This window comes from Solirubrobacter ginsenosidimutans (assembly GCF_027587205.1).
In genome coordinates, this window is the sequence record NZ_JAPDOD010000005.1 from 1 (window position 1) to 114,095 (window position 114,095).

Below are 114,095 nucleotides of genomic sequence, written 5' to 3' on the forward strand. Positions count from 1 at the left end.
AGGCGCATCGTCGTCGGCAGCGCCGGGTCGGCGAAGTTCGCCAGCACCGTCGTGGTGCCCTTGGCCGGGTCGTGCAGGCGCACGGTGCCGGAGCGCGACGTCTGGATCAGACGACCGTCGGGCAGCTGGTCGAAGCCGATCGGCTCGAGCAGGTTCGGCGGCGCGCTGACCTTGACCTGCTGGTAGTTCTTGGTCACCGTCGCGCCACAGTCGCTGTAGACCGGGTCGCTCTGACCCGTCGCCCACTTGATCGCGCCCGTGAGGTGCGTGCCCAGCGTGGCGTCGTAGCTGTCGACCGTGTTGCCGAGCGACGTGTAGAACGAGCGCCCGCCCTGGTAGTCCTTGCAGAAGGAGACCGGGTGATCGGCGCCCATCGTCCCGCCGATGATGCCCTTGAGCGTGTTGCCCTGCGGCTGCGGCTCGAACGGATCCTCGACGACCGTGTCGAGCACGTGCGAGAGACCGCGCACGTTGGACGTGAAGTTGTAGAAGTTGTCGGTGCGATCCCAGTACTCCGGGAGTGCCTTGGACGCGTCATGAACGCGGTCCGCCACCTTCACGGTGCCGGTCTGAACCGTCGTGCGGCCCGCGGACCGCGTGCCGAGGACGTTCGTCAGGAACGCCCACGCCGAATCGGTCTCGATGGCGGAGCCGATGCCGACGAAGCCGCCGCCCTTCTTGAAGTACGCCTCGAAGTTCGCGCGCTGCGCGTCGGTCAGCGGGCTCGCGATGCCCGTGTTCAGGAACACGACCGCGCGATAGCCGTCAAGCGCCGCCGGCGTGAACTGCGCCCCGACGTTGGCCGGGGTCGGTGCGGTGACGGTGTAGTTGCCGCTCGCGGCACCCGCCTGGATCGACGCGATACCCGCCGCCGACAAAGCATCCGTCGTACTGGTCACGACCAGCACGTTGGCGGGCGCCGCCGCAGCGGCCTTCGGCCGCGCTGACGCGCTCGCCGGAACCACCAGGGCAAGGCTCAACAGAGCCAGCCCCAGACTTCTCCTCCTCATAAACCCTCTCCTTGCGACCCGTTTACGGGCCGTGCTTGTATCACCTCAAGGTGACCTAAAGCAAGGACTAAACAATGCAAAAGTTCCCAACTTCTGCCTGCCGGTTGGACCACATTCGCAAGGTTCTGCCTGATCTTCCTCGGAAACCCTCATGACAGACGACTGAGACCAGGACTAAGCGCAACGGGCTGCACTTAGTGCGCACTCGACGCAGGGGGTTAGAGCGGTTCGATCGACGTTTGGGTCGAATCCTGAACTCTTGTGTAGGAAACTCGCACGCGTCTGCACAGATGAGAGCCAAGTGAAACGTGTCAAATGCGCAAAATCGACGCGCGGATCGGGGCTCGCCGTGAGATTTCTCGGGTTTGCCTCATCAGAACAGGGCAAATCGGGCCGCCCCGCTCGCTGAGTTCTGTGCTCGCACCCATATTTCGCGCGCTTGACCCCCATCTCAGCCGGAACTTATTTCTGAAGTGGGAGTTGCTTCTGGGCGAGACGTGGCGTAAGTTCGACCCGTCGAAGACCGTTGTCTTCGCATAGCTGGGTCTGATGGGTCGTGGGCGCGCAGGCGCCCCGGTGAGGGATGTGGAGTAAGTGAGAGCCGGTCACCAGCGGTGGCTGGAGCACGCGTTTCCGCGTGCGACTCCGCAGTAGTAGTCAATGAGGACGTAGAGGAGGACGCACCGCCGTGAGCACGGATGAACTGCGCTTGAACCGCCGGAAGTTCCTAGGCGGAGCCGCGGGCCTTGCAGGCGCCGCAGCACTGGGTTCGTGGGCACCGGGGGCTTTCAGCAAGCCCGGGGGCCCCAACGCGCCGATCGTTTTCAAGGAGACGCTGATCGCTCAGCACTTCTCCGTCCGAGATGCCACGACCCGTGTGACATCCACGAGCGCGAGCCCGGTCATGGGTTACCTCGGCGGGCCGAACTTCCCGAATGACCCGACGGATCTCGGTCCGCTCGTCCCGCTGCCCGGCGGCTACCAGGAGGTCTTCGACTTCCTCGGTCAGTGCGGCTACGGCGGTTTCGAGTTCTTCCAGCTGTCCCAGAACGCCCAGAACCCGGGCGGCGCCAACCCGCCGGTCACCCAGATCAAGTCCTGGCTGGACGCCGCGGGCCTGAAGTCCGCCGGCACCCACCAGGGCGGCCTCGGCATGCTCAACACCGCGACCGGTCAGCTCAGCGCGGCCGGCGTGACACAGGTGGCCAACGCCGACATCCTCGGCCACCGCATGATCGGCACCGCCGGCGACCCGAGCGGTGCCAACACCATCGCCGCCTGGCAAGTCGCGTGCGACAACTACAACAAGCTCGGCCAGTTGTTGATGGAGAACTACGGGCTGAAGGCGTACCTGCATCCCGAGCAGAACAACTGGCAGTTCATCGCCGATCCGTTGATCCCGGTGGACCAGCGTCCGCACCGCATCGACTTCTTCGTCGCGAACACGGACCCGCGGTACGTGTTCCTCGAGCCCGACATCTTCCACATGTACAACGCCCGCGGGCGTTTCCCGAACGTCGACGGCTCGCTGTGGGATCCGATCTCCTACATGCAGGACAACTGGAAGCGGCTCGTCGGCTGGCACGTCAAGGACGCGGTCCGCGCGGCCGTCCCGGTCGCGGCGCCCGGCAACCCCTGGGATCAGACGAAGGTCCGCCCGGGCTTCCCGATCAACGGCGGCATGGACGTCATCTACTCCACCGAGGGCCACCTCGGCAACGGGGCTCAGGCGGCGGCGCAAGCCGGCATCGCGCCGACCGGCTACGGCTTCGACCCCGGTGCCACGGCGCCGTCGGCGTCGCCGGGGCTGGACCCGCGGGTCTGGGGCTTCCGCCGTGAGTTCACGGAGATCCGCGCCAACCGCGCGAAGGGGTTCAAGTTCCACATCGTGGAGTCCGACTCGGGTCCCGGCCCCGCCGCCGACCCGGGCCGCTCACTGCGCCACGCGAAGATCAGCGCCAAGCTGCTGCTCGGGCTGAAGTAATGCGTGCGTTGCGGGTTCTCTTCGCCGCGCTGATCATGCTCCTGTGCGTGCCGGTGGCCGCGCAGGCGCACGGTGACGCTTCGACGCACTATCTCGAGACGAGCGACTTCTACCCCGGTTTCAGCGTCCAGCGGGCCTCCCCGGCCACGGAACTGAAGCTGATGGGGTTGCTGGAGGCCGCCAAGAAGGCCGGCTATCCGATCAAGGTCTCGATCATCGGCGATCTGAGCGACGTCAATGACAAGCCGGAGATGCTCACGCACCCGCAGCGCTACGCCGCTTACGTGACCCGAGCGCTCGAGATCTCACGCGTCAAGCTCGTCGGCCCCGTCGTGATCGTCTCCCCCACTGGCATCGGCGTGGCCGGGCCTGGGGCGGAGAAGGTCGACGTCGCGACCGGCAGCAACGGTGAGCAGCACGTCGCCGCCGCGATGACCGCGGTCCGTCAGCTGGCCCAGGCTGGAGGGCATCCGTTGCCCGCCAACGTGGCGCCGCTGAAGGTCCCCGTGCTCCAACCGGCCAAGACGTCGGGCGACGGGTACGACCTGAGCGGGCTGACGCCGTTCGCGGTCTTCATCGCGATCTTCGGCAGCGCCGTGCTGTACCTCCAGATTCGCACGCGAGTGGCCAACCGCCGCGTGCCCCGAGGCGCATAGATGTCGCCTCGCTTGAACCCACTTTCGCCACCAAGGAGTAGAAACGTGTCCAGTCCATTGAGGACCTTCATGGCCGCGGCCGGGGCGCTGATGGCAACGGGAGCGCTCTGCGCATCCGCCGCCTCCGCCGCGCCGGTGCTGTACGGGGCCACTGGTGTCACTGCCACCGACACCCTCCCGGCCTCCAATCTCTACACGATCAACCCCGACACGGGCGCGACGACGAGCGTCGGCTCGATCGGCAAGGCCGTCACCGGCCTCGCCTTCGACGGCACCGACGGCACGCTCTACGGCGTGACCGCGGGCGTCCAGCTCGCGGGCACGACCCGTGACCTGCTCAAGATCAACCCGGCCACGGGCGCCTCGACGGTCGTCGGCTCGATGGGCGTCAACGAGATCGAGGACATCGCCGTCAGCCCGCTCGGCCAGCTGTACGGCTGGAACGAGACCGGCGACGATCTTTACAGCATCAGCAAGGCGACCGGCGCGGTCACGAAGGTGGGCGAGGCCGGCCTCGGCGTCACGTTCGGCAACGGCATCTCGTTCGATCGCAACGGCGCGTTCTGGGGCATGCTCGACGGTGACTTCGGTCACGTCTTCAAGATCGATCCGACGACCGGCGCCGTGACCACCACGACGACGCGTCTGACGAACTCGCCGATCAAGTCGGGCACGCAGATCTCGAGCCTCGACACGGCGTGCGACGGCCTCACGATGTACGGCGTCGTCAACGACTTCGGTGGCGCGACGAACCTCGTCACGATCGATCTCGCCACCGGCGTGATCACCAACAAGGGCGCCTCGCTGACGGCGCTCGACGCGATCGCGTGGGGCGGCTGCCCGCCGCCGCCGCAGTCGACGCCGGGCGGCACCGTGCCGGCGACGCTGTCCCTGTCGCTCGGCGCGCCCGTCACGTTCGGCGCGTTCACGCCGGGTCTCGGCAAGACCTACCTCGCCTCGACCACGGCCAACGTGATCTCCACCGCGGGTGACGCGCTGCTCAGCGTCGCCGACCCGAGCTCGGTCGCCACCGGCCACCTGGTCAACGGCACGTTCGTCATGCCCGAGACCCTGCAGGCTCGCGCCCGTAATGCTGCGAACACCGGTACGGCCTACAACAACGTCGGCTCATCTGCGTCTCCGCTGAATCTGCTGACCTACAGCGGACCGATCTCCAACGACACGGTCACGCTCGAGTTCAGCCAGCTGGTCAAGGCGACTGACGCACTGCGCACGGGCGCCTACAGCAAGACGCTCACCTACACCCTGTCCACCACGACGCCGTAAGCGCGCCGACCCTCGAACACGAAAGCGCATCCCTTATGCCCAATATCGGTCCCATGGAGCTGATCATCGTCTTGGTCATCGCTCTCGTCGTGCTCGGCCCCAAGCGCCTCCCGGCGGCAGGCCGCTCACTCGGCCAGGGGATGCGCGAGTTCAAGGACTCTCTCTCCGGCCGCGAGGACACGCCGGTCGCGGACGAGCGCCCGGTGGCCGAGGTCGGTCAGCGGGAGAGCTAGCACCTGCGGGGCGCTCGCGCCCCTGATCTCCGCCTCGAGCGTCGACTCTCTCGTGCCCGGCACGAGAGACTCGGCGCTCGTTTGCGTTGCGGGTGTATCGTGACTGGTGGAGGGCATCGATCCTGGGGTCCGCCGTTGACGGCGGGCAGCACCATCTGACTTCCGAGCTCCTTAGCTATGCGGAGGTCGAGATGTCGCACGTGGTTCCTTCGTCGGTGCCGATCACCAACGAGACGTCCGAGCGGATCGTGCGGATGCTCGTCGTCGGCATGCCGGTCGCCGCGCTCGCCTTCGCGGGCTGGCTGGCCTGGGGCGGGACGCTGCACTGGCACGACCTCGTGGTGCTCGCGGTCACCTACACGCTCTCGGGCATCGGCATCACCGTCGGCTACCACCGGCTGTTCACGCACCGCAGCTTCAAGACCACCCGCTCGATGCGGATCACGCTGGCCGTGCTCGGCTCGGCGGCCGTCGAAGGCCCGGTGACCGAATGGGTCGCGACGCATCGCATGCATCACCAGTTCTCCGACCGGGCCGGCGACCCGCACAGCCCCCACGTCCATGAGGGGACGGGCTGGCGGGCCGCGCTGCACGGGTTGGCGCACGCCCACCTCGGTTGGATGTTCCGCGGCAAGGACCAGGCCAACCCGGCGCGCTACGCCAAGGACCTGCTCGCCGACCGCGACCTGCGCTTCATCGCCCGCACGTTCCCGCTGTGGGTCTTCGCGGGCCTGGCCTTCGCGTTCGGTCTGGGCTTCGCGCTGACCGGGTCGATCGTCGGCGGGCTCACCGCCCTGTTGTGGGGCGGGCCGGTGCGGATCCTGCTGCTGCATCACGCGACCTTCAGCATCAACTCGCTGTGTCATTTCTTCGGGCGCCGGGCGTTCGCCACCGGGGATGAGTCGCGCAACCTCGCGTGGCTGGCGCCGATCGCCTTCGGGGAGGCGTGGCACAACAACCATCACGCGTTCCCGACCTCGGCCCGTCACGGCCTCGGGCGCGGACAGGTCGATCCGGGCGCGTGGTGCATCAGCGGGCTGGAACGCCTGCATCTTGCCTGGGACGTCGTTCGGATCAGCCCATCCCGTCAGGAGGCGAAGCGCGGCGAGCGCGGTGTGTAAGGCTGCCGGGACAGCCCCGAACGAGGAGTCGGACCATGCCGCGCGTGAAGGTCGGTACCGAGAACAGCGCTGACATCGAGATCCACTACAACGACCACGGGACCGGGAAGCCCGTCGTCCTGATCCACGGCTATCCGCTCGACGGGAACTCGTGGGAGCGCCAGGAGCGCGTCCTGCTGGCCGAGGGCTATCGCTGCATCAGCTACGACCGCCGTGGCTTCGGAAAGTCCTCGCAGCCGACCACCGGCTATGACTACGACACGTTCGCCGCCGACCTGAAGGCGCTGCTCGATCACCTCGCGCTCGACCAGGACGTCGCGCTCGTCGGCTTCTCGATGGGCACCGGCGAGGTCACCCGCTACCTCGGCACCTACGGGTCGGCCGGCGTGAGCCGCGCGGCGCTGCTGGGCGCGATCCCGCCGTTCCTGCTGCAGACCGACGACAACCCGAAGGGCGTCCCGGGAGAGGTGTTCAAGGGCATCGAGGCCGCGATCGTCGCCGACCGCTACGCCTACTTCGACGACTTCTTCGCCAACTTCTACAACACCGACGTGTTCTCGCCGGAGCGGATCGGCGATGCCGCGCTGCGGGCGAGCTTCCAGGTCGCCGCCGGTGCGAGTCCCTACGCCACATACGCCTGCGTCGGCAGCTGGCTGACCGACTTCCGCGGCGATCTCCCGAAGATCGACGTGCCGACGCTCGTCATCCACGGCACGGGCGACCGGATCCTGCCGTTCGAGGCCACCGCGGCGCGGCTGCGCGACGAAAAGCTGATCGCCGACCTCGAGGTGGTCGAGATCGCGGACGGCCCGCACAACATCGGCTGGACGCACCCGGAGGAGCTCAACGCCGCGCTGCTGCGGTTCCTCGCGAGCTGATCCTCGTCAGATCCCCGCGCGGGTCGACTAGGACCGCCCGTTGCGTGGCACGTCCTCGTCGCCGGTCGATCGTTGCGTGCCCGGCGCGCCGGCGACGAGGTCGGCGATCCGGCGCTCCCAGCGGCCCGCGCGCCGGGTCGGGTCGAAGCGCGCCTCCGCCCGCTTCAGGCGCGGCCCGGAGTAGCGCCACCGCGCCCAGGGTGATGTCGGATGCGCCAACCGCAGCGCCCCGACCAGCCCGACGACGGGGACGAAGAGGCCGATCACGCCGAGCAGCACGCGGCCTTTCGCGAAGCACAGCACCGCCAGCCCGAGGACCAGCGCGACCGCCAGCGCGGTGCCCGCGATGGAGGCGGGATCGTCGAGCCCGAACGGCTGGGTGCCCAAGACGACGAGCGCGGCGAACGCGGCGGCCACGACAGCGGCATCGAGCGACGCGCGCCCCTCCTGCGTCCAGTAGACATCCTCCAGCCGGACCCAGAGGGCGAACTCATCCATCGTCAGGCCTGCGCCCACGCCGAACCCGACCGCGATGAAGTGCCACCAGGGAGCCTCGCCGGGCGCCGCGAAGGCGAGGAAGCCGCACAGCATCATCAGGCAGATCCCCCACACGAGGTGATGGATGTGCACACCCCCGCTCTGCACGCCGCCAGGCCACCACGACACGCTCCGGGTCAGCCGCGCGCTGGTGCGGATCGCCAAGAACGACACCAGGAACGCGACCAACACGACGAACGCGGCCCCGGATCCCGGCCGCAGCCGGTTACCGAACGGATCGACGCTGACGATCGCCGCGAGCAACACTGTCGCCTAGGCTAAGTCCGGCGCCGGTGCCCTGAAAGCGGGACGATGGACGGTATGAGCCTCGACCTCGAAACGCTCGTCGCGATCGACGTGCACGTCCATGCCGAGCGCAACGCGGACGAGCCGCAGGACCCCGTCACGGGTGAGGTCCTCGCGGCGGCCGCGCGCTACTTCGGCGGCTCGCCCGCGCAACCCACCGCGCAGGAGGTCGCCGACTACTACCGCGAGCGCCGCATGGCCGCGGTGATCTTCACGATCGACGACGAGGCGGGGATGGGCCGCAAGCGGCTCGGCAACGACGAGGTCCTCGAAGCCGCCGCCGCGAACCCCGACGTGCTGATCCCGTTCGCGAGCGTCGACCCCCACAAGGGCAAGCTCGCCGTCCGCGAAGCCCGCGAGCTGATCGCGCGCGGCGCGCGAGGCTTCAAGTTCCATCCCAACACGCAGGCCTTCTGGCCCAACGATCGCGAGCACTACCCGCTCTACGAGGTGATCGCCGAAGCGGGCCTGATCGCGCTCTTCCACAGCGGGACGACGGGCATCGGGGCCGGCATGCCCGGCGGCGGCGGGGTGCGGCTGAAGTACTCCAACCCGATGTGCGTCGACGACGTCGCGGCCGACTTCCCCGGGTTGGACATCATCCTCGCCCACCCGTCGTTTCCGTGGCAGGACGAGGCGCTGGCGATCGCCGTGCACAAGCCCAACGTCTACATCGACCTCTCCGGCTGGGCGCCGAAGTACTTCCCGGAGAACCTGATCCAGTACACGAACAGCCGGCTCAAGCACAAGATGCTGTTCGGCTCCGACTACCCGCTGATCACCCCCGATCGCTGGCTGCGCGACTTCGCGCAGCTCGCGATCAAGGATGAGGTCCGGCCCCTCGTGCTCAAGGAGAACGCCGCGCGGCTCCTCGGTATCTCAGCGTCAACCTAAGGGTTACGCCTGCTCGAGATAGGTGCTGCAGGCGGACGGGTCGCCCGCCTCGAACCCGCGGTTCCACGCCTCTTCGCGCTGCTCGGGCGTGCCGTGGTGGCCGGGGTTCGAGGTGTCGAAGTCGCCGACGGCGAGCGCCGCGTTCAGCGCTTCCTGGACGTCGCCGTCCTCGAGACGGTTCTGCTGGTAGGCGCTGTTGGCCCAGGTCCCGGCGTAGCAGTCGGCCTGCAGCTCGAAGTTCATCGTCGGCACCTGGTCGCCGTACTTGTCGAACAGCCCGAGCTCGTCCTGGACCTGGTGGCCGTACTCGTGGGCGATGATGTAGGCGACCGCGAAGTCGCCGTGGGTGCCGCCGTAGCCCTGTGAGCTGCCCGGCAGCGACTGGTCGAGCTCACCGTTGTAGACCTCGGTCGCGAACTTCTCCGAGATGTAGATCGTGTCGTCGTTCGGGCAGTAGGCCGCGGCGCTGTCGCCCATCGTTCCGCTGTCGTCCCCGCACGCGCTGGCGGCCGTCTGACCGGCCGGGATCCACTGGTAGCTGACCCGCGGCTCGGGCAGGCCCTGGGCCTTGAAGATCTTGGTCCAGTACGCGTCGACGTCCGTGGTGACCGCGGTCAGGAACTGGTCCATGTTCTGCGGCTGCGAGCCGTCCGCCGAGTTCAGGACGAAGTTGGACGCGCCGGAGGATCTCTGCGTGCCGGCAGGGCTGGCCTTCGCCGAGCCGAGGAGCTGCGAGGCGCCGCCGGCTGCAGCGAGCACCAGTGCCACGACGGCGAGCAGCCGCGGGCGGATCAAAGAACGCATGCTGGGTGTCTCCTGGGTGGTCTCATATTTCGTTGGCCACCAGTGAGCCAAACCCGCGTAAGCGCGACGCGAGAGACCGCTAACGGTTCGCCCAGCGGACGCTAAGCATTTCCTCAGGCGTTGAAAACCGAGCGAACACTCGGTAACTTCGCCACGACACTTTTGGAGTTGATACTCCAAAAGTCTGTCTCTGATCTCATGAGGGGAGAGGTTGTGAGGATGAGGGTTGGAAGGGCGCGGATCGCGGGCCTGCTGCTCACCGCTGGACTGTGCGCGGCCGGGCCGCCGGCGGCGCACGCGCAGGACGCCCCACCGGACGATCGGTTCGACGTCACGCTGCTCGACAAGAGCATCACCCAGGGCACACGGATCGCGACGACGCCGGACGGCCGTGTGCTGCTCGCCGAGCGCGACGGGCGACTGAAGGTCTGGAAACCGACGACGCAGACGACCGTCGTCGCGGGGCAGATCCCGACGGGCCAGCCCGGCGAGCTCGGGTTCATGGGCCTGGCCCTGTCGCCGGACTTCGCCACCACCGGCTACGTGTACGCCCACTACGTCCCGCTGGTCCCGTCGTACAACACGACGCACATCTCCCGCGTGAGCCGCTTCACGCTCACCGGCGACACGCTGGACCTGACGTCGGAGAAGCCGATCTACGACATCCAGCATCCGGCGTACGCGGGCGGCGGCCACAGCGCCGGCGACCTCGAGTTCGCCCCCAACGGTGACCTCTACATCTCCACCGGCGACAACACGAACTGCTGCGCCTCCTTCGGCTACCCGCCGATGGACGAGCGCCCCGGCCAGACCGCCAACGACTCCCAGACGACGGCGGCCAACACCAACAACCCGATGGGCAAGATCCTGCGCATCCACCCGCTCGCCGCGCCCGGCGCGACGGTCGGCGCCGGCAGCACCTACTCGATCCCGCCCGGCAACCTCTTCGACGAGTCCCAGGACACCGACAACAAGACGCTGCCTGAGATCTACGCGATGGGTCTGCGCAACCCGTTCACGATCGGCAACGCGAAGTCCAACGGCGAGCTGTGGTTCGCCGACTACGGCCCTGACGCCACGCTGGCCGACCCGACGCGCGGCCCCGCCGGCCACGTCTCGATGATCCTGGCCAAGCAGCCCGCCAACTTCGGCTGGCCCTATTGCTACGTGCCCGGCCTGCCGTACGCCGATTGGGACTACGTCGCGAACGTCTCGCGCGGCTACTACGACTGCGACCACCTGGTCAACAACTCGCCCAACAACCTCAACCCGCCCGCCAACCAGCTCGTCAACGGCGGCCGGTTGAACCTCCCGCCCGCCACCAAGCGGACGATGTGGTGGACGTACAGCGCGGGGTCCCCCACGACGCCGTTCAGCGATCTCTTCGGCGGCGGCGCGATGGCCGGCCCGCTCTACGCCTTCGACGCCGGCAACCCGTCGACGACCAAGTTCCCGGCGTGGTTCAACGACCGCTACTTCTACTTCGACTGGACGACCGACTGGGTCCAGACCGTCGCGTTCAACCCCGACGGCACGGTCAAGGACCGCAAGTTCTTCCTGCCGATCCACACCTTCGTCAAGCCGATGGACATGAAGTTCGGCCCCGACGGCTCGCTCTACGTGCTCGCCTACGGCAACGGCTGGGGCACGAACAACGACGACACCGGCCTGTACAAGGTCGACTACGCGCCCGGCAACCGCGCGCCGATCGCCGGCGGGTCCGCCGACAAGGACTCGGGCGCCGCGCCGCTGACGGTCAACTTCGACGCCACGGGCTCCTCCGATCCCGACGTCACCGACACGCTGACCTACGCGTGGGACTTCACCAACGACGGAGTGACCGACGCCACGACGCTGAAGGCGAGCCACACGTACACCACGCCCGGCGCCGTGACCGCGCGGCTTACGGTCACCGACTCGCACGGGTCATCGACCGTGCAGAACTTCCCGCTCGTGGTCGGCAACGCCCGCCCGGTCGTGAAGATCACGGCACCGGCGGACGGCACGCCGCTGGAGATCGGCCAGCCGGTCAGCTACCACGTCGACGTCACCGACGCCGACGGGCCGGTGGACTGCACCAAGGTCGCGCTGCAGGTCTCACTCGGGCACAACTCGCACGCCCATCCCGACCAGATCGTCACCCCCGACGCCAACTGCAACGGCACGGTGACGCCCAACCGCACCGCCGGGCACACCGGGACGATCTACGTCTTCACGGTGTTCGAGGCCACGTACACGGACGCGGGCAACGGCGCCGCGCCCGCGCTGACGGGCTACGCCAAGGCGCGCTACAGCCCGCATACGCAGCCGACCTCGGTCTACCCGCTCGGCGAGGGCACCGGCCTCTACACGGGGCAGACGTTCATGCAGGGCCCGGGCCACTGGCTGATGTTCGAGGGCTACAACCTGGCCAGGATCGGCGCGATCACGATGAGCACCAGCTCGCGCGGGCCGGGCGGCACGATGGAGATCCACGCCGATTCGCCCACCGGCCCGCTGGTGGGGAGCGCGGTGATGCCGGACACCAAGCCGGCGGCCTCGCTGCAGCGCATCTACACCACGATCACCGCACCGACCACCAACAAGCCCGCGGGGTCGCACGACCTGTACTTCGTGACCAACTGGACCGACCCGGCGGCGCACGGTCCGAGCGAGGTGTTCCCGGAGATCTTCTTCAACACGTACACGCTGGTCGAGTACCCGGAGGTCTCGCTCTCGCTCACGCCCGCCACCGGTGACGCGAGCAACGGCTGGTACACGACGCCGGTCAAGTTCACCATCGCCTCCACCGGCTTCAGCGCCGCGACCCGCGAGTACCGCCTCGACGGCGGCGCGTGGACGCCGTATACCGCCGAGGTGACCGTCGGCGCACCCGGCGCCCACACGCTCGAGTACCGCGGGACCAACGCGGCGGGGACGACCGCGATCGGCACGAAGACGTTCACGATCGGCGCCGTGACCGATACGCCCGGAACGGTCTCCGGCTCGGTGCCGGCCACGCTGTCGCTCACGCTCGGCGCGCCGGCGACGTTCGGTGCGTTCACGCCGGGCGTGGCGAAGGACTACACGGCGAGCACCACCGCGACCGTGACGAGCACCGCGGGTGACGCGGCGCTGAGCGTCTCCGACCCCGGCCACCTGACCAACGGCGCGTTCGCGTTGCCAGAGGCGCTGCAGGTCGCGTTCAGCAAGGCGAGCTGGGCGGCTCCGGCGTCCAACGACGCCGTGACGCTGACGTTCAAGCAGCACATCGGTGCCGGCGACGCGCTTCGCACCGGCGCCTACAGCAAGACCCTGACGTTCACGCTGTCGACCACGACGCCGTGAACACCAGGCGTGGCCCCGGCGAACCGCGCCGGGGCCACGCCCGTACCCTGTGGCGATGGGTGCCCCGACGGTCAAGGGACGCGCTCGGCGGGAGCAGATCCTGTACGCCGCGCAGACCGCGTTCGCGAGCCGCGGCTATCGCGGCGCGTCGATCGCCGCGATCGCCGAGGACGTCGGCCTGAGCGAGCCGGGATTGCTGCACTACTTCCCGTCGAAGGGCGCGCTGCTCCTCGAGACGCTCGAGTTCCATCATCGCCGCACCAAGGAGGAGGCGTTCGGCGGCGCCGGCAGCTTCGCCGATCACCTCGTCTCGCTCGCCTCCAACCACGAGCGCGACCCGGGCTTCATCCGGCTGCTGCTGGTCCTCGCCGCGGAGAGCACCGACCCGGAGCATCCCGCGCACGACTGGTTCGTCGCGCGCTACGAGCGCGTGCGGATCGGCATGGAACGCCAGTTCGCCGCAGACCTTGGCGCCGGGCTCCTGCGCGAGAATCTGGACCCGGCGCACGTCGCTCGCCAGGCGATCGCGATGCTCGACGGCCTCGAGCTGCAGTTCCTGCTCACCGGCGGCTCACTGGACATCGTCACGCCGCTGCGCGCCTGGCTCGAGCCGCTGTACCGTTGACCCCGACGATCGAGGAGGCGCCGTGAGTACCCGCAACCTGGCCGACGAGGATCTGACGAACGCCGTGCTGGCGTCCTTCGCGGGCGCCGGTTCGGAGCGCTTCAAGACGATCGCGGAGAGCCTGGTCCGGCATCTGCACGCGTTCGCGACCGAGGTGCAGCTGACCGAGGAGGAATGGTTCGCGGGGATCGACTTCCTCACCCGCACCGGCCACATCACCGACGACAAGCGGCAGGAGTTCGTGCTGCTCTCCGACGTGCTCGGCCTCTCGATGCTGGTGGTGGGGATGAACAACCGGCGCCCGCCGAAGGCCACGGAGTCGACGGTCTTCGGCCCGTTCTTCGTCGAGCACTCGCCCGCGTTCGAGAACGGCGACAACATCGCCGAGGACTTCAGCGGCGAGCCCTGCTTCGTCAGCGGACGGGTGGTCGGCGTGGAGGGCGAGCCGGTCGCGGGTGCGCGCGTCGAGATCTGGCAGGCCGACGATGCCGGGTTCTACGACGTCCAGAACGGCGAAGAGCCGAATGGCCGAGGACACCTGTTCACCGACGAGGAGGGCCGGTTCTCGTTCTGGTCGGTCAAGCCCGAGGCCTATCCGATCCCGGCCGACGGCCCGGTGGGTGAGCTGTTGGACGCGGGCGGCCGCGGGCCGATGCGCCCGGCGCACATCCACTTCATGGTCACCGCCGAGGGCTATCAGCGCCTGATCACCCACGTGTTCGTCGAGGGCGACGAATACCTCGACTCCGATGCCGTCTTCGGTGTGCGCAGCGCGCTGATCGCGCCATTCGTGCGCGACGGCGATCACTGGACGGCGAGCTACGACCTGGTGCTCGCACGATGATCGAAACGGACGTCCTGATCGTCGGCTCCGGCCCGGCCGGCAGCTCGAGCGCGCTCTTCCTCTCCACCTACGGCGTCGAGAACCTCGTCATCACGAAGTACCGCTGGACGGCGAACACCCCGCGCGCCCACATCACCAACCAGCGGGCCGTCGAGATCATGCGCGACATGGGCCTCGAGGACGAGATCAAGGCCAAGGGCGTCCCCAACCACCTGATGGGCGACACGGTGTTCTGCGCCAGCCTCGCGGGCGACGAGCTCGCCCGCCTGCACACCTGGGGCACGCACCCGCAGCGCCTGGCCGACTACACGCTCGCCAGCCCCTGCACCCACTACGACCTGCCGCAGGACATCTTCGAGCCGATCATCCTCGGCGAGGCCGCGCGGCGCGGCTCCCGCGTCCGCTTCGACACCGAGTACCTGAGCCACACCCAGGACGCCGACGGCGTCACCGTGCAGGTGCAGGACCGCGTCGGCGGCGAGCGCTACGCGATCCGCGCCAAGTACCTGATCGGCGCCGACGGCGGGCGCTCGAAGATCGCCCAGGACATCGGCCTGCCGATGGAGGGCGAGATGGACTGGGCGGGGTCGATGAACATCGTCTTCCACGCCGACCTGTCCAAGTACGTCGCGCACCGCCCGAGCGTCCTCTACTGGATCATGCAGCCGGGCGCCGACATGGGCGGGATCGGCATGGGCCTGGTGCGGATGGTGCGCCCGTGGGACGAGTGGCTGATCGTCTGGGGCTACGACATCAACGAGCCGCCGCCCGAGGTCGACGAGGAGGTCGCCACCCGCGTCGTGCACAACCTCGTCGGCGACGACACGATCGACGTCACGCTGCGCAGCACCTCGCTGTGGGGCAACAACAAGATGTACGCGACTCGCTACGTCGACGGCCGCGTGTACTGCATGGGCGACGCCTGCCACCGGCATCCGCCGTCCAATGGCCTCGGCTCGAACACCTCGATCGCCGACGCGTACAACCTCGCGTGGAAGCTCGCGCTGGTGCTCGACGGCAAGGCCGCGCCGTCGCTGCTGGACTCCTATGACGCCGAGCGCGCGCCGATCGGCAAGCAGATCGTGCTGCGCGCCAACAAGAGCATCGAGGAGTTCGGGCCCATCTTCGACGCGCTCGGCCTGCTCGACACGACCGACCCCGCGCAGATGAAGGCCAACATGGAGATCCGCAAGGAGAACTCCGAGCGCGGCGCCGCGGCGCGCGCGAAGCTCAAGGCCGCGATCGAGCTCAAGAACTACGAGTTCAACGCCCACGGGGTCGAGCTCGGCCATCGCTACCGGTCGGGCGCGGTGATCGCCGACGGCACGCCCGAGCCGGAGTTCACGCGTGACCCCGAGCTCTACTACCACCCGACGACGTGGCCGGGCGCGCGGCTTCCCCACGCGTGGCTGGAGCACAAGGGCGAGCGCGTCTCGACGCACGACCTCGCCGGCAAAGGACGCTTCACGCTCTTCACCGGCATCGGCGGCGAGGGCTGGCTGGAGGCCGCGGCGGAGGTGACGCAGCGGACCGGCGTGCCGGTCGTCGCGCTGGTGATCGGGCCGGCGCGCGACGCCCACGACATCTACGACGACTGGGCGCGAGCGCGCGAGGTGCAGGAAACAGGCTGCGTGCTGGTCCGTCCAGACGCGCACGTGGCGTGGCGCAGCGCGGCGATGGTCGAGGACCCCGTCGCGGAGCTCGGGCGGGTGATGGAAAGCCTGCTCGGCGTGTTGGAACCGGTGGGAGGAGAGACATGATTCGACGCGAATCTGCAGCGCCCAGCGCAGGCGCCGGACCGGCGGACGCGACGGCCGACGTGGTCGTCGTCGGTGGCGGAGGCGGCGGGTTGCCCGCGGCGCTCTTCGCCCGCTGGCTGGGTGACGAGGTGATCCTGCTCGAGAAGGCGCCTGAGCTCGGCGGCACGGCCAAGAAGGCGGCCTTCTGGTACTGGATCCCCAACAACCGGTCGATGCAGGAGGCCGGGATCGAGGACCCGGAGGAGGACTTCCTGCACTACACGGCGCGGCTCTCGCGCCCGCAGCAGTACGACCCGGACAGCCCGACTCTGGGACTGAGCGAGTGGGAGCACGCCCAGATCCGCGCGATCTACGAGAGCGCCTCGCCGGCCGCCGAGCTGCTGGCCGAGCGCGACGCGCTGCCGTACCGCTGGTGCGAGGCGGTACCGGACTACTGGTCCGAGCTGCCGCAGGACAAGGCGCCGACGGGACGCGTTCTCGTGCCCGAGGGGGCGCGGGCGACGATGTCCGACGGCGGCCAGGTCGGCATCCGCACGATGAGCGCGGCGGCCGAGCGCGACGGCGTCGACATCCGCACGTCGCACCGCGTCCAACGGCTCGTGATCGAGGGCGGCGCGGTGGTCGGCGTCGAGGCGACGAACGCGACCGGCGAGACCGTGCGCGTCGCCGCGCGCAAGGCGGTGATCTTCGCGTCCGGCGGCTTCACCCACGATCCCGAATTGCGCGCGAACTTCCTCTCCGCCCCCGTGTACGGCGGCTGCGCGGCCAACACCAACGAGGGCGACTTCGTGCGCATCGGCGGCGCCGCGGGCGCGCAGCTGCGCAACATGAACCAGGCGTGGATGTGCCCGGTGCCGCTCGAAGCCGCCGTCGCGGGCGACCCGTCGCTCTCCGGCATGTTCTCCGTCGCCGGCGACTCGATGCTCTTCGTCGACAAGACCGGCCGCCGCGTGGTCAACGAGAAGCTGCCGTACAACGAGCTCGCGCAGATGTTCTTCCAGTGGGATCCGCTGCGCGGCGAGTACCCGAACCTCGTCCTGATCCAGGTCTGGGACCAGCGCTCGCAGGAGCACTCCGCGAGCGACGAGTACGGCCGGCTGATCGTCGGAGACACGGGCGCGAGCGACGCGCACGTGCTGCGCGGCGAGACGCTCGCCGACCTGGAGATCGTGGTGCGAGCGCGGCTCGAGCGGTACGCGCGCGTCACCGGCGGGCTGACCCTCGCCGACGGCTGGGCGGACACGCTGGGCGCCTCGATCGCCCGCTTCAATGACCTGGCGAAGACCGGCGTCGACGCGGACTTCGGCCGCGGCGAGCGCGCCGTCCAGCAGCTCTTCAACGGCGACGTCCGCGAAGAGCCGGGGCGCACCAACCCGACGATGTGGCCGCTGTCGGGTGAAGGTCCCTACTACGCCGCGCTGGTCACCGGCGGCACGCTGGACACCAAGGGCGGCCCGAAGGCGACGCCCGACGGCCAGATCGTCGACGACCTGGATCAGCCGATCCCCGGTCTCTACGGCGTCGGCAACTGCGTCGCGTCCCCGTCGGCGCGGGCCTACTGGGCCGGCGGAGCGACGCTCGGCCCGATCATCGCCTTCGCCTATCGCGCCGCCAACGCGGCCCATCTCGAACCAGTCCATGAGGAGGCCCTGACGTGATCGCGACGCAGACGATGACCGACGAGCAGCGCAAGTCGGTCGCGCTGGAGTACCTGAAGGCGTTCGACAACGGCGGCGTGACGTCCACCGGCGAGAGCATCCTCGAGCTCTTCGCCCCCGACGCCCAGGTGATGTTCCCCAAGTGGGGCATCGCCAACGGCCGCGAGGAGATCGGGCAGATGTTCGGCGAGGTCGGATCGAAGCTGAAGTCGATCCGCCACGACTACGCGAACTTCAACTGGATCTTCGGCGGCGGCGACACGATCGTCGCCGAGGGCACGTCCTACGGCGAGCACGAGGACGGCCCCTGGCGCGCGGGCGTGCCCGAGTGGGGCGCCGGCCGCTGGTGCGACGTCTTCGAGATCCGCGACTTCAAGATCCAGCGCTGCTTCATCTACCTCGACCCCGACTACGCGGGCGCCGACAAGGCCCGCTACCCCTGGTTGGACGGCGCCTAAGTCGACGTCCGGCGCCATCGGCACAATGCTCGTCCGTGTCAGCGACAGACTTTCGCGCCGAGATCGAGCGCGCCTGGGAGATCCTGGGGCGGCTCAACGCGCTCGCACCGGGTGACTTCCACGCCATGCGCGCGATGCTCGGCGAGCTGACCGGCCACGAGCTCGACCCGTCGGTTCGCGTGCTGCCGCCGTTTCACACCGACGGCGGCCGCAACCTCCGGTTCGGTCGCAACGTCTTCGTGAACCACGGCTGTACCGCCATGGACTTCGGCGGCATCGACATCGGCGACGACGTGATGATCGGGCCGAACGTGCAGCTGATCAGCTCGGGCCACCCGGTCGACCCGGAGACCCGGCGCTCGCGCATCACGATGGCTCCGATCCGCATCGGTCGCGGCGTGTGGATCGCCGCGGGCGCCACGGTCCTGCAGGGCGTCACGGTCGGAGAGGACGCCGTGGTCGCCGCCGGCGCCGTCGTGACGAAGGACGTCCCGCCGCGCACGCTGGTGGCGGGCGTCCCCGCAAGGGTCATCCGCACGCTCTGAGGGTCTGCCCCTAGAGGCGAAACCCGCCGCAGGCACCGACCACCAGTCCGTCGTCGGGTTGCGGCTTCGGCTTGGCCTTTGGGAAGGGGAAGATGAGCGCCACGCCGCGATCTTCGTTGCCGGCTCAGCCCAGCACCATGTCCTTTGACACGTATCAGGGGGCGCGCTGGCGCAGCGCCGCGAGATCATGCACTTCCAGCGCGCGCCGGCCGGTCGTGATCCAGCCCAGCGAGCGCAGCTGGCGGAGCGCCTTGGCGGTCGACTCGAGCGACGAGCCGGTCCAGCCCGCGAGGTCCTCCTGGGTGATCGGCAGCGTGATCCGCACGCCGCCGCCCTCGACGGCATCGCCGTGGGTGTCGCAGAGCTCGACGAGCCGCGCCGCCACCCGCCCGAGCGTGTCGGCGGCGGCGAACTCGGCCAGCCGCCGGTCCGACGCCCGCAGCCGGTTGCTGAGCATCGCCAGCATCGCCAAGGCGACGTCGGGGTGCGACGCGAGGTAGCTGCGGAACGTCGAGGCGGCGACGACGAGCAGCTCGACCGGCTCGATCGCCACCACGTCGGCCGAACGCGGCCGCCGGTCCACCAGCGCCTGCTCGCCCAGCAGCGCGCCCGGGCCGCGGAAGGTGAGCACGGCGTCGGTGCCCGACGCCGTCGGCACCGTCACCTTCACCCGCCCCGCCTCGAGGACCAGCACCCGGTCCGCCTCATCCCCGCGGGCGAGCAGGACGTCAGGCCGGTCGGCCTGACGTCGATGCCCGATGCGCTCGAGCTCGGCCCGATCCTCGGCGTTCAGCAGTCCAAGGAATTCGTCCGACGCGCTCACGAGGGGGGCGGTGGCGGCGTGATGCTCTGCTCGAAGTGGAAGAAGCCGGCGGGGTCGTAGTGCTGCTTGATGCGCAACAGCTCCGGGAAGGCGTCGCCCCAGTACTGCTCGCGGTAGTCGGGCAGATCCCGCACCGGGTAGTTCTGGTACATCTCGCCGTTGAGGAACGGCTGCACGACGCCGAAGAAACCGGCCAGCCACGTCAGCGCGGTCTCCTCGTCGCAGTCCGGCCACGTCGGGTCCCAGAAGGAGTCCACGAAGAAGTCGCAGTCGACCTCGCGATGGATGAACGCCGAGTCGCCGCGCGGGTAGGCGGTCGGCGCCGCGCCGTAGGGCTCGAGCACCATGATGTTGTACGGGTTCGGCGTCGTCGCGAAGTAGTCCACGAGCGTCTTCCACCCTTCCACGCCGACCGGCGTCGCGATGTAGCCGCTGCGCTTGGCCTCCATCGTCGTCGGCAGGCCGGGACCGGGCAGCACCGCGAGCACGGCGTCGTTGAGCGTGTTGTAGGTACCGGTGTCGTCGCGGAAGGTCGGCTTGCCGACGTCCATCAGCGGCCGCAGCGCGCGCATCCCATCGGCGGGATCGCCGCTGTAGAGCCCGAGCATCAGCAGGCAGGGCTCTGAGTCGATCGTCGCCATCACGACCAGATACCCGACGTCGGCGTTGTCGGCGTCGCGCATGTAGCCGCGCTGGATCGCGTCGAGCGCGGCCGGAGCGTCCTCGACCGTCCAGCGCAGCTCGAACGACCAGACGGACGGCAACTCGACGAGCTTGAACGTGATGTCGAGCAGGATGCCGAACTGGTTGCCGGTCCCGCCCCGCACCGCCCACCAGAGGTCGCGCTCGCGCTCTGCGTCCGCGACGACGATCGTGCCGTCGGCGAGCATCATGGTCACCGCGAGCACGCAGTCGCTGTTGATGCCGAACCGGCGCGAGGTGAGCCCATACCCGCCGCCCTGCATGAACCCGGCGACGCCGACGTCCGCACACGTCCCACCCGGGACGTGCAGGCCATAGCCGTCGAGCACCGCGTTGAGCAGCCCGAAGTTCGCCCCCGCGCCCACCCGCGCGGTCAGCTCGATCGGGTCGACCGAGATGCCGTTCATCAGGCTGACGTCGATGATCATGCCGCTGCAGGTGGAGTAGTTCGCGAGGCTGTGACGGCCGGAGCGTGGCACCGCCCACAGCGCCTTCTCGCGAGCCAGCGCAAGGCAGATCCGCACGTCCGACGGCGTCTCGCAGAACGCGATCAGCTGCGGGAAGGCGGGCCAGCGCGGCGCCGCGTGGGGCGCGGCCGCCGCCGGGTAGTCCGGCATCCCAGGCAGCACGATGTAGCCCCGCAGCTTGCGCTCGAGGTCCTCGCACTCGGCCTGCGTCATCCCGAGCTCGTCCAGCGCCACCGGGTCAAGCCGCGGCAGCTGCTCCTTCACGCGCCGTTCGACGCGCTCCTTGTGCAAATCGCTCTGCAGCGCCATCAGTCCGCGTACGGCACGTTGAGTGCCCCTTTCATGTACAGACACAGCAGGTCGGGATCCCAGCTGCCGAGCCAGAAGTCGATCCGCCACGGCGCCGTCGTGTCCAGCCCTTCGACGCCCTCGACCACCGCCTGGCCCGTCATGTCGAAGCCGAAGCGCTCGACGAAGTTGCGCACCAGCACGCGCCGGTCGTTCGGGTTCGCGACCGCATAGTGCAGCTCGGCGATACGGCCTTCGAGCGCGGTCCGCGCGATCGCGTCGTGCGTGCGCTCGAGGTCGTGCTGGAGCGTGGCGAGCCGCTGCGTCACGGTCGCGAGCGGATCCCATTCGCCGGTCGCGTCGCCGACGGTCGCGGGCTCATACTCCATCCCCTGCGCGCCCTGCTCCTCCAGCAGCGTCTGCGAGACCTGCCAGAGCGGCTGGCTCGGGTCGGCGGAGTTCAGCGGGGCGACGCGGTCGAGGACCGCGTCGGGGCCGTCGATGCGCAGGTGGAACGGCACGATCGGCTCGAAGCCGGGGAGCGTCAGGTTCCAGTTGCGGTTCTCGATGATCGGCTGCCCGAGCAGGTCGACGTGCGCGCCTTTGAGCGCCGGAAGCGCGTGGCCGTCGGTGCGGGCGGCGCGGCGCACGGTCACGCCGAGCTTCGGGCTGTGCGACCGGTAGTGCATCCCGGCGCGCGGCTGCAGGTTGAGGATCCGGTCCAGGTCCGGCTCCCCCGCGAACGCGAACGTGTAGCCGCTGATGCCGCGCGGCTCGTCGGAGGGGTCGGGATCGGTGGGCAGGCGCAGTGAGCACCAGCCCTCGAACGCGAGCACGAGGTTCACGGCGCGACCGCCGTCCCCATCGCGAGGCCGAAGTCGAGACCGATCCGCGCGAGGTTCTCGTGCATCAGGCGCAGCCGGTCGCGCACCTGGAGTGGATAGCCGCTGTCGCCCGACAGGTCCTCCGCCGTCGCGGTGAGCGCGTCGAGCTCGTCCTGGATCACCTGCCAGGCCGCTTCGCGGTGCGGAATCAGCGTGATGTTGCGGGTGAACCGGAACGCGGGCCCGGCGGTGCTCGCACCGTCGCCGGTGGGCAGCAGCGTCAGCACCTCGGCGAGCGGCCGGATCACCGTCGTCATCATCGGGAAGAACGCCGCGCGCTGCAGGCCCGTCAGCTCGGCGGTGCGCTCGTCGCTGTGCGCGAAGAAGCGCATCAGCAGCAGCAACAGCGTCGCGTACGCGTCGTCGAAGAGCTGGCTGACGCGGCGGGTGCGGCGGTCGCTGATCGCGTGCGGATCGGGATGCGCGGTGACGGGGCGCGCGGGGTCGAACGCCGGGTCACGCTCGCGCTCGTCCCGGAACTCGCGCAGGATCGCGAGCACCCGCTTGAAGTGGCTCTCGCCGCTCGATCCGGGCGCGCCCTCGCCCTCGGCCACGATCTGCTCGACGACGGCCAGCGCCGACGCGAGGCCGGTGACCGGGACGAGCTCGACGTCGTAGATGCGGGCCGTATTCGGGAGCGAGATGCCGCGCAACGGCACCGGGATCACGTCGGTGGTGGCGAGCTCGGCGCCGGGCGGGCCGATGAACAGCGACTCGCCGAGCTGCTCGAAGAGCTGCGCGATCTCGTCGTAGAGCCGGCCGATCGTCTGGTAGCGCTGTGGGTCGATCTCCTGGCCGAGCGCCTGCGCGAGCAGCTCGCGGTCCGGCTGCTCGATCTCGGCGTCGGGGATCTCGAACAGCGCGAAGCGCACGAGCGTCTCCTCGGTCAGCCGCTCGAGCTTGGACTCGACCTCGAGGTCGTAGTGCCGGGGCGCGAGCGGCAGGTTCGGGCGGGTCAGCCACGGCGCCTCGCCGATCGCCGTCAGCAGGTTGCAGACGAGCCCGAGGTGCTCCATCTCCTGGCGGCAGATCAGCATGATGCTCGCCTCCCAGCGACGCATCAGTTCGAGCTGCTGCCAGCTGACGCCCTCCTCGATGCGCCGTTTCATCGACAGCGCCGCGTACAGGTACTGGCACATCAGCGCATGCTCGAGCTCGGCGGCCTCGGTCAGTAGTGCGACGAGCCGCCTGCGGTGGGTGTTGTCGATCAATGCGAGGTCCTCGCGTGTAAGAGCGCTTGCGCCGCCACCACGTCAGCGGTCCCGGAACCTTCGTCGAGCGTCGCGAGCAGGAGGGCCAGGCGCCCGTCGTCCTCGCCCAGCTCGGCCAACGTGACCGCCGCGCGCAGCTCGAGCCCCGGGTGCCGGCGCGCGGCCGCGAGGTCGGCTGCGGCGCGGATGCGCTCCACCGACGCTTCGCGCACGCCGCCCGCGGCCAGCTCGGCCAGGCCGAGCACGCGCAGCAGCTCGGGCTCGCACCAGCCGTCGCCGTTGGCGTCGGCCAGCCGGCGGCCTTCATTGAGCGCCTCGATCGCCTCGTCGGGACGGTCGGCGCGCAGGCACCCGTCGCCGAACTGCAGCAGCAGCCACGGCAGCAGCAGCTGGGCGCCGCCCATCCGCCAGATCTCCAGCCCCGCGCGGATCTCCTCGAGGCCTTCGTCGTGCGCGCCCTGCACGACCCGCGCCCACCCCGCGTACACGCGCCCCTGCGCCACCCACTGCGGGAAGCCTTCGATCGTCGCCTGCGCCAGCCCCGCCTCGGCGGCCTCGCGCGACGCCGCGATCTCCCCGCGCAGGCCGTAGACGATCGCCGCGCCGAGCCGGACCCAGCCTTCGCTGAACGGGTGCGGATAGCGCTCGAGGTGCTCGATCCCGTCGCCGATGTACGCCATCGCGGTGTCGGCGCGCCCGAGCGCGAACAGCGCCAGCGCGGCCTGCACGCGGGTGATCGCGAACGGGTCCTTGCCGAACACGAACGCGTGATGGCGATGGCGGGCGGGGTCGTAGAGCGCGGCGACGCGGTCGAGGTGCTCGAGCGACTCCTCGAGCCGGCCGACGTACATCAGGATGTTGCCCAGCTCGACCTCGGCCTCCAGCTCGAGCCCGGGGTCGCCGGTCGAGGCCGCGAGCTCGAGGTTGGCGCGCCCCATCTCCTCGGCGGCGGCGAATTGGCCGCTGACGATCAGGTAGGACAGCAGCCCCGAGAGCGCGGGGAAGAGCTGCGGCACGTCGCCGACGCGCGCGCCGATCTCCCGCGCGCGCTGGAAGTGCGTCTCGACCTCCGGGTCCGTCCACCCGCGCGTCGCGGTCAGCGTCACGCCGGTGAGGACCCGCGCCGAGAGCTCGAGGCCGTCGCGCTCGGGCCCCTCGGGCATGCGCTCGGCGAGCGAGATCGCGCGGCCCAGGTGCAACTCTGCCTCGGGGTAGGACGAGCCCTGCAGCGACCGCAGCGCGGCGGCGAGCCGGAAGCCGACGGCCTCGCCGAAGCGCTCGGCCGCCTCGAGGTGCCCGGCGAGCACCTCGGGCTGCTCGTCGGCGACCCGCGGACGCTGCACCAGCAGGTCGGCGATCTGGCCATGCAGCTCCTGATGGCGCGAGCGCAGGAGACTGTTGCGCGCCGCCTCGCGGATCAGGGCGTGGCGGAAGATGTAGGCGGTCGCGCCGGTGTCGTCGCGCTGCTCGACCAGCAGGTCGCCGGCGACCAGCGTGGCCAGCCGGTCGCGCAGCTCCTCCTCGCTGAGCCCGCACAGCGGCGCCAGCAGCTCGGTGTCGAAGCGCCGGCCGATCGCCGCCGCGGCCTGCGCGACCGCGCGCGAGGGCGGGTCACGGTCCAGCCGCGCCATCAGGCAGCCGTAGAGCGTCGCGGGGACGACGCCTTCGAGCCCGCCGGAGGTCTCCTCGCCGGTCTCAACGAGCGTCCGCGTCATCTCCTCGACGAACAGCGGCACGCCGTCGGCCTGGGCCGCGATCTGATCCACCAGGGCGGGATCGAGCGCATGGTCGGTGGCGCTGTGGATGAGCTCGCGAGCGTCGCCCGGGCCGAGCCGGTCGAGCGCGAGCAGCTCCAGGCGCGCGGTCAGCTCCGGCTCGCGTGAGCGCGACGTGGCCACGAACAGCAGCGGCGCGTCGTCCGGCGCGTCCAGCAGCTGGCCGATCAGCTCGCGGGTCGACGGGTCGGCCCAGTGCAGGTCCTCGACGACGAGCAGCAGGGGCGTGTTGCGCGCCTCGGCGTACACCCACGCGGTCAGCGCCTCGAGCGTCATCGCGCGGCGGCGCTGGGGGCTGAGCGCCTCCGCTTCCCCACCCGGCGTGGGAATGTCGAGCAGGGCGGCGAAGAGCTCGGTGCGCAGCGGGCCCAGCGCCGCGTGGCCGGCCAGCGCCTCCTCCACCGCGCCGCGGCGGGCGGCGTCGTCCCCGGCGAGCCGCCAGCGCTCGCGCAGCGCGTCGACCAGCGGGTGCAGCGGGGTCGCGCCGCCGTACTGGCGGCACTGCAGGTGCAGCGGCTCCAGGTCGGCCGCGAAGCGGTGCACGAGGTGGTGGATCAGCCGCGACTTGCCGATCCCCGGTTCGCCCGAGAGCAGGACCGCGGCGCGCTGCCCGGCGCGGGCGCGGGCGGCGGCGGCTCCGAGGACCGAGCGCTCGTTGTCGCGGTCGACGAGCGGGACGAGGTGGGCGGCGCGCTCGGCCTCGAAGCGGGCGACGTTGCGCCGCGGCGCGATCACCCGGAAGAGCTCGAGCGGCACCTCGACGCCCCTGAGCTCGTGCGGGCCGAGCGGCTCGAGCTCGAAATGGCCGGCGACGAACTGGCGGATCGCCTCCGTGACCGTGACCTCATTGGGGGCGGAGACGCCCTCGACGCGCGCGGCGACGTTCGGGGTGTCGCCGAACGCCTGCCAGCCGGTCACGCCGTCGTCGCCCACCACGACCGTGCCCGAGTGCGCGCCCACGCGGGCTTCGAGGGTCACTCCATAGCGGGTGACGACGCGCTCGCGGACGTCCACGAGGTCGCGCAGGATCTCCCAACCGCAGCGCACCGCGCGCACGGCGTCGTCCTCCTCGGCGCGCGGGTAGCCGAAGTAGACCATCACGCCGTCGCCCTGCCAGCGGGCGGCGTGGCCGCCGTGGCGCTCGATCGCGGCCTCGACGCTCTCCTGGTACGCGCGGATGACCTCGCGCAGCTGCTCGGGGTCGAGGCGCTGGCTCAGCGGCGTCGAGGCGACCAGGTCGCAGGCGATGACCGAGACGAGGCGCCGCTCCGGGCTGGGCTCGGGCTCGGGCACCGGCGCCGGAGCTTCGACGGCAACGAGCATCTTGCCCGCCTCGTCGCGCGCGGCGCCGAGGATGTCGATCAGCTCGTCCTTGAGGGCCTCGAGGTCCTCAGGCGTGAGGCCATATTGACGTGTGATCGCGGCGTACGACACCCGCCCTCGGCTTTTGAGGACATCGAGCGTGCCGTTGAGCGCCTCCTCGAACCGGGGCATCGGCGGAAGTCATACACGCTCCACGCCCCCGGCAGGGCCTCGCGGGGTGCGATCGGTCAGCGAGCAGCCGAAACGTGGCGGCGATCGGCCGCCGCGGCCATCCCGATCGTGCCGAACACGAACAGGGCCACCGAGCCGCCCGCGAGCACCGTCGCGCCGAGCTCGAGCCGCTCGGCGGTCGCCTGCGTCGCCTGTGCCCGGGTTGGTGCGTCCGCGACCGGCCGCGCGGACGCGGACGCCGGCACGAGCGCGGCGGCGGCGACGCCGATCACGACGGCGCGGCGGACGTGGGACACGAAGAGCACAGGCCGGATGGTCGTACGCGGTGGTCCGATCGACCATGTCGTTTGACATGTTCGGCGCAATTGACGTTCAACCGGTCAAACGACATGGAAGCGCGCGGCCGCAGGGCGAAAGATCGGGACATGACCCTGTGCGTCTCCCATTGGCACCAGCCGCTGATCGTTCCGCTCGCGACCGGCGTCCTCCAGCTCGACGTTGGGGCCCAAGTCGACGCGCCGTGGTCCGGAGGCGGGCCGGGCACGACCAACATCGCCTCCGACGGGTCCGGCGAGCGGCCACGGTTCGAGTACCACGTCAACGGCGACGGCGGCGTCTGGATCTTCAGCGCGGTCGCGCAGTGCGCGCGGCGGATCTCGGTCGCGTGGACCTACACGGGCTTTCACGCGTGGTTCCACGTGCGGGTCGAGCTCGAGCGCTTCGTCCGCCGCGGCGACGCCGAGATCCTCCAGGAGACGCTCACCGAGTCCGGTCGCCCCGGCCCGTCGAGCGGCTTCGCCTACACCGGGATCGCCACCTTCGACGTGTGGCCGGGCGACGTCTACGGCTTCCGGATGTCCGGCCGCGACTTCGGTCGCGGGCCGTCAGCGTAAGAACATGCGAATCGCCCGGGTGGGGTGAAACACTGCCCTGATGGACTTGCACCCCGGCGAGCAGATCGTCTTCGAAGGCCATCCGTCGTGGCGCGGGCTGCTGAGCTTCTACATCGGCGGCGTGGTCGGTGCGCTCGTGATCGCGTTCATCGTCGCCCTGGTGGGGAGCGTCGCGGTCGCCGTGCTGGTCGCGATCGTCCTGATCGCCCTGGTCCTGCTGTTCGGGCTGATCAAGCGCTCGGCGATCGACTACACGATCAGCACCCAGCGGCTGTACATCCGCACCGGCATCCTCTCCAAGCGCGTCCAGCAGACCCGCATCGACCGCGTCCAGAACGTCAATACCTCGCAGTCGATCCGGCAGCGGTCCTGCGGGTCGGCACGGTGGACTTCGACACCGCGGGCAGTGACGACTCGGAGTTCCGCTTCCTCGGGATCGATCGCCCCGAGCGGGTCGTGGCGGCGGTGGACCGCGCCCAGCGCGACGCCGCCGGGTCGTCCGTCTAAGGCGCTACGTGCCGTCGAGCAGCGAGCGCTGCTCGACGATGCGGCGCGCGACGTCGGCCAGGCGCAGGTTGCGGTCCCGCGCGGCGCGCTGGATGCGGCGGAAGGCCTCCGGCTCCGGGATGCCGGTGGCGCTGATCAGGATGCCCTTGGCCTGCTCGATCAGCTTGCGGTCCTCGAGTGCCTGCTGGGCCTTGGTGACCTCCGCCTCCAGCGCTCGGAACTCGGCGTGGCGGCTCGCGGCGAGGCGGATCCCGGCGTCGAGCGCGCGGTCGTCGATCGGCTTGGTCAGGTAGGCGCTGACGCCGGTCGCGATCGAGCGCTCGATCAGGTCGGGATCGTCGACACCGGTGATCACGACGATCGGGCGGCGCAGACCCTGCTCGGTCAGCTCGCGGGCGGCGGAGAGCCCGTCGAGGTGAGGCATGTCGACGTCGAACAGGTAGAGGTCGGGCGGGTCCTTTCGGGCCAGCTCGATCGCTTCGCGGCCGTCTGCGGCCGGGCCCAACGGCTCATGCCCGAGCGCCTTCAGGCGGGCGCTCAGACCGATCGCGATGACCGGGTCGTCCTCGGCGATCAGGATGCGCATCGTCGTCCACATTGAAGCGGAGGACCGCGGTCGTCGGACCGCCGGGGGTGGTGTCGAGGGCGAATGAGCCTTGCAGTCCGCGCTCGGCGATCTGGCGGACGAGCGTGAGGCCGAGGCCGCTGGTGCCGGCCGGCTCCGCGGTGTGGGCGGTGCCGCCGTCGCGGACGGTGAGCGTGACCTGCTCGCCGTCTCGGTGCAGGCTGATCTGCACCGGCGGGCCGCCGTGGCGCACGGCGTTGGTCAAGAGCTCGCCGGCGATCATCGCGAGCTGCTGGGCCTGCGCCGAGTGCAGCCGCAGGTCGTCGCTGACGACGGTCACGTCCTCGGCGGCGACGACCGTCTTGAGCAGCTCGTCCGCGGCCACGGTCCCGCCCCGCTCGCCCGCGAGCAGGTGATGGACGGCGCCGATCGAGCGAATGCGCGCCGCGGTGGCGTCGAACGCCGCGGCGCTCGTGTCGTCGTTCGCCGGGCGCCCCAGCAGGAGCAGGTCCGCGACGGTCTGCAGGCTGTTCTTGATCCGGTGGTGCGATTCGGCGAGCAGGGCCTGCTCGAGCTCGGCCTGCGCCTCGGCGCGGGCGGCCGCCGCGGCGCTGCGGCGGGTGCCGCGGGCGAGCGCGACGGCGAGGATCACGGATGCGCTGAGCAGGACGACGTGCAGCGCGACCTCGGCCGTCCTCAGGTGTGCGGGGGCGAGCGCGAGGGCGGCGGCGAACGTGGCGGCGGCCGCCGTCAGCCAGGCCGCCAGGCGCCGTGATTCGTGGGTGACGGCGATGAACGGGAGGACGAGGAAGAGCAGCAGGTCGAAGCGGCTCGCCGCACCGCCGATCACCATCAGCGCGGCCACGAACACGAGCAGCGCCGCGGCCCACAGGTCGAGGTAGGCGGTCGGCGCGAGCCGGTTGAGCACCACCGGGATCAGCCCGTTGCCGAGGCCGGCGGCGAGCGCGAGGGCGACGATCGCCTCGTCGTGGCGGACCGGCAGCCCGAGCGCGACCGCGATCAGCACCGCGGCCACCGACAGCCAGCCGAGGAGGAGGCCGGAGCGGACGGCGTCATGGGCGGATCCGTGGGTCACCACCTTCACGCTAGTTGCTACGTTGAATGGCGACGCGCTGTTCACGACGACGCTCGTCAAGGGTCCTGATCGCCCGCTCCCGCACCGCCCCCTGGGCGGTGACCCGGCGACAAGGAGTCCCCCGACGTGAACAGCCTCGATCTCGCACGCTGGCAATTCGCCCTCACGACGCTGCTGCACTTCACGGTGGTCGGCGTCTCGATCGGCCTCGTGTTGTATGTCGCTTTCCTGCAGACGCGGTGGCATCGCAGCGGCGACGAGCGCTGGCTGCGACTGACCCGCTACTTCGGCAAGGCGATGCTGCTGTCGTTCGCCGTCGGCGTCGTCACCGGGATCCTGCAGACCTTCCAGTTCGGGATGAACTGGGCGCGCTTCTCGGCGTACGTGGGTGATGTGTTCGGCGCGCCGCTGGCGCTGGAAGGGCTCGGCGCGTTCTTCGTCGAGGCGGTCTTCCTCGGGCTCTGGATGTTCGGCTGGGGGCGGCTGCCGCGGCGGCTGCACCTGGCGTGCCTGTGGATCGTCGCGGGTGCGGCGGTGTTGTCGGCGTACACGATCCTCGTCGCCAACACGTGGATGCAGCATCCGCGCGGCTTTGCGCTCGTCGACGGCCACGCGCAGCTGACGAACGTCGTGCCGGTGCTGTTCAACCTCAATGTCGGGCTGACCACGTTGCACGTGTTGGCCGGCTCGCTCTTGACCGGGTCGGTGATCGTGCTGGCCGTCGCCGCGTGGCACCTGCTGCGCCGGCGTGACGTCGAGCTCTTCGCGCCGGTGGCGGGGCTGGCGCTGCGGATCGGGCTCTGCGCCGCGCTGGTGGCCGCGAGCGTCGGGCACGTGCAGGGCATGCTCGCGCTCAAAGAGCAGCCGATGAAGATGGCCGCCGCTGAGGCGTTGTATGACACCGAGAGTCCCGCCGGGCTGTCTTTGTTCGCGTTTGCCGGGTTCACCGCGAACCCCGGTTCCCTGCTCGTGGACTTGAAGGTGCCGGTGGCGCTCTCGCTGCTCAATGACCTCTCGCCGTCGTCCACGGTGCGCGGGATCGACGACCTGCAGGCGGAAGCGGAGGCGCGGTACGGGCCGGGGAACTACGTCCCGATCGTCGGGCTCATGTACTGGAGCTTCCGTTCGATGGTCGGGTCGGGGACCCTGTTGATCGCCGTGATGGCTTTGGGGTGCTGGCTGTCGTGGCGGGGACGGTTGTCGTCGTCGCGGCGGTTCCTGCGCGTGGCTCTGGCGGCGGTGTGTCTGCCCTTCGTGGCGCAGGCGGGTGGGTGGATCCTGCGCGAGGGCGGGCGCCAGCCGTGGGTCGTCGAGGGGCTGTTGCGGACCGATACCGCGAACTCGTCGAATGTGGGCGTGTGGGCGGTGGGGCTCTCCTTCGCTGGCTACCTGGCGTTCTACGGCGTGACGTTCTGGTTCGCGGGGCGGACGCTGCTGCGCGAGCTGGGTCACGGCGTCGAGGGCGAACACACCGTGGGCGCGGTTGAAGCGCCGGGTCGCCGCTCGTCCTCCGACCTCGCGCTGACGTACTGATGGCCACCGCCTGGTTCATCGCGATCGCCCTGCTGTGGGCGCTGTACCTGGTGTTGGAGGGGTTCGACTTCGGCGTCGGCATGCTGCTGCGCCGCGTCCGTGGGGGTGGCGACCACCACGATCGCCGCGTCGCGATGCATGCCATCGGGCCGACGTGGGCGGCCAACGAGGTCTGGCTCGTCATCGCGGTGGTGGCGATGTTCGGCGCGTTCCCGGGGTGGTACGCGGCGTGGGCGTCGAGTCTCTACCTGCCGCTGTCGGTGGTGCTACTGGCGCTGATCGCGCGCAACGCGTCGATCGAGCTTCTCGGCAAGCGCGAGGATGAACCTTGGCGGCGCGGGTGGGAGCGGGTGCTCGCGGTGTCGAGCACCGTCGCGCCGTTCTGCTGGGGGCTGATCTGGGGTGCGGCGCTGGATGGGGTCGCGCTGCCTGGTTCGTCGGCCGTGGGTGGGCCGCTGGACGTCTTCTCGTGGTACGCGGTGCTGTGCGGCGTGGCGCTCGTCGCGGTGTGCAGGGCACTGGGTGCGGCGTTCCTGACGTTGCGCACCGAGGAGCTTGTGCGTGCGCGCGCGGCACGGGAGTTGCGGGTGGCCGCGCCGGCGGCGGCGCTTTTGGGCGGGTCGGTGCTGGTGTGGACCGATGGCCTCGGGGCGGTCGGGTGGGTCGCTGTGTCGTTGTGCTCGGTGGCATTGGGCGTGCTCGTGTTCGCGCGCCGCCGCCCGGGGTGGGCGTTCGCGGGTGGGTGTGTCGCGGTCGGGCTGCTGGTCGCGGTGTGGTTCTCCGCGCTGTTCCCGGCGGGGCTCCGGGCGCGTGGCGGCGGGCCGGGTCTGGTTCTGGCGGACGTCGCCGCGGGCCACTACACGCTCGTCCTGATGACGGTCCTGGCGGGGGTCATGCTGCCGCTGCTGCTGGCGGTGCAAGCATGGAGCTACTGGCTCTTCCGCGAGCGGGTGACGCGGGCGGCCGTCGGCGCGCCACGCCCGAGCCCGGTCGACCTGCTCGCCCGCGTGGCGGAGAAGCGCGGATGGTGAGCGCGGTCCACCGCCGCCTCCTGCGCCTCGCGCCTGGTGCACGCCGCCGCCTCGCCCTCGCGGTCGCGTGCGGGCTGGTCGGAGCGGTCGCGCTCGTCATCCAGGCGGCCTCACTCGCCCGCATCGTCGACGCCCTCGCCTTCTCCGACCACGACGCCGCGACGGGCGGTCTGGGCCGGGCCGTGACGACTGCGCTGATCGTGCTCGGCGCGGTCGTGCTCGTTCGCGCGCTCGCGGCCGCCGCCACGGAGTGGCTCGGCCGGCGTGCGGCCGAGGACGCGCTCGCCGCATTGCGTCGCCGCGTCGCCGAGCACGTCCTCTCTGCGCGCGTCCGGCGCGTCGACGACGCTCGGCGTGGCGAGCTGGCGACCGCCGCGGTGCACGGCGTGGACGCGTTGGGCGAGTACTACGCGAAGGCCGTTCCGCAGATCGTGCTCGCCGCGATCGTGCCGCCCGCGCTCGTGGTCGTGCTGCTCTGGCACGACCCGGTCGTCGCGGTCTTGCTCGGGCTCACGATCCCGCTCGTCGTGGTCTTCATGGTGCTGGTCGGGCGAACGAGCGCGGCACGGATCGCCGAGCGGCGCGTCGCGCTCGGCGTGCTCGGCTCGCACTTCCTCGACGTCGTGCGCGGGTTGCCGACGCTGCGCGCCCACGGGCGGATGGAGGCGCAGGCGGCGACGCTCGCGGAGATCGGCGAGCGCTACCGGCTCGAGTCCGTCGCCGCCCTGCGCGTGGCGTTCCTCTCCGCGCTCGTGCTCGAGCTGCTGGCAATGGTCGGGACGGCGATCGCCGCGGCGGTCGTCGGCGTCCAGCTCGCCGGCGGGTCGCTGGGCTTCGAGAGCGGCTTGTTCGTCCTCCTGCTCGCCCCGGAGGTCTACATGCCGCTGCGACTCGCCGGCCAGCGCTACCACGCCGCCGAGGACGGCGCAGCGGCCGCGACGACGCTGCTCGAGGTGCTCGACTCGGAGGTCGAGCGGGCGCCGGCGAGCGCTGGCGGCGACCCGTTGCGGGAACCCCTCGAGGTGCGCGGCGTCCAGGTAGACGGCGGTGCCGGTCGTCCACCGGCCCTCGACGGCGCGGACGTGACGTTCGCCCCGGGACGGATCACCGCGCTGATCGGCGCCTCGGGCGCGGGCAAGTCGACGCTGCTCGCACTGCTCGCCGCGCTTCGCGAGCCCGACAGGGGTGCGGTGACGTGCGGCGGCCTCGCGCTCGGCGGCGAAGCGTGGTGGCCGCGCGTCGCCTGGCTCGGGCAGCGTCCGGCCGTGCTGCGCGGCCCGCTCCGCGACACGCTCACGCTGCAGCGCGACGACGCGACCGGCGCGGAGATCGAACTCGCCCTTCGCCGGGCGGGAGCGCTCGAGATCGTCGCCGAGCTCCCCCACGGCCTCGACACGCTCGTCGGTGCCGGCGGCCGACCGCTCGCGGGCGGCCAGACCCAGCGACTCGCCCTCGCAGGCGCCCTCCTCTCGGACGCGCCCCTCCTCCTGCTCGACGAACCCACCGCCCACCTCGACCCCGACGCCGCGCTCGCAGCGGCCGCCGGGATTCGCGAAGCCGCGGCCGGCCGCACCACGGTCATCGCCACCCACGACCCCGCCGTGATGGCCATCTGCGACGAGATCGTCGAACTCCACGCCGGCCGCGTCCTGCACCCGGTGACGGCATGACCCGCCTTGCATCCAAGTCGTATACCGGGGTCAGACCCCGGTATACGCGCGGTATACAAGCAGTACACAGGGGTCTGACCCCGGTATACGGGTGGTATGCACGTTGTATGCATGGTGGGGGGCGGCGGGTCGTCGTGCTCGGGGCCGGGGCCGCGATGGCGGCGGCGGGGGTGCTGGCGGCGTCGGGGTGGCTGGTGACGCGGGCGGCGGAGCGGCCGCCCGTGCTGGCGTTGCTGGCCGCGATCGTGGTGGTGCGGGCGCTTGGGCTGGTGCGTGCGTTCGGGCGCTATGGGGAGCGGATCGCCGCCCATGACGCGGCGTTTCGCACGCTTGCCGGCCTGCGGGTGCGGTGGTACCGGCAGCTGATCGCGGGTCCAGGTCGTGCGTTGCCGGCGGCGGATCTGCTGAGCCGGTTCGTGATCGACGTCGACGAGCTGCAGCACCGCGACCTGCGGGTCCGCTGGCCCGCCGCGGTGGCGGCGGTGGCGGCCGCGGTGACGACCGCGATCGCGGTCGCGATCCTCCCGCTCGCCGGGCTCGTGCTCGGCACGGGCCTGGGCGTGGCCGGCACGGTCGTTCCCGGGCTCGCGTACCTCAGCGCGCGCGAAGGCCTGGCCCGCCAGGGGGCCGCGCGCGGCGCGCTCGTCGACGAGCTCGTCGAGGCGATGGACGCCGCTCCGCAGCTCGCCCTCGCCGGCCGCGTCCCGCAACGCCTGCGGCGACTCGACGATGCCTCGGCCGAGCTGTCGAAGATCGGGCGCCGGGACGCGGGCGCTGCCGCACTCGCTCAAGGCCTGGGTGTGCTCGTCGCGGGCGCGACGCTGATCGGCGTCCTGCTCGTCGCCGCGGCCGCCGACCTCGACCCGGTCTGGCTCGGCGCACTCGCGCTGCTCGCGCTGGGAGCGTTCGAGACGGTCGCGCCGCTGCCCGAGGCCGCGATCCGCGCGGTCGGCGTGCGCGAGGCGCACAGGCGCCTGCAAGACGCGACCGCGGCGCCGCCCGAGGCCACGGGCGCCGCGCGAAGGTCGACTTTCTCGGGCAGAGCACGAGAAACTCGACTCTCGCCGCGCCGGTCGCGACCGCACGAGGCGACCGTCGTTGCGCGCGGGCTCAGGCATCGGCCCGGGACGGACGGCCCGCTGGTGCTCGACGGCGTCGACTTCACGCTCGAAGAAGGCGAGCGCGTCGCGCTGATCGGGCCGAGCGGGGCAGGAAAGACGGTGCTCGCCCACCTGCTCGCCGGCCTGGAGACGCCCGACGAGGGCGCGGTCACCATCAGACGCGAGCAGGTCCGCCTCGCGGGCCAGGACGCCCACCTGTTCGCGACCTCGATCGCCAACAACGTGCGGATCGGCGCGCCCCGAGCCACCGACGCCCAGATCGAACAAGCGCTGCGCGCCACCGGGCTGAGCCCCTGGCTCGACGCCCTCCCCGACGGCATCCACACACTCGTGGGAGAAGCCGGCTTCGCGGTGTCCGGCGGCCAGTGCCAGCGGATCGCGCTCGCCCGCTGTCTGGTCTCCCCCGCCCGCCTGCTCCTGCTCGACGAGCCGACCGCGATGCTCGACCCGCCCGCGGCGCACGCGTTCCTCACCGACCTCGAACAGGCAGCGGGCGACCGCGGCGTGCTCGTGATCACCCACCAGCGGGGCGAGCTGCTGGACGCCTTCGACCGCGTGCTCGAACTGCGCGACGGGCACTTGACCGAAGGGGAGTTGGCGCGTTGACGCTGTCGATCTCCAATCGCCGGTTCGTCCCCTGGATGATCCGCGACATACGGTGATCGCGGCGAACAAAGACGGAGGTGCGGGCATGAAGGTGCTGCTGACGTTCTACGGCGCGGAGCAGACCGGGCTGGACTCGTCGCCCGAGGAGATCGCGCAGACGTTCACGACCTGGGGCGAGTTCGGCGAGGCCGCCGGCGCGGCCGGGGTCCTGATCGCCTGCGAAGGTCTCGAGGGTGCGCACGCGACGACCACGATCCGCGTCGACGGGCAGGGAAGGCACGTGACCGACGGGCCGTTCATGGAGACCAAGGAGCAGCTCGGCGGCTTCGCGCTGCTCGAGGTGCGCGACCTCGACGAGGCCTTGGAATGGTCCGCGCGCACCCCGTGGAACGGGGAAGGACAGACCACCGAGATCCACCCGGTGATGGACTACGAGCAGTACGCGGCGCGGGCCGAGAGCGCGGAGCGCGCCGCGTCCTGACCGGTCCGGCCGCAACGAGCGCCGTCGTCGAGCGCGCGTTCCGCGAGCACTTCGGTCGCGCGGTCGCCGCCCTGATCCTCTCCTTCGGCGACTGGGACGTCGCCGAGGACGCCGTGCAGGATGCGTTCACGACGGCGCTCGCCCGCTGGCCGCGCGACGGCGCCCCGCGGGACCCGGCGGCGTGGATCGTCGCGGTCGCGCGCAACCGCGCGATCGACCGCGTCCGGCGCGAGCGCGCCCTGCGCGGGCGGCTCCCCGAGCTGACCGCGCTCACCCCCACCCACGACGAGCCGCACGAGGACGAACCCGTGCTCACCAGCGTGCCCGACGAACGGCTGCGCCTGATCTTCACGTGCTGCCATCCGGCCCTCTCACAAGAGGCGCAGGTGGCACTGACGCTGCGCCTGCTCGGCGGCCTCTCGACCGCGGAGGTCGCCCACGCGTTCCTCGTCGCGGAGCCGACGATGGCGCAGCGGCTGGCCCGCGCGAAGGCCAAGATCCGCGACGCCCAGATCCCGTTCCGCATCCCGCCCGACCCCAAGCTGCCCGCACGGCTGGACGCCGTCCTGGACGTCATCTACCTCGTCTTCAACGAGGGCTACGCGGCCAGCGCCGGCGACACCCACATCCGCCAGTCGCTCTGCGCGGAGGCGTTGCGGCTCGTCACCGTCGTCACGGAACTGCTCCCCGACCAGCCGGAGGCGCTCGGGCTGCAGGCGCTGCTGCTCACCCACGAGGCGCGCCGCGAGACGCGGGTGGACGCGAGCGGGAACCTCGTGCTGCTCGAAGACCAGGACCGCACCCGCTGGGACGCCGACACGATCGAGCACGCCACCCGCCTCGCTACCCGCGCGCTCCGCAAAGGCCCGCCCGGGCGCTATGTGCTCCAGGCGGCGATCGCGCTCGAGCACGCCAACGCGCCGACGGCGGCGGACACCCGCTGGAACCGCATCGCCGCGTACTACTCGCACCTCGCCGCGCTCGGGCCCGACCCGGTCGTGGAGCTCAACCGCGCGGTCGCGCTCGCGATGGCCGGCGACCTCGAAGGCGGCCTCGCCCGGATCGACGCGCTCGGCGGAGCCCTCGACCGCTACCACTACTTCCACGCCGCCCGCGCCGATCTCCTGCGCCGGCTGGATCGTCGCGCAGAGGCGGCGGCGGCCTACGCCCGCGCCCTGGAGCGAGCGCGCAGCGAGACCGAGCGCGCTTTCCTCACACGCCGGCTCGACGAGCTGGAGCACGATCAGGACGAAGGCGATGACCGCGCCGGCCGCTGAGGCCGGCGCACGATGGTGTGTCTACGGGTGCGCTGGGTGCTCCCGCGCGTCGACGATCTTGAAGTCCTTGTCGACCGTGACCTCGAGTTCTTTGCCGTCAGTCGTCTTGATGTGCGACTCGTACGGTGCGCTCGAGTCGGTGTTGGTCTCCGTGCGCACGATCGTGGCGCCGGGGTACTTGGCCAGCACGGCGTCCTCGACGCGCTGCTTGGTCGCGCCGGTCAGGGCGGTCTCCTCGCGGTGCCCGCCGCGCCCGCCTCCGTGGCCCTTGCCGCCGCCGCGCCCCTGGTCGGCCTGCACCGCCGTGGCCTCGAACGACGCGTTCACGAGGACGACCTGCAGCGTGCCGGACGAGGTCTTGATGTGGGCGTGGTAGGCCGAGTTGTACGGGCCGCCGGCCTCGGTGCGCAGCACGGTCGCGCCCGGGACCTTCGCGAGCGCGGCGGCCTTGACCTTCGCGGCGACGTCACTGGAGAGCGCCTCGCGTTGCGGGCGATCCGGCTTCGCCGCGTTGGTTCCGGAAGCCGGCGACGCGGTGTTGCCGGCGGCGCCGGCGATCGCGGCCCCGCCGAGGCCGAGCGCCCCGAGGGCGGCGGCGGTCACTGCGGTCTTGCGGATACTGCTGATCATGCGTGTCCTCCTGGACTTGGGTCCCCGTCGCGCCGGCCCGCAGACGAGGCGCTGACATGGCCGCGAGGCTCACACCCCGCCCGTAAAGTCCGGATCAGGCGCGTCTGTGCGTTTCCTGAGGAGCGACACGCTGCGGCCGCGACGGCAGCGTGGGATCACGCGCATTGCGCGTGATCCCACACCGTGGGTGTCGTTGGAGGGCGGGAACCCCCGCCCACCCGATCACAGACCCGGCTTGAGCCCGCGCGCGGTCGCGTACGCGGCCTCGCGCTCGTGCGATGCGTCGCAGTCGGCCAGAACGGCGGAGGCGGTCTCGCCGCCGCCCGCCCGGACATCCGCGGCCACCTGCCCGAGGACGCTGGCCGTCTCGGCGAACCGCCATGCCGGCCAGGAGGGCACGTCGGCGATCACCTTCCGGCTCGCCTCAGCGTCTCGTCCGTCCCGCCAGGCGCGCAGCCACTGGCACGACGCGTTGTACTGCAGGACGGCCACGATCTCGGGCCGCGAGAACATGCCGCCCGCGGTCTCCCAGCGCACCCCGTCGAACGACCCTCCCGCCGGCAGCGGGATGTCGCGGGCGAGGTCGCCGGCGACCACGCGCGCCGTCTCCGCCGGGATCGAGACGGACGCGACGAACGGGTCGGTCGCGGGTGCGCGGACCAGCGCGCCCGAGCGCTGCGTCGCCGACCCCGCGCCGGCTGCCGACGCCGACGCCGAGACCGCGCCGGCGGCCGGGATCGTCAGCGCGATCGTCACACCGATGGCGAGAGCGCGACTCATCGCTGGATCCTTCCGTCGTGGTTGACCATCGAGCCGGAGCCGGCCGTGGTCCTGCCCCGCACCTGGAAGCACTGGCCCGCGCCCCCGAGGTACAGGTTGTGGTAGGTCGTGTCGCCGATTCCGTACGAGCTGCTGCCGAAGAACGACAGATCGGTGCACGCGTTGGCGGAGATGACAGTGGCCTTGTTCGGGCTGTCGAGCCAGCGGTACGAGGCGTACCCGGTACCGCTGGTGCTGATGTGATACTGCGTGGGCCAGGTACTCACCGACTCGGTCAGGTTGAAGTCGACGAGATCGCTGGTCACCTGTGCCGCGGCGCTCGCGGGCAACACGATCGCGGAGCACAAGGCAGCGCAAATCAGCGCGCGGGTAGACCCGCGGCGGATGCGACGGTCCATTACTAACGGTCCTTTCAGTTCGGATAGGACCGGTGCGCGCGCCGGTTCAGCGGCCTAGGACCCACCAGGCGCTGGGCCTGTGACCAGCCGGCGTACGGATACGCGCACATTGCGGCATCTGTCCACCGGCGGCGTGGTCGACTAGGCTCGCTATCCAGTGCGTCGCCGCTTTCGCATCCTCGGCTCGCCGTCAACCAGCCTGCTCGTGCAGTCGTTGAGTGACGTCGAGGTGTTCGCGAGCTTCTACCGGGCGTACTACGACGGCGTGCTCAGCTTCCTGGTCCGGCGCGTGTTCGACCCGGAGATCGCCTTCGACCTCGTGTCGGAGACCTTCGCGAAGGCGCTGGAGCGGCGCCGCCAGTTCCGCGGCGACACCGCCGAGCAGGAACAGGCGTGGCTCTTCGCGATCGCGCGTACGGAGCTGTCGCACTACTGGCGCTCAGGCAAGACTGAACGCGCTGCCATCCAGCGCTACTCGATCGCCGTGCCGGCCTTGACCGAGGCCGAAACCGACCGCATCGAGGCGATGGCCGGGCTGGCCGGGCTCGGCGACGAGCTCGCCGACGCGCTGTCGGAGCTCCCGCCCGATCACCGGCTCGCGGTCGAGCTGCGCGTGATCAAGGAGCTCTCCTACGCAGAGCTGGCCGCCGAGCTCGGCGTGTCCGAGCCCACCGCCCGGGCGCGCGTCTCGCGCGGGCTGCGCACGCTCGCCCTCCACATCTCGGCCGAAGACGTCAATGCCCTGATCGGAGACACGGCGTGAACGCTCCCGGCCGACCCCGCTCCGCTCGCGACGAGCTGCTCGACGAGATCATGGCCGCGGCACGCCGCGAAGAGGCCATGGAGCGCCGCGCGCACGCGGCCGGGCCCCGTGCGCGCAGGCACCGGCGCCGGATCGTCGCGATCATCGTCGCGCTCGGCCTCGGGGCGGCCGCCGCGGCCGGCGCCGCCGACCTCATCTCGACCGGCGAGCCGGTGCACGACAAGACTCCTCGCAGCGAGCGCTACCAACCGCACGAGGCGGGAGCGCCGACGCTGGTGGCGAAAGCGAGTGACCCGGCGGGCTCGACGACCTGGGGCGTCGGCATCTTCACGAGCGCCGCCGGACTGGACTGCGCCGTCGCCGGACAGGTTCGCGGCGTCACGCTCGGGTTGATCCGCAACGGGACGTTCCATCCGTACGAGCGCGGCAGCTTCGGAACGTGCGCCGGAAAGGGAATCCCGATCATGTCCGATCGGCTCGTGATCGGCGGTCCCCAGCCGCGGACGATCGTGTTCGGGCGCACCCGTCGCCCGGACCACTCGGTGGTCGTCGAATCCGGCGGCAAGCCACACACCGTCGCGCCGGCCGCGGGCGGCGCCTTCCTCTTCGTCTTCGAAGGCAAATTGCGCCCCGACGAGGCCATCCCGCACGCCGGCGCCAAGCTCCAGCCCTGATGGCCGAGCTGCCTGAGCGCGCCTACCCGGGGATGCCCGGGTACTCGACGATGAGCGAGCACGCGATGCGCTACGCGTGGGCGTGCGGGCTCGTCGGCGGGTTGGACGTGCTGGACCTCGGCTGTGGCACCGGCTACGGCTCGGAGATGCTGTCGTGGACCGCGCGGCGGGTCCGCGGCTTCGACCTCTGGCAGCCGGAACAGGACGACTTGCCGACGTGGCCCAGCGCTCCCGAGTTGCACTTCTCGCACGACCTCTGCACCGATCCGCTGCCCAGTGCCGACGCGGGCGTGATGTTCGAGGTGCTCGAGCATCTCCCCGACCCGCTGGCGGCACTGGAGCGCATCTGGTCCGCGGTGTCACTGCTGATCCTCAGCTTCCCGAACCCGACCTACCACGGCTCGCCCCTGAACCCTTGGCATGTCAATGACTGGCCGCTGGGGCGCGTCGAGACGCACCTCGAAGCGACGACGATCGAACACTTCCACCAGCCGCACGGCTCGCCGTTGCTGGCGCCAGGACGCGACGCGGAAGCGCCGTTCTGGGTGATGGTCGCGCGCCGCTGATTCAGCCGAGGTGCGCGCAGTCGCGGCACGCGGGGTCGCGCTCGACGGGTTCGCGGCGCATGGCCAGCGTCCGCAGGTCGAACAGCAGCGCGGCACCCGCGCTCGCCGGTGTGACGCCGATCAGCAGGTGCACGATCTCCATCGCGAGCATCGTGCCGACGATGCCCGAAGCGGGGCCGAGCGTGGCGCCGCGCGCGGGGGCGTTGCGGGTGTGCTCGGCGTATGCGTCGTAGTCCGCGGAGGTGGCTCGCAGCGCATGCTCCAGGCAGCTGAAGCACGCCGTTCGCCCGGGCGCGTGCAGCGGGCCCACCTTGAGGAGCGGCGGCAGCTGGCCGGCGCTGATGAACGGGACGCGGTTCCGCAAGCTCGCGGCGTTCACCCACCGAGCCAATTCGTAGGCCGGCTGGTCGGCCACGAGGACGACCGCATCCGCGCCCGCGACGACCGCTTCCGCCGCCGCCGGCCCGTCGATCATCCGCGTGAGCGGCTCGACCTCGGCGCGGGCGTCGAACGCTCGCAGCCACGCCGCGGCCGCCTGCACCTTCGGGACGCCGACGTCGGCCGGGGAATACAGCACCTGGCGGTTCAAGTTGGAGATCTCGACGGTGTCGTGATCGACGATCGTGAGCCGCCGCACACCCGCCCCGGCAAGCGCCGCCAGCGCCCACGTCCCGAGCCCGCCGCAGCCGATCACCGTCACCCGCGCGCTCGAAAGGCGCCGTTGCAGCTCGCGCTCGTCGCCGAACTCGCCGAGATACGGGAGCTGCCGGTCGTAACGCGCCGCATCCTCGGGGTCGAGCACGGGCGAGGACGGTGCCGTCGTCGCCACCGCGGCGGTCATCAGGTCGTCGAGCTTGGACGTCACGACCGCCGCGGGCAGGGACAGCTGCGCGGCGAGCTCGGCGACCGTCGGCTCGCCCTGCGCGAGCAGGGTCAGGAGTGCGCGATCCTCGACGCCGGCGCCGCGGACGACGAGATCGTCGTCGCCCGCGCGGCTCAGGTACAGCGTTCCATCGCCCGCGACGACCGGCTCGACCGACGATCGCAGCCGGAAGCGGCGCTCGCCGCCGATCATGCCGCGAGCCTCGCGGAGAGCTCGGCGCCCGTCGCGGCGAGCTCGCCGCCGCGTTCGAGCAGTTCGGCGAGCGACCGGTCCGGCGACGACAGCGCGAGCGCGGCGACCACCTCGTCGCCCTCGCCGCGGATCGGCACCGCGAGCGCCCGCAGGCCCGCGCGGAACTCCTCGTTCTCGAGCGCGAACCCGCGCTCGAGCGTGCGGTCCAGATCAGCGCGCAGCACCTCCGGCTCGGCCAGCGTGCGCTCGGTGATCGTCGCCAGCGGGGCGCTGAGGACCACCTCGCGCCACGGCGCGCGAAACGCCAGCAACAGCTTGCCGGCGGCGATCGCGTTGGCGGGCGCGAGATCGCGCAGCGCGCGGACGTGGTCGCCGGTGCCAGTCGCTCGCACCAGGCGCAGCGCGGACCGGTAGCTCGGGATCGCGAGGTGCACGGCGTCGCCCGTGCGCGCCTGCAGGTCGATCGCGAGCTCGAGCGCGTGCTCGACCAGCGGCGTGCGCTGCGTGAGCTGCGCGGCAAGGGCGATGATGCGCAGGGTCGGCGTGTACGTCGGGCGGGCGCCGTCGTGGCGGGTGAGCCAGCCGTCGTGGACCATCCGGTTCAGCAGCCGCCGCGCCGTGCGCGTGTGGACCTGCAACTCGTCCGCGACCTGCGTGACCGTGGCCGGCCCGAACGCGAGGATCTCGAGCGCCTGCATCGAGCGGCTGGCGAAGAACGCCTCGGTCGCGCTCATGCGGGCCTCGCGCGCGGCTCGGGTGTGACATCGGCGGCGTACTCGGAGAGGTAGCGCTCGACGGTCAACAGGTGATCGCGCATCGCCGCGCGCGCCCCGTCGGCGTCGCCGTCCGCGATCGCCGCGAGGATCCGGCGGTGCTCGGGCAGGCTGCGCTCGAGCCGCAGCTCCGGGCGCGCGAGCGGCCGCCGCGCCGCCGCCAGCGCGCGGTGCACCGGCTCGGTCATGCCGCCGAGAGCGGAGTTGCCCGTGGCGCGGATCACCGCGCGGTGAAACGCGATGTCAGCGGCGTGGAAGCGGTCCTCGGCCGACGGCGCGCCCGCGGTCTGCACCGCCGCCGCCGTCATCCGCTCCAGCGCCTCCGAGAGCGCGACGAGCTGCCCGCGGGTGGCGCGCTCGGCGGCGAGCCCGGCGGCTTCGATCTCCAGCAGCCGCCGGCACTCGAGGTAGTCGCCGAGCAGCTGCGGGCCTCGCGCACCGGAAAGCGCCGCGGCGATTGCTCCGCAACGTGATGAGCCGCCCGGAGGGCGTCGGTGCGCGCGATCCGCACTCCGCCGGGATGCTCGAGGCGGCGATCGACGCGACGCTCGTCTGCCGCTACAACGACCTCGACGACGTGCGCGCGACGCTCGAGCGCCACGCCGAGGACGTCGCCGCGATCATCGTCGAGCCGGTCGCGCACAACTCGCCCGGCCTCCTCCCCCGCCCCGGGTTCCTCGAAGGCCTGCGCGAGCTCTGCGACGCGTCGGGCGCGCTCCTGATCTTCGATGAAGTGATAACGGGATTTCGGCACGATCTCGGCGGGTTCCAGAAACTCGCCGGCGTGCTGCCGGACCTGACCACGATGGGCAAGGCGATCGCCAACGGCTTCCCGCTGGCGGCGATCGGCGGCCGGCGCGAGCATCTGGAGCGCTTCAACACCACCGCCGACGGCGACGTGCACTTCGGCGGCACCTACAACGGCAACGCCGCCGCGGTCGAAGCGGGCCTCGCGACGATCGAGGAGCTGGAGGGCGGCGAGGTGCACGAGCGGGTCTTCGCCCTCGGTGAGCGGATGCGCAGCGGGCTGGCCGAGATCGCCACGCGCGTCGGCGTCCCCGCCGTCGTCGGTGGCTTCGGGTCCCTGTTCGTGCTCTGCTTCATGGACGGGCCGCTGGAGACGTACGAGGACGTCCTGCGCAACGACGATGCGCTGTTCGGTCGCTACCGCCGGGAGCTGATCAAGCGCGGCATGTTCGAGATGCCCGAGAGCCTCGGGCGAAGCCACATCGGCGCCTCGCACACCGCCGATGACATCGATCGCTCACTCGAGGCGGCGGAAGAAGCGCTGCGCGCGGCGGTCGACGCGCTGGCACGGGCTTAACGCGACCAGGCGATGTCGTCGACGGTTCCGTCGAAGAGCGCGGTGCGGCGCCCGTCGGCGAGCGCGACCGCGACCGCCGCCCCCGACTCGTCCAAAGCGAGCAGGGCGCTGCCGTCGGCCTTGATGCCGAAGACGCCGGAGTAGCGGCCCGGGAGCGGGGTGGCGGTACCCGTGGCGTCGACGAGCAGGGCCTGGGTGCCGGGCGTCCCGCGCCACGAGTACTCGCGCGCCGCCGCGGCGAGCAGCCGACCGTCGTCCAGCCACGCGACCGGCCACACGACCTTGTGGTCGCGGTGCACCCGCCGCACGACCTGACCGGCGGGCGTGATGACCTCCAGGTCGCCGGGCGGCTTGACGTACGCGATCCCGCCAGGCCCCCAGACCGGCCTGGTCCCGCGCGCGACGGTCCGGCCTGCGACAACGATCGCGTGCCGCGCCGGGCGACGGTCCCCGAGCCCGTGCCCACGTTCCAGAGCGAGCCGCGATCCGTCGGGCGACGCGGAGGCATTGAACGTCAGCGAGCCGGCCGCCACCTGACGACGCGCGCCGGTCACCGGGTCGAACGCGATGGTGACGAGGCGGTGCTCGGAACCGCTGCGGTGATCGGTGAGGACCTCGTCGCGGCCGGTCCAGGCGGCACGCTCCTGGGGCGGCCGATAGCCGCGGGGGAGCGTCCGGCGCGCGGTCGTGCCGTCGACCGTACTCACCACGATGTGCCCGTCCTGCGTCCACTGGACGTAGCGGCCGTCGGGGGTGATCGACGGCCCCTCGCCGTCGTCGCTCAGCGCCCGCGGAGCGCTCCCGTCGTCGTTGGCGACGAAGATGCCGTCGCTCGTCGAGTAGACGAGGGTCGCGTGGGCGGGTGAAGCCAGGAAGGCCGCGATGAGCCACGCGGTACCTGCGAGCTTCGCGACAGGCCGTGACATCACCACAGGCCATCCCACCAACTGCGCGGCACGCGCACAATCGGGGGACGACCCTGAGGTTTCGCTCAGAAGCGCCAGCGCGTCGCGCCGCCCGGCTCGGCGGAGGCGACGCCGAACACGGTGTGGGCCGTCAGGCGGAACAGGTGCCACGGCGGCGGGCCGGCGCTGGGGGCGCTGAACGGCGCCGTGAACGTGTCACCTTCCACCTGCACCGGCCAGCCGCCGTCGCGGTAGATCGCGGCCAGCGCCTCCAGCGTCGCGGCGTCCGTCACGCGCTCGGCCTCGCCCTCGAAGACCAGATCCATCTGGCCGGGCAGGCTCCCGAACATCGTGCAGGCCGGGTTCGCCGCGAGGTTGCGTGCCTTGCGCGTGTTCGGCCCGCATTGGAAGTACAGGTCGCCGTCGAACCAGGCGGCGCCGACCCCGGCGGCGTGCGGGCGGCCGTCGGGCCTGACGGTCCCGAGGGCGAACGCCGCCCCCGGGCCGAGCGAGCCGACGCCGAGCAGCTCGCGCGGCCGGCTCCACGGCATCGTCTCGGTTCCGTAGATCGTGTCGAGGTTGGTCGTCTCGATGGGCTCACGGTTGGACATGCCAGTACAGACCACACCGGCACAGCGAACTCATCGGGGGACGGCACTCCTTGACTCGACTAGAGCGATGAGGTTGATTAGACCGTATGTACGGACGGGCTCTCCCGATCGTCTGCGTGGCGCTGCTGGTGGGGACTGCGCCCGCGGGCGCCGAGGAGGAGCCGCCGTCTGACGCGACGGCGACGGCGACCGCGAGCCCACCGCCGGTCATGGACGTGACGGAGGCCGTCCCGACGCCGACGATGGCGGCAGCCCCGCCGGAGGCCGCGGCGACGCCAGAGGCGACGGCGACGCCAGTGGCGACGGCGACGCCAGAGGCGACGGCGACGCCAGAGGCGACGGCGTCACCAGAGGCGACCGCGACCGCCGGCGCGACCGCGAAGCCGGAGACCAGCGCCACCGCGACCGCGACGTCCACGCCCGCCGCGACGACCGCGCCGCCGACGGCGGCACCTTTCGAGGCGCCGCGGGAGCAACCCACACCTGAGGCGACCGCCACACCCCCACCCGCACCGGCACCGCCGAGCTCCTGTGCCCTCCCCTCCGATACCGCCCCCGACGTATGCCGGGTGCCCTCGACCGCCTGCACGATCTTCGGCACCGACGGCGACGACCTCCTGATCGGCACCCCGTTCAACGACGTCCTGTGCGGGTTCGGCGGCAACGACCTGCTCGAAGGACGCGGCGGCGACGACGAGTTGCTCGGCGGTGCCGGGGACGACCAGTTGATCGGTGGTGACGGCAAAGACTGCATGCTGGGTGGTCCGGGCACTGACAGCGCCGACACCACCCCGGAAGATCTCGCCGAAGTCGAGGGGTCAGCCGACTACGAGCCGAGTCACACCGAACCGGACGTCCTCAGCCGATGCGGCGCCGCCGTCAGGCCTCGCCGGCAAGTGGTGTCCAGGCGCCTCCCCCGGGTCACCAGCGCCCCGCAGGCCCCGCAGACGGCCACCGCGTCGTCGATCGCGCTCGCCTCCAGTGCCGCGCCGTCCTCGGTCGGGCCGCGGCTCGGGCTCGAAGGCACGCAGCTGACCGTCCGCAAGGGCGCCGTGCGGATTCGGGTGTCGTGCTCAGCGTCCACGCCCGCCGAGCTCGTCATGCTCGCCGGCTCCAAGCGCATCGCGCACACCCGCTTCGTGTGCCGGGCGCCCGGACGCACGGTCCGCGTTCGTCTCAACCGCACCGGGCGCAAGCTCGTCGCCCGCGACGATCGCGTGAGCGCTCGCGTCTTCGTGCACGCCGCCGGCCAGACGGTGGCGGCGCAGTTCCAGCTCGTCAGCCGGCGGAGCTGAACGTGTATCGGCGGGCCTTGCCGATCGTCTGTGCGGCGCTGCTGGTCGGGTCCGCGCCCGCGGGCGCCGAGGACGATCCGCCAACTGAAACCGTGACGGCCGTTGCCACCGCGCAACCCACGGCGACCGCGACGCCGATCGTGCAGTTGACGGACGCCGTCCCGGCTCCGGCGGTCGAGGCGGTGCCCGAGGTGGCCGCGACGCCCGAGGCGACGGCGTCACCGGCTGCGTCACCCGAGGCGACCGCGACGGCAGCCGCAATCGCGGCGTCCACACCGTCCCCGACGCCGGACGCGACCCGCGAGGCCTCACCCACCGCGACGCCGCGCCCCGCGGCCAACCACCCTCCGACCGCACCCGAACTGCCGTCCCCGCCCGCGCAGGCGAGCGCCCGACAGCAGCCCACGCCCGAGGCGACCACGACGCCGGGCGCCACGCCCACACCCACGCCACCGAGCCCGTGCGCGCTCAACGACGAGCTCGACCCCGACGAATGCCGGGCCCCCTCGACGGTCTGCACCGTCTTCGGCACCGACGGCGACGACCTCCTCATCGGGACGCCGATGAGCGACGTCCTGTGCGGCTTCGGCGGCAACGACCGGCTCGAGGGCGGCGACGGCAACGACGAGCTGATCGGCGGCGACGGCGATGACGAACTGATCGGCGGCGACGGCAGGGACTGCATGCTGGGTGGTCCGGGCGAGGACAGCGCCGACACCACCCCAGGCGAAGCGGCTGAGGTCGAGCACTCGGCCGACCATGAGCCGAGCAACATCGGCCTCGACGAGGAGGGCTACTGCAACTCAGCGGTCAAGGCGCACGAGGAGATCCCGCGGGTCGGGGCCCAGGGCTCTCGCCCGCGCCCGACGGCCGCTGCGTCGTCGAGCAATTCCGTCGCCAACGCCGCGCCGGTCTCCACCGGGCTGCGTCTCGGGCTCGCAGACACCAAGCTGACGGTCCGCGACGGCGCCGTGCGCGTCCGGGTGATCTGCTCGGCGTCCACGCCCACCGAGCTCGTGATGATCGCCGGCGAGGACCGCATCGCGCACACGCGCTTCACCTGCACGTCGCCCGAGCGCACCGTCCGCGTCCGCCTGAACAGCACCGGCCGCACGCTCGTCGCCCACGACGACAACCTGAGCGCCCGCGTCTACCTCGCCGCCGCCGGCCAGACGGTCGCGACCGCGGTGCAGCTCGTCAGCCGCCGCGGCTGACGATCCGGTCGCGCGCGAGCCGGACCAGGTCCTGCACCGGCGCGCACGTCGCGCACGAGTAGAGCCGGGCGGTGTGGTCGTCTCCCGACGACAGGATCGTGCGCCCATCAGGGCTGAAGGCGACGCTGTTGACCGAGCCGCCGTGCATGCGCTGGCTCGACAGCAGACGGCCGGTCCGGGCATCCCAGACGCGGGTCGTCTGGTCGGCGCTGCCGGTCACGACCGTGCGGCCGTCCGCGCTGAACGCACCGCGCGAGATCCAGCTCGAATGGCCGCTCAGGACGGCGAGCCGCCGGCCCGTCCGGGCGTCCCAGATCCGGCCGGTGAAGTCCGAGCCGTAGGTCAATATGCGCCGGCCGTCGGGGCTGAACGTCGCGCCGTTCATCAGGCCCGACGTCGCGATCGAGCGCGTTTGGCGGCGCGTCGCGACGGCATAGACGCGCGCGACTCCGTCGTTGCCCGCGGTGACGATGGAGCGCCCGTCCGGGCTGAATTCGGCTCGTGCCACCGCCACGCCGGGCGGGATGCGGAGGGTCGCCGTCGGTTGCGAATCGCCGACGTCGCGGAAGTTCGCCAGCCGCCAGAGCGCGGGCGGCGCCGCCGTGGACGTGGTCACGAGCCACTGCCCGTCCGGCGAGAACGCCGCGCTCAAGACGGCCCGGCCGACGGGCAGCAACTCCTGCTGGATCTGCCCGGTCCCAGCATCGGCAACCACAATCTGACCGGACTGCGCGTCGTGCCCTCCGACCACCGCGACCCGCCGCCCGGCGGGATCGAACGTGATCGAGTTCATCGTCTGCGACGGGAACACCGGGCGGATCACGATCGATCGTCCGCCGCCCTCCACCGGCTGCACGCGTGCGTCGCCGTCCGCCGTCGCCGTGGCGATCCGCTTGCCATCGGGGCTGAAGGCAGCGTCGAGCACCCAGTCGTCGCGCCGGAAGATCCGTCCCTGGACGACCTGCCACGAACGCACGCTGCCGTCGAGTGACAGCGTGACCACGTCGCGCCCGCTCGCGGTGAAGGCCGCGTCGGCGACCTCGTCGGTGTGGCCGTGCAGATCGGCGATCATCGCGCCGCTGCGGACGTCCCACACGCGGGCCACGCCGTCCCGGCTCGCGGTCGCCAGCAGATCCCCGTCCGGGCGGTTGAACGCGACGCTGGTCACGAAGTCCACCTGCTCCGGGGTCTCCCACACCGTCTGGCCGGAGCGGTCGACCACGGTCGCCACCTTGCCCGCGGCGATGGCGAGCTGCTGTCCGCGAGCGTCCCACGCCAGATCGTCGATCGCCTGCCCCTCCGCCAGGTCCGGGCCGATCCGCCGGCCGCGGGTGAGGTCCCACACGCCGGCCGAGCCGGCGGCGTCCGCCCACGCCGCGCGCGTGCCGTCCGGGCTGACCCGGAGCAGGCAGGCGGGGTCGCCGCCGCGCATGATCCGCGTCTCCACGCGGACGCGGCCCGGCAGCGTGCGAGCCCGCTCGTCGCGCCACTGCCAATCGGTCAGCGGCCCGCCGGCACAGTCGGCCGCGAGCACCCGACGGCCGTCGGAGGGATCGAACGCCAGCACCGCCTGCGACGTGATCGCGACGGGCGTGCGCGCGAGCACCGCTCCCGAGCTCGCATCCACGACCACCGCATCGCCGCCTTCGAGTGCCGCGACGTAGCGCCCGTCGTCGCTGATTGCCGGAGCGCTCGCCCCGGCGATTCGCACCGGCGTGCCGGCGCCGTCGGTGCGCGCGACCTCGACGTCGCCGTCGGTCGCGATCCCCGCCACGACGGTGCCGTCGGCGGACAGCACCGGTCCGGCGGCGCCCAGGTGCATCGCGGGCGCGCGGGACTGCAGGCCGCGCCACGCGCGGATACCGCCGGGACCCTCATTGACCACGACCGCGCCGTCCTGCGAGATCGCGCCGCGCCAGGTGGTCCCGACCGCGAGGCGATCGCGTACGAGCGATGTGCCGAGCGCGCGGCGCAGCGCGTTCTCGGCCTCCGGCGTGTTGCTGCTCAACCAGGCCCTGCGGGCGAGCTCGAGGCTCTGCTCGGGGTCCACCGAGAGCTCGTTGGCCGACTCGGCCACGAGCGCCTGCGCACGGGCGCGATCGGCCTGGCGCCCGGCGGACGCACGCTCCAGCAGCGCCCACACGATCAGCCCGGCGAGGATCGCGGCCACGCACGCGAGCCCGGTGACGATGCGCCGCAGCGTGCGGAACTCGCGCGCCTTCTCACGCTCGCGGCGCCACTCGAGCGCGGGCACGGCGAGCAGGTCGTGGGCGAGCTCGTAGCGGGTCTGCCCGTCCGCGGCGACCGGCGTCAGGATGCGCGCCTCGCGCAGGTGCTCGAGCGCGCGCTCGACCACCGGCAAGGGCTCGCCGGTGAGGTCCGCGAGGTCCGTCGCGCTCTCCGCGCGCTTGGTGCCGGCGGAGGTGACGAGAAAGCGGAAGGCCTTCGCGAGCGCGTCCTGCTCGACCGCGCCGAGGCCGGCCACCGCCTCGTCGAAATGGCGCTCGAAGATCGCGCCCGAGCCCCCGAGCGCCTCGAGCGTCGCGAGCCGCAGCACCGCTGACCCGCGGCCGGCCTCCTCGTCCCACAGCCGCCGCAGCACGTACTGGAGGTGCGCCGTCTCATACCGCGCGTCCCCGTTTGCGCCTTCGCCGCGCCGGACGTCGTCGAGCACGCGGTCGACGAGCGCGGGCTCGATCGACGCACCGTCGCCCGCCCGTTTGAGCGGCTCCTCGATCGCCGCCCGCGCCCCGCGCTCGTCGAGGTCGTCCAGGTGCAGGTAGTTGGAGTAGACGTTCGGCAGCCGGCCCTTGAACTCGTCGCCGAGTCGCGAGTACGCGTCCTCGCGGATCGACACCAGGACGTGGGCGCGCAGGTCGCTGCGCTGCACGCAGCGGGCGAGATCGTCGGCGAAGCGGGCGCCGCTGAGCGTTCCTTGGTGGTACTCGAAGAACTCCTCGAACTGGTCGAGGACCACGAGCAGCATTCCCTCCGCCGATTCGGACCGGCGCTCGAGCGCGTCGAGGAGCCCGTCGCCCCCGACGCCGAGCGCACGCGGCAGCTCGACGTTGGGGTCCCCGCTCCAGCTGCTGAAGATGAACGGGACCAGCCGCGACGCGGGCGCGGCGGCCAGCCGCGTCACGACACCGGCGCGCAGGAGCGAGCTCTTGCCGACGCCGCTGCGGGCGTAGAGGAGCGTGAACCGCGACGCCTGCAGGTTCGCGATGATCCGCTTGCGTTCGGCGTCGCGCCCGAAGAACCGGTCCGCGTCCGCTTCGTTGAACGGGGCGAGGCCGACGTATGGAGGCGCGCCGGTCACCCGCGCAGGAGCTGCTGGAGGTCGGCCAGGTAGTCGACCGGCGACGCGTCGAAGCGCTCGACCTCGAGCGTCCGCCAGAAGTCGTCGTCGAGCTCGTCGGTGCCCGCCTGCACCGCCCACGACGTCGCGCCAGGCCCGCCGTCGTGCCAGACGCGGCGCAGGAAGACCCGCAGGCTCCACTCGCGCACGCCGTACCCGAGGAACAGGAAGTGGCTCTCGCGCAGCTTGTTCAGCAGCTGCGCCGGGACGAGGTTCTCGGCCGGGCTCTCGCTCAAGAAGCCGATGTAGTCGTCCTCCGTGACGAGGAACCCGGTCGGAACCTTCAGCCCGGGCGGCGCGTCGTGCACGGCGCCGCCGTGGACCTTGAGGATGATCGTGCGAGACAGGTCGCCGTAGTCGTCGATGGGGAACTCGACGTACTCGTTCGGGCGGGCGATCGGCTCGATCGCGCGGTCCTCGACGTCATACCAGGGGATGTGCAGGAAGCGCCCGCGGTCGTTGCCGGAGGCGATGCAGACCGCGAGGTCGAACGGCTCGCCGGCGCGCTCGAACGCGCGCTCCAGCCCCGTGTCATAGGTCGTCGTCACCAGCAGGGGGAAGCTCTCGCACTCCGCCGCCCGGAGCAGTGCGGGCCACCGCGCGAGCGCATGGTGGATCGGGCTCGGCTCGACCGGCGTGTTGAGCAGGAGGTCGCGCAGCGCCCGCTCGAGCGGCTTGGGCCCCTCGGTCGCGAGCACCTGCTGCGCGACCTCGGCGAGGTCCGCCGACTGGGATTCGCGCCCGAACCGCTCGGAGAGCGCGCGGGCGAGCTCGCTCGCGTTGGGCAGCCGACCCGAGCCGGGAACCCACGTCTCCGCCTGGGCGGGCGAGTACACGCCGGCGCCGATCACGGGAACGAGCATGCCGCGCGACAGGGCCTTGGCGATCCGGCGATAGTGGCTCTCGGGCGGGCCGCCCGCCCTCGGCTCCCACTCCTCGGCGGGCGCCGTGAGAGCCGCGGGCGCCGGCGCCTCGACGGGCGGCGGGACGGCCAGCGCGTCGACGAGTGCCTCGAGATCGCGCTCCCACGTGGCGTGGCGCAAGGTGACGGCGTTGTACGTGGTGATCGGCCTGAACGGCCGCGGCAGTACGTCCCGCGCGGGCAGCGCGGCGTCGTCCACCAGGACCGGCACCACGCGTCCGCCGCTGCGCAGCGCCGCCTCGATCTCGGTCCGGACGACGTCTTCCTCCTCCGGCTGGAGCACCCGCCGCCGCCCGCGCTCGTCGGCGATCGCCACCCACTGCGGCCCGATCACCGCGACGATCACGTCCGACGCATTCACACGCTCCGTGATGTCCCGGTGCCAATCGGTCCCCGCACGCAGGTCGCGGGTGTCGAAGAAGACGTTCTCGGCCCCGAACCGGGCCGTCAGCGCGTCGGCGATCTGCCGCGCGGCCGAGGGGCTGTCGGACCGCCGATAGCTGACGAAGCACCTCGGCCCGGTCGGCGCGGTGGGCGGTTGCCCCAGGTCGGTACTCGCAACGCTCAAGACGAATCCCGCGTTGAGTCTCCCTCCAACCGCGGCCGCAATGCAAGCGGGGGCACGTTTCGCACCAATGGGGTTGCGCTGCGTGGGTGGGTCAGCAATATTACCGGCGCCCATGGTTCAGAGATCCCTCATCGCCGCGCTCGCGGCACTGTTGCTCGTGCCCGCCGCCGCGCAGGCCGCCACCGTTTCGGTGCATGACGGCGTGCTGCACGTCGCCGGCACGGCCGGGAGCGAGCGGATCATGTTCGACCAGCTCAACGGCGGCAGCATCTCGGTCTGGAACATGGGGATCGACGACGATCTGGCCGCGGGCTCCGGCTGCATCCAGACGTCCCCGTCGCAGGCGCAATGCGCACCGGACGGCATCGAGCGCACGCTGGTCGAGCTCGGCGGCGGGGACGACGAATACCTCCCCGGCCGGTTCACGATCCCCACGCGGGTCGAGGGCGGTGCAGGCGACGACACGCTTGCCGACGACACCGGCGTCGACGAGCTCTATGGCGGCGAGGGCGACGACGTGCTGTGGATGGACGCCGGTCCCGATGCTGACCCCGATGTGCTCTACGGCGGGCCCGGCTACGACCAGGCGAGCTACGGCCAGTTCCGCGGCGACGGCGGGATCGGGGTGCGGCTCAGCATCGACGGCGTCGCCAACGACGGCGTGCCCGGCGAGGGCGACGACATCCACACCGACATCGAAGCGCTCAACGGCGGCTACGACGACGACGTCCTGATCGGCACGCCCGGCGACAACGAGCTCGACGGCCGCAGCGGGCACGACGTCCTCTACGGCCTCGGTGGCGACGACCTGTTGCGGGGCGGCGAGGACACCGATCAGCTGTACGGCGGCGAAGGGTTCGACGTCGCCGACTACTCCTGGGAGTGGGACCCGGTGGTCGTCACGCTCGACGGGCAGGCCAACGATGGCACCAGCGGCGAGAACGATCTCGTCAGCGGCGACATCGAAGGCGCGGTCGGGGGCTACGGCGACGACGTGTTGACCGGCAACGCGGGCGATGGGCTGCTCGCCGGCCTCGAGGGCGACGACCGGATCGTCGATCCGGGCGGCGAGGACCTGCTCGAGGGCGACGACGGCGACGACGAGATCGAGGCTGCCGACGGCGCCGCCGACGGCGTGCTCTGCGGCGACGGTTTCGACGCGGTGTGGCGCGACCCGGGGGACGAGGTCGACGGCGACTGCGAGCGGGTGACGGCCGGCCGGCGCTCGGTCACCCCGACCCCGACCCCGACACCCACGCCGACCGCCACCGCGACCGCGACGCCGACCGCCGGCCCGGTGCGGAACACGGTGTTCCCGACGCGCCGACCGCGCCCGGCGCAAGCGCCCGACGTCACGCCGCCCACCGCGACGGTGCTGCAGAGCACGGGCCGGGCTCGCGCGGCCACGCTGCGGCGCAGCGGCCTGCTGTTGACCGTGCGCTGCAACGAGATCTGCCGCGCGAGCGCCGAGATCACCGGGAGCCGTGGCACGGTCGCGAGCGGCGCGCGTCCCGGGCTGAGCTTCCAGGAGCGGCGGATGCGGGTCCGGCTCAGCGCGGCCGGCAAGCGCGCGCTGCGCCCTGGCCGCTATCAGCTGAAGGTCACGCTCACCGATCGCGCCGGCAACAAGACCACGATCGTCCGCCCGCTGCGCGTGAAGTGATCACCGGCTCGGCAGCGTGCGCGGCAGGCCGAACCAGCCGAGCACATTGCTCTCGAAGCGCGTCATCGCGCAGACCCGCTCGCCGGCGAGCTCCAGGACGAAGAGCCCGGTCCCGTGACGGACGCCGTCGGGGCCGTGGACGTAGGCCCCGAACGCCGGCTGGCCGTTGGCTCGCGTCGGCACGAGCTCGAAGGTCCGCCCCGAGCCGAGGATGCCGGCGCAGAAGCGGGCCGCGGGCTCGCGGCCTTCGTATTCGAGTGGCATCGGCGGCATCGAGACGAAGACGTCGTCGGTCAGCAGGGCGACGAGCGCGTCGAGATCGGCGGACTCGTACGCGCTGACGAACTTCGCCGTGATCGCCTGTTCGGCGGGTGAGTCGGCGGCCGGAGCCGGCTCGGAGGCCTGCCGGCGCTGGAGGCCGGCGCGGGCGCGCTTGAGGGCGCTCGTGACCGATTCGAGCGTCGTGTCCAGCATCTCGGCGACCTCCTTGGCGTGGAAGCCGAGGACGTCGCGCAGGATCAGGACGGCGAGCTGGCGGGGCGGCAGGACCTGCAGGGCGGTGACGAAGGCCAGCGAGATCGACTCGGTCTGCTCGTAGCGGGCTTCCGGGCCGAGCGGCACGTCGCCCAGGAGCGCGTCAGGAAACGGCTGCAGCCACACGACCTCGCCCAGCCGGGTCGGCTCGGGCGGTTGCATCCCGGGGATGTCCCACACCTTGGGGACCCGCCGGCTCGCCGTCCGTCGCGCGTTGAGGCACTGGTTCGTGGCGATCTTGTACAGCCAGGTGCGCAGCGAGGCGCGCCCCTCGAACCCGTCGAGGCCGCGCCAGGCGGTGAGCAGCGTGTCCTGCACGGCGTCCTCGGCGTCCTGGAAGGACCCGAGCATCCGGTAGCAGTGCACCTGCAGCTCGCGCACATGCGGCTGGGTCATGGCGCGGAAGGCGTCGTCGTCCCCCGCGCGCGCCCTGGACAGCAGATCGATCGTCACTGGTTCGGATTCCATTGTGGGTTAGACACCGGCCGGAGGCCGAACTGGGCGGCCGCCCAGTTTCACGTTGCCCCGGTGTCTACCGGCATCGTCAACTCTCCGAAAGGAACCCGGCGATGCTGAAGGACAAGGTCGTTGTGATCTATGGAGCGGGAGGTGCGATCGGCGGCGCGGTCGCCCGCGCCGCCGCGAACGAGGGAGCCAGGCTCTTCCTCACCGGTCGCGGGTTGGCGCCCGTCGCGGCGGTGGCCGAGGAGATCGGCGCGCACGCCGCGGAGGTCGATGCGCTCGACGAGCGGGCCGTCGACGAGCACCTGCAGTCGGTGATCGACAAGGCGGGTCGCGTCGACGTCTCGTTCAACGCGGTCGGCATCCCGGATGCCGGCGTCGTCGGCGTGCCGCTGATCGACCTCGACGCGGACCGGTTCTCGCTGCCGATCACGGCCTACTCGCTGTCGTACTTCCTGACCGCGCGGCTGGCGGCGCGGCGGATGGTCGCGAACGGATCGGGCGTGATCATGACCGTCACCGCGCTCCCCTCGCGGGCGGGCAGCACGCTGGTGGGTGGCTACGGCCCCGCGCACGCCGCCAAGGAGGCGCTCACCCGCAGCCTCTCCGCCGAGCTCGCGCCGCACGGCATCCGCGTCGTCGGCCTGCGCCCGCACGGCATCCCGGAGACGCCCTCGATGAAGGAGGTCTTCGAGCTCAAGGGAGCCGGGCTGACCTGGGAGCAGTTCCAGGGCTACCTCGCGAGCACGACCCACCCGCGACGGGTCATGACGCTCGCGGAAGTCGCCGACGTCGCCGTCTTCATGGCCTCCGACAAGGCGAGCGGGATGACAGGATCGACCGTCAACCTCACAATGGGAAGCCTGGACGACTAACGGACAGCGAGGTGATGACTGTGGGCGACGTGGCCGGCAGGCGGATGACGGTGGACATCGAAGGCGACTTCGTCGTCTTCTTGATCGGCGCCGGGTTCAACAGCAAGCTGCACCTCGCTCGCAGTTTCGCCGACCTGGGTGGCCGGCGCGGGATGAAGCACATGCTCGACTACCTCGTCGCCCACCCGGAGAAGGGGCTGCTCGCGTACGAGATCGGCATCCCCACGATCGTCCAGTACTGGCGGTCGTTCGAGCAGCTGGAGGCCTTCGCCAAGGACAAGGACGACCCGCACCTCGACGTCTGGCGCCGGTACTGGCGACGGGTCGGACGCAGCGGCCGCACCGGCATCTGGCACGAGACGTTCCTCGTCAAGGCGGGGAATTACGAGGCGATCTACGGGAACATGCCGCCGCGCGGCCTGGGCAAGGCCGGGCGGCTCGTGCCCGCGTCGGACGCCGACAGCGCCCGCAGCCGGCTCAAGGCGCTGCACGCATGACGGACGAGGCACGCTTGGAAGACGTCGGCTCGGGCCTGGCGCCCACGAGCCCGGGCTGGTTCGTGGTCAACGCGGGTGACGCGGCGTGGGTGCGCAACGAGGCGTTCGGTGGGCGCTGCGTGTTCGAGAGCACGCCCCGCGTGCTCGCCGAGCGGCCCGGCGTCGAGCCCCAGTTCTTCACCGAGACGGGCTTCACGCTCGCCGTGCTGGAGCCCGGCAAGCCGTCGGGCATGTACCACGCCGAGAACACGCAGGAGGACTTCCTCGTGCTGTCCGGGACTTGCCTGCTGATCGTCGAAGACCAGGAGCGCGAGCTGCGCGCGTTCGACTTCGTGCACCTGCCGCCGGGGACACGGCACACGTTCGTCGGGACCGGGGACGGGCCGTGCGCGATCTTCATGACCGGGGCGCGGCGCGAGGGCGACACGATCGTCTATCCGCGCTCGGAGACGGCGCTCGAGCGCGATGCCGGCGTGGCGGCCGAGACGCCGTCACCCGCCGAGGCCTACGCGAGCTACCCGCAGTGGCAGGTGGGCCGCCCCGGCGTTTGGGACCGGCTGCCGTGGGCTTGACTCACCAGCACATCGGCCATGAGGCCAGCGGGCGGGAGCGCGGCCCGCTCGACGGTCGCGCCGCGGCGCGGTCCAAAGCGGCGCGCAGCACGTCGCGCGTGGTGGACGGCTCGATGATCTCGTCGAGGGCCATGACGCCGGCGGCACCGTAGGGCCGGACGTCGCCGGCCACCTGCTCCAGCTCGTCGGTCGAGACGACGTTGGCGGCCGGGCTCGGGTCCATGAAGGAGATCTCCGCGCCGGGCCACGCGACGAGCAGGTCGGCGTCCATCCCCACGCCGGACATCACGTGGTTCGCCAGGCCGAAGGACTTGCGCAGGATGACCGCCAACCGCGGGACCGCGGTCATGACCACGGCCTGCTTGAAGAGCATCGCCTTCGAGAGCAGGCGCTCGTGCTCGACCTGGCGGCCGACCATGAAGCCGGGCGTGTCGTGCAGGAAGATCAGCGGCAGGCCGAACGCGTCGCACAGGCAGATCAGCCGCACCGCCTTGTCACACGCCTGCGGGGTGAGGATGCCCGCCTGCTGCATCGGCTGGCTCGCGAGCACGCCGACCGGGTGCCCGCCGATCCGCGCCAGGCCGGTGAGCAGCGTGCGACCGTACAGCGGACCGAGCTCGAACCAGCTGTCGCGATCGAGCACGCGGCGCAGCACCTTGCGCATGTCGTACGCGCGCCGGCGATCGGGCGGCACGACCGAGCCGACCTCCTCCGGCGCCTCGGGCTCCTCCACCCGCAGCGTCCGCGGCGCGGCCTGCGAGAAATTCGACGGCAGGTAGGAGAGAAAGCGCGCGACCAGCTCGCACGCCTCGGCCTCGGTCTCGGCGATCCGGTCGATCTGCCCCGTCACGCGGGCGTGGACGTCGGCGCCGCCGAGCTCCTCGGACGTGATCGTCTGCCCGGTCGCCGAGCTGATGACGCGCGCCGAGCTCACGGCCAGGCAGCTCCCGCGCACCTGCACCACGAAGTCGCTGACGACCGCGAAGAACGACGAGGCGCCGAACGACTCGCCCGTGATCACCGTCGCGAACGGCACCTTGCGCTCGCGCAGGCACGGGTAGACGAGCGGCGCGATCGACGAGAAGCCCTCGCTGCCCATCATGTCCGGGATCCGCGCGCCGCCGGTCTCGCCGAAGAGCACGATCGGGACGCCCTCGGTGACACCCGCCTCGAAGAGGCGCTTGAGCTTGCGCCCGCCGACGGTCGAGCTCGACGCGCGCTTGACGGTGACGTCGTCGGAGACCGCGACGACCGGGCGGCCATCGATGCGCCCGAACCCGCCGACCTTCCCGTCGCCCGGCGTCTTCGCCGCGTCCTCGGGCCTGATCGAACGCGCGAAGGTCCCGACCTCGGAGAAGGAACCGTCGTCGAGCAGCAGGTCGAGCCGCTCGCGCGCGGTGACGCGCCCGCCGGCGTGCAACGCGGCGACGCGCTCCGCGCCGCCCATGTCCTCGCGGATCGCCTGGGTGCGCCCGCGCAGCGCGTCGAGGGGATCGACCGGCTCAGCGGCCACGGAACACCGGCGCACGCTTCTCGAAGAAGGCGGTGCGGCCCTCGAGCGCGTCCTCCGTCCCCGCGGTCGTCAATGACGAGCGGATCTCGTTCTCCATCGGCGGCAGCGCGTACGCCTCGGCGAGGTTGCGCTTGGTCTCGAGCACGGCCACAGGAGGAAGTTTCGCGTAGCGCTCGGCGGTCGAGCGCGCGACCGCGTCCAGCTCCGCCGCGGGCGCCACCCACTGCGCCAGTTCCAGCGCACGGGACTCCACGCCGCTCAGCACGACGCCCTCGAACAGCAGTCGCTTGGCGGTGCCGAGCCCGACGTGCCGCGTGAGCCGCTGCGCCGGCCCCTGGAAGCCGACCGCGGTCTCGGGAAGCCCGAACCGCGCGCGATCGGACATCAGCCGCAGGTCGCAGGCCAGCGCGAACTCCGCGGCGTTGCCCAGGCAGACGCCGTCGATGACCGCGATCGTGATGAACGGGAGCACGTCGAACGCGGCGAAGAGCGCGAACTCGGAGCGGATGTAGTGCGCCCACGTGTCGTCGTCCATGTCGGCGATGCGCCCGAGGTCCGCACCGCCGCTGAAGGTCCCGTCAGGCCCCTGCACGAGCAGCACGCGAACGTCGTCGCGGCCCGCGAGCTCGCTCGTCAGATCCAGGAACGCCTCGACGAACGGCAGGTTCATCGTGTTGGCCGGACTGCCGGTTGTGAAGCGCAGGTGCGCGATCCCGAGCTCGTCCGGGCCCGCGAGGTCGAGGACGTGCGTGGCTTCAGCCGGCATGGGTGGGTTCCTCCTCCGCGGTGCGCACAGCACCGCTGCTGATCAGGTCATCGATGCGTGCGTCGTCCAGCGACAACACGCCGTGCAACACGTCGCGCGAGTGCTCGCCCAGCCGCGGGGCGGGCCCACCCGGCGCGACGCGCACGCCGGTCATGGGATGCGGTGCGGTCGGCACGAGCACGTCGCCGCGGCCCTCGATCCACACAGGCTGGAGCGTCCCGCGCTCGACCAGCGCCGGGTCGTCCGCGCACTCGGCGACACCGCGCACCCGCGCAGCCGGGACGCCGTGCGCGGCGAAGTGGTCGATCAGCGACTGCGCGGTCTCGAACTCGGCCGCCCAGGCTTCGATCTCGTCGTAGAGCTCGTCTTGGTGCTCCACCCGCCCCTCGGGTGAGCCGAAGTACGGCGTGTCCATGATCTCCGGCCGCCCCATCGCGGCCGCCACCCGCGCGAAGGCACGGTCGCCGGGCGCGCCGTAGGTGACGTACTCGCCGTCCTTGGTGCCGATGATCGAGGCGGGCACGACGAGGGTGTGGCGGGTGCCGAAGCGCCCGAAGGAGCGCTCCCCGCCGGTGAACGTGTGCAGCACGACGGCGGCGTCGATCATCGTCACGAGCGCGTCGAACGACGACAGGTCCAGCCGCGTCCCGAGCCCGGTCCGGGCCTGCCGGTAGAGCGCCGCGCCGATCGCCGCGAAGGCGTGCACGCCGACGTTGCAGTCGGCGAGCGGCGTGCCGAAGAAGCTCGGCGGCTCGTCGCCGTCGCCATTGAGCATCATCAGCCCCGAGTAGGACTCGGCCACGTAGCCGAAGCCCGGCTTGTCGGCGTGCGGGCCGTAGCTGCCGAAGGTCGAGACCGAGCAGAAGATCAGCTCCGGCCGGCGCTCCAGCAGCGCGGCCACGTCGATGCCGAGCCGCTCGAGCGTGCCGTGGCTGAAGTTCTCCACGATCACGTCCGCCCAGTCGCAGAGCTCGAGCGCGAGCTCGACCGCCGCCGGCTGCTTGAGGTCGAGCACGACCGAGCGCTTGCCGCAGTTGTACTGCGCGAAGTGCGAGGTCAGCTTCGGCGCGTACTCGACCGGCACGTTGCGCAGCAGGTCGCCCGCGGGCGACTCGATCTTGATCACGTCCGCGCCGTGATCGGCGAGCAGGCGCGTGCACATCGGCCCGGCGACGACATGCGAGAAGTCGAGGACCTTCAGGCCCGTGTAGGCGCCCTCAAGCACTGAACACCGAGCCGTGCGCCTTGCTGAGCTGGTCCTTGGCGATCTTGCCGACCGGCGTGCGCGGGAACTCCTCGATGAAGCGCACCTCGCGTGGCGTCTTGAAGCCCGCCAGCCGCGCGCGTACGAACGCGCGCAGCTCGTCCTCAGTCGCGGCCTGGCCGGCGTGCAGGCGGACGACGGCGATCGCGCGCTCCTCGTAGAGCGGGTCCGGGATGCCGATCACGGCGACCTCGGCGATCGCGTCGTGCTCGGCCAGCACGTCCTCGATCTCCTTCGGGTAGATGTTCTCGCCGCCGGAGATGATCATCTCCTTGGCGCGCCCGGCCAGCCGGTAGTAGCCGTCGGCGTCGACCGAGACGAGGTCGCCGGTGCGCAGCCAGCCGTCGGCGTAGAACGCGGCCTCGGTCAGGTCCGGGCGGTTGAGGTAGTGGTCCATCACCGTGTCCGAGCGCACCAGCAACTCCCCCACCTCGCCCTCGGGGACGTCGGTGCCGAGCGGGTCGGCCACGCGCACCTCGTTGCCCGGCACCGGCAGCCCGAGCGCGCCGCGGTGGTCGAGGAACTCCTGCCCGCGCAGCGCCATCGTGTGCGGGCCGGACTCGGTGGAGCCGTAGCCGTGCACGAGGTCGGTGCCGGGGAAGTGCGAGGTGATGCCTTCGAAGAGCTTCTCGGTGGCGACGCTGCCGCCGACGTAGCACCCGCGCACCGAAGCGGTGTCGACGCCGTCCAGCGCACCCGACTCGAACAGCAGGTTGTAGTGGGCGGGGACGCCGATCAGATACGTCGCGCCGTCGGCGATCGCGCGACCGACGCGGTCGGTGTCGAAGGTGATGATCGTCGCCTTGCCGCCCTGGACGAGCGCCTGGTTGGGCACCGACCCGCCGCCGATGTGGAACTGGGGCCCGAAGAAGACCATGTGCTCGTTGCGGGTGACCTCGAAGGCGAGCGCGGACATGATCGAGTCGATGATCCGCTTGCGCTGGCTGCGGCAGACGCCCTTGGCCTGGCCGGTCGTGCCCGAGGTGAAGATGATCTCGTGCTGGGCGTGCTCGTCGTTGGGGACGCGGTCGATCGTCCCCGCGGTCGTGAGCAGCTCGGACCACGGCATCCACCCGGTCGCCTTGCCGGACACGGCCACCCGCGACCGCACGCTCGCCGGCATCGCCAGCCCGTCGAGCATCTCGGCGTACTCCGCGCCCGCCATCAGGCACGCGGGTTGCACGAGGTCGATCAGGCCCTCCATCTCGGGCCCGCGCAGCCAGTAGTTGAGCGGGCTGAACACGAGTCCCGCCTTGGCCGTCGCGAAGTACGCGATCAGGTACTCGACGCAGTTGCGCTCGAGCCACATGACGCGCTCGCCCGGGACCAGGCCGAGCCCCGCCAGCCCGCAGGCCAGCGCGTCGGTGACGCGGTCCAGCTCGGCGTAGGTCCACTCGTCCCCCGCGTCGCCGACGATCGCGATCCGCCGCCCGTAGGACGACGCGCACCGTCGCAGCGTGTCCCTATGCGTCAGCACGTGTCCAGCTCCTCCTCACACCAGATAGTCCGCCAGCAGGTCGGTCGGCAGCTCACCGCCCGCGCGCTCGGCGCGAACCGTCCCGCGCACGAGCACGTAGACGCGATCGGCGAGCTCGGCCGCCAGCGCCGTGTTCTGCTCGACCAGCAGGACCGCCACCCCCGTCGCCACGGCCGTGCGCAGCATCTCGATCAGGTCGCGGATCATGATCGGCGCCAGGCCCATCGAGGGCTCGTCGATGGCCAGCAGCTTCGGCTCGCCCATCAGCCCGCGCGCGACGACCAGCATCTGCTGCTCGCCGCCCGACAGCAGCCCGGCGCGGTTGCCGCGCAGGCGCCCGAGCACCGGAAAGGCGTCGTACATCTCCGCCACGCGCGCGGCCGCCTGCTTGGGCGAGCGGCCCTGCGCGCCGAGCAGCAGGTTCTCCTCGACCGTCAAAGACGCGAGCGTTCCGCGGCCCTCGGGGACGTGCGCCAGACCGGCGCGCGCGATCCGGTGCGGCCGCAGCGAACCGATCTCCGCGCCGTTGAGCTGCACCGAGCCCGAGCGTTCTCGCACGAGCCCGGAGAGCGTCCGCAGCAGCGTGGTCTTGCCCGCGCCGTTGGGCCCGACGACCGCCACGACCTCGCCCGCCCGCACGCTCAGTGCGACGTCGTCGAGCACGTGCACCTGGCCGTAGCGGGCGTTGAGCCCTTTGACCACCAGGACGTCGCTCACAGCAGCTCACCTCCGAGGTAGGCGGCGCGCACCTTCGCGTCAGCCCACACCTCGTCGGGCGTGCCGAGCTTGATGACCTTGCCCCAGTCCAGCACCGCGATCCGGTCGCACACCTCGCTCACCAAGGCAACATTGTGTTCGATCAGGACCACGGCGAGACCTTCGCGGCTGGTGGAGCGGATCAGCTCGCCGATCTCCTTGGCCTCGGCCGGCGTCATTCCCGCCGTCGGTTCGTCGAGCAGCATCACCGACGGCTGCGCCGCGAGTGCCCGCGCGATCTCCACCCGCCGCCGCCGGCCGTAGGAGAGCGAGGAGACGGACACGTCGGCCACATCGCCCAGCCCGAGCCGATCGAGCAGCTCACGCGTCGCCGCCCGCTGCTCGCGCTCCTCGCGCCGGCGCACCCGCCAGAGCTGGAAGACGCGCCCCTTGAACGCCTGGTGACGGCCGGCGAGGACGTTGTCGATCACCGAGTAGCCCTCCAGCAGCCGCATGTGCTGGTAGGTGCGCGCCACGCCGCAGCGGGCGATCCGCTCGATCGGTGCGCCGGTCAGCGTCTGCTCGCCGAGCGTCACCGCTCCCTCGTCGGGGCCGAAGTGGCCGGTGATGACGTTGACCAGCGTCGTCTTGCCCGCGCCGTTGGGCCCGACCAGGCCGAGCACCTCGCCGGGGCGGGCGTCGACGTGGACGTCGTCGAGCGCGGTCACGCCGAGGAAGCGCTTGGTGACGCCCTGGACCATCAGCGCCGTCATGTCCGCGTCTCCTGCAGTGCGGCGGCGGGGCGCTTCGGGCGCCGGCGCCGGAACAGCTTGCGCAGCCGCGGGTCCCCGAGCCCCTGCGGCGCGAGCAGGATCAGCACGATCAGCACCAGGCCGTAGGTGATGTTCTCCCAGTCGGTGCCGACGTCGCGCATCAGCTCGTGGAAGACGCCCAGCGCGAGTGCGGCGACCATCGGCCCGACCCAGTACGCGACGCCGCCGACGACCACGTAGGTGAGCGCGACGACGAGCAGCGTGAACGAGTACTGATCGGGGCTGATCACGCCCACCTCGTGGGCGTTGAGCGCGCCCGCGAGCCCGGCCAGCGCGCCGCTGGCGACCATCGCCGCCAGCCGGTAGCGGCGGACCGGGATGCCGAAGCCGCGCGCCACCACGTCGTCCAGCCGCGCCGAGCGCAAGGCCCGCCCGACGTGCGAGCGGTGCACCAGCTCGAGCAGGATGCCGAGCAGAACGAGCAGGATCACCGCCGTCCACGTGAACGCGTGGATCGGGATGCCGATGATCCCCTGCACGCCGTTGGTGACGTGCAGCTCGCGGATCGCCACCAGGATCGCCTGGGCGAGCGCGAACGTCGCCAGCGCGAGGTAGATGCCGCTCAACCGCGCGACGAGCAGGCCGACGATCAGCGCGACGACGCTCGCGCACACGACGCCGGCGACGATCCCGAGCCAGATCGGGAAGCCCGACTTGGTCGTCAGGATCGCCGTGCCATAGGCGCCGACGGCCATGAAGCCGACCGACGCCAGCGAGAACACGCCCGCGTGGAACACGACGAACACGCTCATCACGAGCAGCGTCGAGATCAGCGTGATGTCGATGAAGAACTGGTGTGCCTGGATCCACTCAAGCACGGGCCACCGCCTGCTGGCGGAACAGCCCGGTCGGGCGGATCAGCAGCACCAGCGCCATCAGCAGGTACGGGAACGCGTCGTCGAAGCTCGACGACGTGTAGGCCGAGATCAGCACCTGCCCGATCCCGAGCACGAGCCCGCCGACCACCGCGCCGGTGACCGAGCCCATCCCACCCACGACCACCGCCGCGAACGTCAGCGTCAGCAGCGCGTCGCCGGTGGAGAAGGACACGAGCCGGGTCTGCGCGACGACGAACGTCCCCGCGAGCGCGGCCAGCGCACCGGAGATCGCGAACGCGACCGCGAACACCATGCGGGAGTTGATGCCGAGCAGCTCGGCGACCTCGCGCGAGTACGCGACCGCCCGCAGCTCACGGCCGAGCCGCGTCCGCGTCAACCACAGGCCGAGCGCGACCATCACGACGAGCGTCGTGGCCAGCACGACGAGCTGCAGCTTCGGGAGCCCGACGCCGGCGACGTCGATCGTCCCGCTCGGGAAGCCCGCCGCGGGGAAGCGGCGCAGCTCGGAGTCGGTGATGACCTTGACCAGCGTCTGCAGCAGCAGCGCGATGCCGATCGTCGCCACCACCGGGGCGAACTCGTCGCCCGGCGCCCTGCGTTGGAGCGGACCCAGGACGATCCGCTCCATCGCCACGGCGAGCAGCGCCGCGACCAGCATCCCGATCAGGATCGCCGGGACGACCGGGATGCCGTTCAGCAGCGCCGCGCCGGAGCCGAACGCGCCCCACGTCACCAACTGACCGTGGGCGAAGTTGAGCACGTTCAGCACGCCCCAGACGAGGGTCACGCCGAGCGCCAGGAGCGCGTAGACGCTGCCGAGCGCGATGCCGTTGACCAGCTGCTGGAGGAAGTAGCTCACGCGGTGCCTACGAGCAGGGCTTGTCCGCCGCCCAGGGCACGAGCTTCTTGTCCTGGATCTGGAACGTCACGCCGGGTTGGGTGGGCACGCGGTTCGTGCCGATGTCGTAGTCGCCGAGTGCGCCGGACATGCCCTTCAGGCCGGCGAGCGTCGCGCGCACCTTGGCCGGGTCCTTGGTGCCCGCCTGCTTCATCGCGGTGGCGAGCATCCAGACGCCGTCGTAGCCCCACGCCGCGTACTGGCTCGGCTTGGCGCCGTTCTTGGCCGCGTAGGCCTTGACGAACTCGGGGTTCTTGCCCGCGGTGGAGTCGACGTCCCAGGTGGTGGTGAAGATCGCGCACTGGGCGGTCGGGTTGGACACGACGTTCGGCGCGCCCCAGCCCACGTCGCCCATCAACGGGACCTTCAGGCCGGCCTGCTCGAGCTGCGCCAGCAGCGTCTCGTCCTGCCCGCCGTTGACGTCGACGACGAGCACGTCCGGGTTGGCGTTCTTGATCTTCGTCAGCTGCGGCTGGTAGTCGATCGCGTCGGTGACGACGCCCTGCGCGGCGACGGTCTTGATCCCGAGCGCCTCGAGCGTCTTGCGGCGGAACTGGTACTGCTCGGCGACGTTGCTCGAGTCGCTGGAGTAGAAGTACGCGGCGGTCTTGGCCCCGAGCGCCTGGACGATCTTCGGGTCCTCCTTCTTGTAGAACTCGACCAGCGCGGGATAGACGCGGAAGATGTAGTCGCCGACCTCGGTGACGCCGGTGCCGGAGAGGCCCACGGCGATGGTCGGAATCTTGGCCGCCTGCGCCTGCGGGCCGGCGGCGAGGAACGACGGCGAGAGCGTGAAGCCGACGATCGCGTCGACCTTGTCGGTGCGCGTCATGTCGATCACGGTCTGGACCGCGGTCTCCTTGGCGGCCTTCGTGTCGACGACCTTGAGCTCGAGCTTGGCGTTGCCGAGGAACTTCGACGCGTTGATCTCGTCGACGGCGAACTGCTCGCCCTTCTGCTCGTCGGTGCCGACCACGGCGATGCCGGCGCTGCCGGACGTGTCCAGCGGCGCGCCGATCTTGATCGTGCCCGAGAGGCCGCCGCCACCGCTGGCGTTCGTGCTGGAACCTCCGCCGTCGTCGCTGCCACATGCCGCGACACCGGCGGCCAACGCGAGACAGATGACTCCCGCGATGGGCCGAAACCCTTTGCGCATCCTGCTCCTCCTCGTGTGACCTCAACGGGCTACCGAGCAAGCATCACCCCAAGGCGCCGAATCCACGATGATCGGATTGCCGCCGCGCTGTCGGTCTCTACAAGTCGTGCGTCAGCGGCCACACCCGTCCGGCGAACGCGCCGGCGGCGAGCCCGGCGGCGGGGACGAGCAGCGCCGCGGCCAGCGACGTCTCGGCCAGCAGGCCCCACAGCAGGCTCCCGATCGCGAGCCCGCCGTTGTAGCCGAGGAACCACACCGAGAGCGCCCGCCCGCGCACCCACGGCGGGGCGAGCAGCGCGACGAGCGTGTTGAGCGCCGGGACGACCGCGATCCACGCCGCGCCGGCGAGCAGCAACAACACGCCCGTGATCACCGGCTCGGTGACGAGCGTGAGCAACGCGAGCACCGCGCCGAGCAGGAGTCCCGCTGCGCTGACGACGCGCTCGAGTCCCGCTCGCTCGTGCAGCGTGCCGAGCGTCAGCGCTGCCAGCACGGCACCGGTGCCGACGCACGCCAGCAGGATGCCGAAGCCTGACGCTTCGAGGCCGAGGCGGTGCACCGCGATCAGCGGCAGGATCGCCCACAGCGCGCTGCCGAAGAGCAGGAACAGCGCGCTGCGCGCCATCACCGCGCGCAGTGGCGGCGAGCCGCGCACGTGGCGGACGCCCGTCATGATCGCGGCGACGAGGCGCTCCGGCTCCGCGGGGCGCACGCTGCGCAGCCCCGCGGTCGCCATCCCGAGCGCGACCAGCGCGAGCCCGATGGCGAGCAGGCCGAACAGCCCGGCGCTGCCGAGGATCAGCAGGGCGAGGCCGGCCAGCGCCGGCCCGACGGCGCGGGCGACGTTCGTGCCCGCGCTCACGAACGTGTTGGCCGCGGTCAGCAGCGGGCGGGGAACGATCTCCGGCACCGCGGTCATGAACGCGGGGATCTGGATCGCCAGCCCCGTGCCGAGCGCGGCGGTCAACAGCAGCACGGTCGCGGTGCCCGCGTGCCCGCTCGCCTCCAGCACCGCCAACAGCGCCATGGCCGCGGTCATGCCGACGGCGGAGAAGATCAGCAGGCGCCGCCGGTCGAACGCGTCGGCGACCGCGCCCGCGAGCAGGCCGAGCACCATCCCGGGCAGCGTGATCGCGGTCTGGATCGCGGCCACCGCGGCGGCCGAGGCGGAGTGCGAGGTGATCACCTCGACCGCGCCGACCGTCTCGGCCCACACGACGACCTGGGCGCCGATGAACGCCGCCGATCCGATGCGGAACCGGCGGTCGCCCAGCGGCGCCCACACATGCGCTGCAGTGGTGCGCGTGGCCACGAGCGGGCAAGCATGCTCGCCGCCGGGCACGGCTGCCGGAGGACGATTGGAGATCTCACCAGCGAGCGTGTGCGAGTTCTGCGGGCGCCGGCCCTGGCGCCGTCAAGCTCGCTCGGCGATGCGGCGAACGATCTTCGAAGACGTCCACGACGACTTCCGCGAGTCCGTGCGCGGGTTCCTCACCCGCGAGGGCGTACCTCACACGGAGGCGTGGGAGGCGGCCGGCCTGGTCGACCGGTCGTTCTGGACCCGCGCCGCCGAACAGGGCCTCGTCGGCTTCTCCGCGCCCGAGGAGTTCGGCGGCGCGGGGCTGGACGACTTCCGCTTCAACGCGATCGTCGACGAGGAGGCGGCCTACACGGGCCTCGCGGGCGACAACCTCAACCTGACCAATGACATCGTCGCGCCGTACCTGCTCGACCTCACCGACGACGAGCAGAAGCGCCGCTGGCTGCCGGGTTTGACGTCTGGCGAGGACGTGTGGGCGATCGCGATGTCAGAGCCCGGCGCGGGCTCGGATCTGCGCGGCATGGCGTCCAAGGCGCGCTGGCGCGGGGACCACTACGCGCTCAGCGGCTCCAAGACCTTCGTCACCAACGGCATCCAGGCCGACGCGGTGATCGTGGCCGCCTACGTCGAGCGCGACGGCGTCGACGGGCTCGGCCTGTTCGCCGTCCGCGCCGAGCAGGACGGCTTCCAGCGCGGGCGCAAGCTGGCCAAGGTCGGCCGCCGCGCGCAGGACACGGCGGAGCTGTTCTTCGAGGACGTCGCGGTCGCCGAGGCGGACGTGATCGGCGCGCCCGGCGAAGGCCTGCGGCTGCTGATGCGCAACCTGCCGCAGGAGCGGCTCTCGATGGCCGTGACCGCGGTCGCCGCGGCCGAGCGCGCGCTCGAGGTCACGCTGGAGTACGCGCGCACCCGCAACGCGTTCGGCAAGCCGATCGGCTCCTTCCAGAACAGCCGCTTCGAGCTCGCCGACATGGCGACCGAGATCGGCGTCGCGCGCGTCTACGTCGACCAGTGCATCGACGCGCATCGCCGCCGCGAGCTGACGCCGGTCGAGGCCGCGAGCGCGAAGCTGTGGACGACCGAGCTGCAGTTCTCCGTGATGGACCGCTGCCTGCAGCTGCACGGCGGCTACGGCTACATGGAGGAGTACGAGATCTCGCGGATGTGGCGCGACTCGCGCGTGACCCGGATCTACGGCGGGACGAGCGAGATCATGAAGGAGATCGTGGGCCGCTCGCTCGGCCTATGACGGACAGGAGGGGTCGTTGTACGAGACGCTGAGGACCACGCGCGACGGCGGCGCGCTGCGCATCGAGCTGCACCGCCCGGAGGCGCTGAACGCCTTCACGGACACGCTGGCGAGCGAGCTGTACGACGCGGTCACCGCGGCCGCCGAGGACGTTGATGTCCGCGTGGTCGTGCTGTCGGGCGCGGGGCGCGCGTTCAGCGCGGGAGCGGACATCAAGGAAGGCTTCGCCGGCGGCGACCTCGATCTCGGCGCCGGTCTGCGCGCGGTCTCGAACCCGACGATCCTCGCGCTGCGGCAGATGCCCAAGCCGGTCGTCGCCGCGGTGCACGGGCCGGCGGCCGGGATCGGCTGCTCGCTCGCGCTCGCGTGCGACCTGATCGTCGCGGCCGAGTCGGCCTACTTCCTCGTCGCCTTCAGCCGCATCGGGCTGACGACCGACGGCGGCGCGTCGCAGTTCCTCGCCACGCGGGTGGGGCACGCGCGCGCGTTCCGGATCGCGCTGCTGGCCGAGCGCATCGCGGCGCCCGACGCGCACGCGTGGGGTTTGATCGATCACGTCGCGCCCGACGACGCGCATGCGGCGGCGGTCGACGACCTCGTCGCGCGGCTGGCGGCCGGCCCGACCAGCGCCTATGCGGCGACCAAGCGGGCGCTCAACGCCGTCCTCTATCCCAACCTCGAGCAACAGCTCGAGCTCGAGGCCACGTTGCAGACCCAGCGCGGGCGCAGCGCCGACTTCGCCGAGGGCGTCGCCGCGTTCGTGGAGAAGCGCACGCCGGCCTTCACGGGGAGCTGATCCCGTGGACTACCGCGAGATCGCCTACGAGGCCGCGGACGGGATCGCCACGATCACGCTCGACCGGCCCGACCGGCTGAACGCGTTCACGAACCGGATGCGCGACGAGCTGATCGACGCCGTCGACCGCGTCGACGCCGACGACGACGTGCGGGTCGCGATCGTCACCGGCCGCGGGCGCGGCTTCTGCGCGGGCGCGGACCTCGGCGACGGCGTCGACATCTTCGCCCGCACCGGGCCGGCGGAGTTCGACCCGGTGCGCGACGCCGACGGCGGCGGGATGGTCACGCTGCGGCTCTATGACGCGGTCAAGCCGTTCATCGCCGCCATCAACGGGCCGGCGGTCGGCGTCGGGATCACGATGACGCTGCCGATGGACATCCGGCTCGTCGCCGAGGGCGCGAAGCTCGGGTTCGTGTTCGCCCGCCGCGGGCTCATCCCCGAGGCGTGCTCGAGCTGGTTCCTCCCGCGTGTGGTGGGGATCGGGCAGGCGATGGAGTGGGTGGCGACGGGGCGCGTGTTCGGCGCGCAGGAGGCGCTCGCGGCCGGGCTCGTGCGCAGCGTGCACGCGCCGGACGAGCTGCTGGGAGCCGCGCGTGCGCTCGCTCGCGAGATCGCGGAGAACACGTCGTCGGTGTCGGTCGCGGTGTCGCGCCAGCTGCTGTGGCGGATGCTCGGGGAAGACCACCCCCGGGCCGCGCACGCGCTCGACTCCCGCGGCATCTTCGCTTTGGCGCGCGACCGTGACGCCGCCGAGGGCGTGGCCGCGTTCATGGAGAAGCGGCCGGCGCGCTTCCCGCTGCGCGTGAGTCAGGACCTGCCGGATCTCTGGGGCGGCAGGTAGCCGCCGTCGACGCGCAGGACGGCGCCCGTTGTATAGGTCGACGCGTCGCTGGCGAGGTAGAGCATCGTGCCCTCGAGCTCGTCGGCGCTGGCGCCTCGTTGCAGCGCGAAGCCCTGGCTCTCGCGTTCGAAGGCGTCCATGTCCCAGTGCTTGGAGACGTCGGTGAGGAAGGTGCCGGGCTGGACGCTGTTGACGCGCACGGCCGGGCCGAAGGCGTGCGCGAAGCCGACCGTCAGCGCGTCGAGGCCGGCCTTGGCCGCGGCGTACGGGATGACCTCGGGGAGCGGGTAGCGGGCGGCGACGCTCGAGACGTTGATGATGCTGCCGCCGTCGCCGGCGGCCATCCGCGCACCGATGGTTGCCGTCAGCCGGAACGGGCCGGAGAGGTTGACGTCGATCACCTTGCGCCAGAGCTCTTCCGACACGTTCTCGACGCGGTCGTAGAGCGGTGACATCCCGGCATTGTTGACCAGCACGTCGACGCGGCCGAAGGTCTCGTAGGTCGTCGCGATGAGGCCGTCGAGCTCGTTCCAGCGCCCGACGTGGCAGGCGTGCGGCAGCGCCTTGCGGCCCAGCGCTTCGACCTCCTCCGCCACCGCCTGACAGTCGTCGAGCTTGCGCGAGGCGATCACGACGTCGGCGCCGGCGGCCGCGAACGCGAGCACGGTGGCGCGACCGAGCCCACGGCTTCCACCCGTGACGAGCGCCACGCGGCCCGTCAGGTCGAAGCTCGCCATCAGCGCGTCATCAGCGCCTGCAGCCGCCCGCGCAGGTGGAGCACGAGCAGTGCGAGCTGCACGCTGAGCTGGGCGTCGGAGTCGGTGCGCACGGGCAGCCCGGTCAGCTCTTCGATCTTGGCCAGCCGGTAGCGCACGGTGTTCTCGTGCACGTCCAGGTGGGCGGCGACGCGACGCACGCTGCGCTGGTCCTCGAAGAACCGCACGAGCGTGAGCAGCAGGTCGGGCGCGCCGCTGTCGGCGAGCATGTTGCGCAGCGTCTCGTCGACGAAGCGGTCGGCCTCGGCGGCGTCGGCACCCATCAGCAGCAGGCGGCCCGCGCCGAGCTCGTCGGCCGCCAGCACGCGGGTCGAGCCAGGGCCATGGAACGCGCGGATGCACTGCAGCACCTGGCGGACCTGGGCGTAGGCGCGCGGGTAGGCCTCGGCGTCGGAGCACGGGACGGAGAGCGCCGCGAGCGGCTCGCCGAGCGTCGTGCGAGCGGCTTCGAGGGTGGCGCGCGCGGTCTCGACCGCGCTCGCACGGGTTGCGTCCGGCTCCGCCGGGAGCAGCACCACGACGCCGTCGGGCGTCGCGCCGGTCATCACCCGCGCGCCAGGTGCGGCGGTGACGAACGCCTCGCGCACGGCGCGCACGTCCAGCGGCGCGCCCGAGTAGGGCGAGAGCAGGCAGAAGACGTGCGGCTGATCGAGCACGATGCCGAGGAAGTCGGCGCGGCGGCGGACGTCGTCGTGGTCGCGGGCGCTGTCCACCAGGCCCGAGACGAACGTCGCCTCGGCGTCCCACTCGCTCGCCATGATCCGGCGCTCGGCGCTGAGGTCGAGCGCGATCATCGTCGACGCGCGGCGGCAGATCCGCTGGTCGAGCGGGCCGAAGTGCGCGGTGTGGGCCATCACGACCAGCGTGCCCCAGCGCTCGTCGCGGATCGTCACCGGAGCGACGAGATAGCGGTGCAGCAGGCCCGCGCGGGCGATCGGGCCGACGACCGTCGAGCGCACCGGGTCGATGCCCTCCAGCGCCGCGACGACCTCCGGGTGGCCGAGGAACTCCGGCTCGAGCAACCGCGGGATCACGAAGCCGTCCTCGCCGGGCGGGACGGCCGATGCCAGCCGCTGGTAGCCCGCGTCGTAGAGCGCGCAGGACTTGCCCGTCAGGTCCGAGACGGCCTGGACGATCTCGCGGACGTTGGCGCCCTTGATCACGAGGTTCGTGAGGCGGTCGTCGAGCGCGGCGACCCGGCGCAGGATGTCGTTCTGTCGCGCGACGGTGCCGAAGCTCTCACGCAGCCGCGCGTTCATCTGGGCCTGCGAGATCGCCACCGCCGCGAGCTGGGCGAAGACCGCGGCGATCGCGACGTCGGCGTCGCTGAAGGCGCGCGGGGCATCCTCGCCGTCGAGGTAGATGATCCCGATCACCTCGTCGCGCAGGACCATCGGCACGCCCACCATCGAGCGCACGCCCCAGTGGCGCATGGTCGAGTGGATCGGCCGCGGGTCGTGCAGCGCGTCGCGGATGTGGACCGGCTTGCGGGTCTCGACGATCTCGTGGGTGAAGTGGTCGGCGGGGATGCCGGCCGTGAGCCGCTTGACCTCGGCGTCGATGTCGTGGCCGGCGTGACCCACCTGGCCGCGGTAGAGCCCGGTCTCCTCGTCGCGCAGGTACACGCTGCAGCGCGAGGCGCCGGCGAGGTCGCAGATCTTGCGCGCGATCAGGTGCAGCAGCGAGCACTGATCGGTGGCGTCGTTGAGCGCCACCGCGACGTCGCTGAACGCCTGGATCGCCTTCCGGTATGCGACCGCCTCGTACTGGCCCGCGTCGCCCAGCTGATCCGCTGACAGCGCTGGCACGTTGACCTGCATGACTCTCTCTCCTCCTCGTGCTGCCACAACCAAGCGTAACGGTTGGCGTCCCTGGGCGATCCAGGGCATTGGAGGATTCGACAGTCGGCGGTCAGCGGGCGGTCCAGCCACCGTCGACCGCGAGCGTATGGCCCGTGACGTAGGAGCTCGCGTCGCTCGCGAGGAACAGCAGCGCGCCGTCGAGCTCGTGCGGCTCACCCGGCCGCCCGGCCGGCGTGTTGCGGCGGATCCACTGCATCGAGCGCTCGTCCGCCCACAGCTCCTCGGTCATCTCCGACGCGAAGAACCCGGGGGCGAGCGCATTGACCCTGATGCCGCGGCGAGCCCACTGGCACGCGAGCTCGCGCGTCAGGTTCACCACCGCGGCCTTGGAGGCGTTGTAGCTCGCCTGCGCGACCGGAGCGGAGGCGACGAGCCCGAAGATCGAGGCGAGGTTGACGATGCTCCCGCTGCGTTGTTCGAGCATCACCCGCCCGGTGAGCTGGCTAAGCGCGAACACGCTCGTGGTATTGATCGCGAGCACGTCGCGGAAGGCGTGCAGCGGCTCGGTCTCCGCGGGGCTGGCGGCGGAGATGCCGGCGTTGTTGACGAGCACGTCGATGCGGCCGTGTTCTCCGACGGTGTGCTCCACGAGCGCCTGCAGCGCGTCGTCGGACGCGACGTCGCAGGTGAACGCGTGGATGTTCGGCGCTGCTTCCGCGAGCGCCTCGAGCCGGTCCGTGCGCCGCGCCGCGGCGACGACCGTCGCGCCCGCGTTCTCGAGCACCCGCGCGAACCGGGCCCCGAGGCCGCTGGAGGCACCGGTGACGATCGCGACACGACCGTCGAGGCGGAAGGGCTCGTCCGTCATCGCGGCCCAGTCTCACGCGCACGTCTCCCTCTCCTCCGCGGGTTGTTTGGGCGCGCTGGGGAACCCTCCAATCCCGATTCTCCTCGAGGGCCGATGATCAACTGCTCCGGTGAGGGGGGAGGCGGTTTCGGTGCGCCCTCCGGGACTGGCTGCCGCCGTCCGCCCTCCGCGGCGGGGGGTGCGGCACGAGAGCTGCCTCTCAGGAAGTTCTCGTTCCGCACCCCCATCAACGCGCCACCTCGAACAGTGCGAACCTGATCGAAACTCGCGTTCGGGCGGCAAGACGCGCACAGTCGACCACGGCGACCGGGACAAGGCGTCATGGGGAGTTCTCCAATCCCACCCGGCGTGCGGCATGGCCGGGCGACTAGGGTCGGCGGCATGTCCGTCCGCTACGAAGAGCGCGGCCATGTCGCCGTGTTGACGATCGACCGGCCCGAGGCACGCAACGCGGTGAATGGGGACGTCGCCCGCGGGATCGAGGAGGGCCTGGATCGCGCCGAGGCGTCTGGGGTGCGCGTCGCGATCCTCACCGGCGTGCCGCCCGTCTTCTGCGCGGGCGCCGACCTGAAGGCCATCGGCGCGGGTGAGGGCCACACGCTCTCGACCGAGCGCGGTGGATTCGCGGGTGTCACCGAGCGGGTGCGGACGGTGCCGCTGATCGCTGCCGTCGACGGCCCCGCGCTGGCCGGCGGCACCGAGATCGTGCTCGCGTGCGACCTCGTGGTCGCCTCCGAGACCGCCCGCTTCGGCATCCCGGAGGTCAAGCGCGGGCTGATCGCGGGCGGCGGCGGGCTGTTCCGGCTCGGCCGCGTGCTGCCGCTCAACGTCGCGATGGAGGCCGCGCTGACCGGCGACCCGATCGACGCGCCCACCGCCCACCGCCACGGCCTGGTCAACGCGCTCTGTGCGCCGGGCGAAGCCCTCGAAGCGGCGCTGGCGCTGGCCGAGCGCGTCGCGGCCAACGCCCCGATCTCCGTCCTCGAATCGCGCCGCCTGGTCGCCGACACGGCCGGTCTGAGCGAGGCGGAGGCCTGGGAGCGCACCCACGCCGCCGCCGCGCGGGTCCTGGCCACCGAGGACGTCAAGGAGGGCGTGCGCGCGTTCATCGAGCGCCGGGACCCGGTTTGGACCGGGACCTGACCGACGGTCCGGCGGATCCCATAAGCTGACCCGCCTCCCCACGCAATACCCGATCGCGCGGCCTCGCCGCGCGACCCGCTCGATGCGAACTCACACCGCGCTCCTCATCGCGGCGGCGATCTTCTTCGTCGTCGCCTCACCCGCCCGCGCGGCGGTGCTCGTCGGCATCGGCGAGCAGTCGCCGGAGATGTTCTCCGACACCCGGTATCAGGCGCTGGACGTCCACCACGCCCGCTTCGTCGCGCCCTGGGACACGCTGCACAATCGCTGGGAGACGACGCAGCTCGACAGCTACCTGCTCGACGCCAGGGCGGCGGGAACGAACGTGCTGCTGTCGTTCGGGCGCTCGAACCAGCACACGCGCGAGCTGCCCTCGCCGAAGACGCTGACGCGCGAGTTCCGGCGGTTCCGCGCCCGTTACCCGTGGGTGACGGACTACGTCACGTGGAACGAGGCCAATCACTGCAGCCAGCCGACGTGCCGGCGGCCGGACCGCGTCGCGGCGTACTACGTGGCGCTCAAGAACGCGTGCAGGCGGTGCCGGATCGTCGCCGCCGACCTGCTCGACGACTCGAAGATCGGCGAGTGGGCGAGTGACTTCCTGGACGTCGCCGGCCGTGACCGCACGCTCATCTGGGGCCTGCACAACTACATCGACGCCAACCGCTTCCGCACCCGCGGGACGCGCGCGCTGCTGAAGGCGACCACGGGCGAGGTGTGGTTCACCGAGACGGGCGGGATCGTCAAGCGCAAGCAGGACGCGGCGGTGCCGCTGCCCGCCTCGCCCGAGCACGCCGCGAAGGCCGCGCGCTGGGTGTTCCGGCTCGCCGCGCTGTCCTCGCGCGTCAAGCGGATCTACTTCTACCACTGGACCCCGCCGACGACCCCCGGGGCGACGTGGGACTCGGCCCTGCTCGGCCCGACCGGAGCACCGCGCCCCGCCTACACGGTGCTCCGCAACTGGCTGATCCGCGAACGAGGGAAGCGCTAGCCCGTCATCCCGCCGACCTGCCCGCCGGTGACGTGCAGGACCTGGCCGTGGACGAAGTCCGACCACGGCGAGCAGAGCATGAAAATGCCGCCCGCGGCGTCCTCGACGGTCGCCTCTCGCCCCAGAGGGATCGACGCGGCGCCCGAGCCGACGAGCGGGTCGGGGATGCCGAGTGTGACGGTCTCCCCCGCGACCTCGATCGTGTTGCCCGCCTGGTTCGATGCCGTCAGGCGGGTCTGGACGGAGCCGAAGGCGACCGCGTTGACGTTGATCTTGAACTGGCCCCACTCCTTGGCCAGCGCCTTCGTCAGCCCCACCAGCGCCATCTTGCCCGCCGCGTAGTTGACCTGGCCGGCGTTGCCCATCGTGCCGCTGATCGAGCTCACGTTGACGACCTTGCGGAAGACCTCCAGGCCCTGCTCGCGCTCGGCCTTGGCCGGCTCGCGCAGGTGCGGAGCGGCGGCGCGCAGGACGCGGAACGGGACGACGGCGTGGATGTCGAGCATCCGCTGGAATGCGTCGTCGGTCATCTTGTGCATCACGCCGTCGACGGTGTAGCCGGCGTTGTTGACCACGATGTCGACGCGGCCGAAGGCGTCGATCGCGGTCTGGACGAGCCGGTCGGGCGCGTCGCCCTGCGTGAGGTCCGCGGCGAACACCGCGGTCTCGCCCGCCAACGACGAAGCGGTCGCGGCGGCCTCGTCGCCGTCGAGGTCTGAGATCACGACCGAGGCGCCCTGCGCGCTCAGCAGCGACGCGGTCGCGCGGCCGATGCCGCGCGCGGAGCCGGTGACGATCGCGACCTTCCCGTCGAGCACACCCATCAGCGCGTCCCCGCGATGTCGAGCACGATCCGCGAGCCTCCCGTGTCGCCGGACTGGACGCGGCGCAGCCCTTCGCCGACGTCCTCCAAGGCGATCACGTCCCCGACGACCCGGGGAAGCTTGAGCGTGCCGGACGCCAGCATCGAAATCACTGCGCGGACCTCGTCGGGCTCGGCGCCGTAGGAGCCGACGACGTCGCGCTCGCGCACGACGAGGCTCATCTGCCGTCCGGCGGCGGACTGGTCGGTGCCGATGCCGACGATCACCGCGCGCCCGCCGTCGTCGAGGCAGCGCACCGCGCCGTCCATCGTCGCCGCCCGCCCGACGAACTCGAGCGCGACGTCCACCCCGCCGTCGCCCGCGATCCGCTTGATCGCGCCTTCCGGCGAGATCGCCTCATCCGCGCCCGTCTCGAGCGCCCACTCCCGCGCCTCGGCGCGCGGGTCGACGGCGATCACCGAAGCGGCGCCGAGCGTCTTGGCGATCCCCACCGCGCTCAACCCGAGCCCGCCGGTCCCCCACACCGCGACGCGCGATCCAGGCCCCACGCCGCCGCGGGTCGCGACCGCGTGATAGGCGGTAGCCACGGAGTCGGTCGCCACCGCGGCGAGTTCGTCGCTCAAAGCATCCGGCACCGGAATCAGGTTCTCGACCGGCACCACGGCGAGGTCGGCCCAGCAGCCGTGCCGCTCGGCGCCGATGCACTGCGAGTCGACGCAGATCACCGTGCGCCCGGCGCGGCAGCGCGCGCAGGCGCCGCAGTGCAGCAGCGGGATGATCGCGACCCGCGTCCCCGCCGCGGGCCCGACCGTGTCCGGCCCGAGCGCCTCGACCACCCCGCACGGCTCGTGCCCGAGGATGATCGGCAGGAACGCGGTCTTGGCCGTGCCGTCGAGCACGAAGTGCACGTCGGAGCCGCAGATCCCGACCTTCGTGAGCGAGACCAGGGCCTCACCCGGGCCGGGCTCGGGCTCGGGCCATTCGCGCAGCGACAGCCCCTCGTCCCACAGAACGGCAGCGCGCATCCTCTAGTCCTTCCATCCGTGCTTGGCGAGTTCGATCCGCGCGACGGCGCGGCGGTGCACCTCGTCCGGCCCGTCGGCCAGCCGCAGGACGCGCTGGTGCGCGTAGGCCTCGGCGAGCGGGAAGTCCTGGCACAGCCCGCCGCCGCCGTGCATCTGGATCGCGCGATCGATCACCCGCGCGGCCATGCTCGGCACCGCGACCTTGATCGCCGAGATCTGGCTGCGCGCGGCCTTGTTGCCCGCGGTGTCCATCAACCACGCGGCGTGCAGCGTCAGCAGCCGCGCCTGGTCGATCTCGATCCGGCTGTCGGCGATCCACTCGCGCACGACGCCCTGATCCGACAGCGGCCCGCCGAACGCCACCCGCGACGTCGCGCGCCGGCAGAGGGCCTCCAAAGCGCGCTCCGCCGAGCCGATCGAGCGCATGCAGTGGTGGATGCGCCCCGGCCCGAGCCGCGCCTGCGCGATCGCGAAGCCGCCGCCCTGCTCGCCGAGCAGGTTCGCGCGCGGCACGCGCACGTCCTCCAAGACGACCTCGCAGTGCCCTTCGCGGTCGTTGTAGCCGAACACCAGCAGGTCGCGCTCGATCCGCACGCCGGGGGTGGCGAGCGGGACGAGCACCATGCTCTGGCGGCGGTGGGGCTGGGCGTCCGGGTCGGTCACGCCCATCACGATCGAGATCGCGCAGCGCGCGTCGCCGGCACCCGAGATCCACCACTTGTGGCCGTTGATGACGAAGTCGTCGCCGTCCGTCTCGATCCGGCAGCGCACGTTGGTCGCGTCGGAGCTGGCGACCGCGGGCTCGGTCATCATGAACGCCGAGCGGATCTCGCCCTCCAGCAGCGGCGCCAGCCAGCGCTCCCGCTGCGCGTCCGTCCCGAACATCGTGAGGATCTCCATGTTCCCGGTGTCCGGAGCCGAGCAGTTCAAAGCCTCGGGCGCGATCTTCGAGCGCCCCGTCAGCTCCGCGAGCGGCGCGTAGTCGAGGTTGGAGAGCCCCTCGGTCCACTCGGTGGCGTGCGGCAGGAACAGGTTCCACAGCCCGCGCGAACGTGCCTCGACCTTGAGCTCCTCCATCACCGCGGGCTGGTGATGCGGGTTGCCCGACGCGCGCAGCTGTTCCTCGTAGACCGGCTCCGCCGGAAGCACGCGCTCGTCCAGGAACGCGAGCAGGCGCTCCTGGAGCGCCGCCGCGCGCGAGCTCAGCGCGAAGTCCACCTAGACCCGCTCGATCAGCATGCCGGTGCCGAGGCCGCCGCCGCAGCACATCGTCACCAGCGCGTATGTGCCGTCGCGGCGCTCGAGCTCATTGATCGCCTTGGTGATCAGCACCGCGCCGGTGGCGCCGAGCGGGTGCCCGAGCGCGATCGCGCCGCCGTTGACGTTGACCTTGTCCAGGTCGGCGTCGAGCTCGCGCTGCCACGCCAGCACGACCGACGCGAAGGCTTCGTTGATCTCGACCAGGTCGATGTCGGCGAGCGTCATGCCGTTGCGCTCCAGCAGGGCGCGCGTCGCCGGAATGGGGCCGGTGAGCATCAGCTCCGGGTCGCTGCCGACCAGCAGCGAGTCCTTGATCCGGGCGCGCGGCGAGAGGCCCAGCTGCGCCGCTCGCTCCGCGCTCGCCAGCAGCACCGCGGCGGCGCCGTCGGAGATCTGCGACGACGTCCCCGCGGTGTGGACGCCGTCGGGTCGCGCGACCGGCTTGAGCGTTCCCAGCCCCTCCAGGGTCGTCGCCCGCAGCCCCTCGTCGCGCGTGACCGGGCCCACCGCGACGACCTGCTCGTCGAAGCGCCCGTCCTCCCACGCCGCCGCCGCCCGCGACTGCGAGCGCACGCCGAACGCGTCGGTGTCGGCGCGGGTGATCCCCCAGCGATCGGCGATCCGCTCGGCGCCCTCGAACTGGGTCGTGGGCTCATAGTGCTCGGAGTACTCCTCCGGCAGCGGGTTGCCGAGTCCGAGCTCCGGCTTGGAGTTGGACCCGATCGGGATCCGGCTCATCGCCTCGACCCCGCACCCCACCGCCACGTCCACCAGGCCGGCGCCGACCAGCGCGGAGGCGAGCGACGTCGCCTGCTGGGAGGAGCCGCACTGCGCGTCGATCGTCGTCGCCGGCACCTCGATCGGCAGCCCCGCCGTCAGCCACGCCGAGCGCACGGTGCTCACTGCCTGCTCGCCGACCTGGGAGACGCAGCCGCCGATCACCTGGCCGACGGCGGCCGGATCGGTCCCGGAACGCTCGAAGAGGGCGGTCAGCGTCTGCGCGAGCAGATTGACGGGGTGGATGGTCGACAGCGCACCGTTGCGGCGCCCGACCGGCGTCCGCACAGCGTCGACGAGCATGACGTCTGGCATGGCCGGGACGCTAGGCGCTGGCCCGCGTGGCGGGCACCCGTCGTCTCAGCGCGCGGTGTGGGAACCCACAAGGCCGGCGAACGCGGCGGCCTCGTCGAGCAGCCGCGGCACGTCGTCGCCCAGCGCCTGCGCGTACGACGACGTCAGGCGCCCGTCGAGATACTGCGCGTACGCGCCCTCGACGATCGCGGCGAGCTTCCAGAACGCCAGCGCCATGTACCAGTCCAGCGCGTCCACGGACCGGCCGGAGCGCTCGGCGTAGCGCGCGGCCAGCTCGCCCCGCGACGGCGCACCGTCGGAGCGGCTGAACGCCTGCACGCGCGGCATCGCCGGCGCCTCCGGCCGATCGGACCCCCAGAAGGCCAGCAGCAGCCCGAGATCCAGCAGCGGGTCGCCGATCGTCGCCATCTCCCAGTCGATGATCGCCGTCACGCGGACGGGCTCAACGGCAGAGAGCAGGCAGTTGTCGGCGTGGAAGTCACCGTGCAGGATGGCCGGCGCACCAGCATCGGGCCGGTTCGCCTCCAGCCAGTCGGCGATCGCGTCGAAGCGCGGGAGCGAGCGGACCTGGACCCGCTCGTATTGCCCCCGCCAGCGGGCGACCTGCCGCTCCAGGAATCCCTCGGGCCGGCCGAAGTCCTCGAGCCCCACGGCACGCCAGTCGACGCCGTGCAACGCAGCGAGCGCGTCCACGACCGCCTCACCGGCCTCGCACACCCCGTAGGGCCGCGCCGTCGTCGGCGCGAAGCCCGGCACCCGCTCCATCACGAGCATCCCGCGCCCGCAGGCGAGCGGCGCCGGGGCCGGCACGCCGGTTCCGGCCAGCGCCCGCAGCACGCGGAACTCGCGGTCCATCGCGTGCGCGCTCGGCGCGATCGACGCCGCCGGCGGCCGCCGCAGGATCCGCTCCGGCCCGGCGCCGCGCAGCACGAGCGTCTCGTTGGAGTTGCCGCCGCTGAGCCGCTCGAGCGTGAACGGCCCCGGCTCGCCCAGCGCGTCGCGCAGCCAGGCCGCCAGCTCAGGGTCCACCTCCATGCCCCACATCGTCGCCCTCACGAGCGTGCGACGCGCGGCCCCTCCTGGAGGTTTCCACAGGCGGCCGCGCGCGATGACCTCCCCCGCCCGCGACCATGTCCGGTCATGCGCGCAGTGAGATGGCAGGCGAACGAGACACTGGAACTGGCGGATCTCCCCGAGCCCACGCCGGAGCCCGGCCAGGCCGTGGTCGAGATCGCGGCCTGCGGCATCTGCGGCTCGGACCTGCACACCTTCGCGCACGGCCTGCTCGCGCACCCCGGCATGGTCCTCGGGCACGAGTTCGCGGGCACGGTGCTGCAGGCGCCCGGCGTCGACGGCCTCGAGCCGGGCCAGCGGGTCACGGCCCGCGCGCTGATCCCCTGCGGGCACTGCGACGCCTGCTGGGCGGGCGACCTCCACTTGTGCGCGGGCGGCGCCGCGCAGATCATCGGCTACGGCTTCGACGGCGCCTTCTCCGAGCGCGTGCTGATCCCGCGCGCGATCGTCGGCGAGACCGTCTTCGCCCTCCCCGACAACGTCAGCGACGAAGGCGGGGCGCTGGTCGAACCGCTCGCCGTCGCGCTGCGCGCGGTGCGCCGCTGCGGCGACGTCACCGGCAAGACGGTCCTGGTGCTGGGAGCGGGCATGATCGGCCTCGGCGCGACACGCTTCCTGAAGCTCGCCGGCGCGCAACGGATCGTCGTCGCCGACCTCTCCGCGCTGCGGCGCGAGGCAGCGATCGACATGGGCGCGCACGCCGTCGTCGACCCCACGAGCGAGCGCCCCAGCGACGCCGTCGGCCGCCGCGCCGACGTCGTGCTCGAGGCCGCGGGTGCCGCGGCGACGCTCAGCGAAGCCCTGCGCGCGGTCCGCCCCGGCGGGATCGTGACCATCGCCGCGGTCTTCGGGCGCAAGATCGAGGTCCCGATCGACCGCTTCACCGAGAAGGAGCTCGACGTGCGCGGCTCCTTCGCCTACCGCGACGAGTTCCCCGCCGTGATCGAAGCGCTCGCGTCGGGCGACGTCGACGCGGACACCTTCATCTCGCACCGCTTCAGCCTCGCCGACGCCGGCGAGGCCTTCCGCACCCAGCTCGACAAGGACGTCTCGCTGAAGGTGCTCGTCACACCGTGAGCACGAGCTTGCCCTGCGCGGTGCGCGCCGCCAGCGCCCGCAGCGCGTCGGCGCCCTGAGCGAGCGGGAACGTCGCGCCCACGATCGGCCGCAGCCCCGCGCCGACGAGCCGCACGACCTCACCCGCCGTGCGCACGAGGATGTCGGGCTCGGTCGGGATGAAGGCGCCGAGGCCGACGCCGACGAGGCTGACGTTGCGCAGCAGCAGCCGGTTCGCCGCCACCGCGGGGATCTCCCCCGACGTGAAGCCGAGGATCAGCACGCGACCCTCGGGCGCGGTGCTGCGCACGGCCTGCAGCGTCTCGCCGCCGCCGACCACATCGGCCGCGACGTCCACGCCGCGTCCACCGGTGAGCTCGAGGATCCGGTCGCGCCAGTCGGCGCCCGCGATGACCTCGTCCGCACCCGCCGAGCGAGCGGTCGCGACCTTCTCCTCGGTCGAGACGACCGCGAGCACGCGCGCGCCGTAGGCCTTGGCCACGGACACCGTCGCGCTGCCGAGCCCGCCGGCGGCGCCCAGCACGAGCACGGTCTCCCCCTCCTTCAACGCAGCCCGCCGTCCGAGCGCGAAGACCGCGGTGAGGAAGTTCACGCCCAGCGACGCGCCCTCCTCGAAGCTCAGCGCGTCGTGGAGCGGGTAGGCACGCTCGACCGCGACCGCCGCCACGCTGGCGAACCCGCCGTTGTCGACCGAGCCCCACGCGCGGTCACCCGCGCGCAGGACGTGGCCGGGCGGAGCGGAGCGGACCACGCCCGCGACCTCCTGCCCGGGCACCCACGGCAACTCGGCCTTGACCTGGTAGCGGCCCTGGCTGATCAGCAGGTCCGGGAACGACACGCCGGCGGCGCGGACGTCGATGACGACGCGCCCATCGGGATCGGGGTCTGGGCGCTCCGCGGCGGCGAGCCCGTCCGGGCCGTCGAGCGAGCGGATCTCGAGCACTTGCACGCCGCGGACGCTAGGGCCCGGTCCGCCGCCACCCGGCGCGCTCACGAACGCGACGTTGTCCATCCCGACAACGTGCGAACAAGCGGCCGCGTCCACGCGGCCGCCCGGCATTTAGCGTGGCCCGCGATGGATGCCCTCGAGGAACGCCTGCGCGCCGTCGTCGCCGATGTGCGACTGGAGCCCGACGTCGCCGTGACCGGCCTGCACCGGTTGACCGGCGGCGCGAGCCGGGAGACCTGGGCCTTCGACGTCGCCGGGCCGGGCGGCGTGCTGGAGCCGCTGATCCTGCGCCGCGACCCGCCGACCGACGCGCGCCCCGAGGGGATGACCGTCGAGGCGCTGGCGATCCGCGCCGCGACCCGCCACGGCGTCCCCGGGCCGCAGATCGTCGCCCACAGCGACGACCCGCGCGCGCTCGAGTCGCCGTACATCATCATGCAGCGCATCGAAGGCGAGACCCTGGCGCGCCGCATCCTCCGCGACGAGGAGTTCGCCGACATCCGCCCGCGCCTGGCGACGCTGTGCGGGGAGATCCTCGCCCGCATCCATTCGATCCCGGTCGAGGAGGTCCCCGGGCTCGAACGGCGCGACCCGGTCGCGTTCCTGCGCCGCCGCATCGACGGCTTCACCGACGTCAGCCCGGCGTTCGAGCTGGGCCTGCGCTGGCTCGACGCCCACCGCCCGCCGCCGACGCCGGAGACCGTCGTCCACGGCGACTTCCGCAACGGCAACCTGATCCTCGGGCCGACCGCCGTCCGCGCGGTGCTGGACTGGGAGATGGTCCACGCGGGCGACCCGATGGAGGACCTCGGCTGGCTGTGCGTGCGCGCGTGGCGCTTCGGGTCGGAACTGCCGGTCGGCGGGTTCGGCACCTACGAGGACCTGTTCGTCGCCTACGAGGCCGCGGGCGGGCGGCGCGTCGACCCCGCGGTCGTGCACTGGTGGGAGGTCTACGGGACGATCGAGTGGGGCGTCGGCTGCCTCGAGATGGCCTGGCGGCACCTCTCCGGCGACGAGTCCTCGATCGAGCTGGCCGCGATCGGCCGGCGCGTCTGGGAGCAGGAGTACGACCTGCTGCTGCTGCTCGAGGCCGCGCACTGATGCACGGCGTCCCGTCCGCCCGCGAGCTCGCCGCCGCGCTGCGCGAGTTCCTCGCCGCCGAGGTGATGCCCGCCACCGAGGGCCGCACGAGCTTCATGGCGCGCGTCGCCTCCAACGTCGCCGCCCAGATCGAGCGCGAGCTGGAGCTCGGCCCGCGGCTGGCGGGTGAGCACCGCGCGCGCCTCGCCGCGCTCGGCGTCGGCGACGACGCCGCCCTGGCCAACGCGATCCGGGCGGGCGACCTCGACGACCGCCTGGAGCAGGTGATCGCCGTGCTGCGGGCGAGCACCGCCGACCGGCTGCGGATCGCCAACCCGCGCCACCTCGAAGAGGCCGACAGGAGCTGACCCCGTGGACTACACGCTGCCGCAGGAGCTGACCGATTTCCTCGCGCGCCTCGACGCGTTCATCGCCGCCGAGATCGACCCGCTGCAGGCCGAGCACGAGCAGTACTTCGACCATCGGCGCGAGTGGGCGCGGACCGACTGGGAGCACGACGGCGTCCCGCGGGCGGAGTGGCTCGAACTGCTCGCCGAGATGCGCCGGCGCGCGGACCACGCCGGCTTCTACCGCTACGCGCTGCCGAAGGCGATGGGCGGCAGTGGCGGCACCAACCTCGGCATGGCGGTGATCCGCGACCATCTGGCGGCGCGCGGCCTCGGCCTCGCCAACGAGCTGCAGAGCGAGTCCGCGGTCGTCGGCAACCTCGTGTTCCCGCTGATCTTCGACGCGTTCGGCACGCCCGAGCAGAAGGAGCAGTTCGTCGCCGCCTCGATCACCGGCGAGGCGCGCTTCACGTTCGCGCTCACCGAGCCCGCGCACGGCAGCGACGCAACTTGGATGGACACGCGCGCCGAGCGCGACGGCGACGACTGGGTGATCACCGGCGCCAAGCGCTTCGCGTCGGCGATCGACGAGGCCACGCACGTGATCGTCTTCGCGCGCACGTCGGGCGACCCCGGTTCCGGCCGCGGCGTCACCGCGTTCGTCGTCGAGCGCGACGCCCCCGGGGTCGACGTGCCCTTCTACCACTGGACCTTCAACATGCCCACCGACCACGGCGAGCTGACGCTCGACCGCGTCCGCGTGCCGCACTCGGCGATCCTCGGCGAGGAGGGCCGCGCGTTCGACACCGCGTTGTACTTCGTGCACGAGAACCGCATCCGCCAGGCCGCCTCGGGCGTCGGCGCGGCCGACTACTGCGTGCGCGAGAGCGTCGCCTACGCCCGCGAGCGGATCGCGTTCGGCAAGCCGCTCAGTGAACGCCAGGCGATCCAGTGGCCGCTGGTCGAGCTGCACACCGACGTCGAGCTCGTGCGCACTTTGGTGCGCAAGGTTGCGCACGAGATGGATGACGGCGGCAAGGTCCATGGCATCTCAGACCGCGTGTCGATGTGCAACCTGCGCGCCAACCGGCTCGTGTGCGACGCCGCCGACCGCGCGATGCAGGTCCACGGCGGGATCGGCTACACGCGCGGCAAGCCGTTCGAGCACATCTACCGACACCACCGGCGCTACCGCATCACCGAGGGGACCGAGGAGATCCAGATCCGCAACATCGCCGGCCACCTCTTCGGGTTCATCGCGCGATGAGCTTGGACCTCGACCACCCGGCCGACGGCGTCGCACGGCTCACGCTCAACCGCCCCGAGCGCCTCAATGCGCTGACTTGGGAGCTCATGGAGGAGCTACACCAAACGCTGCGCACCATCGCCGCCGACACGTCCATCCGCGCGCTGATCCTGACCGGCGCGGGACGCGGGTTCTGCGCGGGCCTGGACCTCAAGCAGCGCACCGACGGCGACCCGCTCGGCACAGGCGACGACGTCGTCACCGTCTTCCGCCGCCAGGAGCTCGTCGCCTCGCTGGCGATCGCGCTCCGCAACCTCCCGCAGCCCGTGATCGCCGCCGTCAACGGACCCGCGTCCGGCGGCGGGATGGCGCTCGCGCTCGCCGCCGACGTCCGCTTGTGCTCGACCGCCGCGCGCTTCAACGCCGCGTTCGTGCGGATCGGGCTCTCGGGCGGGGACGTCGGCGTCTCCTACCTGCTGCCGCGCCTCGTCGGCGTCGGGATGGCCGCCGAGCTGCTCTTCACCGGCCGTCAGGTGGAGGCCGAGGAGGCGGTGCGCATCGGCCTCGCCAACCGCGTCGTCGCACCCGAGGCGCTCGCGGACGCCGCGCTCGAGCTCGCCGCCCAGATCGCCGCCAACTCCCCGTTCGGCGTCTGGATGACCAAGCAGGTCCTCTACCGCAACGCCGACGCGACCTCGCTCGAGGCCGCGATCGATCTCGAGAACCGCACGCAGGTGCTCGCCACCCGCACCGACGACGCCCGCGAGGCGGTCGACGCCTTCACCGCCCGCCGCGCGCCGAGCTTCAACTTCCGCTGACGCCGCGACGTGGTGTGGCGTTCAGTGAGATATGCGTGGGTCGACCCAGAAGTTGTCGACCTGAAAGCGGCTGGTGTTCCCACCGGCCACGAACGTGAAGCGCACCTGCTGCCAGCCGGCAGCGCCGCTCGGCTGGACGTTCATGGGATTCGACAGCGTCCACAGGCTGTTTCCGCTTCCGTGGAATTGGCCCGTGTTCTTCGGCGCCGTCCAGACGCCGTTGTTCCAGTAGGAGACGTAGAAGAACACGCCCTCAGATCCCGCGAGGTTGCGGACGTGCAGGCGCGCCGTTGGGTAGTCCGACGTGACACACAACACCGGGCTCGTCGCCTGCGACTTGCTGGGCAGGTCGAGCGAGCCGCCGACGGTGCCGTCGGGCTGCGCGGTCTGGACGATGCCGGCGCCGCTCTTGAGCTCCCAGCCTGCGCTGACGGCGGAGTCGAACGTTCCGCCGGGAGCAAGCGTGTAGGCGTTGAAGTCCTTGGCGAAGGCGAACGGCTGCGTCATGACCGGCTGCGAACAGCCGCTCAACGGCGCAACCTGCGTGGCGGTCTGGACCGTGGCGGCAGCGGCGACGGACGTGCAGAGCGCCATTCCGGCGCTCGCCAGTCCGACGGCGAGCGCAATACGTGATCGTTTCATCGACACCTTCCGTGGCGTCGCCGGCAGCCGAGCTGTCTCACCCCATGTGAGACCTCAAGCTTTGCGTCCCCGCCTCGCGACGGGTTTGCCTTTGTACAGCAGTCTTTGCTTTGACCAATGCATCGGCCCTGGCGGTCGTCCCTTGACCGGCGTGCGGCGCATGTGGACACCCGTTCGACAGAGGAGTAGGTCACACGTCGACGGTGCCACCCGCCGGGCTCGCTGCAGGTCGCCCCCGGTCAATCCGCAAGCACCTAGGTAATTCGTGTCCAGGTGATGGCCGATTATTACACCGACGCGGCGTAGTAGTGCAGGTTGCGACGGCTGTCACGCAGGCCCCCGATTGCCACGAGAGGTCCTCGACAGGTGAGGGATGACAGGGGGGCGCTTCCGGCGGGACGCTTCATTGCGAAATCTCCAGAGGGGGTCTGGCATGAAGCGATTTGCGCTGCTGCTGCTCGCAGGTGTCTTGGTGTTGGTCGTCGCGCCCGTGAGGTCGGTGGTCCCTAGGCCACCGGCGAACCACGTGGACGAGTTGCCGTTGTGGAGCGGCGTGGGCGAGGCCGAAAGTCCTCAGTCGATGCTCGATCTGGCGTCGTCGGTCAACGGGCCGGTCACGGAGGCGCAGGTCAAGCGCGCGTCCGCCCAGGCCGCGGCGCTGCCGGAGGCCAAGAGCACGCGCTGGCAGTTCGTCGGGCCGACGAACGTCGGCGGGCGGGTCATCGACGTCGCGGTCGACCCGACGACCACGCCGAGCACGGTGTTCGCCGCGGTCTCCAGCGGCGGCGGGATCATGAAGAGCACCGACGGCGGGGTCACCTTCACACCGTCGTATCCCGATGACTTCACGCAGTCGATGGGCGCGCTCGCGCGCGGCTCCGACGGGACGCTCTACGCGGGCACGGGCGAGGGCTCGAACCCGTCCGGCGGCGGGTCGACGTTCATGGGCGACGGCATCTACCGCTCCACGGACGACGGCGACACGTGGGAGTTCTCGGGCCTCCCGGACAGCGGCGCGTTCGGCCGCATCGTGGTCAATCCCGACAATCCGAAGGAGGTGTGGGCGGCGGCGAGCGGCTCGCTCACCTGGGTCTCGAGCCAGCGCGGCCTCTACCACTCGCTGGACGGCGGCAAGACCTGGGATCTCGCGCTCTCCGGGCCCGGAGACCACACCGGCGCGGTCGACATCGCGCTGGAGCCCGGCAACCCGCACGTGATCCTGGCCTCGCTGTGGGATCGCTACCGCAACAACGGCAGCTTCTACTACGGCGGCTCCGGCTCGGGCCTGTACCGCTCGACCGACGACGGCAAGACCTGGACGCGGCAGGACAACTCGAACATCAACGGAGCCACGTGCAGTTGGGACAAGACCAAGACCGGCCTGAACGCGAGTGATGACCTCGGCCACATCGGGATGGCGTTCGCGCCGAGCGATCCGAACCGGGCCTACCTCGTCTTCGCGACCTCCAACGGGCCGGACAAGGGCTATTACGTGTCCAACGACGCCGGTCAGACGTGGACCTGCGGCGCCGGCGAGCCCGGGTCGACCACCGGCGGCTACGAGTGGGTGTTCTCGCGCCTGTGGGTCGATCCCGCGAACCGCGACCACGTGTTCGAGGCCAACGTCAGCCTGAAGGTCTCGAGCAACGCGGGCGCCACGTGGAGCAACTCGAACGGCCCCCATTCCGACATGCACGCGATGGCGTGGGACCCGCAGACGCCGGGCCTCGTCTACCTCGGCAGCGACGGCGGCGTCTACCGGTCGCCCGCCAGCGGTAACAGCGGCACCTGGACGCACGCGGCGTCGGAGCCGTGGGTGCAGCCGTACCACATCTCGGTCTCGCAGCAGGACCCGAAGCGGCTCGCGATCGGCCTGCAGGACAACGGCAGCGTCCGGAGCTGGACATCGGGGGTCGAGCCGACCGACCCGACGCAGTGGAACTCCTACGGCGGCGGCGACGGCTTCCAGGTGCAGATCGACCCGACCAACCAGCTGCGCCACTACCAGTGCTCGCAGCCGACGCCGCCGCGCATCAGCTGCGGCCGGCGAGTCGATGCGGCAGCGACCGGCTCGACGACCAGCACCTCGTCGAACTTCACGACGCCGGCGTGGCCGTCGAACACGCGCGTCGAGGTGGCGATGCCGATGGTGCTCGACCCGGCCGACCCCAACTACGTCTATGTCGCCGGCACGTCGATCGCCCGCTCGGGCGACGGCGTCGTCAACGCGTGGACGATCATCAGCCCGCCGATCCCGGATGACCCGGCGAGCCTGCCGGGCGTCGTGCCCGATCCGGAGATCAACCGCGACACCTACTACGCCAACGAGTTCGGCGCGGTGACCGCGATCGCGCCGGCCAAGACGACCGGCACGAGCACCACGCCGGCGAGCACGATCTACGCCGGCACCGACACCGGGCTGCTGTGGAAGACGACCAATGCGACGGCGGCGACAGGCAGCGATGTGCATTGGACGCGCCTGGGCGCCGGCGTGCTCCCCAACACGTGGGTGACCTCGATCACCGTCGACCCGACCAACGCCGACCACGTCTACGCCAGCTTCTCGAGCTACAAGGAGGGCGACCGGGCGGCCAACGTGTGGGAGACCACCGACGGCGGCACGACGTGGCGCAACATCAGCTCCGACCTGCCGAACGCGCCCATCTGGCGCGTGCTCTACGACCAGTCCAACGGCGTGCTCTACGTCGCCCACAACCTGGGCGTGTTCGTGAGCAGCGACGACGGCGGGCACTGGTACAAGATCAGTCAGGGCATGCCGAACGCCCCGATCCTCGACCTGGGGCTCAGCGCCGACCACTCGCAGCTGTTCGCGGCCAATTACGGACGCGGCGTCTACGAGCTACCACTGACCGAGAGCACCGGCGGCGGCGCCGGCGGCACCGTGCCGGCGACCTTGGCGCTGACGCTCGGCACTCCGGCGAGCTTCGGCGCGTTCGCGCCCGGCGTCGCCAAGGACTACAACACCTCCACCACGGCCGATGTGCTGAGCACGGCCGGCGACGCCGCGCTCTCGGTGACCGACCCGAGCGGCGTCGCGCCGGGCCACCTGGTCAACGGCTCGTTCTCGCTGCCGCAGGCGCTGCAGGCGCAGGCGTCGAGCCCGGGGGCCGGTCCGGGGAGCGCGTTCGCGCCGCTCGGCGCCGATCCGATCACGTTGCTCACCTGGAGCGCCCCGATCAGCCATGACCAGGTGACGATCGGATTCCGCCAGTCGATCGGAGCGAGCGACGCGCTGCGCACCGGCAGCTACGGCAAGACGTTGACGTTCACGCTGTCGACGACGACGCCATAGAGCGGCCCCGCGTGCCACCGGCCCGCACCCGTGCGGGTCGGTGGTAGCGCGGCGTCCCGAGGGTCATCCGCCGTGCCGCACACAACTGGCCGTGAACGCCCCCTTGCCAAAGTGTTCGTACACGCAGTCCTGGCGGGCGGGAACGCCGAAGATCAGCATCAGCGCCCCGGCGACCACGAGAACGACCGCGAAGGCGACCAGGATGCCGATCAGGCGATCGCGGTCGGCGGTAGAGCGGCGCTCCCTTGGTTGCGTCATCGTGGCGAACTCACGCTACACGTGTTCGCCGGATGGTGGCGCGGGCCGACAATGCGGAAGGAGGGGGTCCACGCACGGCCGACCCGCGCCGGCACACGGGTCCGTCCGTGCATGGCGCTGCAGGGGTCACACAGCGCCCGCTCCCCAGGGAGCACGGTCATGGTCCTGCCTGGGGCGTTCTGCCGACTGACTGAGCCCGAGTGATACCCCTTGGTCGCAGAGGGTTTCCCACCCCATCGGGGGGTGCGATCGATCAAGCGGAGAGCTGGAGCGCGCGTTCGGCTGTGGTCTCGAGGGGCGGCCGCGGTGACATCCTGGACCTCACGGTCCGTCTCGCCCGAGAGGAAGCGCTCCGACCTCGGTCGCGCCCAGCGTGCATGATCTGGAGATGCGCTTTCACTGGCGTTCCGCAGACGACAGCAGCTTGTCGGGCTATCCGGGGTGGCTGGGTCACCTCGAGGGCAAGAACCGCAGGCCTGGAACAAGCGAACCGACGCTTGCGCTCGCCTGGTCGGGCCCGTTGGACGTTCTCGGGGCGTTGGCTTGGACCGCGACGGCGGCAACGTGCGAAACCACGACCTCGTCCTTCGCGGCGCCAGCAGTGGCGCGCCACTCGTCGCTCACGTGGTGACTGATATGCGTCACTCACAACTGGTCTCGGCGGCCGGGAACGTCTGAGGGAGCGACTTGTACTTCAGCGACACGGCAGAAACTCGAAAGGACGACACTTGAGCTATCGACTCGTTCGCGTGAACCTGCCGGAGCACGGCACGCGCGACAAGGCTTTCCGCGACATGGTCACGACCATCGAACGCGGCTTCTATTGGAAGCAGTCGCAGCTTCCTGACGTCCCTCGGTGGACCCAAATGATCGGTATGGGGAGCCACGGCGGGCGCGGTCTTTTCATCGTCGGCGTGACAACGAACGACGAGTGGGAGGCCGAGCCGGATGGCGACGTCTTCAAGCACCGACTACCAGTCGCGTGGGCGCGAGTGATCTACGAGAATCCGAGCGCGCTGCAAGCCGTCAAGGCAGTTCCCAGCCGGTTCAACGAGCGCTTCGGAGCGGAACTCAGCCACAAGGAGTACAGGCAGATCGTGCAACTCGTGCTCGACGGCGAAGCGCTTGACATGGACGTGGGTGCACTCGCGAGGTGAGGCCGTCCATACCGCCGGTCGCCCATCGGCGTCGCGTCCTGCGGCTACGGTGGGCGTGTGACCGACGCCCCGCCGTTTCCGTCGCGGTCGACGTTGCAGTGGGTGATCGAGAACGCGGCGGCTGACGAGGTGGCATCCGTCCAACGTCTGGTCGGCGGGTGGACGTCGGCGATGCACGCCGTCACCGTGCGTCGTGGGTCTGACCAACAGACGCTCGTGCTGCGCCGGATGTTCCGTGAGCCGTGGCGCACGCACGCGAGGGAACTGCTTGAGCGCGAGGCGACGGTGTTGCAGATGCTCGCCGGCCATCCGGTTCCGACTGCCGCACTCCTCGCGGTCGACCCCATTGCTGCCGCCACCGATGAGCCTGCTCTGCTCATGAGCCGGCTGCCGGGACGGTTGCGCCTGGACGACGTCGGCGTCACCGCTCCGCTCGCGCAGATGCTCGCGCGCATCCATCGGATCTGCCCCGACGACGGCGACCGGCCACGCCCGTATCAGTCGTGGGCGTTCCCGGAACGGCGCGTCGTTCCCGCCTGGGCTGAACGCCCGGAGTTGTGGCAGCGCGCATTCGGACTGATCGACGTCCACCCGCCGGACTACGAGGGCTGCTTTCTGCACCGCGACTTTCATCCCGGCAACGTCCTCTTTGACGGCGGCACGATCACGGGGGTGGTGGATTGGGTCGAGACATCGTGGGGGCCGGCCGAGCTCGATGTCGCGCACTGCGGCACAGCGCTTGCCATCCTCCACGGAACCGACGCGGCGAAGCACTTTCGAGACGACTACCGCGCGGCCGGCGGCGCCCTCGGAGAGGATCGCTACTGGTGGCTGATTGACGCCGTCGGCTTCCTCCCCGACCCAGAGAAGGTTGCCGCCCCCTGGCGGCAGAGCGGCCGGCCGGACCTGGCCGCACGACTCGCGCGACGCCGCCTGGAGGCGCACCTCGCCTGGGTCCTCGATGGGCCGTTGGACTAATCTTCGTCGGCCGTTGATCTCGGCCGCTCAGCTGCGTCCACGGACGCGGCCGATCTCCTACCCGGTCTACGCGCACGCCACCGAGGCGACTGTCACGGCCTCGAGTAGGGCGTGCCGGGCGTGGACAATCGGGTGTTCGCCCGATGCGAGACGCTGCCCGGCGCTCGATGCTGTCTCGGACGTGATGTCGTGCGTCGTTCCGAGGAGGAAGGTCATGCCAAGGCAAGCGAGACGATCGGCGGTCGCACTGGCCATGACGGTTTGCGCGCTCACTGCGCCGGTCGCGGCGTTCGGCGCGTCAGCGCACGACGACCAGAGTGGCGCCCTCGCGCCGGAACGGTTTGATGCCAGCGCCCGACTCGGGCCGCCGAGCGTGAGCGGGCATGACATCGCCCGGCATTTCGTCGGCGTCAGCGTCGAATGGACGCTGACCGATCGCTACATGGGCTCGAACTCCCGGCCCGACTTCGCGAACTTGCTGCGGAACCTCGGCTCCGGCGTGCTGCGAATCGGTGGGAGCTCCCAGGATCAGGTTCCGTTCGACGCGTCAGCGGCCGACAGCGACCGGTTCGTCACGCCGCACGACTTGGCGAGGATCCGCGAGACGTTGAACCTTGTGAACTCGACCGGGTCAGAGTCCGGTGAGGCCAGAGAGCCGGACTGGGTGACGGTGCTTGGAACCGCGATGGCGCCGACGACGCCGGCCTTTCCGTGGCGGACGGTCGATCATGCCGTCGGGTTCGTCCGGGACGGGGTTGCGCCGATCTTCCGAGACGACGCGGGCCGCCGGGACGTCGCGGGCATCGCCCTCGGAAACGAGCCGGACTTGACCTACTCCGGCGACCTGGTGCGCTATCTGAGCGAATTCCCCGCCTATGCCGGCGCCGCCTTCATCAACCAGTGGCCGCGTGTGGTGCCCGCGAGCAGTGAGAACATCGGGACGTGGCAGAGCATCAGGGACCGCACGATCAACACCCGATGGTTCTGGGACTGGCCCGCGATCCTCGACACCGTCGCCCCGGCGGTCAAGGACAAACCGGGTGTGCTCGGGCCCTTCGCGACCGATCACTTCTATCCGTTGGCGCGCACTTGTCCCACTGACCCGTACCGCTGCCCGACGATCGAGCGGCTGCTGTCGCGGGAGCGCATGGACAACTTCGACTACCAGGTCTATGCGCACGCCACCGAGGCGGCTCGTCGCGGCCTCGGCTATCGGATGGACGAGACGAACACGGCCGCCGGACGCGGAGCGCCGGGAGTCAGCGACGTCGCCGCGAGCGCCACGTGGACGCTCGACACGCTGTTCAACGCAGCGTGCCCGCAACCACCCGATCAACCCCGTGCCAACGCTGACTGTCATGTGGGCGCCACCGGCGTGAACGTCCACAACGCCGAAGTGCGCGCTTACTTCTTCCCCGAGGAAGGAAACGCCTACTACAACGCGATCCGTTATGACCCGACGCCCGCGGCAGGTCCGCCGACGCCTGGGCCGTCGTACTACGCGCTGCTGCTGTTTGCGCGACTTGCTCAAGGAACAACCGGCTTGCACCCGGTCACACTGGACGTGACCACGCCGGCGGGAGCGTCGGTCACGGCCTGGGAAGTGCGCACAGCCGGCGCAGATCGACGGCTGTTTCTGATCAACAAAGGCTCGACGGCCGCCACGGTCAACGTGCCGTCACCCGGGGCCTTGGTCGAGATAGACCGGATGACGCCGCATGACCCCACCGGCGCGGGCCGGACCCTGGACGCCGGCGACGTGCAAATCGACGGTCGCCCGGTCGCCGCGGACGGAACGTTCCCCGGGCTCGAACCAACCCTGACCAAGACCGACGGTGCTGCGCTTCCGGTCGCGATCGGCCCCGGAGAGGCAGGCGTCGTCACCTTGCATGACCAGTACGCCGAAACCGTGCGGGAGGCCACTGTGGGCGGCTCCGTGCCGGCGACGCTGTCGCTGTCGCTCGAGGCGCCTGCCTCGTTCGCGTCGTTCACGCCGGGAGTGCATCGCAGCTATCAGACGAGCACGACGGCGGCGGTCACCTCGACCGCCGGCGATGCGACCCTGTCCGTGGCCGATCCGAGTCAGGCGGCGCCGGGCCGGCTTGTGAACGGCCCGTTCGCTCTCAGGCAGCCGCTGCAGGTTCGAGCGAACTCCGGTCCGCTCGCGCCGTTGAGCACGGAGGCGTCCTCGCCCCTTGCGCTCCTCACCTACACCGCGCCCGCGACCAGCGACGCCGTCGCGATCGCCTTCCGGCAGGACATCGAGTCCAACGAGGCGCTGCGGACTGGCATCTACGCGAAGACGCTGACGTTCACACTCTCGACAACCACGCCGTGACTGGGACTCGATCTGTTATCCAGGGAAGACAATCGACGTGCACCACGTCTCGCTGAATCGCGGGGATCTCAACGATGCCCGATCCGGGCGCGTGCCGCCGGGCGCGGTGCTCGGCTCGGATGCTGCCGGCGTCGTGTCCCAGCCGGCGGCCGATGGCAGCGGACCGGAGGTGGGCACGCGCGTCGTGGCCATGGCGAGAGGGGCGTTCGCCGACCGGGCCGCGGTGGAGGTGGACGCATTGGCCGAGGTTCCGCGGTCGGTTGATCTGTCCGAGGCGGCCGCACTTCCGGTGGCGGGGCTTGCCGCGCTGCGGGCGCTCCGTGCCGCGGGTCCGCTGCTGGGCCGGCGTGTGCTCATCACCGGCGCATCCGGCGGGGTGGGCCAGTTCGCTGTCCAGCTCGCGGCCCGCGCCGGTGCGTACGTGATCGCGTCCGTCGGCTCGGCCGCTCGCGGTGAGGGCCTGGCAACAAAGGGCGCGGACCAGGTGGTGGTTGGCCTGGAGGGACTTGACCAGCCGGTTGACGTAGTGCTGGATAACGTCGGAGGCGCACAGATGGTCGCGGCCTGGGAGCTGCTCGCGACCGGTGGCAATCTGCAAAGCATCGGCTGGGCGTCAGGCGAGCAGGCGGTATTCCCCCCTTACTCAACGGTTGGCCCGCCCAAGACTCTCTCGTCGTTCCTGAACGAGGGCGAGGCCGGAGCGGATCTGGCCACCCTCGTCCGATTCGTTGCCGACCGCTCCCTCTGCGTTGAGATCGGGTGGCGTGGATCGTGGGAGCGGATTGCCGAAGCAGTCGAGGTGCTCCGCTCACGGCGGCTCAACGGCAAGGCTGTGCTCGACGTGAGACCGCTTGCCCCAATAGCCCCGACTCGGGCTTGCGTCAACCCGGCAAGCGCCGCGCCGTAACGGCCTCCGAATTAGTCCCGATCTGGGCCTCCGAGGCGGTTGCCCCAGTCCGGGCGGAACTGGACGCTGATCCGCGCGCCGAGGCAGCGCGTGGTCTTCGGGATCGCGTGCTGCCAGGTTCGTTGACAGCTTCCTCCCATCACGAGCAGATCACCGTGCCCGATCTGAAGGCGCAGCCCCGGTCCGCCCGACTTCGGACGCAGCGCAAACGGTCGGATGGCACCGAGCGAGAGAATCGCCACCATCGTGTCGCTCGCGCTCTCGCGCGCGATGCGGTCTCCGTGCCACGCGACGCTGTCGTTGCCGTCCCGGTAGAGGCAGAGCCCGGCACTGGTGAACTCCCCGCCAAGCTCTCCGCCGTAGTGGGCGTTCAGCGCCGACCGGGCGTCGTCGAGGACATGGTGGGGCAACTGCTCGCCCTGGCGATAGCGAGCAAGCAGCCGCGGGACCCGCACGGTGCTGTCGTACATCCGCATCCGCTCCTCGTGCCACGGAACATCGCTGACGAGGGCGTCGAACAGCGCATCCGCCGCGGTCACGAAACCCGGCCGCAGATCGATCCAGGCGCCGTCGGAGAGCGGCCGGCGCTCCACGGCATCGCCGAGGTCGGCTATGCCGGGCTCACCCGAGAAGCCAAACAGCGAGGGTTGGACTACGAGCGACACGTCATCAGCGAGTCTAGCGAACATACGTTCGCGTCGCCCGAGACTTGACCGACCGCTTCAGCTCCCGCTGACCGCGGCGCGGAGCTCGCGCCGCAGGACGCTGCCGCCCGAGTTGCGCGGGAGCGCGTCGACGAACTCGACGGACGCCGGGAGCTTGTGGTCGGGCAGCCGCTCGCGCAGGTGCTCCATCAGCTCGGTGTCGGCCACGCCGGTGCCGAGCCGGGTGACGACGACCGCCAGCGGCGCCTCGGCCAGCTGCGGGTGCGGCACGCCGATCACCGCCGCCTCCACGACCGCCGGATGGCCGAGCAGCGCCTGCTCGATCTCCGCCGGGTAGATGTTGCGACCACCGCTGAAGATGACGTCGGCCTTGCGCCCGGCGACGTAGAAGAACCCCTCCTCGTCCTGGTAGACGAGGTCGCCGGAGTGAAACCAGCCGTCATGGAACGCGTCGCGTGTGGCGGCGGCGTCGTCGAAGTAGCCCTTCATCACCGTCGGGCCGCGGTAGACGATCTCGCCCACCTCGCCGGGTGCGACGTCGTTGCCGTCGTCGTCGATCACGCGCGCCTCGACGTTGATCGACAGCCGTCCGACCGAGCCGAGCTTGCGCTCGGCGTCGCGGGCCTTGAGCCACGTCGCGCTGGGTGACATCTCCGTCTGGCCGAAGTTCGCGAGCAGCTCGACGCCCGGGAAGCCGGCGTTCATCTTCGTCAGCGTCGACTGCATCGCCAGCGCCGCGCCCCAGATCCCGACCCGCAGCGACGGGACGATCGCGCCGGGTTCGGGCACGCGACACAGGCGCTCCCACTGGCTCGGCGTGAAGAAGCACGCGGTCACGCCCAGCTCGTGCATGCGCTCGAGCGTCCGCGCCGGATCGAACCCGGCCGAGGGCATGATCACGACCGTCGCGCCGAGGTAGAGGAACGAGAACAGGCCGCCGAGCCCGACGATGTGCGACATCGGCACCTCGGAGAGCCACACGTCGTCCTCGCGCGCGCCGACCTCGTGGACGAAGTTGAGCAGCTGCGCGGTGAGGTTGCGATGCGAGAGCAGCACGCCCTTGGCGCGGCCGGTCGTGCCTGACGTGTACATCACGTAGGCCGTGTCGTCATCGTCGACGAGCACGTCCGGCGCGACCGGGGACGCGGTCGCGAGCGCGGCCTCGTAGTCGTGCGCGCCCGGAGCGGGGTCGCCGAGCGCGAGGTGGGCGCGGATCGCCGGCAGGACGGCCGCGGCCCGGGCGCCGCGTGAGGACAGCTCGTGGTCGGAGACGATCGCGATCACGCGCGAGTGGCGCAGCACGTGGTCGACCTCGGCCTGGCGCAGTCGCGGGCTGACCGGCACGGCGCAGGCGCCGAGCCGGTGGCAGGCGAACGCCACCTCGAGCACCTCCGGCCGGTTGTGCATCAGCAGGCCGACGTGATCGCCGCGACGGACACCGCGAGCGGTCAGCGCGTTGGCGGCGCGATTGACCCGCTCGTCGAGCTCGGCGTAGGTCAGCGTGCGGTCCTGGAAGACCAGCGCCACCTTCCCCGGCACGCGCCGCGCGGACCGCGCCAGCAACTCGCCGAAGACCATCCGCCGCGAGCGCTCGAGTCCGTGATCGTCCGTTTTCGTCCCGTCGAAGCCCATCGACCCGCTTCTCGTTGGGGTTTCACGCATACAGTCGCACGAGCATCTCGGCGACGCACACCGGTTTTTCCGTGCCTTCACGCTCGAAGGTCTGTGTGAGCTTGACCTGAATGCCGCCGTCGACATCACCCACTTCGGTCAACGCGACGCGCATCCGCACTCGCGACCCGACGGGCACCGGCGCCGGGAACCGCACGCGGTCCAGGCCGTAGTTGACCCCGAAGGCGATCCCGTCGAAGCGGTAGACGTCGTCGGCCAGGCGCGGACTCAGGGAGAGCGTGTAGTAGCCGTGGGCGATCGTCCCGCCGAACGGGGTCTCGCGGGCGCGCTCGACGTCGACGTGGATCCACTGGTGATCGCCGGTGACGTCCGCGAACTGATCGACGCCCTCCTGCGTGACCTCGAACCACTCGCTGGCGCCGAGGTCCTCGCCGGCGGCGGCGCGGATCTCGTCGAGTCCGGTGAACGTGCGCATCTGTCCTCATCCTCCGTACGGGTGAAAGCCACGGCCGGACTTGCGTCCGAGATCGCCGCCCGCGACCAGCCTGTCCAGCAAGGCCGGGGAGCGAAACCGCTCGCCGAGGGCGTCCGCGAGCGCGTTGGTGGTCAGCCGGGCGGTGTCCAGGCCGCCCAGGTCCGCGGTGTGCAGCGGGCCCATGGCGTGGTTGAAGGCCAGTTGGCAGGCGCGATCGACGTCCTCGGCGTCGGCGACGCCGTCCTCGACGATCCGCGCGGCCTCGACCACCAGCAGCATGATCAGCCGCGACGTGATGAAGCCCGGCGTGTCGCGTTTGCAGACCACCGTCTGCTTGCCGAAGCGCTCGCACAGCGCGAGCGTGGTGGCCAGCGTCCCGGCCGAGGTCGCCTCGCCGCGCACGACCTCGATCAGCTTCATCACGGGCGGCGGGTTGAACCAGTGCGTGCCGATCACGCGATCGGGTCGCCGCGTGACCGAGGCCAGGCGGGTGATCTCGAACTGCGAGGTCGTCGAGGCGAGGATCACGTCGTCGCGGCAGAGCGCGTCGAGCCGGGCGAGCACCGGGTCCTTGACGTCCAGGCGCTCCGTGACGGCCTCGACCACGTGGTCGGTCTCCGGCGCGGCCGCTTCCCAGTCGGTCGTGAACGTCAGCCGCGCGAACGCGTCGGGAGCGAGCTTGCCGCGCTCCATCCAGCCCGCGATCCGGTGACGACAGCGGTCGATGCCGGCCTGCCGGCGCGCGGCGACCGTGGTCTGGAAACCCGCGGCGGCGACCGTCTGCGCGATGCCGGAGCCCATCTCCCCCGCGCCCACGACGAGGACGTTTCTGATCTCAGCCGGCGACATCCGCGAACCTGGCGCGCTGCTCGGCGGGCGTGCCGAGCAGTACCCGCGAGCTGTGGGCGCGCTTGAAGTACAGGTGCGCCGGGTGCTCCCAGGTGAAGCCGATGCCGCCGTGGACCTCGATCGTCTCCTGGGCGATGTAGGCGTAGGCGTCCGAGCACGCGACCTTGGCCGCCGAGGCCGCGGCGGGAAGCTCGTCCGGCGCCTCCGCGGCGGCCCAGTTGGCGTAGTACGCCAGCGCGCGGGCGCTCTCGAGCGCGCACAGCATGTCCGCGCAGCGGTGCTTGATCGCCTGGTAGGAGCCGATCGGGCGCCCGAACTGGACACGGTCCTTGGCGTAGGCAACCGCCAGCTCGAGCAGCTTGCCGGCGCCGCCGACCTGCTCGGCGGCGAGCGCCGCGCGGGCGCGGTCCAGCGTGCGGCTCAAGGCCAGCTCGCCGCCGGCGGGATCGCCCAGCAGCGCGGCGGGTGTGCCGTCGAAGGCCAGCGCGGCGAGCGGGCGCAACTCGTCGAGCGAGCGCATCGGCGCGCGGGTCAGCGCCGCGCTGTCGCCGAAGGTGGCGAACAGCGCGATCCGCCCGTCGAGCCGGGCGGCGACGATCAGCAGGTTGGCCTTCGCGCCGCCGGGGACGAACGACGCCTGGCCGTGCAGCACGTGGCCGCCGTGCGACGGCGTCGCCTCGACGGCGACCGAGCGGCCGTCCGGGCCGGTCCAGGCGAGCGTCGCGGTCGCCTCGCCGGACGCGATCCAGCGCAGGTGCGCGGGCGCGGTCTCCTCGTCGCCGCTCTCCAGCAGCGCGCTCGCGCCGAGCGCGACGGTCTCGAAGTACGGGACCGGCGCGAGCGCGCGACCGAGCTCCTCGAACGCCGGCACGGCGTCCAGCGGCCCGTAGCCGGCGCCGTCGAGGCGCTCGGGGATCGTCAGCCCCGGCAGACCGAGCTCCTCCGACAGGCGCGACCACAGCGCACCGTCGTGCGCGCCGGTCGCCATCGCCGCGCGAACCGCGCTCTCCGGTGCGTGGCGCTCCAGGAACCCGCGCAGCGAGTCGCGGAAGTCCTCGTGCTCCGGGCTGAGCACCAGCGTGGGCTGGGCCTCGGCCGTCGGGGCCGTCATGTGCGCTCTCCTGCGTCGTGTGCCAGTTCCGCGCCCACCCCGAGGTAGGCCTCCTCCAGTGCGTTGCTCCCGCGCAGCGTGTCGGCGTCGCCGGCGGCCGCGATCTGTCCCTGTGACATCACGTACGCCCGCCGCGCCAGGCGCAGCGCACGGTCGGCCAGCTGCTCGACGATCAGGACGGTGCCACCGCGGCGGCCGAGCTCGGTCAGCGCCGCGAAGACCTCGTCCACCAGCACCGGCGCCAGGCCCAGCGAAGGCTCGTCGAGGATCAGCAGCCGCGGGTCGCGGACGAGCCCTTGCGCGATGGCGAGCATCTGCTGCTGCCCGCCGCTGAGCAGTCCCGCGTAGGTCTCCATGCGCGTCTTCAACGCCGGGAACAGGTCGAGCGCCGCCTCCACCCGCGCGGCCTCGTCGGCGCGCGCGACGCCGGACCCGAAGAAGCCCAGCTCGAGGTTGGAGGCCACGGTCTGGCGGGCGAACAGCCGGCGCCCCTCGGGCACGTGCACGAGGCCGCGGCGGACGATCTGGTGCGGCGCGCGGCGGGTGATCTCCTCCCCGGCGAACGTCACGGTGCCCGCCGACGGGCGGATCAGACCGGAGATCGCGCGCAGCAGCGTCGACTTGCCCGCGCCGTTGGAGCCGAGCAGCGCGACCGTCTCCCCGGCCGAGACCTCGATCGAGACGCCGCGCAGGATCGGGACGCCGCCGTAGCCGGCATCGAGGCCTTCGACGCTCAGCAGCGCGCTCACCCCATCACCCCCAGGTACGTCTCGCGCACCCGCGCATGCCCGAAGACCTCCTCGGGCGTGCCGTCGGTGACCACGCGGCCCTGGTCGAGCACCGTGGCGCTGTCGCAGATCGAGCGCACCCAGCCGATGTGGTGCTCCACCAGCAGCACGGTCAAGCCGGCGGCGCTGAGGTCGCGGATCACGTGGTCCAGCGATTCGAGCTCGTCGGCCGAGAGCCCCGCGGCCGGCTCGTCGAGCAGGAGGACGCCGGGCTCGGCCATCAGCGCGCGGGCGATCTCCACCAGTCGCTGGCGGCCGTGTGGCAGCTCGCCCGCGGGCGCCTCGGGGTCGATCGGCAGCCCCAGCGCGGACAGTAGGGCATCGGCGCGGGCGCGCAGGAGCTTGGCGTCGCGGCGTGCGCGGGGCAGCCGCGCGATCACCTCCGGCGTGCTCGCGTGCTCGACCGGATAGCCGCCGAGCAGGATGTTCTCGCGGACCGAGAGCTCCTTCAGCAGGCGCGGCGTCTGAAACGTGCGCGACACGCCCATCCGCGCGATCCGCCACGGGACGTTGCCGGTCAGCTCGCGCGCGTCCAGCGTCACCCGCCCTTCGTCGGGCACGTAGATGCCGGTGATGACGTTCAGCAGCGTCGTCTTGCCCGAGCCGTTGGGACCGACCAGCGCGTGGATGCCGCCGGGGCGCACCGCGAGCGAGGCGCCGTCGAGCGCGGCGATGCCACCGAAGCGGATCGTCACGCCGTCGACCACCAGCCCCGCGCCTTGGAGCTCCTTGTCGTCGCGGCCGGGAAGCGCGACCTTGCCGACGTCGACAGGCTCGCGCGGTGGGATCACCCGAGGCTTGCGCGTGCGGCGCCGGATGCGCTCGATCAACGCGTCGCCGGCGCCCATGATCCCGTCCGGGGCGAACGCCATGAAGGCCAGCAGCGCCGCGCCGTAGATCACCACGCGCCACTCCTCGAGGCTCGTGAGCAGTTCGGGAAGCGCGAAGAACGCCAGCGAGCCGATCACCGGCCCGAGCCAGCGCCCGGTGCCGCCCGCGACCACGACGACGATGAAGAAGATCGAGAGCTCGACGCCGAACTGCGGCGGCGTGAGCACCTGCTGCTCGGCCGCGAACAGCGCGCCGCCGGCGCCGGCGAACGCGCCGGAGAGCGCGAACGCGAACAGCTTCAGGCCCTTGGCGGGCACGCCGGAGATCGCGCCCGCCTCGCCCGCCTCCTTGCCCGCGAGCAGCCCGCGGCCGAGCCGCGAGTGGGTGATCGTGCGGTAGAGCGTCAGTCCGGCGACGATGCAGATCAGCACGATCACGTAGAGCTGGTCGGGCATCAGCAGGATCGGGATCCCGACCAGGCCGCCGTGGCCGCCGGTCAGGTCCTTGAAGTGCTCGACGAGGCCGACCACCACCTGCGAGAAGCCGAGCGTGATCAGCGCGAAGTACCAGGTCGACAGCCGCAGCGCGGGCAGGCCGAGGATCACCCCGACGAGCGCGCCGGCGACGATCGCGGCGACCCCCGCGGGGTAGAAGCCCCACGCGTACTTGGCCATCAGCACGCCGGTCACGTACGCGCCGACGCCGAGGATCGCGCCGTGCCCGAGTGACACCTGGCCGCCGATGCCATAGAGCAGGTTGAAGCCGATCGCCACCAGGATGTAGATGCCGACCATCCCGGCCTTGAAGAAGATGTAGTCCGAGCCGGCGATGAACGGGAACAGCGCGGCGGCCGCGACGAGCACCCACCACGGCCACGTGCGCGCGAACCCGTCGCGCCCGGCGGAGGAGCTAGACACGGGCCACCTGCCGTTCGCCGAAGAGTCCGGTCGGCTTGACCAGCAGCACCAGCAGCAGCACCACGAACGTGGCGACGTCGGTCAGGTCGGCCGCGATCCGCGCCGCGGTCAAGCCTTCGACGAGCGCCAGCAGGTACCCGCCGGCCATCGCGCCGCGGTTATCGCCGACGCCGCCGATCGCCACCGCCGCGAAGCCGGTGATCAGCAGCGACGGGCCGAGCGAGACCGACGCGTACATGATCGGCCCGGCCAGCACACCCGCGAGCGCCGCCAAGGCACCGCCCACGAACCACGACACGCGGGTCAACAGAACCGGGTCGATGCCACGCAGCACCGCGCCCTGGCGATCCTCGGCGATGGCCGAGATCGCGCGTCCCGGCCGCGTGGCGTAGAGCTTCGCGAGCCCGATCACCACGAGCACCGGGACGACGATCACCAGCAGGTCGTAGCTGGAGAGCCCGGTGTCGCCGACGCGGATCAGATAGTCCGACGACAGCGGCGCGGGAACGGCGACGGGCTGCGCCTCGCCGCCGAAGATCTTCGCCGCGAGGTCGTCGAGGATCAGCGACACCGCCAGTGTGGTGATCAGCCACGTGTGCGAGGTCGCGCTGCGCGACAGCACCGGCGCGACCGCGGTGGTCTCGACCAGCAGCGACAGCGCGCCGACGGCGAGCAGCGCGATCACCAGCGCGATCACCCACGGCACGCCGCCCTTCAGCAGCGCCGCGGCGAGCAGCGCGCCGATCGCGACGAACTGGCCCTGGGCGAAGTTGAACACGTTGGTGGGCCGGTAGAGCACGTTGAAGCTCACCGCGACGAGCCCGTAGAGCCCGCCGTAGACGAGCATGTGGAAGATCGGTTCCATCAGCCCGCGGGCGCCGGGTCGCGGGGCAGGCCGAGCACGCGCTCGGAGAGGATGTTGCGCATGATCTCGTCGGTGCCGCCGGCGATCCGGATGCCGGGGAGGTCGAGCAGCAGCTGCGTCCAGGCGTAGGTGCCCCACTCGCCGTCGTCGGCCGCCAGCCTCGGGCCGAGCAGCTCGGCCGCGAGGTCGTTGGCGTCGTGGACCATGCCGGTGTAGAGCAGCTTCCCGATCGACATCTCCGGGCCGGGCTGCGCGCCGCGCTCGGCGCTCTGGCGCTGGCGCGACGTGAGTGACTCGAGCGCCCGCGCCTTGATCCGCACGGCACTCAGGCGATCGCGGACGACCGGGTCCTCGCCGAAGCCGAGCTCGTCGGCGAGCTGCGCCAACCGGATGACGATGCGGCGCACGTTGTGGGTCTCTCCGATCGACGCGCGCTCGTTCATCAGCGTCGTCCGCGCGACCGTCCAGCCGGCGTCGATCTCGCCCAGCACCTGCCAGTCCTCGACGACGACGTCGTCGAGGAAGATCTCGTTGAACCCCGAGCCGCCGGTCATCTGCTTGATCGGCCGGACCTCGACGCCCGGCGCGTGCATGTCGACGAGGAACATCGTCATGCCGCGGTGCTTGGGCTTCTCCGGCGAGGTGCGCGCGAGCAGCTCGCCGACGTCGGCGATGTGGGCGTTGGAGGACCACACCTTCTGGCCGCTGATCCGCCACACGTCGCCGTCGCGGCGCGCGCGGGTCTGCACGCCCGCCAGGTCCGACCCGGCGCCGGGCTCCGAGAAGAGCTGGCAGCCGACGAGCTCGCCGGTGTGGATCGGCACCAGGTAGCGCTCGTGCGCTTCGCGCGTGCCGTGCGCGAGCACTGCCGGCGCGACGATCTCGCGCCCGACCATCACCGGGAACTGCGACGGGATCTCGTACTCGGCCGACAGCTCCTCCCACGCGCGCGTGCAGTCGAACGGCAGGCCGGCGCCGCCGAGCTCGACCGGCCCGCTCGGCCAGTGGAAGCCGTTGGCGGTGAGCAGCGCGCGCCACGCCTTGGCGGCGCGCAGCTCCTCCTGCTCCGCCGCGCCGCTGCGCTCCTCGATCACGGCCATGTCGTCGGATCCGACGCCCCACTCCAGGCGCTGCGCCTCGCGCCGCGGCGCGTGCGCGTCGAGGAAGGCGCGGGCGGCGACGCGGAACTCCTCGAGCGCCGTCATCGCGCGTGCTCCGCCGGCTCCCAGGTCACGAGCGTGCGCTTGAGGACCTTGCCGCTGGCGTTGCGCGGCAGGTCGTCGACGAACACGAACTCGTCCGGGACCTTGTACTTGGCGAGGTTGCGAGTGCAGAGCTCCGTCAGCTCATCGGCGGTGATCGTGGCGCCCGCGACCGGCAGCACCCACGCGCGGACGGTCTGGCCCCAGTGCTCGTCCTCGACGCCGACGACCGCCGAGTACTCGATCCGCGGGTCCTCGGCGAGGACGTGCTCGATCTCGACCGGGTAGATGTTCTCGCCGCCGCGGATGATCATGTCCTTGCTGCGGCCCTTGAGGAACAGGTAGCCCTCGTCGTCCATGTACGCGAGGTCGCCGCCGCGAAACCAGCCGTCGCCGATGAACACGCGGTCGGTCTCCTCGGGCATGTCGAGATAGCCGTTCATCACGGTGGTCGAGCGGGTGACGATCTCGCCCACCTCGCCGCGCGGGACGTCGTTGCCGTCGAAGTCGCACAGCCGCAGCTCGACACCGAACGCGGGCTTGCCGATCGAGCCGAGCAGGTGCGTCGCGCCGGCCAGCGCGCGGCGGTGCTCCCCCGGGCCGAGCGTGGTCTGCGAGCCCGCCTCCGTCCCGGCGCCGAAGCAGTTCAGGAAGTCGCAGCCCGCCAGGTTCATGACGTCGGTGAGCAGGGCGGGTGACATCGGCGCCGAGCCGTAGGAGATCAGCCGCAGCCGGCTCCAATCCGCCTCGCGCGCGCCCGGCACGCCGAGCACGGAGGCGATCATCGTCGGCACCAGGAACACGGCGGTCAGCCCGTCCTCGCGATCGATGTGGCGCAGCACGGTCTCGGCCCCGAACTGCGGCAGGATCAGCGAGCGGTAGCCGAGCGCGATCCCCATCATCGGGAAGGCGAGCCCGGCGACGTGGAACAGCGGCGACGCGCAGTACCAGAAGTCGTCGCTGCGCGGCCCGTAGTCGATGCAGTTGTTGGAGACGAGGCGGGTGAGCATCCCGAAGGACTGCTGCACGCCCTTGGGTAGCCCCGTCGTGCCGCTCGTGAAGGCCAGCGCGGCGATGTCGTTCTCGTCCGGGCGCGGGTTGGACGGCTCGGTCTCCGCTCCGCGGGTGAGCACGTCCTCGTAGCCGTCCTCGAAGCAGATCACCTGCCGCAGCGTCGGCTGGCTTTCGGCGATGCCTTCGAGCAGTTCGGTGTAGCGGTCGCTGTGCAGCAGCACGGCGGGCTCAGCCTTGGCCAAGAGCGTGTCGACCTCGCGCCGGCGCAGGCGGAAGTTCAGCGGGACCATCGTCGCTGAGAGCTTCATGATCGCCATGCAGGCCTCGAAGTAGCGGTGGCTGTCGACGCCCATCAGGGCGACGCGCGAGCCGTGCCCGATGCCGTCCTCGGCGAGCGCGTTGGCGAGGCGATTGACGCGCGCGTTCGTCGCCTCGAACGTGAAGCGGGTGCCGTCGGGCAGTTCCATGCAGACGCTGTCCGGCGAGCGCCGGGCGCTGAGCGGGAGGAACTCCTGGATGCCGCGGCGGACCTCGAAGCCCGCGCGTCGCTCCGAGGTCCTCGCAGTCATGCCGAGACCCGCTCGCGGAAGAACGTCTCGGCCTTCGGGTCGGTCCCGGAGATGGCGCTGGCGATGACCATCGAGGAGGCGTCGAGCGCGGAGTGCGTCTGCGAGCCGAACGCGTACGTCCCGAGCATGCCCTCCCACTTGCCGAGGCCTTCCATCGCCGTCTTGACCTTGGTCGTGTCGTCGATCGTGCCGGCCTTGGTGATGGCCTCCGAGAGCGCGTAGACGAAGTCGTAGCTGGGCGTGACCACGGTCACGGCCTCCTGGCCACCCATGTCGGGCGCGGTGCTCTTGAGCTTGGTCACGTAGTCCTTCTGCTTCTGCGCGATGTCGCTGCCATCGGCCCAGGTGAAGTTCCGCAGATAGAAGCCGTACTTGTTCGACAACGTGTCCTTCGATGCCGACTCCAGCGTGGTCTGCGTGAGCAGCGAGCAGTGGCCGATCGCCGGCGGGTTCCAGCCCATGTTCTCGTAGGACTTCATCGTCGCCGCGATCGTCGGCGCGACCGACTGCCACTGCAGGATCACGTCGGGGTTGTTCTTCTTGAGCGAGCTCAGGAACGGCGTCATCGCGGTCGCGACCGACTCGTGCGACACCTTGCCCACGAGCTCGGCGCCGAGCTCCTTGATCACGGGCACCGAGTCGTCGGTCAGCGTCTGGCCGAACGGGTCGTCGGCGTAGATGATCGCGATCCGCTTGTAGCCCTTCTCCTTCACGCACCACTCGACCACCGCGCGCGCCTCCTGGGCGGCGCTGGCGTTCATCTGGAACGTGTACGGGTACTTCCCCGCGTCGCCGAGTGCGTCGGCGACGGCGCTGGAGAGATTGAGGATCTTCAGCGAGGTCGAGATCGGCAGCGCGCCGAGCGTCGTGCCGCTGGAGTTCGGGCCGACGACGAAGTGAACGCCCTGCTCCTTGAACTTGCGGAAGACGCCGGGCTCCTCGGCGGGGTCGCCCTTGTCGTCGAGGTCGACCTTGACGATTTTGTGGCCGTCGATGCCACCCTTGCCGTTGAGCTCCGCGATCGCCATGTCGGCGGGCGTGAAGAGCAGCGCGAAGCTGGACGCGGTCGCGCCGGTGGTGGGGCGGGCGTAGCCGAGCTTGAGCGGACCCTTGGCGCCGCCGCCGCTCGCGCTCGCACTTCCACTGGAGTCGTCGCTCCCGCACGCCGCCAGCAGCCCGCCCGAGACGAGCAGGCCACCCGCCGCGCCGAGACGGCCCATGAACGCTCGCCGGCTGATCTCGTACTGCGTCACCGCGACTCTCCCTCCATCGGTGCCAGGGACTCCTGAGCGCGAAGGACACCACCGGGCCGGCGGGCGCCGAAGGATTTCTCGCGGGGCGGCTGTGGATTCCTCCAGTCGCCGCGTCCGCGCAATCGGGCGTGGGCCATAGCCTTCGCCGCTATGGCGTGGGACTTCGAGACGGACCCGGAGTTCGAGCGCGAGCTGGAATGGATGCGCGCGTTCGTGCGCGACGAGATCTATCCGCTCGAGACGCTCGACCTCGATTGGCGTAGTTACCGGCAGGTCATTCGACCGCTGATGGAGCGGGTCAAGGAGCGCGGGCTGTGGGCCGCGCACCTGAGTCCTGAGCTGGGCGGGCAGGGCTTCGGCCAGGTCAAGCTCGCACTGATGCACGAGATTCTCGGCGGGTCCGAGCTGGCGCCGCCGGTGTTCGGCAACCAGGCGCCCGACTCCGGCAATTCGGAGCTGATCGCGATCGCCGCCACGGAGGAGCAGAAACGCCGCTGGCTGGACCCGCTGCTGGATGGAACCCTCTACAGCGCGTTCTCGATGACCGAGCAGGGCACGGGCTCCGATCCGCGGCAGTTCACGACCTCCGCGACGCGGGACGGCGACGCGTGGGTGATCGAGGGCACCAAGTGGATGGTCGGCAACGCCACCCGCTCGGACTTCCACATCGTGATGGCGCGCACCGACGCCCCGCCCGACGCCGACCCCTACCGGACGATGTCACTCTTCATCGTGCCGGCCGACGCGGCGGGCCTGAGCATGCGCGAGATCGGCCTGCTGCACGACCCGCACTCCGAGGGCCTCGTGCACGCGCACGCGGAGTGCCGCTACGAGGCCGTGCGCGTGCCCGCCGACCACCTGCTGGGCGGCGTCGGCGACGCGTTCATGCTCGCCCAGAAGCGGCTCGGGCCGGGGCGCATCCACCACGCGATGCGGTGGGTGGGCGTGTGCCGGCGGGCGTTCGACGCGATGTGCGAGCGCGCGGTCTCCAAGTCCGTGCACGGCTCGCTGCTGAGCGAGAAGCAGACGGTGCAGAACTGGGTCGCGGACTCGGCGGCGGCGATGGAGGCGGCGCGGCTGCTGACGCTGAAGGCCGCGTGGACGATCGACCAGGTGGGCGCGTCCGGCGCGCGCACCGAGATCGCGATGATCAAGTACTTCGGCGCCACCGTGATGCAGGACGTGCTCGACCGCGCGCTGCAGATCCACGGCTCACTCGGCTATTCCACCGACATGCCGATCGAGCAGATGTACCGCTGGGCGCGCGCCGCGCGGCTCTACGACGGGCCGGACGAGGTCCACCGCGTGACCGTTGCGCGGCGCATCCTGCGCACCTACGAACCACACGACGTGCCGACCGAGCACGTCCCCACGCGCCGTGCGGCGGCGCTTGCGACCGCGAGTGCGGCATGAGGCCGCGGCGAGCGCTGGTCACCGGCGGCGGGCGTGGCATCGGGCGGGCGATCGCGCTCGGCCTGGCTGGCGACGGGGTCGACGTGGTCGTGACCGCGCGCAGCGTCGATGAGCTCGACGCGGTCGTCGCGGAGGGGGCCGCTGTGGGCGGCGGGGCAGTGCAAGCGGTCCCCGCCGATCTCGGCGACCTCGAGCGCGTGCAGGCGCTCGCGGGCGAGGCCGAGGCGCTGCTCGGCGGGCACATCAATGTGCTGGTCAACAACGCCGGCGTCTCGCTGCCCGGTCCCACCCCCACGGTGCCACTGCCCGACTGGGAGCTGAGCCTGCGGGTCAATGTCACCGCGCCGTTCCTGCTGTGCCAGGCGACGCTGCCCGCGATGGCCGAGGACCGCTGGGGGCGAGTGATCAGTATCGGGTCGCTGTATTCGCGCTTCGGTGTGCCGCTCGCCGCGTCCTACACCGCGTCCAAGCACGCGATCCTCGGCCTCACCCGCGTGATCTCGCAGGAGTTCGCGCGCAAGGGGGTCACCGCCAACACGCTCGCGCCCGGGTTCGTGGACACCGAGATGGTGCGTGCCGAAACGCTGCGCGTCGCCACCAAGCACGGCCTGAGCACCGAGGACACGCTCAAGCGCTTCCTCAAGAACGCCGGTCAGGCGATCGGCCGCACGATCGAGGCCGAGGAGGTCGCGGCGCTCGTGGTCTTCCTGGCGAGCGAGCCGGCCGCGGCCATCACCGGCCAGATCATCAACGTCGACGGGGGCGCCCACCAGGGGTAGGTGGGTTGAAAGTCAACTGCTCCGGGTGGGGAGGGGGAGTGGCTCGCCCTCCGTTGCTGCCTGCCGCGGACCCGCTCGGTGCGCGGCTCTGTTGGGGTCGAAGCGCCGTGCTGGGATACCGACAGTTACGGGCGTGGTGCTGACACCCCCATCCGCGCCGAGCCTTCCGGTGATCGGTTCCGGCGAGCAACGAGGTCATGCGCGAGGGGGGGTAGTTCGTTTTGGTTCACCCCCTGTGAACCAAGTCGAAACACCCCCCCGACCACGGCGACCGAGGCCGCTCCCCCGTCCCCCACCCGGCGCGGTTGACTTTGAGTCCCTCTACGCCGTGACTTCGGCCTCCAGGCCGGCGGCGCGCCGGGCGAGCGCCTTCGCGTTCTCCATGTCGTAGTGCTTACGGGTGACGATCCGCTGCGCGTACAGGCCGCCGCCGGACTGCACGTTGGTGACGAGGTGCCAGCCGCCGAAGCCGTCGGCGGTCAGGTCTCGGATCGCGTGGAAGAGGCGGATGCGCTCCTCGGCGGTGACGGTCGCGGAGCCCTGCATGTACTTCAGGAGCAGCGGGCCGATCTCCTCGTTCTCGATGTCGGCGATCGTGGGCGCGGTGAGCACCGCGCCGCCGGCGATGTCATGCAGGTTGCGGACCATCTCGTTGTACTGGTGCGCGCCGTGGTACTTGGCGGCGTTGGTGTAGAGCTCGTCCGGGAACACGAAGCCGTCCTCGGTCGCCCTCGAGTGGGTGATCGCGGCCTCCAGGCCGGCGCGGATCAGCGTCGCGTAGATGACGAGCTCGGAGACCTTCTCCTTGATGTGCTCCTGGCGCTCGAGGCCGTTGGCCTCGGCGATCAGCTGGGCGAGGCCGACGAGCGTGTCGGCCTCGATCGCCATCAGCGCGACGCCGCCGGTGCGCTCCCACAGCCCGAGCGAGTGCGCGAACAGCGCCGAGAACTCGACCTGCCCGTCGAGGAAGATGCGCTCGTTGGGCACGAAGACGTCGTCGAGGATCACGAACGTGTCGGGCATCTGCTCGTGGCGGGTGAAGGGGAAGTGGCGGTCGTCCTCCTCGCGCGGCGCGTAGGTCGTGGAGACCATCTTCACGCCGGGCGAGTTGACCGGGATCGCGCACGCCAGGGCGTACTCCTCCTCGCCCGGCTTCATGTTCTTCGTCGGCATCACGAACAGCTCGTGGGCGAGGCAGGCGCCGGTGATGTGCAGCTTGGCGCCGCGCACGACGATGCCGTCGTCGCGCCGCTCGACGATCCGCGTGTAGGCGTCGGGGTCCGGCTGCTTGGACGGCGGCAGCTTGCGGTTGCCCTTGCCGTCGGTGATGCACTCGACGATCCGGATGTCGCGGCGCTTGGCGTCGTCCACGTACTCGTAGATGCGCCGGCCGAGCTCGGGATAGCTGCGATTGACCTGCGCGGCGGCGGTCAGCAGCGTCATGATCGACTGGTAGGTCGTGCTGGTGATGAAGTCGACCTGGCCCATCAGCGGCACGTGCTCGCGCAGCTCGTCGGCGCTGCGCGGCGGCTGCACCATCGGGTTCACAGCGTCCGGGTCAGGCGAATAGAAGTGGTCGTAGACCCGGGCGACCCAGTTCGCCGCCTCACGCAGCAGCGGCTCTCGCTCGATGTCGTCGACGGAGTGGCCCGAGATGTAGTTGACCCGTCCGTCGTTGAGCGACTCCAGGTATTGCGCGCCGGTCAGCATTCACGTCTCCTCGGTTTGCGAGTCCTGCAACCGAAGATACTTAGGAACCCAACATTCGGCAACCCAACTATTTAGAAGTCTCCACGATGCGCACGCACCTTGCGCAGCAGCTCGGTCAGCGTGCGCGCCTCGTCCTCACTCAGCGCGTCCAGGCCGAAGCGGCGCTTCACGAGCTCGGGCGTCGACGCCTCGATGCGCTCGCGCCCCGCGGGAGTGATCCTGGCCAGCGTCCCGCGCCGGTCCGTGGGATGCGGCACGCGCTCGACGAAGCCCAGCTTGACCAGCGAGTCGACCGTGGTCGTGACGCTCGCGGGATGCACCATCAGGCGCTCGCTGAGCTTGCCGAGCGGGAGCTCCCCGCGTGAGCTGAAGTACAGGAGGCTGAGCAGTTCGTGACGGGCGTAGCTGAGCTGCAGCGGGCGCAGCACCTCGGTCGACGCCGCGCGGATCAGCTCCTCGACCCGGATGATGCTTAGCGCCGCGCGCAGCCGCTCGCCGCCCTCCCAGCCGTGCGCGTGCCACTGGGCGACGGCCTCCTCCACCGGGTCTCGGCGTTCTTCGGACATCGAGCGCAGCCTACGGGTTGGAGATCTCG

General features: G+C 71.4%; 105 protein-coding genes, 1 pseudogene and 1 riboswitch. Of the genes and pseudogenes, 50 read left to right on the forward strand and 56 right to left on the reverse strand.

Annotated features, from left to right (window positions below):
* A partial coding sequence (locus tag OM076_RS08220; protein WP_270039027.1) for a ThuA domain-containing protein occupies window positions 1-1,010 on the reverse strand: 1,010 nt, incomplete at its 3' end.
* 877 nt (window positions 1,011-1,887) lie between these two features.
* Here OM076_RS08220 and OM076_RS08225 point away from each other — a divergent pair.
* The 6 genes from OM076_RS08225 (at window position 1,888) to OM076_RS08250 (ending at window position 7,169) form a co-directional block, all read left to right on the forward strand.
* A complete protein-coding gene (locus OM076_RS08225; RefSeq protein WP_270039028.1) occupies window positions 1,888-2,994 on the forward strand; it encodes a sugar phosphate isomerase/epimerase family protein in 1,107 nt (368 codons plus the stop codon).
* Between the two features lie 8 nt (window positions 2,995-3,002).
* Window positions 3,003-3,650, forward strand: coding sequence for a hypothetical protein (locus OM076_RS08230; RefSeq protein ID WP_270039029.1), 648 nt, complete (start codon window positions 3,003-3,005; stop codon window positions 3,648-3,650).
* Between the two features lie 45 nt (window positions 3,651-3,695).
* Window positions 3,696-4,937 (forward strand): SMP-30/gluconolactonase/LRE family protein, encoded by a 1,242-nt coding sequence (locus OM076_RS08235; RefSeq protein WP_270039030.1) that lies wholly within the window; start codon window positions 3,696-3,698, stop codon window positions 4,935-4,937.
* A gap of 53 nt (window positions 4,938-4,990) precedes the next feature.
* Window positions 4,991-5,170: a Sec-independent protein translocase subunit TatA/TatB gene (locus OM076_RS08240; RefSeq protein WP_270039031.1), complete on the forward strand. Its 180-nt coding sequence runs from the start codon at window positions 4,991-4,993 to the stop codon at window positions 5,168-5,170.
* Between the two features lie 191 nt (window positions 5,171-5,361).
* A complete protein-coding gene (locus OM076_RS08245; RefSeq protein ID WP_270039032.1) occupies window positions 5,362-6,291 on the forward strand; it encodes an acyl-CoA desaturase in 930 nt (309 codons plus the stop codon).
* Window positions 6,292-6,326: 35 nt separating this feature from the next.
* On the forward strand, window positions 6,327-7,169 hold the full coding sequence (locus OM076_RS08250; RefSeq protein WP_272597767.1) for an alpha/beta fold hydrolase: 843 nt from the start codon (window positions 6,327-6,329) through the stop codon (window positions 7,167-7,169).
* Between the two features lie 27 nt (window positions 7,170-7,196).
* Here the strand turns inward: OM076_RS08250 and OM076_RS08255 are convergent, their stop codons facing one another.
* Window positions 7,197-7,973 (reverse strand): hypothetical protein, encoded by a 777-nt coding sequence (locus OM076_RS08255; RefSeq protein ID WP_270039034.1) that lies wholly within the window; start codon window positions 7,971-7,973, stop codon window positions 7,197-7,199.
* Between the two features lie 54 nt (window positions 7,974-8,027).
* On the opposite strand from OM076_RS08255, the gene OM076_RS08260 reads away from it, so the two are divergent.
* Window positions 8,028-8,906 carry an amidohydrolase family protein gene (locus tag OM076_RS08260; RefSeq protein ID WP_270039035.1) on the forward strand — a complete coding sequence of 293 codons (879 nt, stop codon included), beginning with the start codon at window positions 8,028-8,030 and terminating at the stop codon, window positions 8,904-8,906.
* A 3-nt stretch (window positions 8,907-8,909) separates the two neighbouring features.
* On the opposite strand, the gene OM076_RS08265 is transcribed toward OM076_RS08260, so the two are convergent.
* On the reverse strand, window positions 8,910-9,710 hold the full coding sequence (locus OM076_RS08265; RefSeq protein WP_270039036.1) for a neutral zinc metallopeptidase: 801 nt from the start codon (window positions 9,708-9,710) through the stop codon (window positions 8,910-8,912).
* 219 nt (window positions 9,711-9,929) lie between these two features.
* Here OM076_RS08265 and OM076_RS08270 point away from each other — a divergent pair, with 219 nt between their 5' ends.
* Genes OM076_RS08270 through OM076_RS08300 form a run of 7 tightly spaced genes read left to right on the forward strand, consistent with a single transcriptional unit; the run spans window position 9,930 to window position 18,927 of the window.
* A complete protein-coding gene (locus tag OM076_RS08270) occupies window positions 9,930-13,037 on the forward strand; it encodes a PQQ-dependent sugar dehydrogenase (RefSeq protein ID WP_270039037.1) in 3,108 nt (1,035 codons plus the stop codon).
* Window positions 13,038-13,092: 55 nt separating this feature from the next.
* Window positions 13,093-13,662, forward strand: coding sequence for a TetR/AcrR family transcriptional regulator (locus tag OM076_RS08275; protein ID WP_270039038.1), 570 nt, complete (start codon window positions 13,093-13,095; stop codon window positions 13,660-13,662).
* Window positions 13,663-13,684: 22 nt separating this feature from the next.
* Window positions 13,685-14,506 (forward strand): intradiol ring-cleavage dioxygenase, encoded by an 822-nt coding sequence (locus OM076_RS08280; protein WP_270039039.1) that lies wholly within the window; start codon window positions 13,685-13,687, stop codon window positions 14,504-14,506.
* Window positions 14,503-16,266 carry an FAD-dependent oxidoreductase gene (locus OM076_RS08285; RefSeq protein WP_270039040.1) on the forward strand — a complete coding sequence of 588 codons (1,764 nt, stop codon included), beginning with the start codon at window positions 14,503-14,505 and terminating at the stop codon, window positions 16,264-16,266. Before OM076_RS08280 ends, OM076_RS08285 begins: the two co-directional genes overlap by 4 nt.
* Window positions 16,263-17,924 (forward strand): FAD-dependent oxidoreductase, encoded by a 1,662-nt coding sequence (locus tag OM076_RS08290; protein WP_270039041.1) that lies wholly within the window; start codon window positions 16,263-16,265, stop codon window positions 17,922-17,924. Before OM076_RS08285 ends, OM076_RS08290 begins: the two co-directional genes overlap by 4 nt.
* A 14-nt stretch (window positions 17,925-17,938) precedes the next feature.
* Window positions 17,939-18,382 carry a nuclear transport factor 2 family protein gene (locus OM076_RS08295; RefSeq protein WP_272597776.1) on the forward strand — a complete coding sequence of 148 codons (444 nt, stop codon included), beginning with the start codon at window positions 17,939-17,941 and terminating at the stop codon, window positions 18,380-18,382.
* A 35-nt stretch (window positions 18,383-18,417) separates the two neighbouring features.
* Window positions 18,418-18,927 carry a DapH/DapD/GlmU-related protein gene (locus tag OM076_RS08300; RefSeq protein WP_270039043.1) on the forward strand — a complete coding sequence of 170 codons (510 nt, stop codon included), beginning with the start codon at window positions 18,418-18,420 and terminating at the stop codon, window positions 18,925-18,927.
* A gap of 154 nt (window positions 18,928-19,081) precedes the next feature.
* Here the strand turns inward: OM076_RS08300 and OM076_RS08305 are convergent, their stop codons facing one another.
* The 6 genes from OM076_RS08305 to OM076_RS08330 are packed head-to-tail and all read right to left on the reverse strand — an operon-like array spanning window position 19,082 to window position 26,876.
* Entirely contained in the window at window positions 19,082-19,750 is a 669-nt protein-coding gene (locus tag OM076_RS08305) for a Crp/Fnr family transcriptional regulator (RefSeq protein WP_270039044.1), read from the reverse strand.
* Window positions 19,747-21,228 carry an FAD-binding oxidoreductase gene (locus OM076_RS08310; protein WP_270039045.1) on the reverse strand — a complete coding sequence of 494 codons (1,482 nt, stop codon included), beginning with the start codon at window positions 21,226-21,228 and terminating at the stop codon, window positions 19,747-19,749. The genes OM076_RS08305 and OM076_RS08310 overlap by 4 nt, the downstream gene beginning before the upstream one ends.
* A complete protein-coding gene (locus OM076_RS08315) occupies window positions 21,228-22,052 on the reverse strand; it encodes a hypothetical protein (RefSeq protein ID WP_270039046.1) in 825 nt (274 codons plus the stop codon). The genes OM076_RS08310 and OM076_RS08315 overlap by 1 nt, the downstream gene beginning before the upstream one ends.
* Window positions 22,049-23,302, reverse strand: a complete 1,254-nt coding sequence (locus tag OM076_RS08320; protein ID WP_270039047.1) for a ferritin-like domain-containing protein — start codon at window positions 23,300-23,302, stop codon at window positions 22,049-22,051. Before OM076_RS08320 ends, OM076_RS08315 begins: the two co-directional genes overlap by 4 nt.
* The gene (locus OM076_RS08325) at window positions 23,299-26,571 is read right to left on the reverse strand and encodes an AAA family ATPase (protein ID WP_270039048.1); all 3,273 of its coding nucleotides are present in this window, start codon (window positions 26,569-26,571) and stop codon (window positions 23,299-23,301) included. The genes OM076_RS08320 and OM076_RS08325 overlap by 4 nt, the downstream gene beginning before the upstream one ends.
* A gap of 56 nt (window positions 26,572-26,627) precedes the next feature.
* The gene (locus OM076_RS08330; protein ID WP_270039049.1) at window positions 26,628-26,876 is read right to left on the reverse strand and encodes a hypothetical protein; all 249 of its coding nucleotides are present in this window, start codon (window positions 26,874-26,876) and stop codon (window positions 26,628-26,630) included.
* Between the two features lie 120 nt (window positions 26,877-26,996).
* Here OM076_RS08330 and OM076_RS08335 point away from each other — a divergent pair, with 120 nt between their 5' ends.
* The 3 genes and pseudogenes from OM076_RS08335 to OM076_RS08340 all read left to right on the forward strand — a co-directional run bounded on the left by OM076_RS08335 (window position 26,997) and on the right by OM076_RS08340 (window position 27,971).
* Window positions 26,997-27,464 (forward strand): hypothetical protein, encoded by a 468-nt coding sequence (locus OM076_RS08335; protein ID WP_270039050.1) that lies wholly within the window; start codon window positions 26,997-26,999, stop codon window positions 27,462-27,464.
* Window positions 27,465-27,504: 40 nt separating this feature from the next.
* Window positions 27,505-27,834, forward strand: a pseudogene (locus OM076_RS46790) (PH domain-containing protein); the annotation flags it as partial.
* Between the two features lie 14 nt (window positions 27,835-27,848).
* Window positions 27,849-27,971: a hypothetical protein gene (locus tag OM076_RS08340; protein ID WP_270039051.1), complete on the forward strand. Its 123-nt coding sequence runs from the start codon at window positions 27,849-27,851 to the stop codon at window positions 27,969-27,971.
* 4 nt (window positions 27,972-27,975) lie between these two features.
* On the opposite strand, the gene OM076_RS08345 is transcribed toward OM076_RS08340, so the two are convergent.
* A complete protein-coding gene (locus OM076_RS08345; RefSeq protein WP_270039052.1) occupies window positions 27,976-28,557 on the reverse strand; it encodes an ANTAR domain-containing response regulator in 582 nt (193 codons plus the stop codon).
* Window positions 28,481-29,632: a sensor histidine kinase gene (locus OM076_RS08350; protein ID WP_270039053.1), complete on the reverse strand. Its 1,152-nt coding sequence runs from the start codon at window positions 29,630-29,632 to the stop codon at window positions 28,481-28,483. Before OM076_RS08350 ends, OM076_RS08345 begins: the two co-directional genes overlap by 77 nt.
* A gap of 126 nt (window positions 29,633-29,758) precedes the next feature.
* Between OM076_RS08350 and OM076_RS08355 the strand changes: the two genes are divergently transcribed.
* The 6 genes from OM076_RS08355 to OM076_RS08380 all read left to right on the forward strand — a co-directional run bounded on the left by OM076_RS08355 (window position 29,759) and on the right by OM076_RS08380 (window position 37,351).
* Window positions 29,759-31,165 carry a cytochrome ubiquinol oxidase subunit I gene (locus OM076_RS08355; protein WP_270039054.1) on the forward strand — a complete coding sequence of 469 codons (1,407 nt, stop codon included), beginning with the start codon at window positions 29,759-29,761 and terminating at the stop codon, window positions 31,163-31,165.
* Complete coding sequence (cydB, locus tag OM076_RS08360; RefSeq protein WP_270039055.1) at window positions 31,165-32,196, forward strand: cytochrome d ubiquinol oxidase subunit II; 1,032 nt, start codon at window positions 31,165-31,167, stop codon at window positions 32,194-32,196. Before OM076_RS08355 ends, cydB begins: the two co-directional genes overlap by 1 nt.
* Window positions 32,193-33,866, forward strand: coding sequence for a thiol reductant ABC exporter subunit CydD (cydD, locus tag OM076_RS08365; RefSeq protein WP_270039056.1), 1,674 nt, complete (start codon window positions 32,193-32,195; stop codon window positions 33,864-33,866). The genes cydB and cydD overlap by 4 nt, the downstream gene beginning before the upstream one ends.
* 107 nt (window positions 33,867-33,973) lie before the next feature.
* A complete protein-coding gene (gene cydC / locus OM076_RS08370; RefSeq protein ID WP_270039057.1) occupies window positions 33,974-35,593 on the forward strand; it encodes a thiol reductant ABC exporter subunit CydC in 1,620 nt (539 codons plus the stop codon).
* Window positions 35,594-35,678: 85 nt separating this feature from the next.
* The gene (locus OM076_RS08375) at window positions 35,679-36,074 is read left to right on the forward strand and encodes a YciI family protein (RefSeq protein ID WP_270039058.1); all 396 of its coding nucleotides are present in this window, start codon (window positions 35,679-35,681) and stop codon (window positions 36,072-36,074) included.
* Window positions 36,071-37,351 carry an RNA polymerase sigma factor gene (locus OM076_RS08380; RefSeq protein WP_372518013.1) on the forward strand — a complete coding sequence of 427 codons (1,281 nt, stop codon included), beginning with the start codon at window positions 36,071-36,073 and terminating at the stop codon, window positions 37,349-37,351. The genes OM076_RS08375 and OM076_RS08380 overlap by 4 nt, the downstream gene beginning before the upstream one ends.
* Before the next feature lie 21 nt (window positions 37,352-37,372).
* On the opposite strand, the gene OM076_RS08385 is transcribed toward OM076_RS08380, so the two are convergent.
* The 3 genes from OM076_RS08385 to OM076_RS08395 form a co-directional block, all read right to left on the reverse strand.
* Complete coding sequence (locus OM076_RS08385) at window positions 37,373-37,981, reverse strand: hypothetical protein (protein WP_270039060.1); 609 nt, start codon at window positions 37,979-37,981, stop codon at window positions 37,373-37,375.
* A 222-nt stretch (window positions 37,982-38,203) separates the two neighbouring features.
* Window positions 38,204-38,761 (reverse strand): hypothetical protein, encoded by a 558-nt coding sequence (locus OM076_RS08390; RefSeq protein WP_270039061.1) that lies wholly within the window; start codon window positions 38,759-38,761, stop codon window positions 38,204-38,206.
* Window positions 38,758-39,093 (reverse strand): hypothetical protein, encoded by a 336-nt coding sequence (locus OM076_RS08395; protein WP_270039062.1) that lies wholly within the window; start codon window positions 39,091-39,093, stop codon window positions 38,758-38,760. The genes OM076_RS08390 and OM076_RS08395 overlap by 4 nt, the downstream gene beginning before the upstream one ends.
* Window positions 39,094-39,316: 223 nt before the next feature.
* Here OM076_RS08395 and OM076_RS08400 point away from each other — a divergent pair, with 223 nt between their 5' ends.
* From OM076_RS08400 to OM076_RS08410, 3 genes are read left to right on the forward strand one after another with little or no spacing between them, the layout of a single operon-like run.
* A complete protein-coding gene (locus OM076_RS08400; protein WP_270039063.1) occupies window positions 39,317-39,922 on the forward strand; it encodes an RNA polymerase sigma factor in 606 nt (201 codons plus the stop codon).
* Complete coding sequence (locus OM076_RS08405; protein WP_270039064.1) at window positions 39,919-40,596, forward strand: hypothetical protein; 678 nt, start codon at window positions 39,919-39,921, stop codon at window positions 40,594-40,596. The genes OM076_RS08400 and OM076_RS08405 overlap by 4 nt, the downstream gene beginning before the upstream one ends.
* Entirely contained in the window at window positions 40,596-41,162 is a 567-nt protein-coding gene (locus tag OM076_RS08410) for a class I SAM-dependent methyltransferase (RefSeq protein ID WP_270039065.1), read from the forward strand. Before OM076_RS08405 ends, OM076_RS08410 begins: the two co-directional genes overlap by 1 nt.
* 1 nt (window position 41,163) lies before the next feature.
* On the opposite strand, the gene OM076_RS08415 is transcribed toward OM076_RS08410, so the two are convergent.
* Genes OM076_RS08415 through OM076_RS08425 form a run of 3 tightly spaced genes read right to left on the reverse strand, consistent with a single transcriptional unit; the run spans window position 41,164 to window position 43,468 of the window.
* Window positions 41,164-42,237: a TOMM precursor leader peptide-binding protein gene (locus OM076_RS08415; RefSeq protein ID WP_270039066.1), complete on the reverse strand. Its 1,074-nt coding sequence runs from the start codon at window positions 42,235-42,237 to the stop codon at window positions 41,164-41,166.
* Window positions 42,234-42,971, reverse strand: a complete 738-nt coding sequence (locus tag OM076_RS08420) for an IclR family transcriptional regulator (RefSeq protein ID WP_270039067.1) — start codon at window positions 42,969-42,971, stop codon at window positions 42,234-42,236. The genes OM076_RS08415 and OM076_RS08420 overlap by 4 nt, the downstream gene beginning before the upstream one ends.
* Complete coding sequence (locus OM076_RS08425; protein WP_308214337.1) at window positions 42,968-43,468, reverse strand: FadR/GntR family transcriptional regulator; 501 nt, start codon at window positions 43,466-43,468, stop codon at window positions 42,968-42,970. The genes OM076_RS08420 and OM076_RS08425 overlap by 4 nt, the downstream gene beginning before the upstream one ends.
* Window positions 43,469-43,482: 14 nt before the next feature.
* On the opposite strand from OM076_RS08425, the gene OM076_RS08430 reads away from it, so the two are divergent.
* A complete protein-coding gene (locus tag OM076_RS08430; protein WP_270039068.1) occupies window positions 43,483-44,334 on the forward strand; it encodes an aspartate aminotransferase family protein in 852 nt (283 codons plus the stop codon).
* Here the strand turns inward: OM076_RS08430 and OM076_RS08435 are convergent.
* Window positions 44,331-45,260 (reverse strand): TolB family protein, encoded by a 930-nt coding sequence (locus OM076_RS08435; RefSeq protein WP_270039069.1) that lies wholly within the window; start codon window positions 45,258-45,260, stop codon window positions 44,331-44,333. The genes OM076_RS08430 and OM076_RS08435 overlap by 4 nt on opposite strands.
* Before the next feature lie 65 nt (window positions 45,261-45,325).
* Window positions 45,326-45,850, reverse strand: coding sequence for a pyridoxamine 5'-phosphate oxidase family protein (locus tag OM076_RS08440; RefSeq protein ID WP_270039070.1), 525 nt, complete (start codon window positions 45,848-45,850; stop codon window positions 45,326-45,328).
* A gap of 86 nt (window positions 45,851-45,936) precedes the next feature.
* Between OM076_RS08440 and OM076_RS08445 the strand changes: the two genes are divergently transcribed.
* Window positions 45,937-47,145, forward strand: coding sequence for a calcium-binding protein (locus OM076_RS08445; protein WP_270039071.1), 1,209 nt, complete (start codon window positions 45,937-45,939; stop codon window positions 47,143-47,145).
* A gap of 17 nt (window positions 47,146-47,162) precedes the next feature.
* On the forward strand, window positions 47,163-48,359 hold the full coding sequence (locus tag OM076_RS08450) for a calcium-binding protein (protein ID WP_270039072.1): 1,197 nt from the start codon (window positions 47,163-47,165) through the stop codon (window positions 48,357-48,359).
* Here OM076_RS08450 and OM076_RS45960 read toward each other — a convergent pair.
* Both OM076_RS45960 and OM076_RS08460 read right to left on the reverse strand, forming a co-directional pair.
* The gene (locus OM076_RS45960) at window positions 48,343-51,678 is read right to left on the reverse strand and encodes an nSTAND1 domain-containing NTPase (protein WP_270039073.1); all 3,336 of its coding nucleotides are present in this window, start codon (window positions 51,676-51,678) and stop codon (window positions 48,343-48,345) included. The two genes, OM076_RS08450 and OM076_RS45960, sit on opposite strands and share 17 nt — an antisense overlap.
* Window positions 51,675-53,207 (reverse strand): TIR domain-containing protein, encoded by a 1,533-nt coding sequence (locus OM076_RS08460; protein WP_270039074.1) that lies wholly within the window; start codon window positions 53,205-53,207, stop codon window positions 51,675-51,677. The genes OM076_RS45960 and OM076_RS08460 overlap by 4 nt, the downstream gene beginning before the upstream one ends.
* A gap of 112 nt (window positions 53,208-53,319) precedes the next feature.
* Between OM076_RS08460 and OM076_RS08465 the strand changes: the two genes are divergently transcribed.
* Entirely contained in the window at window positions 53,320-54,870 is a 1,551-nt protein-coding gene (locus OM076_RS08465; RefSeq protein WP_270039076.1) for a calcium-binding protein, read from the forward strand.
* On the opposite strand, the gene OM076_RS08470 is transcribed toward OM076_RS08465, so the two are convergent.
* On the reverse strand, window positions 54,871-55,857 hold the full coding sequence (locus tag OM076_RS08470) for a sigma-70 family RNA polymerase sigma factor (protein WP_270039077.1): 987 nt from the start codon (window positions 55,855-55,857) through the stop codon (window positions 54,871-54,873).
* A gap of 116 nt (window positions 55,858-55,973) precedes the next feature.
* Between OM076_RS08470 and OM076_RS08475 the strand changes: the two genes are divergently transcribed.
* From OM076_RS08475 to OM076_RS08485, 3 genes are read left to right on the forward strand one after another with little or no spacing between them, the layout of a single operon-like run.
* The gene (locus OM076_RS08475) at window positions 55,974-56,741 is read left to right on the forward strand and encodes an SDR family NAD(P)-dependent oxidoreductase (protein ID WP_270039079.1); all 768 of its coding nucleotides are present in this window, start codon (window positions 55,974-55,976) and stop codon (window positions 56,739-56,741) included.
* A 20-nt stretch (window positions 56,742-56,761) separates the two neighbouring features.
* Window positions 56,762-57,238 (forward strand): DUF4188 domain-containing protein, encoded by a 477-nt coding sequence (locus OM076_RS08480; protein WP_270039080.1) that lies wholly within the window; start codon window positions 56,762-56,764, stop codon window positions 57,236-57,238.
* Window positions 57,235-57,810: a cupin domain-containing protein gene (locus tag OM076_RS08485; RefSeq protein WP_270039082.1), complete on the forward strand. Its 576-nt coding sequence runs from the start codon at window positions 57,235-57,237 to the stop codon at window positions 57,808-57,810. The genes OM076_RS08480 and OM076_RS08485 overlap by 4 nt, the downstream gene beginning before the upstream one ends.
* A 1-nt stretch (window position 57,811) precedes the next feature.
* On the opposite strand, the gene OM076_RS08490 is transcribed toward OM076_RS08485, so the two are convergent.
* From OM076_RS08490 to OM076_RS08535, 10 genes are all read right to left on the reverse strand, one after another.
* Entirely contained in the window at window positions 57,812-59,323 is a 1,512-nt protein-coding gene (locus OM076_RS08490; protein WP_270039084.1) for an acyl-CoA carboxylase subunit beta, read from the reverse strand.
* Entirely contained in the window at window positions 59,313-60,089 is a 777-nt protein-coding gene (locus OM076_RS08495; protein WP_270039085.1) for an enoyl-CoA hydratase/isomerase family protein, read from the reverse strand. Before OM076_RS08495 ends, OM076_RS08490 begins: the two co-directional genes overlap by 11 nt.
* The gene (locus tag OM076_RS08500) at window positions 60,079-61,314 is read right to left on the reverse strand and encodes a CaiB/BaiF CoA transferase family protein (protein ID WP_270039086.1); all 1,236 of its coding nucleotides are present in this window, start codon (window positions 61,312-61,314) and stop codon (window positions 60,079-60,081) included. The genes OM076_RS08495 and OM076_RS08500 overlap by 11 nt, the downstream gene beginning before the upstream one ends.
* On the reverse strand, window positions 61,307-62,830 hold the full coding sequence (locus tag OM076_RS08505) for a class I adenylate-forming enzyme family protein (protein ID WP_270039088.1): 1,524 nt from the start codon (window positions 62,828-62,830) through the stop codon (window positions 61,307-61,309). Before OM076_RS08505 ends, OM076_RS08500 begins: the two co-directional genes overlap by 8 nt.
* A 15-nt stretch (window positions 62,831-62,845) precedes the next feature.
* Entirely contained in the window at window positions 62,846-63,547 is a 702-nt protein-coding gene (locus OM076_RS08510) for an ABC transporter ATP-binding protein (protein WP_270039089.1), read from the reverse strand.
* Entirely contained in the window at window positions 63,544-64,299 is a 756-nt protein-coding gene (locus OM076_RS08515) for an ABC transporter ATP-binding protein (RefSeq protein WP_270039091.1), read from the reverse strand. Before OM076_RS08515 ends, OM076_RS08510 begins: the two co-directional genes overlap by 4 nt.
* Window positions 64,296-65,177, reverse strand: a complete 882-nt coding sequence (locus tag OM076_RS08520) for a branched-chain amino acid ABC transporter permease (RefSeq protein ID WP_270039092.1) — start codon at window positions 65,175-65,177, stop codon at window positions 64,296-64,298. Before OM076_RS08520 ends, OM076_RS08515 begins: the two co-directional genes overlap by 4 nt.
* Window positions 65,170-66,057, reverse strand: coding sequence for a branched-chain amino acid ABC transporter permease (locus OM076_RS08525; RefSeq protein ID WP_270039094.1), 888 nt, complete (start codon window positions 66,055-66,057; stop codon window positions 65,170-65,172). Before OM076_RS08525 ends, OM076_RS08520 begins: the two co-directional genes overlap by 8 nt.
* A 7-nt stretch (window positions 66,058-66,064) precedes the next feature.
* Window positions 66,065-67,252 carry an ABC transporter substrate-binding protein gene (locus tag OM076_RS08530; protein ID WP_270039095.1) on the reverse strand — a complete coding sequence of 396 codons (1,188 nt, stop codon included), beginning with the start codon at window positions 67,250-67,252 and terminating at the stop codon, window positions 66,065-66,067.
* 97 nt (window positions 67,253-67,349) lie between these two features.
* Complete coding sequence (locus OM076_RS08535; protein ID WP_270039097.1) at window positions 67,350-68,564, reverse strand: MFS transporter; 1,215 nt, start codon at window positions 68,562-68,564, stop codon at window positions 67,350-67,352.
* Window positions 68,565-68,682: 118 nt separating this feature from the next.
* Here OM076_RS08535 and OM076_RS08540 point away from each other — a divergent pair, with 118 nt between their 5' ends.
* From OM076_RS08540 to OM076_RS08550, 3 genes are read left to right on the forward strand one after another with little or no spacing between them, the layout of a single operon-like run.
* Window positions 68,683-69,822: an acyl-CoA dehydrogenase family protein gene (locus tag OM076_RS08540; protein ID WP_270039099.1), complete on the forward strand. Its 1,140-nt coding sequence runs from the start codon at window positions 68,683-68,685 to the stop codon at window positions 69,820-69,822.
* A 16-nt stretch (window positions 69,823-69,838) separates the two neighbouring features.
* The gene (locus tag OM076_RS08545) at window positions 69,839-70,618 is read left to right on the forward strand and encodes an enoyl-CoA hydratase-related protein (protein ID WP_270039100.1); all 780 of its coding nucleotides are present in this window, start codon (window positions 69,839-69,841) and stop codon (window positions 70,616-70,618) included.
* A gap of 4 nt (window positions 70,619-70,622) precedes the next feature.
* Window positions 70,623-71,462 (forward strand): enoyl-CoA hydratase-related protein, encoded by an 840-nt coding sequence (locus OM076_RS08550; protein WP_270039101.1) that lies wholly within the window; start codon window positions 70,623-70,625, stop codon window positions 71,460-71,462.
* Here OM076_RS08550 and OM076_RS08555 read toward each other — a convergent pair.
* From OM076_RS08555 to OM076_RS08565, 3 genes are all read right to left on the reverse strand, one after another.
* Complete coding sequence (locus tag OM076_RS08555; RefSeq protein ID WP_270039102.1) at window positions 71,429-72,199, reverse strand: SDR family NAD(P)-dependent oxidoreductase; 771 nt, start codon at window positions 72,197-72,199, stop codon at window positions 71,429-71,431. The genes OM076_RS08550 and OM076_RS08555 overlap by 34 nt on opposite strands.
* Window positions 72,199-74,058, reverse strand: coding sequence for a GAF domain-containing protein (locus tag OM076_RS08560; protein WP_270039103.1), 1,860 nt, complete (start codon window positions 74,056-74,058; stop codon window positions 72,199-72,201). Before OM076_RS08560 ends, OM076_RS08555 begins: the two co-directional genes overlap by 1 nt.
* 91 nt (window positions 74,059-74,149) lie before the next feature.
* Window positions 74,150-74,908 (reverse strand): glucose 1-dehydrogenase, encoded by a 759-nt coding sequence (locus tag OM076_RS08565; protein ID WP_270039104.1) that lies wholly within the window; start codon window positions 74,906-74,908, stop codon window positions 74,150-74,152.
* A 381-nt stretch (window positions 74,909-75,289) separates the two neighbouring features.
* Between OM076_RS08565 and OM076_RS08570 the strand changes: the two genes are divergently transcribed.
* A complete protein-coding gene (locus tag OM076_RS08570; RefSeq protein WP_270039105.1) occupies window positions 75,290-76,051 on the forward strand; it encodes a crotonase/enoyl-CoA hydratase family protein in 762 nt (253 codons plus the stop codon).
* Window positions 76,052-76,133: 82 nt separating this feature from the next.
* Window positions 76,134-77,042 (forward strand): hypothetical protein, encoded by a 909-nt coding sequence (locus OM076_RS08575; protein WP_270039106.1) that lies wholly within the window; start codon window positions 76,134-76,136, stop codon window positions 77,040-77,042.
* Here the strand turns inward: OM076_RS08575 and OM076_RS08580 are convergent.
* From OM076_RS08580 to OM076_RS08600, 5 genes are read right to left on the reverse strand one after another with little or no spacing between them, the layout of a single operon-like run.
* On the reverse strand, window positions 77,039-77,866 hold the full coding sequence (locus tag OM076_RS08580) for an SDR family NAD(P)-dependent oxidoreductase (RefSeq protein ID WP_270039108.1): 828 nt from the start codon (window positions 77,864-77,866) through the stop codon (window positions 77,039-77,041). The two genes, OM076_RS08575 and OM076_RS08580, sit on opposite strands and share 4 nt — an antisense overlap.
* Entirely contained in the window at window positions 77,866-78,891 is a 1,026-nt protein-coding gene (locus OM076_RS08585; protein ID WP_270039109.1) for a zinc-dependent alcohol dehydrogenase, read from the reverse strand. The genes OM076_RS08580 and OM076_RS08585 overlap by 1 nt, the downstream gene beginning before the upstream one ends.
* Window positions 78,892-78,894: 3 nt before the next feature.
* Complete coding sequence (locus OM076_RS08590; RefSeq protein ID WP_270039110.1) at window positions 78,895-80,109, reverse strand: acyl-CoA dehydrogenase family protein; 1,215 nt, start codon at window positions 80,107-80,109, stop codon at window positions 78,895-78,897.
* Window positions 80,110-81,243, reverse strand: coding sequence for a steroid 3-ketoacyl-CoA thiolase (locus tag OM076_RS08595; protein ID WP_270039111.1), 1,134 nt, complete (start codon window positions 81,241-81,243; stop codon window positions 80,110-80,112).
* Between the two features lie 45 nt (window positions 81,244-81,288).
* Window positions 81,289-82,278: a phosphotransferase family protein gene (locus tag OM076_RS08600; protein ID WP_270039112.1), complete on the reverse strand. Its 990-nt coding sequence runs from the start codon at window positions 82,276-82,278 to the stop codon at window positions 81,289-81,291.
* 105 nt (window positions 82,279-82,383) lie between these two features.
* Between OM076_RS08600 and OM076_RS08605 the strand changes: the two genes are divergently transcribed.
* Window positions 82,384-83,394, forward strand: a complete 1,011-nt coding sequence (locus OM076_RS08605; protein WP_270039114.1) for a zinc-dependent alcohol dehydrogenase — start codon at window positions 82,384-82,386, stop codon at window positions 83,392-83,394.
* Here OM076_RS08605 and OM076_RS08610 read toward each other — a convergent pair.
* A complete protein-coding gene (locus tag OM076_RS08610) occupies window positions 83,384-84,343 on the reverse strand; it encodes an NADPH:quinone oxidoreductase family protein (RefSeq protein WP_270039115.1) in 960 nt (319 codons plus the stop codon). The genes OM076_RS08605 and OM076_RS08610 overlap by 11 nt on opposite strands.
* A gap of 126 nt (window positions 84,344-84,469) precedes the next feature.
* On the opposite strand from OM076_RS08610, the gene OM076_RS08615 reads away from it, so the two are divergent.
* Genes OM076_RS08615 through OM076_RS08630 form a run of 4 tightly spaced genes read left to right on the forward strand, consistent with a single transcriptional unit; the run spans window position 84,470 to window position 87,834 of the window.
* Window positions 84,470-85,444, forward strand: coding sequence for a phosphotransferase family protein (locus tag OM076_RS08615; RefSeq protein WP_270039116.1), 975 nt, complete (start codon window positions 84,470-84,472; stop codon window positions 85,442-85,444).
* Complete coding sequence (locus tag OM076_RS08620) at window positions 85,444-85,791, forward strand: DUF6285 domain-containing protein (protein WP_270039117.1); 348 nt, start codon at window positions 85,444-85,446, stop codon at window positions 85,789-85,791. Before OM076_RS08615 ends, OM076_RS08620 begins: the two co-directional genes overlap by 1 nt.
* A gap of 4 nt (window positions 85,792-85,795) precedes the next feature.
* Window positions 85,796-87,037, forward strand: coding sequence for an acyl-CoA dehydrogenase family protein (locus tag OM076_RS08625; RefSeq protein WP_270039118.1), 1,242 nt, complete (start codon window positions 85,796-85,798; stop codon window positions 87,035-87,037).
* The gene (locus OM076_RS08630) at window positions 87,034-87,834 is read left to right on the forward strand and encodes an enoyl-CoA hydratase/isomerase family protein (RefSeq protein ID WP_270039119.1); all 801 of its coding nucleotides are present in this window, start codon (window positions 87,034-87,036) and stop codon (window positions 87,832-87,834) included. The genes OM076_RS08625 and OM076_RS08630 overlap by 4 nt, the downstream gene beginning before the upstream one ends.
* Window positions 87,835-87,855: 21 nt before the next feature.
* Here the strand turns inward: OM076_RS08630 and OM076_RS08635 are convergent, their stop codons facing one another.
* Window positions 87,856-88,476 (reverse strand): hypothetical protein, encoded by a 621-nt coding sequence (locus OM076_RS08635; RefSeq protein WP_270039120.1) that lies wholly within the window; start codon window positions 88,474-88,476, stop codon window positions 87,856-87,858.
* 19 nt (window positions 88,477-88,495) lie between these two features.
* Window positions 88,496-88,576, reverse strand: a riboswitch (cyclic di-GMP riboswitch).
* 333 nt (window positions 88,577-88,909) lie between these two features.
* Here OM076_RS08635 and OM076_RS08640 point away from each other — a divergent pair.
* Entirely contained in the window at window positions 88,910-91,789 is a 2,880-nt protein-coding gene (locus OM076_RS08640; protein ID WP_270039121.1) for a WD40/YVTN/BNR-like repeat-containing protein, read from the forward strand.
* A gap of 63 nt (window positions 91,790-91,852) precedes the next feature.
* Here OM076_RS08640 and OM076_RS08645 read toward each other — a convergent pair whose 3' ends face one another.
* Window positions 91,853-92,047: a hypothetical protein gene (locus tag OM076_RS08645; RefSeq protein ID WP_270039122.1), complete on the reverse strand. Its 195-nt coding sequence runs from the start codon at window positions 92,045-92,047 to the stop codon at window positions 91,853-91,855.
* Between the two features lie 749 nt (window positions 92,048-92,796).
* Between OM076_RS08645 and OM076_RS08650 the strand changes: the two genes are divergently transcribed.
* The 4 genes from OM076_RS08650 (at window position 92,797) to OM076_RS08665 (ending at window position 97,427) form a co-directional block, all read left to right on the forward strand.
* Entirely contained in the window at window positions 92,797-93,204 is a 408-nt protein-coding gene (locus OM076_RS08650) for a hypothetical protein (protein WP_270039123.1), read from the forward strand.
* 57 nt (window positions 93,205-93,261) lie between these two features.
* Window positions 93,262-94,182 (forward strand): phosphotransferase family protein, encoded by a 921-nt coding sequence (locus tag OM076_RS08655; RefSeq protein ID WP_270039124.1) that lies wholly within the window; start codon window positions 93,262-93,264, stop codon window positions 94,180-94,182.
* 184 nt (window positions 94,183-94,366) lie between these two features.
* On the forward strand, window positions 94,367-96,520 hold the full coding sequence (locus tag OM076_RS08660; protein WP_270039125.1) for a hypothetical protein: 2,154 nt from the start codon (window positions 94,367-94,369) through the stop codon (window positions 96,518-96,520).
* Window positions 96,521-96,557: 37 nt separating this feature from the next.
* A complete protein-coding gene (locus OM076_RS08665) occupies window positions 96,558-97,427 on the forward strand; it encodes a zinc-binding dehydrogenase (protein WP_270039127.1) in 870 nt (289 codons plus the stop codon).
* 11 nt (window positions 97,428-97,438) lie between these two features.
* Here the strand turns inward: OM076_RS08665 and OM076_RS08670 are convergent, their stop codons facing one another.
* From OM076_RS08670 to OM076_RS08720, 11 genes are read right to left on the reverse strand one after another with little or no spacing between them, the layout of a single operon-like run.
* Complete coding sequence (locus OM076_RS08670; protein ID WP_270039129.1) at window positions 97,439-98,092, reverse strand: alpha-ketoglutarate-dependent dioxygenase AlkB; 654 nt, start codon at window positions 98,090-98,092, stop codon at window positions 97,439-97,441.
* A gap of 57 nt (window positions 98,093-98,149) precedes the next feature.
* Window positions 98,150-99,724, reverse strand: coding sequence for a class I adenylate-forming enzyme family protein (locus OM076_RS08675; RefSeq protein WP_270039130.1), 1,575 nt, complete (start codon window positions 99,722-99,724; stop codon window positions 98,150-98,152).
* Between the two features lie 22 nt (window positions 99,725-99,746).
* Window positions 99,747-100,199 carry a MaoC family dehydratase gene (locus OM076_RS08680; RefSeq protein ID WP_270039131.1) on the reverse strand — a complete coding sequence of 151 codons (453 nt, stop codon included), beginning with the start codon at window positions 100,197-100,199 and terminating at the stop codon, window positions 99,747-99,749.
* Window positions 100,200-100,205: 6 nt separating this feature from the next.
* Window positions 100,206-101,048 (reverse strand): 3-hydroxyacyl-CoA dehydrogenase family protein, encoded by an 843-nt coding sequence (locus tag OM076_RS08685; protein WP_270039132.1) that lies wholly within the window; start codon window positions 101,046-101,048, stop codon window positions 100,206-100,208.
* On the reverse strand, window positions 101,035-102,159 hold the full coding sequence (locus tag OM076_RS08690; protein ID WP_270039133.1) for an acyl-CoA dehydrogenase family protein: 1,125 nt from the start codon (window positions 102,157-102,159) through the stop codon (window positions 101,035-101,037). Before OM076_RS08690 ends, OM076_RS08685 begins: the two co-directional genes overlap by 14 nt.
* The gene (locus tag OM076_RS08695; protein WP_270039135.1) at window positions 102,156-102,908 is read right to left on the reverse strand and encodes an ABC transporter ATP-binding protein; all 753 of its coding nucleotides are present in this window, start codon (window positions 102,906-102,908) and stop codon (window positions 102,156-102,158) included. The genes OM076_RS08690 and OM076_RS08695 overlap by 4 nt, the downstream gene beginning before the upstream one ends.
* Window positions 102,905-104,695: a branched-chain amino acid ABC transporter ATP-binding protein/permease gene (locus OM076_RS08700; protein WP_270039136.1), complete on the reverse strand. Its 1,791-nt coding sequence runs from the start codon at window positions 104,693-104,695 to the stop codon at window positions 102,905-102,907. Before OM076_RS08700 ends, OM076_RS08695 begins: the two co-directional genes overlap by 4 nt.
* Window positions 104,688-105,560: a branched-chain amino acid ABC transporter permease gene (locus OM076_RS08705; protein ID WP_270039137.1), complete on the reverse strand. Its 873-nt coding sequence runs from the start codon at window positions 105,558-105,560 to the stop codon at window positions 104,688-104,690. The genes OM076_RS08700 and OM076_RS08705 overlap by 8 nt, the downstream gene beginning before the upstream one ends.
* Window positions 105,560-106,765: an acyl-CoA dehydrogenase family protein gene (locus OM076_RS08710; protein WP_270039139.1), complete on the reverse strand. Its 1,206-nt coding sequence runs from the start codon at window positions 106,763-106,765 to the stop codon at window positions 105,560-105,562. Before OM076_RS08710 ends, OM076_RS08705 begins: the two co-directional genes overlap by 1 nt.
* The gene (locus OM076_RS08715) at window positions 106,762-108,345 is read right to left on the reverse strand and encodes a class I adenylate-forming enzyme family protein (RefSeq protein ID WP_270039141.1); all 1,584 of its coding nucleotides are present in this window, start codon (window positions 108,343-108,345) and stop codon (window positions 106,762-106,764) included. Before OM076_RS08715 ends, OM076_RS08710 begins: the two co-directional genes overlap by 4 nt.
* Window positions 108,342-109,598: an ABC transporter substrate-binding protein gene (locus tag OM076_RS08720; protein WP_270039142.1), complete on the reverse strand. Its 1,257-nt coding sequence runs from the start codon at window positions 109,596-109,598 to the stop codon at window positions 108,342-108,344. Before OM076_RS08720 ends, OM076_RS08715 begins: the two co-directional genes overlap by 4 nt.
* A gap of 150 nt (window positions 109,599-109,748) precedes the next feature.
* On the opposite strand from OM076_RS08720, the gene OM076_RS08725 reads away from it, so the two are divergent.
* Complete coding sequence (locus OM076_RS08725) at window positions 109,749-111,011, forward strand: acyl-CoA dehydrogenase family protein (protein ID WP_270039144.1); 1,263 nt, start codon at window positions 109,749-109,751, stop codon at window positions 111,009-111,011.
* Window positions 111,008-111,790: an SDR family NAD(P)-dependent oxidoreductase gene (locus OM076_RS08730; protein WP_270039146.1), complete on the forward strand. Its 783-nt coding sequence runs from the start codon at window positions 111,008-111,010 to the stop codon at window positions 111,788-111,790. The genes OM076_RS08725 and OM076_RS08730 overlap by 4 nt, the downstream gene beginning before the upstream one ends.
* Window positions 111,791-112,111: 321 nt before the next feature.
* On the opposite strand, the gene OM076_RS08735 is transcribed toward OM076_RS08730, so the two are convergent.
* Complete coding sequence (locus OM076_RS08735; protein ID WP_270039148.1) at window positions 112,112-113,500, reverse strand: 4-hydroxyphenylacetate 3-hydroxylase N-terminal domain-containing protein; 1,389 nt, start codon at window positions 113,498-113,500, stop codon at window positions 112,112-112,114.
* Between the two features lie 71 nt (window positions 113,501-113,571).
* Window positions 113,572-114,066 carry a MarR family winged helix-turn-helix transcriptional regulator gene (locus tag OM076_RS08740; protein ID WP_270039150.1) on the reverse strand — a complete coding sequence of 165 codons (495 nt, stop codon included), beginning with the start codon at window positions 114,064-114,066 and terminating at the stop codon, window positions 113,572-113,574.
* Between the last annotated feature and the right edge of the window lie 29 nt (window positions 114,067-114,095).

Bases quoted from the DNA above. Each gene is read 5' to 3' on its own strand.
- OM076_RS08240 (WP_270039031.1), top strand. From the start codon at position 4,991: ATGGAGCTGATCATCGTCTTGGTCATCGCTCTCGTCGTGCTCGGCCCC.
- OM076_RS08245 (WP_270039032.1), top strand. From the start codon at position 5,362: ATGTCGCACGTGGTTCCTTCGTCGGTGCCGATCACCAACGAGACGTCC.
- OM076_RS08250 (WP_272597767.1), top strand. From the start codon at position 6,327: ATGCCGCGCGTGAAGGTCGGTACCGAGAACAGCGCTGACATCGAGATC.
- OM076_RS08260 (WP_270039035.1), top strand. From the start codon at position 8,028: ATGAGCCTCGACCTCGAAACGCTCGTCGCGATCGACGTGCACGTCCAT.
- OM076_RS08265 (WP_270039036.1), bottom strand. From the start codon at position 9,710: ATGCGTTCTTTGATCCGCCCGCGGCTGCTCGCCGTCGTGGCACTGGTG.
- OM076_RS08270 (WP_270039037.1), top strand. From the start codon at position 9,930: ATGAGGGTTGGAAGGGCGCGGATCGCGGGCCTGCTGCTCACCGCTGGA.
- OM076_RS08275 (WP_270039038.1), top strand. From the start codon at position 13,093: ATGGGTGCCCCGACGGTCAAGGGACGCGCTCGGCGGGAGCAGATCCTG.
- OM076_RS08285 (WP_270039040.1), top strand. From the start codon at position 14,503: ATGATCGAAACGGACGTCCTGATCGTCGGCTCCGGCCCGGCCGGCAGC.
- OM076_RS08290 (WP_270039041.1), top strand. From the start codon at position 16,263: ATGATTCGACGCGAATCTGCAGCGCCCAGCGCAGGCGCCGGACCGGCG.
- OM076_RS08295 (WP_272597776.1), top strand. From the start codon at position 17,939: ATGACCGACGAGCAGCGCAAGTCGGTCGCGCTGGAGTACCTGAAGGCG.
- OM076_RS08310 (WP_270039045.1), bottom strand. From the start codon at position 21,228: ATGGCGCTGCAGAGCGATTTGCACAAGGAGCGCGTCGAACGGCGCGTG.
- OM076_RS08325 (WP_270039048.1), bottom strand. From the start codon at position 26,571: ATGCCCCGGTTCGAGGAGGCGCTCAACGGCACGCTCGATGTCCTCAAA.
- OM076_RS08335 (WP_270039050.1), top strand. From the start codon at position 26,997: ATGACCCTGTGCGTCTCCCATTGGCACCAGCCGCTGATCGTTCCGCTC.
- OM076_RS08345 (WP_270039052.1), bottom strand. From the start codon at position 28,557: ATGCGCATCCTGATCGCCGAGGACGACCCGGTCATCGCGATCGGTCTG.
- cydB (WP_270039055.1), top strand. From the start codon at position 31,165: ATGGCCACCGCCTGGTTCATCGCGATCGCCCTGCTGTGGGCGCTGTAC.
- cydC (WP_270039057.1), top strand. From the start codon at position 33,974: ATGCATGGTGGGGGGCGGCGGGTCGTCGTGCTCGGGGCCGGGGCCGCG.
- OM076_RS08375 (WP_270039058.1), top strand. From the start codon at position 35,679: ATGAAGGTGCTGCTGACGTTCTACGGCGCGGAGCAGACCGGGCTGGAC.
- OM076_RS08385 (WP_270039060.1), bottom strand. From the start codon at position 37,981: ATGATCAGCAGTATCCGCAAGACCGCAGTGACCGCCGCCGCCCTCGGG.
- OM076_RS08390 (WP_270039061.1), bottom strand. From the start codon at position 38,761: ATGAGTCGCGCTCTCGCCATCGGTGTGACGATCGCGCTGACGATCCCG.
- OM076_RS08410 (WP_270039065.1), top strand. From the start codon at position 40,596: ATGGCCGAGCTGCCTGAGCGCGCCTACCCGGGGATGCCCGGGTACTCG.
- OM076_RS08415 (WP_270039066.1), bottom strand. From the start codon at position 42,237: ATGATCGGCGGCGAGCGCCGCTTCCGGCTGCGATCGTCGGTCGAGCCG.
- OM076_RS08420 (WP_270039067.1), bottom strand. From the start codon at position 42,971: ATGAGCGCGACCGAGGCGTTCTTCGCCAGCCGCTCGATGCAGGCGCTC.
- OM076_RS08430 (WP_270039068.1), top strand. From the start codon at position 43,483: ATGAGCCGCCCGGAGGGCGTCGGTGCGCGCGATCCGCACTCCGCCGGG.
- OM076_RS08435 (WP_270039069.1), bottom strand. From the start codon at position 45,260: ATGTCACGGCCTGTCGCGAAGCTCGCAGGTACCGCGTGGCTCATCGCG.
- OM076_RS08440 (WP_270039070.1), bottom strand. From the start codon at position 45,850: ATGTCCAACCGTGAGCCCATCGAGACGACCAACCTCGACACGATCTAC.
- OM076_RS08445 (WP_270039071.1), top strand. From the start codon at position 45,937: ATGTACGGACGGGCTCTCCCGATCGTCTGCGTGGCGCTGCTGGTGGGG.
- OM076_RS08465 (WP_270039076.1), top strand. From the start codon at position 53,320: ATGGTTCAGAGATCCCTCATCGCCGCGCTCGCGGCACTGTTGCTCGTG.
- OM076_RS08475 (WP_270039079.1), top strand. From the start codon at position 55,974: ATGCTGAAGGACAAGGTCGTTGTGATCTATGGAGCGGGAGGTGCGATC.
- OM076_RS08485 (WP_270039082.1), top strand. From the start codon at position 57,235: ATGACGGACGAGGCACGCTTGGAAGACGTCGGCTCGGGCCTGGCGCCC.
- OM076_RS08495 (WP_270039085.1), bottom strand. From the start codon at position 60,089: ATGCCGGCTGAAGCCACGCACGTCCTCGACCTCGCGGGCCCGGACGAG.
- OM076_RS08515 (WP_270039091.1), bottom strand. From the start codon at position 64,299: ATGACGGCGCTGATGGTCCAGGGCGTCACCAAGCGCTTCCTCGGCGTG.
- OM076_RS08530 (WP_270039095.1), bottom strand. From the start codon at position 67,252: ATGCGCAAAGGGTTTCGGCCCATCGCGGGAGTCATCTGTCTCGCGTTG.
- OM076_RS08540 (WP_270039099.1), top strand. From the start codon at position 68,683: ATGCGGCGAACGATCTTCGAAGACGTCCACGACGACTTCCGCGAGTCC.
- OM076_RS08555 (WP_270039102.1), bottom strand. From the start codon at position 72,199: ATGGCGAGCTTCGACCTGACGGGCCGCGTGGCGCTCGTCACGGGTGGA.
- OM076_RS08560 (WP_270039103.1), bottom strand. From the start codon at position 74,058: ATGCAGGTCAACGTGCCAGCGCTGTCAGCGGATCAGCTGGGCGACGCG.
- OM076_RS08565 (WP_270039104.1), bottom strand. From the start codon at position 74,908: ATGACGGACGAGCCCTTCCGCCTCGACGGTCGTGTCGCGATCGTCACC.
- OM076_RS08570 (WP_270039105.1), top strand. From the start codon at position 75,290: ATGTCCGTCCGCTACGAAGAGCGCGGCCATGTCGCCGTGTTGACGATC.
- OM076_RS08575 (WP_270039106.1), top strand. From the start codon at position 76,134: ATGCGAACTCACACCGCGCTCCTCATCGCGGCGGCGATCTTCTTCGTC.
- OM076_RS08580 (WP_270039108.1), bottom strand. From the start codon at position 77,866: ATGGGTGTGCTCGACGGGAAGGTCGCGATCGTCACCGGCTCCGCGCGC.
- OM076_RS08585 (WP_270039109.1), bottom strand. From the start codon at position 78,891: ATGCGCGCTGCCGTTCTGTGGGACGAGGGGCTGTCGCTGCGCGAATGG.
- OM076_RS08595 (WP_270039111.1), bottom strand. From the start codon at position 81,243: ATGCCAGACGTCATGCTCGTCGACGCTGTGCGGACGCCGGTCGGGCGC.
- OM076_RS08600 (WP_270039112.1), bottom strand. From the start codon at position 82,278: ATGGAGGTGGACCCTGAGCTGGCGGCCTGGCTGCGCGACGCGCTGGGC.
- OM076_RS08605 (WP_270039114.1), top strand. From the start codon at position 82,384: ATGCGCGCAGTGAGATGGCAGGCGAACGAGACACTGGAACTGGCGGAT.
- OM076_RS08615 (WP_270039116.1), top strand. From the start codon at position 84,470: ATGGATGCCCTCGAGGAACGCCTGCGCGCCGTCGTCGCCGATGTGCGA.
- OM076_RS08620 (WP_270039117.1), top strand. From the start codon at position 85,444: ATGCACGGCGTCCCGTCCGCCCGCGAGCTCGCCGCCGCGCTGCGCGAG.
- OM076_RS08630 (WP_270039119.1), top strand. From the start codon at position 87,034: ATGAGCTTGGACCTCGACCACCCGGCCGACGGCGTCGCACGGCTCACG.
- OM076_RS08635 (WP_270039120.1), bottom strand. From the start codon at position 88,476: ATGAAACGATCACGTATTGCGCTCGCCGTCGGACTGGCGAGCGCCGGA.
- OM076_RS08640 (WP_270039121.1), top strand. From the start codon at position 88,910: ATGAAGCGATTTGCGCTGCTGCTGCTCGCAGGTGTCTTGGTGTTGGTC.
- OM076_RS08645 (WP_270039122.1), bottom strand. From the start codon at position 92,047: ATGACGCAACCAAGGGAGCGCCGCTCTACCGCCGACCGCGATCGCCTG.
- OM076_RS08660 (WP_270039125.1), top strand. From the start codon at position 94,367: ATGTCGTGCGTCGTTCCGAGGAGGAAGGTCATGCCAAGGCAAGCGAGA.
- OM076_RS08675 (WP_270039130.1), bottom strand. From the start codon at position 99,724: ATGGGCTTCGACGGGACGAAAACGGACGATCACGGACTCGAGCGCTCG.
- OM076_RS08680 (WP_270039131.1), bottom strand. From the start codon at position 100,199: ATGCGCACGTTCACCGGACTCGACGAGATCCGCGCCGCCGCCGGCGAG.
- OM076_RS08685 (WP_270039132.1), bottom strand. From the start codon at position 101,048: ATGTCGCCGGCTGAGATCAGAAACGTCCTCGTCGTGGGCGCGGGGGAG.
- OM076_RS08690 (WP_270039133.1), bottom strand. From the start codon at position 102,159: ATGACGGCCCCGACGGCCGAGGCCCAGCCCACGCTGGTGCTCAGCCCG.
- OM076_RS08705 (WP_270039137.1), bottom strand. From the start codon at position 105,560: ATGGAACCGATCTTCCACATGCTCGTCTACGGCGGGCTCTACGGGCTC.
- OM076_RS08710 (WP_270039139.1), bottom strand. From the start codon at position 106,765: ATGACGGCGCTCGAGGAGTTCCGCGTCGCCGCCCGCGCCTTCCTCGAC.
- OM076_RS08715 (WP_270039141.1), bottom strand. From the start codon at position 108,345: ATGACTGCGAGGACCTCGGAGCGACGCGCGGGCTTCGAGGTCCGCCGC.
- OM076_RS08725 (WP_270039144.1), top strand. From the start codon at position 109,749: ATGGCGTGGGACTTCGAGACGGACCCGGAGTTCGAGCGCGAGCTGGAA.
- OM076_RS08730 (WP_270039146.1), top strand. From the start codon at position 111,008: ATGAGGCCGCGGCGAGCGCTGGTCACCGGCGGCGGGCGTGGCATCGGG.
- OM076_RS08735 (WP_270039148.1), bottom strand. From the start codon at position 113,500: ATGCTGACCGGCGCGCAATACCTGGAGTCGCTCAACGACGGACGGGTC.
- OM076_RS08740 (WP_270039150.1), bottom strand. From the start codon at position 114,066: ATGTCCGAAGAACGCCGAGACCCGGTGGAGGAGGCCGTCGCCCAGTGG.